This is a genomic window from Bradyrhizobium sp. HKCCYLRH3097 (genome assembly GCF_051167875.1).
In the GTDB taxonomy this organism is placed as follows: Bacteria; Pseudomonadota; Alphaproteobacteria; order Rhizobiales; family Xanthobacteraceae; genus Bradyrhizobium.
Genome location: NZ_JBNPTX010000001.1, coordinates 567340 through 681133, shown reverse-complemented (window position 1 = coordinate 681133; position 113794 = coordinate 567340). Strand labels below are relative to the sequence as shown.

Here is a 113794-nt window from a genome sequence, read left to right as displayed (position 1 = left end):
TTTTCATCATTGAAGAGCTTTGCGGATGACTGAGTTCTGGCCTCGCCTCGCCGCCACCGCGACAGCGGCCGTATTGCTGCTGATGTCGCCGACCGCCTACGCCGCGGACGCGCAGATCGAATTGTGGGACGGTCAGCGCGCAATGGCTGTCATCGCCGATCTGCTGCGCTTCACGCCGCGATCGATGGGCGAGCCGGGACATCAGAAAACGATCGACTACATCAAGGCGGCGATGGCCAAGAGCGCGGCGGACGCCGTGCTCACGCAGAGCTTCACCGCCAAGGGCGATGACGGCAAGGCGATCCCGCTGACCAACATCATCGCCCGCTTCCAGGTGCAGAACCCGCGGCGCGTCATCGTCGCCACCCATTACGACAGCATCATCAAGGCCTATCGCGATCCCAAATCGCCGGACGCACCGATGCCGGGCGCCAACAACTCCGCCTCGGCGGTGGCGCTGCTGCTCGAGACCGCACGCGTGCTGTCGCTGTCGCCGAAGCCCGACGTCGGCATCGACATGATCTTCTTCGACGGCGAGGAGGGGCCGAAATCGCTCGGCGCCGGCGATCCGACCTGGCGCCCGCTGGGCTCGCCGCATTTCGCGGCCAACCTGAAGACCTATTATCCGACGCACAAGCCGGAGAAGGCAGTCGATTTCGACATGGTCTGCGACAAGGATCTCAAGCTGCAGCCGGAGCCGTCGTCGCTGGCCTCGGCGTTGCCCGAGGTCAAGAGGTTCTGGAGCATCGGCAGCCGTATCGCGCCATCGGCGTTCTCGCCGGAGCCCACGGCGTATCCGATCAGCGACGACCACACGGCGCTGCAGCAGGCCGGCATTCCGAGCTTCCTCGTCATCGACTTCGACTACGAGCCCTATTTCAACACCACGCAGGATACGATCGAGCAGTGCTCGGCGCAGAGCCTGGAGACCGTCGGCCGCACCCTGCTGCGCTACCTCTATACGCCTTGATACGCCCGAGCTGCGGCAGGCGCCGCGCTCAGGCCGCCCGCGGCCGCGCCGTCACCGCGTCCGACGCGACTGCCGATGCGCGCGCCAGCAGACCCGGCACCAGCGCCTCGGCCGCCTCCGCGCCCGAGATCACCACGGCCTCGACGCCCGCTCCGGCATTGCCGCCGCCGGCGATGACGAGATTGCGCACCGGCGCCTTGGCGCCCTTCAGCCGTCCCGACTGCGCCACGCCATAGATCGCGCCGGCGCTGGCGAGATCATAGCGTGCATAGGTCACCGGGCTGGCGTCGGTCCGATAGACGATATGCCTGGACAAGTCGGGAATGACGGTCGCGGCAGCGGCAACCATGGCATCGCCGAGCTGCTGCTTGCGGGCCTCGTAGTCCGGCGAGCGCCGCCACGCCTTCCAGTCGTCGCCGCCCTCGCCCGGAAACCAGCGCGTGGCCTGATCGTGCGGCACGAGGGTGATGATCGTCATCGTGGCATGGCCTTCGGGCGCCGCCGACGGGTCGAGCTTGGACATCACGGCAAGGCCGATTCCCATCGGCGTATCGAGATGCGTGGCGGGCGCGATGTCGGGCACGATGTCGAGGCCGAGATGCACCGAGAAGCACGACGTCGCCGGCGCGAGGGTGCGGGCACGCTCGCGAAAACCGGCGGGCAGATCGTCGGGACTCAGAAGCTCGGTGAAGGTACGGCCGAGATCGGCATTCGAGACCACCGCCTGCGCGCGAACCGTGCGGCCGTTGCCGAGCACGACGCCAACGGCGCGGCCCTCCTCGACCAGGATGCGCGTGACCCTGGATTTCAGATGCACCTCGCCCCCCCTGGCGGTGACCGCCTCGGCGAGCACGTCCGCGAGGCGGCCGGAGCCGCCGACCGGATAGAAGCCGCCCTTGAAATAGTAGCCGAAGATCGGGACCATCTGGGCGCAGCTCAGCGTCTCGCTGCCGTCGCCGAGATAGCCCGACAGCGCATTGAGATAGGCGATGAGTTCGGGATCGGAGACATGGGCGGCGACGAGCTCGTCGAACGGCCGGTTCATCCACCTGAACGCCTGCGGATGCTTGCGCGGGAAGGCCAGCATCTCCTCCAATGTGGCGGGCATGCCGGGAATGCCGCTGCGACCCTGCCCCGTCGCGTACATGCTTTCGAAAATGGCATGGATGGTGTCGAACAGCCGGGTGAGCCCGTCCGCGCTGGCGGGAAACATCTCGCAGAGCAGTCGGACATAAGCACGCCAGTCCGCTGGCACGTCGACGCGGCGGCCGGCGAGACGGTAGGAGTGGGTGACCCGCCGCCACTGGATGCGGTCGGCGACGCCGAGCCGGCGCAGCACGCTGTCGACAGGCCCGCCCGGCCAGACGCCGGAGAAATCGTGCGGCCCTGCATCGAAGCGATACAGCACCGGCTTGTTGTCGTGGTGAGCCTTGCGAAGATAAGTGTGGCAGAAGCCGCCCGGCACCACGTGGTGATCGAACACCTTCACCTTCAACCCGGACTCCGCGAGCAGGGCGGCGGCCGTCAGCCCGCCGATTCCGGCGCCGATCACCGCGACGTCGCAGTCGACGCCGGCCGCGGGGGTGAAGCCCGGTGCCGGCCAATGGCACTCCTCGCGCGCGGCCCGCATGCGCAGCAAGGCCTGGCGAATTGCGAAGCGCGGGCCGAAGATCGAGATCAGCGCGCCGCCGACGACGATCATCGTCGCGATCCAGGAGGCGACGCCGGCCCAGCGGCACAGGCCGAGGACCAGGAACAGGACGCCCCAGAGCCCGGTCATCATCATGTTGATCAGGTGGAATTGGGGCGTCGAGGCGCTGTCGGCATAGGCCGAGCGGGAATAGTCCGCGGTCCAGGGACGGCCGACGGCGAGCGAAGCGAAGCTGATGAGGCCGAGCCCTGCGAAGGACAGCCACAGCGCGTTGCCGGCCGTCCAATTCGGCGCGACGTCGTTGGCGATCGCCAGCACGACGAAAAGGGCGAGGCTTCCGAGCTCCAGCAGCGCGAGCTCGCTCCGGGAGGCTCGCCAGACGTTGGCGGCGAGCGCCAGGGCCAGCGCGGACCACACCGCCCATGCCGGCTGATGCCAGGCCAGCAGGGTCCAGAACGCGACGAACGGCAACAGCGCCAGCTTGACCGTGAGGAACACTTTCATCGCAGCCTCTCCTCCGCACCGGGCGGCGCAGCTCATCTTTCCATTGTCAAGATATTCATAGGAGCGCTTGCCCGGTCTCGTCAACACCAATCTTTCCAACGTCAAGATTAGTTTCGTCAACTACGGCGGGATGAAAATGGTGGAAAAATGCTGCGTATCGTTCCGGCGCCACAGCAAGGCGCGATTCACGAACGGCGCTGCCGTCATTGCCGGCCCGACTGTGGCAACGAGATCACGGAACCACGGCAGATAAAGAAGAAAGTCTCAATTTACGCAGCATTGGAGTCACACCCCGCCGCAAAATGGCGACAATCTCCCGTCATCTGAGGCGGGGAGCCGCTGAGGATTACCGTTCGTGTACCCACCCCGCCTGCCAGTACTGGTCTTTGCAGCGATCACCTGCCTGCCCGCCGTGCAACCTCAACGCGCGCATGCGGAATGGTGGAGCCGCTCCCCGACGGATTTCGAGGAGTGTGCCGATGCCGCCGAGAAGTCCGCCTCCAAGGAGGAGAAGACGGCGGCGCTGGCGCAGTGCAACGCGAAATTTGCCGGGAGACGGAAGCCGGGCGGCGGCTACGTCTATTACGACTTCATGCAGGATCGCAGCTTCGACATCGCCGGTCCCAATCCCACGGCCGAAGAGCAGAAGTTCATCGACCAGCAGTATACGCAATACCTCGAGCGCCAGCGCCACGCCAACATGAGCTCGGCGATGATGTCGCGGCCGCAAACACAGGACCTCCAGCCCTCGCTCCGGGACATGACGGCGCGGGCCGCGATCGAGCCGCCGAAGCCGGCCATGCCGGCCCCGCCGCCGCAACGGCCGAACAAGCCGCCGGTCGCGACCGCGCAGGGCGGATTGCCGCCGCCGGCGTCGAACGTGGAGGCACGCGCCCGCATCAAGGCAGCGCAATGCGCCAAGGACGGCTGGCGCCGCGATTCGTTCTCGTGCAACTTTCCGGTCCTGTCGGAGAAGCTCGACGAGCTGAAGCGGATGTTCACCGGCCCGAGCCAGGCCGCAGCCGCACCGCCCGGAGCCAAGGCGCCGAAACGGGCCGAAGCCCGGAACTGAGCCGCGCGCGACACGTTCCCCTGTGCGACGAAACTGACCGCGGCTTGTAACGCCGCGTGCAAGCCCATAGGTTTGTCGGCGCGGGGCGCAGGAGCAGGTCATGGGTCTACTCGATATCCTCAACGGCATGCAGAACGGCCCGAGCGGGCCGAGTCATCCGACCACGCAGAAGAACGGCGGCATGTCGCCGATGACGATGGCGATCCTCGCTTTGCTGGCGTGGAAAGCGGTGAAGCATTTCTCGCAGAATGGACAGCAGCCGAACGCGGCGCCTGCGCCAGTCCCGCCGCCCCAGCCGACCGGGAATCAAGGCGGACCGCTCGGCGGTGCGCTTGGTGGCGGCCTCGGCAACATCATCGCCGGCGGCCTGGGCGGCCTGCTTGCGGGCGGCGCGGCCGGCAGCGTGTTGTCGGGCGGGCTCGGCGATCTCCTGCGCCAGTTCCAGGACAAAGGCCATGGCGACACCGCGAACTCCTGGGTCTCCCCCGGCGAGAACAAGCCGATCTCGCCCGGCGATCTCGCCAATGCGCTCGGCGCCGATCAGATCGATCAGCTCACCGCGCAGAGCGGGCTGTCGCGCGACGAGCTGTTGAACGGGCTGAGCCAGTACCTGCCGAAAGTGATCGATCAGCTCACGCCGGACGGTCGGCTGCCGACCGAGCATGAGTTGGCGGGCCGGATCTGACGCTCCGCGATCGTTGACGGGAAGGACGAGACTCATGCTGCACATTCTGATCGTCGGGCTGGTCGCCGGCTTCCTGGCGCGGCTTCTATCGCCGGGTCCCAACAATCCCTCCGGCTTCATCCTGACCATCGTGCTCGGAATCGTCGGCGCGTTCATCGCCACCGCCATCGGGCAGGCCATCGGCCATTACAGCCCCGACCAGGGCGCGGGCTACGTGACCGCAACCCTCGGCGCGATCGTGGTGCTGTTCATCTGGAACAGGCTGGTCGCGAGCGGCACGATCCGCGATTTCAATCGGTAACGGCCTCGCGCCACGTCATCGCGAGCGACCACAGCGGCCACTCGCCATGACGATTTCACCCCAACAGATGCATCCCCGCATCCATGCGCACGACCTCGCCGGTCATGTGGCCTGACGCCGGGCTCGCCAGGAACGCCACGAGCTGCGCGATGTCCTCAGCGGATGAAGCCGCGCGCAGCGGCACCCGCGCGACCACCGCATCGCGCACCTGCTTGGCACCGGCCTCGCCGCGGCCCTTGGTGAACCAGGGCGTATCGATGTAGCCGGGGCAGACGGTGTTGACGCGGATCGCAGGCGCCAGGGCGCGCGCCAGCGATAGCGTCATCGTGTTCAGCGCGCCCTTGCTGGCGGCGTAGGCGACCGACGAGCCGATGCCGCTGATGCCGGCTACCGACGAGACGTTGACGACCGCGGACGCACGCGCCGTCGCCTTGGCTGCCGCTTCCAGCAGCGGCCGCGCGGCGCGCACCATCTGGAAGGGGCCGATGGTGTTGACTGCGAAGATGCGCTGGAAATCCTCCGCCGAAAGGCCATCGAGCTGATCGTGCGGCACGTGCTTGGTGGTGCCGGCATTGTTGACGAGGGCATCCAGCCGGCCCCAGGCCGCAGCGGCGGCGACGATCTTGCGGCAATCCTCATCGCGCGACACGTCGCCTTGAATGACGACGACCTCGACTCCTTCCTTGCGGCAGAGATCAGCGGTCTGCTCGGCTTCACTCTTGCTGTTCGAATAGTTCACGACGATGCGCATGCCGGCCTTCGCCAGCAGCAACGCGGTCGCGGCTCCGAGGCCGGACGCCGACCCCGTCACGACCGCGCACAGACCTTCAGCCATTCCGCACCTCCCTGTTTGCCTTGCTTCTTCTTAGCCAACATCGCTGCATCTGCAAAATCGGCACAATCTCCGCAGCGCGGAAATCGCTCGCCTCCATGCGGCGAGCGGACGGGGCCCTGCAGCGGGCTACGCTTGTCAGGGCCGTCGCTTGCGCTCATCATGCCGGCAAAACATCGCCGGCGCGCGCAGGACATGGCGCGCCGAGACCGACGACAACGAGGGCGAGGAGCGCTGTGGCGGAAGCTGAGAACATCGTCGTTGCGACCGCGGAAAGGATCTTCGCCGATCTCGCCGACCCGCAGACGATCAACCACGACAAGGACGGCCGCTGGACGGCGCCGCTGTGGCGGGCGTTGAGCGAGGCCGGCCTGACGCTCGCCTGGGTGGGCGAGGAGTTCGGCGGCGCCGGCACTGACCTCGCCGATGGCTTTGAGATCATCAATGCCGCCGGCCGTTTTGCGATTGCGGTGCCGCTGGCCGAGACGCTGCTCGCGGGCTGGCTGCTGCAACAAGGCGGCATTGCCTCCCCCGACGGCGCCATGACGATCGCGCCGGCTCATCCGAGAGACCGGATCACGCTCGACACTGACGGCACCTTGTCCGGCCGTGCCCGCGGCGTGCCGTTCGCAAGGACGGCGCAGCACGTTGCCGTGCTCGCCGAGGGCGGAGACGGCGTGTCGATCGCGCTGGTCGAGACCGCGCGGCTGCGCATCGACGCGGGCCTCAACCTCGCCAACGATCCCAGCGACACGGTGACGTTCGACAAGATCATGCCGCTGGCATGCCGGCCGGCACCGGCCGGCTTCGACGCCACCACCTTGATGCTGATGGGCGGCGTCGCCCGCGGACTGCAGATCGCCGGCGCGCTGGATCGGCTGCTCGCGATCAGCGTCAAGTATGCGGGTGAGCGCGTCGCCTTCGAGAAGCCGATCGGCAAATTCCAGGCCGTGCAGCACAACCTGGCACGGCTGGCCGGTGAGAGCGCCGCCGCGAGCGCCGCCGCGACATCGGCCGCGGATGCGATCGCGCGGGCCGCCGCATTCGACGAGGCGGTGTTTCTCGAAGCCGCCGCGGCCAAGATCCGCTGCGCCGAGGCCGCCGAGAAGGGCGCGGCGATCGCGCATCAGGTCCTCGGAGCCATCGGCTTCACCACCGAGCACATCCTGCACCGCTTCTCGCTGCGCGCGCTGGCCTGGCGCGACGATTTCGGCTCCGAGAGTCATTGGGCCGTCGAGCTCGGCAGGCGCGTCGCTGCGCGCGGCGCCGACGAGCTGTGGCCGCTGGTCGCCTCGCGCTGACCCCGAAGAGGATTGTTGCATGAGCGCACTTCGTTTCGATCCGATCCGGCTGCCGAGGGAATGCGAGGAGCTGCGGAAGGAGGTGCGCGCCTTCCTCGCTGATGAGATCGCGGCCGGCACCTTCAACCCATACCAGCCCAAGCGCGAGGATGCCGACGCTCGCGAGTTCGCCGCGCGCGTCGGCGCGCGCGGCTGGATCGGCATGACCTGGCCCAAGCAATATGGCGGCCACGAGCGCTCGTTCCTGGAGCGCTACGTCGTGACCGAGGAAATGCGCGTCGCCAACGCGCCGGTCAGGCGCTTCTTCGTCGCCGACCGGCAGAGCGGGCCAATCCTGCTGCGCTACGCGCCCGAGCATATCAAGATGGACATCCTGCCGCGCATCTGCCGCGGCGAGCTGTGCTTCGCGATCGGCATGAGCGAGCCGAACTCGGGCTCCGACCTGTTCGCCGCCAAGACGCGCGCGACGAAGACCGAGGGCGGCTGGCTGATCAACGGCTCGAAGATCTGGACGACGTCGGCGCACATGGCCGACTACATGATCGCGATCTTCCGCACCTCGCCGTCGACCAAGGAGAACAGGCGTCATGGCTTGACGCAGTTCCTGGTGAACATGAAAACGCCCGGCATCAAAGTGAACCCGATTGGGCAGATCACCGGGCAGAAGGAGTTCAACGAGGTCGTCTTCACCGACGCCTTCGTGCCCGACGATCATCAGCTCGGCGAGATCGACGGCGCCTGGAAGCAAGCGACCTCCGAGCTCGCCTATGAGCGCTCGGGACCGGAGCGCTTCCTCGAAACCTATTACGTGCTGACCGAGCTGGTGCGCGCGGTCGGTCCCAACCCCGACACGCGCAGCGCGGAGGGCATCGGCCGGCTGGTGGCTCAGCTGCACACGATGCGGCGGATGTCGGTGTCGGTCGCCGGCATGCTGCAGGCCGGCAAGGAGCCGGTGGTGGAGGCCTCGATCGTCAAGGACGTCGGCACGATCTGGGAGCAGCAGCTGCCGCACCGCGTCCGCGACCTCGCCGCGTTCGTCGAGGAGAACGCAGGAAATCGCGAAACCTTGGAGAACCAGCTGACCTTTGCGATGCAGACCGCGCCGAAGCTGACGATCCAGGGCGGCACCACCGAGGTGCTGCGCGGCATCATCGCGCGCGGGCTGGGATTAAGGTGAGGGTCGACGACACGCCGCGATCGTCGCAGCCGCGCCCACGGGCGAGTAGCTCCGTCATCGCGAGCGCAGAGAGCGATCCAGGACCGCACCAACAGTCTGGATTGCTTCGCTGCGCTCGCAATGACGCTGGAGAAGCAGAATCGGAGACCCACCATGACCCACTTCCCTGACATCGGCGTCGAGATCCACGGCCATGTCGGCCTGATCGAGATTCGCCGGCCGCCGCTCAATTTCTTCGACATTGCGCTGATCAACCAGATCGCCGACGCGCTCGAAGGCTTCGACCGCGATATCGAGATCCGCGCCTCGGTGCTGGCGGCGCAGGGCAAGGCGTTCTGCGCCGGCGCCAATTTCACCGATCCGGCACGCCAGGCGCAGGAAGCGGCCGGCGCCAAAGGCGATCCGGCCGACAGCCTCGGGGCGATCAACCATCTCTACATGCAGGCGGTGCGGATCTTCCGCTGCAAGAAGCCGGTGGTCGCCGCCGTGCACGGCGCCGCAATCGGCGGCGGGCTCGGCCTCGCCGTCTCGGCCGACTTCCGCGTCACCTGTCCGGAAGCGCGCTTCTCCGCCAATTTCACCAAGCTCGGCTTCCATCCCGGCTTCGGGCTGACGGTGACGCTGCCGGAACTGGTCGGCAAGAACAACGCCGAGCTGATGTTCTACACCAGCCGCCGCGTCACCGGCGAGGAAGCGCTGAGGATGGGCCTCGCCAATGAATGCGTGCCGCAGGACCAGGTGCGGACGGCTGCGATGAAGCTCGCCGCGGAAATCGCCGAATGCTCGCCGCTCGGCCTGCTGTCGACCCGCGCCACGATGCGCGCCAATCTCGCCGACCGTGTGATGGCAGCAACCGAGCACGAGCTCGCCGAACAGACCCGGCTGCGCGCGACCGAGGATTTCAAGGAAGGCGTCAAGGCAACGGAGGAGCGGCGCTTCGCGAACTTCAGGGGGCGGTGACGAACCGCGAGCTTCGATCGACGTCATGGCCGGGCTCGTCCCGGCCATGACGTCTTGATACGAGGAAAGACGAACGTGGATGCCCGGTCAAGCTCGGGCATGCCGATCGACTAATTGGCGACCGCCCCCTGCAACGCGAAGGCAACGCCGCCAGTTGTGAAGCAACCGCCTGAAACCGCATAGCCACGGGCGCGCGCAGCGTCGGCCACACGTGCAGCATCGGCGACGCGGAACGTCAGCCCGCTCATGAGTTCGCGCTCGCCGGGTTCGACACGGATACGGGCGTTCGGCAAGTACAACCGCTCAACACCATCGCTGCCGGCCGCCGGCACCACATCGAGAATGCGCCCCCAATGCGCGGCAAGTAAAGCCGGCGCGGGGCTCTGCAGCACCACCTCGGTCAGCGCCGACGTCACGTCGCTGCGGATCGCGCGCGTCCAATCCGGCCCGGCGGGCGGATACGGGCCGAGCACATCGTCGCTGCCCTCGGTGTGATTGAGCTCGATGAAGGCGGCGCGGCAGTCGCGGGGATGCAGTTGCACCCCGTGATAGGGCGGATGATCGATGACGTTGGCGATCCGCACACCCATCTCGTTGGCACGGGCGGCACGGCCATCGGGATCATCGCAGGCGAAGATCGCCATGTAGCCACCGCGGCCGCCGGTCTTGTCCAGGAAGCGTCCCGCCGCGGTGTCCTCGCGGGTCGGCGCGATCACCTCGAGCAGGATCGGCCCGACCGGCAGCAGCGCATTCTCCAGCCCGTATTTGCCGACATGCGGATCGCGGTAGCAGACCTCCAGCCCCATGATCGCGGCGATGTCCGAGACCACCGGCTCGAGCCGGGGCGCGACCAGGCAGATCTGACGGAGGTGGAGGTAAGCCATCGCAGCCCTCTTTGCGGAATCCCCTGTTCACACAAGCCCGCGGCGTCATTGCGAGCGACGCGAAGCAATCCAGAGCTCAGGCCATAACCCTGGATCGCTGCGCTCGCAATGACGGAGAACGCGGAGCTATCGGCCCTGAAACACCGGCGCGCGCTTCTCGACGAAGGCTTTCGCCGCCTCCTTGTGATCCTCGGTGTCGCTGCAGCGCGAGTGATGCATCGCCTCGGCGTCGAAACAGGCCTCCAGAGTCATCGTCTCGGCATTGTTGATGTTGCGCTTGATGTAGCCGAGCGTCACGCTCGGCCCCTGCGCCAGCGACATCGCCAGCGCGCGCGTGGCCGCTTCGACCTCGGCGTCGGGCACGACCTTGGTGACCATGCCCAGGGTGAGCGCCTCCTGCGCCGTCAGGACCGGCGAGATCAGATACAGCTCCCGTGCCTTGGCGCTGCCGAGCAGTTGGGTGAGGAAATAGGTGCCACCGAAATCGCCCGACAGCCCGACCTTGGCGAAGGCCGTCGTGATCTTGGCCGACTCGCCGGCCACCCGCAGATCGCAGGCCAGCGCGATCGACAGGCCGGCGCCGGCGGCCGCGCCGTCGATCTGCGCCACCACCGGCTTCTGCATCAGGTGCAGCAGCCGCGACACCTCCATACGCTCGCGCAAGGTCGTCACCTTGGTCTCGAACGAGGGCGCGGTCTTGGCTTCGGCCATCGCCTTGACGTCGCCGCCGACGCAGAACGTGCCGCCGGCGCCCTTGAGCAGCACCGCGCGCACCTCCGGATCATTGGCCGCACGATGCGCCGCCTCGACCAGGCCCTTGGTCAGGTCGCTGTTGAGCGCGTTGCGCCGCTCCGGCCGGTTCATCGTGATCGTGAGCAGGCCGGACTCGAGGTGCTGCAGAACTGTGGTGTTGGTGGTCATGGCCGGCGCTCCTTGTTGTTTCCGGTGTTATGTCTCCGTCATTCCAGGGCGACGCGTCAGCGTCGAACCCGGAATCCCGAGCTGATGGACTCACATCGAGGTTCCGGGTTCAACGCTGCGCGTTGCCCCGGAACGACGGATGTCGCGGCAGAGTTTGCGCCTTGCTCAGGCGCGCCCCGGAATGCCATCGCCCCGGCCGTCACTTCTTCACCAGCGGGCAGCGCGACGCTTCCAGCGGCTGGAACGCCTCGTTGCCAGACACGGTCGCGAGCAGCTTGTAGTCGTCGGACCTGCTCTTCGATTCCGATGGCTTCTTGACCTCGAACAGATACATGTCGTGCACCATGCGGCCGTCCTCGCGGATGCGGCCGCCCTTGGCGAACATGTCGTTGATCGGGGTTGCCCGCATCAGCTTCATGACAGCGTCCGCATCCGTGGTGCCCGCGGCCTTCACGGCTTTCAGATAGTGCGTGACGGAGGAATAGACGCCGGCCTGGGCCGAGGTCGGCACGCGCTTGGTGCGCTCCATGAAGCGCTTGGTGAAGGCGCGGGTGTCGTCGTTGAGATCCCAGTAGAACGCTTCCGCAACCAGCAGCCCCTGCGCCGTCTCGAGCCCGACGCTGTCGATGTCGGAGACGAAGGCGAGCAGCGGCGACAGCTTCTGGCCGCCCTTGGTGAGGCCGAATTCGGCGGCCTGCTTGATCGCGTTGATGGTGTCGCCGCCGGCATTGGCGAGCCCGATCACCTTGGCCTTGGAGGCCTGCGCCTGCAGCAGAAAGGAGGAGAAGTCCGAGGTGTTGAGCGGATGACGCACGCTGCCGAGCACCTTGCCGCCCGACTTCACCACCACGGCGGTGGTGTCCTTTTCCAGATCCTGGCCGAACGCGTAGTCCGCGGTCAGGAAGAACCAGCTGTCGAGGCCAGACTTCACCGCCGCCAGGCCCGTGACGTTGGCCTGCGCAAAAGTGTCGAACACGTAGTGCACGGTGAACGGGCCGCAGGCCTCGTTGGAGAGCCTGACAGAGCCGGGACCATTGAAGATGATGATCTTGTTGCGCGCCTTGGCGATCTCGCCGGCGGCCAGCGCGGTGGCGGAGGCTGCGACATCCCAGATCATCTCGACGCCCTGGTTGTCGAGCATGTCGCGCGCGATGTTGGCGGCGAGATCAGCCTTGTTGAGATGGTCGGCCGCGATCACCTCGATCTTGCGGCCCAGCACCTCGCCGCCGAAATCCTCCACCGCCATCTTCGCCGCGGTCTCGCTGCCGGGACCGGTGATGTCGGCGTAGAGGCTCGACATGTCGAGAATGCCGCCTATCTTCAGCGGCGGCTTGCTCTGCGCATGCGCCACGCCTGAGGACAACGTCAGCGCCGACGCCAGCATGAACAACGACGCCGCCGCGCCGCGGATGGTTCTGCTCATCGATATCCTCCCTGCCGGGCGCGTCGCTACATGGCGACGGCCTCTTTGATAGTTCGCATCATGGCGCACGCTTTCGCATGCGGCAAGCGCTCAGCACGCTCAGCAAAAGCGTCGCCGGTCGCCGCTTTCCGCTCAGTGGAATGGAAATTTCGTGCGATGATGCAGCATGACGAGAGAGCGCAGGATGCGGAGCAGACGGAGGCTGATTGCGCTCGGCGCGAGCGTCGCGACCATCGCGATGATGTCGGCGAGTCACGCCACACCGTGCATGTTCGCGGAGCTCGGCGAAGGCCACGTCAGCGAGATCATCGATGCACGCAGCTTCCGTCTCGACGACGGTCGCGAGGTCAGGCTCGCCGGCATCGAGGTGCCGCCGGAGGAGCAGCGCGCGACGTCGATGGATGCGTTGGGCGTGCTGCTGCGCGGCCGCGACGTCGTGCTGCGCGGAGAGGACGACACCCCTGACCGCTATGGCCGGCAGCGGGCCTTCGCGTTCGTGGCCGGCGCAGACCAGCCAGTGCAGAGCGAGCTGCTCCGGCAGGGCGCCGTGCTGCGCGGGGTCGACCTGCCCGACCGGGATTGCGCCCTCAGCCTGGGCGCGGCGGAAGCCGAGGCACGCAGCGCCGGGCGCGGCCTTTGGAAGATTGGGGCCGTCATAAAAAACACGGAAAGTCCAGACGATATTTTGTCTCGCGTAGGGCTATTTACGGTTGTCGAAGGGAAGGTGTTGTCCGTACGACAGACGGGGACAACAACTTATCTGAACTTCGCTCGTAGCTGGACACGGGGCTTCGCGGTGATTATTCCAAAGCGTATGATGGCGGTATTGGAAGGTGCCGGTATCGACGTCAAATCACTTGCGAATCGGCAGGTTCGCGTGCGCGGTTGGGTTGAGGCGCATGCGGGTCCGAGACTGGAACTGACACAGACTGCCCAGATCGAGATTTTGAGCGGGAATTGACCGCTGAGGTACGTGAGTAGCGACGTGAACCTGTCTGTTCGAAAGCGCATGACGGTGATGAACTGCGGTTCGCGGATCGCACCGGCGCTGCTGTGCCTGGGACTGGCGTTGGCCGGTTGCAGCGACATGGGCAAGTTGCAGCAGGCGACGGCGCCGATGCCGACGCCGCGGCCGAAGCCGGCGATGGTGCAGACGACGCCGGCGAGTGATCGCGAGCACGAGCGCATTCTCGCAACCTATGGCGGCGCCTATGAGGATCCCCAGCTCGAGGGCCTGATCGGCAAGATCGTCGACCGGCTCGTGGCCGTGTCCGATCGCCCCGACCAGGGCTACAAGGTCACGATCCTGAATTCCGGTGCGGTCAACGCCTTCGCGCTGCCGACCGGCCAGCTCTACGTGACACGCGGCTTGATTGCGCTCGCCAACGACACCTCCGAATTGTCGTCGGTGCTGAGCCACGAGATGGCGCACGTGCTGGCGCGCCATGCCGCGATCCGCGAGGACCAGGCGCGGCAGGCCGCCGTGGTGACCCGCGTCGTCTCAGATATGGGCAACGATCCGGACCTGACGGCGCTGGCGCTCGCCAAGACCAAGCTGACGATGGCGAGCTTCTCGCGCACCCAGGAGTTCGAGGCCGACGGCATCGGCGTCGGCATCTCCGCCAAGGCGAAGTTCGATCCCTACGGCGCGGCGCGCTTCCTGAGCTCGATGGAGCGCAACGCCGAGTTGAAGGCCGGTAAAGTCGCAATCGACCCGCGCGCGCAGGACTTCCTGTCGTCGCATCCGGCGACGCCGGAGCGGGTGCAGAACGCCGCCGCCATCGCCAAGCAATACGTCTCCCCCGAGGCCAGGGAGCATGACCGCGAGACCTACTTGGCTGCAGTCGACAACATCGTCTACGGCGAGGACCCGAGCGAGGGCTTCGTGCGCGGCCGGCGCTTCCTGCATCCGAAGCTCGGCTTCACCTTCCAGGCGCCGGAGAACTTCACGCTCGACAACACCGCGCAGGCGGTGATCGGCGTGCGCGAAGGCGGCGCGCAGGCGATGCGCTTCGACGTGGTGCGCGTGCCGGCCCAGCAGACGCTCGGCGACTATCTGAATTCCGGCTGGATGGAGAACGTCGACAAGTCGGCGACCGAGGAGCTGACGATCAACGGCTTCCCGGCGGCCTCGACCACGGCGAGCGGCGATCCCTGGCAGTTCAAGGTCTACGCGTTGCGCGTCGGCAGCGACGTCTACCGCTTCATCTTCGCCTCGCGGCAGAAATCCACCGAGAGCGAGCGCAATGCGCGGGAGACGGTGAACTCGTTCCGCCGGCTCAGCCTGGAGGAGATCCAGTCGGCGCGGCCGCTGCGCATCAAGGTGATCACCGTGCAGCCGGGCGACACCGTCGAATCGCTTGCGCACCGCATGACCGGCGTCGACCGCCCGGTCGAGCGTTTCCGCGTTCTCAACGGCCTCGACGCCCGCGCCCAGGTCAAGGTCCGCGACCGCGTCAAGATCGTGGTGGAGTGACGGGGCTGCGGCGGCTCAGCTCGGCCAGCTTTCCGGAGGACGTCGTTCCAGCTGGGAAGTAGGAAAAACCGGCTCACGGCGCCGAATGTAGCCTATCATCTTTACGAGACGAGCAAGCGCGCCGACATCGCAGCCGGAGCCGTGGCCGACCACGAATTCGTCGAGGCGATGTAGAACATCCTGCTCTTCCGCACTGCCTATGGCCACCGGCTGGAGATCGTCCGGGTCCTGCTGTCCGTCGTGGACGAACAGCTCCCGGTGGTGCAGCCCCTCAGCATCGGGCATCCTCGATCGCTGCAGCCAGAGCGCGATCGGCTGACCGTCCACGGTCTCGAAACGGGCATCGTATGAACCGCCGTCGCGATACACGTCGACGAATACGAGCTCAGCAAGAGGGCTGGATGCCAGTCCAAACACCGGATTTGACATGGCGTCCCCCTATGTCGAGGCAAAGCATGGGACGCCCGCTGCGCAGACACCCCCGCAGCTGACGATCCAAGAACAGTAGCGGGACGTCGTCAAGGCGACACGCCCAAACAAAAAAGCCCGACCTTGCGGCCGGGCTTTCGTAAGCAACTAATTCGAAAACGCAAACGGTCGATCAGGCGGCCTCGTCGGCCACGGCGGTGTCGTCGCCATCGATGTCGTCACCCTCGCCTTCCGCATCACCTTCGGCGACCGCATCGGCTTCGGTCTTGGCACCGCGGCGCGGGCTCTTGGCGAGCTGCGTCTCGATCTCCTTGACGGCCTCGGTCTCGGTCGAGTGCTGCACGACGGCGATCTCGCGCGACAGACGGTCGAGCGCCGCTTCGTAGAGCTGGCGTTCGCTGTAGGACTGCTCGGGCTGCGACTCCGAACGGTAGAGATCGCGCACGACCTCCGCGATCGCGACGATGTCGCCCGAATTGATCTTCGCTTCGTATTCCTGGGCGCGACGCGACCACATGGTGCGCTTGACGCGGGCACGGCCCTTCAGGGTCTCCAGCGCCTTCTTCACCAGCGTCGGGTCGGACAGCTTGCGCATGCCGACATTGGCGACCTTGGCGGTCGGCACCCGCAGCGTCATCTTGTCCTTGATGAAGTTGATGACGAACAGCTCGAGCTTGGCGCCCGCGATCTCCTGCTCCTCGATGGCCAGGATCTGGCCGACGCCGTGAGCCGGATAGACGACGAATTCGTTGGTCTTGAAGCCCTGGCGCTGGGTCGGCAGCTTCTTTTCCTCGACGCGCGGGGCGGCCGCGGCGGGAACAGCCGGCTTGGCGGCGACGGCGGGCTTGGCAACAGGGGCAGCGGCCGCGGGAACGGCGGTCTTGGTGGCAGCCTTGGGCGCAGCGGCGGCCTTGGCAGGCGCAGCCTTGGCAACAGAGTCCTTTGCAAGAGTGGTCTTCGCGGCGGATGCTTTCGCGGCAGTCTTGGCAGTCTTTTCAGGCATTGCGCTTCTTTTGTTCTTGGTGGACTTGGCAGCCGAGGCCTTCGCGGCAGCCCGAATCTCCTTTACAGGAGCCCGGGCACGGCCCTTGGAAACGCTGCGGCTGGCCGCGGCGGCTTTTTTTGTACTCTTGGAAGCACTCTTTTTACGCGTTTTCTGTGACACAGCCTGCGCGCGGAACTGCCACGCCCCTGTTTGATGTTGCGGGAACCTAAAAGGGCGGCCAAAAAAGGTTACGCATGGCCGGGTTCGGCTCTGAGAATGTGCTATATATAGCACATTTGCCGCAAAAATCAATGATTTAGAGGCCGCAGGGGCGGTATTGTGACGGATCCACGAAGTTAGGGTTAAGTGCAACGTGCCGGAATAGAACAACTCATGCAGCGGTTCCCGCTCACCGCATGAGGTGTTCTAGGCCATTGTTTCCGCGCAACGATTTCGATCGGCGCGATGGCGCCCCGCAGGACGGGGCGCGCTGGTGCCTCGCAGGTAGCGAGACGACCGTCAGTCTCCGGCGCCGGGCTTCGACGAAAAATATTTCTGGAACTTTCCATCCTCGCCGTCGTGCTCCTTGGCGTCGGCCGGCGGGTCCTTCTTCTGAGTGATGTTGGGCCAGGACTTGGCATATTCGGCGTTCACGCCCAGCCACTTCTCCAGCCCCGGCTCGGTATCCGGCTTGATCGCGTCGGCCGGGCATTCCGGCTCGCACACGCCGCAATCGATGCATTCGTCCGGATGAATGACCAGCATGTTGTCGCCCTCGTAGAAGCAGTCTACCGGGCAGACCTCAACGCAATCGGTGTATTTGCACTTGATACAGTTTTCGGTGACGACGTAAGTCATCCAAGGCTCCGGAACGGATCGACAATTCGGCTGGCTTGGACTAGCGCAGGACGTGGTGTGCCGCAAGTGAAGCGGGGCGAAGAACTGAACCGGACATTGCTCTGGCGCAATCGATCAGGATCGTCCGCCATCCAGATCATCGTACAGTCCGCGCACCGAGGCAGCATCGCCGCGACGCTCGGCAAAGCCGGTCACCTTGAGCACGCGCACGCTGCGATCGAGCGCGATGGTCAGCACATCACCGGTCTTCACCCCATGGCCCGGCGAGGTCTCGCGCACACCATTGACCCGGACATGCCCCGACGACACCAGCGCCGCGGCGCTGGTGCGCGCCTTCACCAGCCGCGCATGCCACAGCCATTTGTCGAGGCGCTGGCGCTCTGACGGGGTGTCGGACGTCGGCGTTGTCCTTCCAACCAATCTTGCCAACCGATCTTGCCGCTCAGTCCTTGCGGTTGTTCCCCGCGAGTTGCTCCTTGAGCGCGGCGAGCTTGGCGAACGGCGAATTGGGATCGACCGGACGGTCGCGATCCCGGCCGCCGCCGCTGCTCGATGCGTAGGGCCGCAGCGCCGGGCCGCTGTCGCGCTTGTCGCGGCCGCCCTTGCCGAAGTCGCGGCCGCCGCGCCCCTCGCGGTCACCGCCGAACTTGCCACCCTTGTTGCGATCCCGGTTCTGGTCGCGCCCCTTGGCATCATGATCGCGGCGCGGCCCGCGATCCTCGCGCGCCGGCGCCGATGCGCCCTCGGCTGGTGGAGCCGCACCAGCCTCCGGCGGGCCCTTGCGGAAGTCCTTGCCGAACTCCTTCATCCGGTCGCGCCGGCCATGGCCGCGGTGATGGCGCTCACGCGCCTCGCCGCCCTCGGCCGGAGCGGTCCCGGCCGGTGCCTGACCGCCGCCGGCAGCCTGCCCGCGCTCATGCTGCGGACGGTTGGGCCGGCCGCGATGATGATGGTCGTGGCGCGGCCGGCGCTCCTCCGAGCGCCCGCCCGGCCGCCAGACCTCGACCAGGACGGGCTCGGCAGCAGGCGCGGCCTCGGCGGGAGAAGCCTCGGTAGCGGTCGATCCAGCAGCAGTTTCCGCCGCGGCAGCTTCAGCCGAAGCGTCGCCGATGCTCGTTGCCTCGTTCGCGACGGCCTCGGCGGCTTCGGGCTGCGGCGCATCCGCAGCGACGGCGGTTTCCGCCTCGGCGACGCCGCTTTCGGCGGCCGTCTCGGCCCCGGACGCCTCGTCCGCCACATCCGGCGTGACGAAATCGACGGTTGGCAGCGATGCCAGGGCCGACACCGACGCGGTTTCCGCCTGCTCCTCACCAACCACCGCGGGCACGGCGACGGCCTGCTCGGTCACCGGAGCGACGGCGGCCTCCGCGACGGTGGGAACCTGCTCGTCGGCCGGCTCGCCGGCGACAACTGCGAGGTCCCCGCCCGGCACGGCCTGCGCATCTGCCGGCTCAGCCGGAGCGGCTTCCGCAGCGGCAGCCTCCGCGACGGCAGCAGCCTCGACGGGCTTCTCAATCGGCTTGGGCGGCAGCGGCGGGCGCTTCTCCATGCGATAGCCGAGCGCGCGCAGGATCGAGGCGAAGTCCTCGCCGGCCGAGCCGGTGAGCGAGGTCATCGCCTGCGTCACCACGAAGCCACGGCCGTCGAAGGCGCCGGCCGGCTTTTCGCCCGGTGCATTGTCGCGCCAGGCCAGGGCGGGACGAATCAGGTCGGCCAGCCGCTCCAGGATGTCGACGCGCACGGCGCGCTCGCCCGCCTGCTTGTAGCCGAGCACGCGATAGGCATCGCGCGGCAGCGCCTTGTCGACCGGGAACGAGGTCCGGCCCGAGCTCGCCAGATGCTGCGCGCCGGTCAGGGCGGACATGTCGACATTGCCCTGCTTCTCGGCCCACAGCAGCGCAGCGAGCGCGCGCGCGGCGGGCTTGAGCAGCGCCGGGACGTAGATGTGGTAGGCACCGAAGCGGACGCCGTACTTGCGCAAGGTGGCGCGCGACGGCTGGTCCAGATCCTTCATCTCGGCGGCGATCTTGGCGCGCTCGATGACGCCGAGCGCCTCCACCAGCTGGAACGCGATGCCGCGGCCGATGCCGGTGATGTCCTCGGCCTTGGACAACTCGAACAGCGGGCCGAGCAGCTTCTCGATATGCGTCTTCAGCCACAGATCGAGCCGCGCCTGGACCTTGTCGCGCGCAGCACCGGTCAGCCGCTCGTCGGCGATGATGCGCAGGCGCGGATGCAGCGCGTCGTCGGCCGCGACCAGCTTGGCGACCGCGTCGCCGGTCCAGCGCACCGTGCCGTCGGCGGTGAGCACGATGTGCTCGTCGGGCGCGCTGGACAGCTTCTCGGCGCGCGCCTCGATCTCGCCGGCCAGCGCCTTCTGGGCAGCAGCCTGCAAGGCCTTGGCCTCCGAGCCGGCTTCGGCGGCGTCGGGCGCGAAGGTGAATCCATCCAGGCGGCCGATCGCGTGCCCTTCAACGATCACTTCGCCGGTCTTGCCGATTTCCGTATTCAAAACACTGTTCTCCCGCAGGCGCCGCATCAATACACTGGTACGACGATCAACGAAACGCTCCGTGAGCCGTTCATGAAGGGCGTCTGACAATTTATTTTCGAGTTCGCGGGTAATCCCCTGCCAATAATCAGGGTCGCGCAGCCAGTCGGGCCGGTTGGCCACGAAGGTCCAGGTACGGATCTGTGCAATCCGCCCCGACAGCGTATCGATGTCGCCATCGACGCGGTCGGCCTGATCGACCTGGGCCGCGTACCAGGCGTCCGGAATACGCCCCTTCTGCATCAGGAAGCCGAACACGGTGGTCACCAGCTCCGCATGGGCGGCCGGCGACAGCCTGCGATAGTCGGGAATCTGGCAGGTTTCCCACAGACGCTCGACCGCGGCCGCGCCGTGAGCGATGTCGCGCACCTCGGCATCGCGCGCGGCGTGATCGAGCACGCGCAGGTCCTCCGCAATCGGCGCGCGCGTCAGCGCCTCATGCGCCGGCGCGACCGCCAGCGAGACCTGAAGCGCGCTCAAGGACGCGAAATCAAGCCGGGAGTTGCGCCATTGCAGCACCTTCACGGTATCGAAGGCATGGTTCTGGAGCGCATTGACCAGCTCGGGCTCGAATGGCGCACAACGTCCGGTGGTGCCGAACGTGCCATTGCGCGTCGCGCGTCCGGCACGGCCGGCGATCTGGGCAAATTCCGACGGCGTGAGCCGGCGGAACTGATAGCCGTCATATTTGCGGTCGGACGCGAAGGCGACGTGATCGACGTCGAGGTTGAGCCCCATGCCGACCGCATCGGTGGCGACGAGATAGTCGACGTCACCGTTCTGGAACATCGCCACCTGCGCGTTGCGGGTTCGCGGCGACAGCGATCCCAGCACGACAGCGGCGCCGCCATGCTGGCGGCGGATCAGCTCGGCGATGGCGTAGACCTCGTCGGCCGAGAACGCCACGATGGCGGTCCGGCGCGGCTGTCGCGTGATCTTGCGATCACCGGCGAATTCGAGTTGCGACAATCGTGGCCGCGTCACCATCGACGCGCCCGGCAGCAGACGCTCGATGATGGGACGCATCGTCGCAGCACCCAGCAGCAGCGTCTCGTCGCGACCGCGGCGATTGAGGATGCGGTCGGTGAAGACGTGGCCGCGCTCGAGATCGGACGCGATCTGGATCTCGTCGACGGCCAGGAACGACACGTCGAGATCCCTGGGCATCGCTTCGACGGTCGACACCCAGTAGCGCGGATTTTTCGGCTTGATCTTCTCCTCGCCGGTGATCAGCGCGACGGCCTCGCTGCCGACGCGATCGGCGATCTTGTTGTAGACCTCACGCGCGAGCAGCCGCAGCGGCAGTCCGATGATGCCGGAGGAATGCGCGAGCATGCGCTCGATCGCCAGATGCGTCTTGCCGGTGTTGGTGGGGCCGAGCACGGCGGTGACGCCGCTTCCGGGAGCGCGGTCGGACGTGCGCTCGAAAGGCGAGGCAGCCGAAGAGGACGAAAAAGCCATTCGTTAAATGTGGGTCTCGAAGCCGGCGTTGGAAGCGCGCCGTTCACGCGCGACGGATGCGGAATAATCGTGTGTCTGGAGAGGCTGCGATGCTGACCCCTGTCTCACATTGTGACGCATATAGTGACGCAGCTTAAGCTTCGGAACGCCTTGAGAACGAATCGCGAAGGAATCGCTGACTCCGTCGGCTTTCCGGCTTCGTTCACCGCAACATCTCGCGCTCTGCCATCAAGCCAGCACTAGATCAAGTTTTCGCGGGCTCCACAAGCAACGCTTTCGCGATGGAACTGGCGCGCGTTCAGCGCGTCCCGAGTCGAATCAGAATCAGGGAAGAGTCAAACGGATTCACGCGCAGCAGACAGCATCCATAGGGGGTACCGACAAATCGGAGCTCATGAGCCCGTCAGTCCGGAGATCATGCAGCGCGAACCCGGAATCTCCATCGGATTCAAGCGATAGCGGACGGCATGCCTTCAGACCATCACGCCACGGCCGCTGTCGCGGCCCAGCCGCTGACGGGGCTGTGCCGCAACGACGAGATTCCGATGTGGAGGAGCAGAGAAACGACGCACTACTGGGTCTTGGCGACGTGCGGCGCCGCCTGGGTGATGAACGACGTCGCTTCCAGCATCGCGGTCCCCAACGGGGTCGGGATCACCATCTTGAACGGCACCAGCACACGGGTGCCGGCGATCGGCACGAAGAAGATCTCCATGTTGCGGGCCTGAGCCAGATATTTGATCACCGGCCGGTCCGGGATGTAGCCCGCGACTGGCGTGAAGTAGATCGCGCAGACCAGCGCCGGGCCACGATAACCCTTGTCTGCCTTGACGTTCTCCATGCGCTTGTAGTCGAGCTTGAGCTCGTAGCGCATGCGGCCGTCGAACACGGGCGCAGCGCCGCGGCACGAGTCCGGCGACAGCAGCTCGCCGTTGCCCGGCACGCGCACCAGAGAGGCCGTCATCGGATCGAGCACGCCACGCTTGTGGGCATCCGTCACCGGAATGCGGTCGGGATCGACCGGAGGCGCCGGCTCGATGGCGAAGTCCTTCACAGTACCGTTCTGCAGATTGATGCGGATCTGCTCGGATTTCTTTCCCGTCGTGGTCGATGCCTGGTAGCTCTGGCCGACCAGGGCGCCGTTGACGACGCGCCCCTGCACCGAGCCGGTGCCTGATCCTTGCGAGAAGCTCTTGAGCAGGCCGGCGGTGCCGCCCTGAGCCGCGGCACCATACTGATCATCCCCGATCTCGACCGCCCAGGTGCCCTTGCCGACGGGGATGCCAGCCAGGGAAGCCTCGTATTGAGCGTCCAACCGAGCCTGCGCCTGGGCGTCTTGCGCCAGCAACAACAGGCAGAGCGCTGCCCCGGCCGCGGCCAGGCGACAGGAGAGAAATGAGGGAACCGAGATGATGGTCACGTGACGAATGATCCTACCGATCCGCCTGCCTGAGCGCCGGACCGATCCGACGCGCCGTCCTTGCTACTTAAGCCAAAAACGCCTTCAAACAACGCGAACCGTCCGACAATGGCGGTTTGTCCAGCGCTTTGCAGCTGAACAGCACTCAGACCGTCATCCGCAGCTCTGCCGGAACCGAGCCGCGAACCTCCGACCGCGCCAGCATGCCGCCATTCCGGCATTTCGGACTGTTCGCGGGATATCCATCCATCACGTCCGAATGCGCCCTTTATATGGTCTAAACTATCGGCTATACTATTGATTATACGCCTGCTTTTCTGCTGGTTGGCGATTTCGGCCCGACCAGGAGGATGCACGGGTCGCGCCCTTCGGGTTCGCCGGCCCGGCTCCCTCTATTCGCTGCGGCCTTCAAAACCTTGACGAAAAGCCGCATCCCCCCTATACGACCGCATCTCCCAGAGACGAGCTGGACGAGTTTTGGACCCCCGCGGCCCGCCGACACAGGCGGACGAAGGGTGCGGGGATGAGAGAGGATTTATTGCCATGTCGCGGCGCTGTGAACTGACGGCCAAGGGTCCCCAGGTTGGCCACAAGGTCAGCCACTCCAACATCAAGACCAAGCGGCGCTTCCTGCCGAACCTGTGCAACGTGACCTTCATCTCGGATGCACTCGGCCGCAACGTGCGCCTGCGCGTCTCCACCAACGCGCTCAAGAGCGTCGACCACAATGGCGGCCTCGATGCCTATCTGCTCAAGGCCAACGCCGCGACCCTGTCGCCGCGCGCGCTGGAGCTGAAGCGCGCCATCGAGAAGAAGGCGGCGGACGCTGCCCCGGTCGCCAAGGCGAGCTGAGAGAGCAAGCCGAAATTCAGGATTGATGCAGAAGCCGGACGCGTCACGGGCGGGGCTTCAAGCTGAACGAGATGTCGAAACGGCCGGGTCGAGAGATCCGGCCGTTTTGCTTGCGGATGCCGTGACCAACTGACAACTCTGGACACGGGCAGCAGGCGCGGGGCGGCAGGACACGGGTGACCATCCGTTCGTACAACGGCGCCCTGCAGTCACTTCGCGATGTCCGCCGCGCCGCGCCCAACAGCGACCCAGACGAAGTGCCATAGGGAACCGACCTCCCCAACACCAGCCGGATGCTCTACACTCGTTGCGGTAGCATTATTGCGGACATTCCTTTGCCATGAAGAATATTGTCATCTGCTGCGACGGCACCGGCAACGAGATCAGCGAGAACATCTCGAACGTGCTCAAGCTTTATCGGTGCCTGCGCAAGACCGACAAGACGACACCGCATCAGGTCGTGTTCTACGATCCCGGCGTCGGCACGTTGACGCAGCCCGACAGCTGGCATCGCTTCAAGGCCAATTTCAACATGGTGCTGGGGCTCGCGACGGGCTACGGCCTCGACGACAACGTCATCAACGCCTACTCTTTCCTGGCCACGCAGTACCAGGACGGCGATCGCATCTTCCTGTTCGGCTTCTCGCGGGGCGCCTACACCGTGCGCGTGCTGGCCGGGCTGATCCACAAGATCGGGCTGATCTCGCCGGGTCAGATCAATCTCGTCGGCCCGGGCGTGATTGCCTACAAGAAGTACTCCTCCGACAATCCGAAGGCCGGGCGTGGCATCACCAAGGAGCTCGAGAGCACCGAGGAGGACGGGCCGATCCCGGAGAGCCGCGCCGACCAGGCCGCGCAGTTCGCGCGGATCACCTCGACGCGCTGGCCGACGATCCATTTCGTCGGCGTGTGGGACACGGTGGCGAGCGTGATCGTGCCGCGCACCGACCGGCTGTTTGCGCTGCCGAGCCTTGAGGAGCTCGCCTTCACGATCGAGAACCCGAGCGTGAAGATCTTCCGTCAGGCTGCGGCGATCGACGAGCGCCGCTGCATGTTCCGGCTGAAGCCGTGGGGGATGCCGCAGACCTTCACGCCGAACCGCTTCAACAAGGCGCAGGCGCGACCGCAGGACGCCAAACAGGTGTGGTTCGCCGGCGTGCATTCCGACGTCGGCGGCGGCTATCCCGAGGTGCGGTCGGCGGCTTCGAAATATCCGCTGCTGTGGATGATCGACGAGGCGGTCGAGGCCGGGCTGACGGTCAATCCGCGCACGGTGAATCAGCTCGCCTGGGGCGTGCAGCGCAAGAACAGTCCGTTCTCCTATGTGGCGCCGAGCGTCCAGGGCCCCCTGCACGATTCGATGACGCCGGCCTGGCGGCTGCTGGAATGGCTGCCGAAGAGCGCGACGTACAAGGAGTGGCCGGAGCGCAAGGCGCATTTCGGATTGTACATTCCGAATTGCGAGCCGCGCTTCATTCCCGAGGGCGCGTTCATCCACGAGAGCGTGCTGATGCGGATCGCGGAATCGCAGGACTACCGGCCCGTCAATCTGCCCGCGTCCTATGAGCGCGTCCCGCTTCCGGTCAAACAGAAGGCGGAGTAGCAGCAACGGCGCGTTGCGCGTCGGGCAGCGTCTTCAGAGGCCCGCGTGTGGCGGATCGCCTCAGATCATGCGCAGATGGATGACGCCGTCGGTCACCTCGCCACGGGCGAACTGCTCGCGCGCCATCTGCTCGAACGCCGTGCGGTTTCGCTGCAGATAGGCGAACGCCTGGTTGCGGGTGCAAAAGCAGGTCTCGAGATGACAGACCTGCCGCGTGGCGCCGATTGCGAGCGCGAATGCGATCGTCTGGCCTCCACGCTGCGTCTCGTCCTTGGCGATGCGAACGTCTGTAGCTGTCGACTTGGCCACGTCAGCCTCCTCGGTACGAAGGTCGGGTCTGTACGCGGGACGCGGTTGAGACGTAATGATCAGGCATGGATCGCCCGTCTGTTCGAGCACCGGCAACGGATCTGAAGTTCCGATAGTTCCACCGGGCAGCCGACGTCGGAAGGCGAGACGAAACCGCCCTAGCGAGCGACCTTCTTCCGCCGCTTCGGCGCAGGCGCCGCGTCAGAACCCGCTTGCGCAGCTTCCGCTTCCTTGGCGAGCCGCAACACGCGCAGCCGCTCCATGTTCTTGCGGACCGCCGTCGCGCGCTGATCCCATTCGGCGCGCGCCTTCGCCCCGTCCTCGGCGGCGACGCGCTGGCGCTCCGACCGCGCAATGCTTTCGGGGGAGCGTTCTGACATCTTCTTGGTGGCCATCGACTGATCCTTCCGGAAACGCGGGTTACCGTCGAGACGCAGAAAGCCCGCTCAATACAGGATCGAGCGGGCAAACCGGCCATTTCAGTACATCCGTGAAATGGCCCAAGACGTCAGAGACGTCAGATCAGTGCGATCAGACCAGCGCGAGATTTTCTGCGCTGGTTTTACCGCGCATCTTGTCCGTCTTGACCTCAAAACTGACTTTCTGGCCTTCAGCCAGACCGGCGAGACCAGCGCGTTCAACAGCGCTGATGTGAACGAACACGTCGTTCCCGCCATCCTGCGGCTGAATGAAACCAAAGCCCTTCTGGCCATTGAACCACTTGACCGTACCCTGCATGTCTATCTCCAAATCATTCACCGCGCGACCATCACGCGATCTCATTCAACTGAGCGATGACTTTTGGAAATAGCCCACAGGCACATTCAGAAAGGCACAGCGGCTAATCGAACTACCTCAAGGTAGAGATTTTCTGGGGGATTACAAGGCCGCGCGGCAAATATAGTTTGCCGAGGGCCGGAACCGTTGAGTCGGCTCGCGCTGGCAATATCAGCAGATTGCCCCTATCTTCACAGCACCATCGGTAACGGCATGGCCATCGATGGCTGAGAGACACTCGTGCTCCCGCCTTCCGACGAAGGGGATCACCGTGTCTCGCACGTATCGTGACTCATAACATTGTGAGCAACACGTTTCATTGACGCCGCTCTGCTGAGCGCGCCGTTCGCCCCGCCGCAGCGCCGCTCGGCTTTGCCAACCGAATTTCATCGATAGAGATGAAGACAAGGAGGACACTTTTGCAGGTTCTTGTTCGTGACAACGACGTCGAGAAGGCGTTGCGCATCCTGAAGCGGAAGATGCAGCGCGAAGGCGTATTCCGCGAGATGAAGCGCCGCAGATCCTATGAGAAGCCATCGGAGCGCAAGACGCGCGAGAAATCCGATGCGATCAGGCGCCATCGCAAAGTCGCGCGCAAGCAGGCCATCCGCGAAGGGTTGCTGCCGGCGCCGGTCAAGAAGGTACCCGCAGCGCGGCCGGGCGCGCTCCCCTCAACGACCTCGACGCACACCGATCGTGAACGGCCGCGGGACCAGCTTAGCGCTACGCCCCCGCGCAGCTGAGCAAGCGACGGCATGCCCGCCGAAATCGACGGGAAGAGGCTGGCGGTTCACGCCAGCTTCTTCGGCTGTTTGCCGGCGCCGTCAGCCGCTTCACGCGCCAATCGCTCGGCCTTCAGTCGCTCGCGGTTCTGATCGAAGGCGCTCTGCGCCTTTTCATAATCGCTTCTCGTCGGCTCGGCCGGCTTGAAGGCTTTTTGAGCCTCGCGCACGGCGGCCGTTGGCTTGCGCTCCGACATGATGAGAGTCCTCGTTGGGATGGTGAACGCCGCTGCGACATCCTGTCGAGACTGGCGCAGCACGGCACGGTTCAATGAAGGCCGCGGGTAGAGGGAGCACGAGCCCGCTGTCTTGGCGCGTACCAGCTCGGGCGACCACCCTGCGGCCCCATCGGGGTCCAGTCTTATTATAATCCAAATACGCCGAAGATGTTGCAAGCATTTGAACCCGACCCGGCACGATGCTCCATGGTTCCGACCGGCGGCCGGCTTACGCAAATCACGCCGTACCGTGCTTGCGGCCGGGAACGGCAGCGAGCAGCTCGCGCGTATAGGCGTGTTCGGGATTGGCGAACAGCGCCGCGGTCGGCTTCAGCTCGACGATCTCGCCCTTTTGCATGACGGCGATCCGATCGCAGATCTGCGCGGCCACCCGCAGGTCATGCGTGATGAACAGCATCGACAGACCAAGGCGCGCCTTCAAATCTTCCAGGAGCCGCAACACCTGCGCCTGGACTGACACATCGAGCGCCGACACTGCTTCGTCCGCGACGATGATCTCCGGATCCAGCGCGAGCGCGCGCGCAATGCCGATGCGCTGACGCTGGCCGCCGGAGAACTCGTGCGGATAGCGGCCGATGGCGCCGGCGTCGAGCCCGACCATGCCGAGCAGCTCCTGGGCGCGCTTCAGCGCCGCGTCGAGCGGCGTGCCGCGCGCGACCATGCCGTCGGCAATGATGCGGCCGACCTTGCGGCGCGGGTTGAGCGAGGCGAACGGATCCTGGAAAATCATCTGGATGCGATGACGCTGCGCGCGCAAGGCGCGCCCCTCCAGCGCCGTGAGATCGACATCGCCGATCCGCACCGTGCCGCGATCGGCCTCGATCAGCCGCATCACCAGACGCGCAACGGATGACTTCCCCGAGCCGGACTCGCCGACGAGTCCGAGCGTCTCGCCCTGGTGGATCGCGAAATTGACCGCATGCGCGGCGCGCGTCTCGCGCTTCGGGCGGAACCAGCCGGTCGGCGTCACATAGGTCTTGTCGAGGCCGATCACCTCCACCGCCCGAGGAGCAGCCTCGCGTGACTGCCGCGGTGGCGGGTCGAACGACGGCACGGCCGCGAGCAGCGCCTTGGTGTAGTCGTGCTGCGGCTGGCCGAGCACGGCGGCGGCCGTGCCCTCCTCCACCACCTTGCCATGGCGCAGAACAACGACCTGGTCGGCGATGTCGGCGACGACGCCGAAATCATGGGTGATGAACATCACCGCCATGTTGTGGCTGGCCTGCAGGTTGCGGATCAGCTTGAGGATCTGCGCCTGCGTCGTGACGTCGAGCGCGGTGGTCGGCTCGTCCGCGACGAGCACCGCAGGCTCGAGCGCGAGCGCCATCGCGATCATCGCACGCTGGCGCTGGCCGCCGGAGAGCTGATGAGGATAGGCGCGGATGATCCGTTCGGGATCGGGCAGGCCAACCTCGCGCGCCAGCGCCAGCGCCTTGGCGCGGCGCTCGCGGGGGCTCAGCAGATCATGCGCCTCGAACACCTCCATCAGTTGCTCGCCGATCCGCATCAAGGGATTGAGCGCGGTCATCGGCTCCTGGAACACCATCGTGATGCGGCGGCCGCGCAGATCGCGCCAGCCGTCCTCATCGACGGCAAGCAGGTCGCGCCCCTCGAAGCGCATCTCGCCGCTCTCCACTTTCACCGTATCGGGCAGCAGCCCGAGCAGCGCATGCGCGCACATCGACTTGCCCGAGCCGGATTCGCCGACCACGCAGACGATCCTGCCCGCGGTAAGATCGAAGGAGACGCCGTCGACGGCGTGGGCGCGCTCGGCGCCCGGCGGCAAAGCGATACGGAGGTTGCGGATGGCAACGACGGGATCAGCCACGGCTCACCTGCCCTCGCGCGACAGGCGCGGGTTGAGCGCATCGTTCAGGCCCTCGCCGATCAAATTGAGGCCAAGCACCGACAACAGGATCGCGACGCCGGGAAACACGGTGATCCACCACGCCTGACGAATGACGGTGCGGCCGGCGCCGACCATATAGCCCCAGGAGATCAGGTTGGGATCGCCGAGGCCGAGGAACGACAGCGAGGACTCCAGGAGGATCGCGGTCGCGACCATCAGCGAGGCCAGCACGATGACAGGCGACAGCGCGTTGGGCAGGATCTCGCGCCAGATGATCCAGGCATTGCTCTGGCCGGTGACGACCGCAGCCTGGACATATTCGCGGGTCCGCAGGCTCAGCACCTCGCCGCGGACCAGGCGCGCCACCGGCGGCCAGCTGACGAGGCCGATCGCGGCGATGATCGAATAGATCGACGGCTGCAGGATCGCGACCAGCACGATCGCGAGCGCAAAGCTCGGGATGGTCTGGAAGAACTCGGTGAAGCGCATCAGCGCGTCATCGACCCGGCCGCCGAAATAGCCGGCGATGGCGCCGAGCGGCACGCCGACGATCAACGCCACCAATGTCGAGACGAGGCCGACCAGCAGCGAGACGCGCGCGCCGAAGATCAGGCCGGCGAGCACGTCGCGGCCGAGCGCATCGGTGCCGAGCGGGACCTTCGACAGCGTGAACGGCGGAACGAACGGCCGCTGCGCCATGCGCCACGGCGAGTTGGGAAAGTAGAACGGGCCGGCCACCGCGACGACGATCGCCAGTGCGAGAATGATCAGCCCGATGATGCCGCTCGGGCTGCGCAGCATGGTTCGCCAGAACTGCCTCATGACGCGTACTCGATGCGCGGATCGACCAGGCGATAGACGAGGTCGGTGACGAGGTTGAAGATCAGCACCATCGCCGAGGAGACCACGAACACACCGAGCAGGAGATTGTAGTCGCGCTGGATCAGCGCGTCATACATCAGCCGGCCGATGCCGGGCCACGCGAACACGGTCTCGGTCAATACCGCGCCGCCGACCAGCGTTCCGGCGTGGACGCCGGCGAGGGTCACCACCGGCAGCAGCGCGTTGCGCAGCACGTGGCGGCGCAGGATGACGCCGTCACGCAGGCCCTTGGCGCGCGCGGTCTTCACGAAGTCGAGCCGCTTGACCTCGAGCATCGAAGCGCGGGTCATGCGGGTGTAGGTCGCCATGAAGAACAGGCCGAGCGTCGCGGCCGGCATCGCGAGATGTGCGACGACGTCGAGCGCGTGGCGGACTCCCGTATAGCCGGCACCGACCGTTTCATAGCCGAAGCTCGGCAACCAATCGACCCAGACCGAGAACAGCAGGATCGCGATCAGCGCGATCCAGAACAGCGGCGTCGCGTAGAAGATCAACGCGAGCACGGTAATTGCAGTATCGAGGATCGTGCCGGCGAAGCGCGCGGCGAGCGCGCCGAACAGGATGCCGAGACCGAGCGAGATCGCGAACGCCGTGAGCGTCAGCAGCAGGGTCGCCGGCAATCGTTCGGCGATCAGCCTGGCGACCGGCGCCTGCTGACGGAACGAGAAGCCGAGATCCAGGCTGGCGATACCCTTGACGTAGATGAGGAGCTGCTCCGGCAGCGGACGGTCGAGGCCGAATTTTTCGCGCAACTGCGCCACGAAGATCTGGTCCGAGGCACCGGCCTCGCCGGCCATGACCACGGCCGGATCGCCCGGCGCCAGCCGGATCAGGAAGAAATCCAGCACGATGATGGCGAGAAGGACGATGACGCCTTTCACGACGCGCTGGGCGATGAAGGAGAGCATGAAAGGTCCGTGAAGGTCAGCTCGGCGGGACAGCGAAACACCGGAGCGGGGGTCATGGCCGCGCCCCGGAGTGCACCACTATTTGTCGAGCCAAGCGTCTCGGAAGCCGTCGTTGACGCCGATGCCGGTGGTGATCAGGTTCTTCACCTTGCACTTGGTGATGGTCGGGAACTGGAGCTCGAGCAGCCAGGCCACCGGCACGTCCTCAGCCAGGATCTTCTGCACCTTGTCATAGGCCTCCTTGCGTTTGGCGTCGGTCGGCGCCGTGGCGCCCTCCGCGAACAGCTTGTCGACCTCCGGGTTCGAATAGCCCTCGACATTGTTGAAGAGCTGGCCCTTGGCGATCGCCGAGGTGATGTAGTTGCGGGACACGCCGAGCGCGGGATCGCCGTACTGATACAGATAGGTGAAGGCGATGTCGTAGTCCCACTCCATGATCTTCTGGTTGCCGCCGGGCACGTCGGTCGCGATCGTCTCGATGTTCATGCCGACGTCCTGAAGGTTCTGCTTCACCGCCTCGCCCCAGCGCTGCCAGGTCTCGCCATAGGCGAGCGGCAGCATGCGAATCTTCTCGCCCTTGTAGCCGGCCTCCTTGAGCAGCGCCTTGGCCTTGGCCGGGTCGTACGGATATCTCGGCACGTCGTCGGAATAGAACTTGATGGTCGATGCCGAAGGTCCGGTTGCGACCTTGCCGAGGCCGTTCCAGATCACGTCCTTGGCGAAGTCGCGATCGATGGCATACATGATGGCCTGGCGCACCTTCTTGTTGGCCAGGATCGGGTGGCGGTTGTTGAGCCACATCCACGACAGCGGCGAGAAGAACTCCCAGCCGGCCCCGGTGACGCAGGCGCCCGACAGCTTGGAGACGCGCGGCACGTCGAAATTCTCGATCGAGCCGCCCGGCAGCACGTCGACCTTGCCGGTCTCGAAGGCAACCGCGCGCGCGGCGGCGTCGGGAATGATCTGCCAGTAGACCTCGTCGAGATAGGGCTTGCCCTTCTCATGGTAGTTCGGATTTTTCACCATCCGGATGAAGGATCCCTTCTGCCATTCCTTGAACATGAAGGGGCCGGTGCCAACAGGCGCGCTGTTGTTCGGATTGGTCTTGTAGTCGGTGCCTTCATACAGGTGCTTCGGCACCATCGGCATCGAGCCGACCTCGAAGATGCCGATGAAGGGACCGAACGGCTCCTTCAGCGTGAACACCACCGTGAGATCATCCGGCGCCTCGACCTTCTCGACAATTGCGAGGTTGTTGCGAGCGCGCGCATGCGTCTGCTTCAGCATGTCGATCGAGAACAGCACGTCGGCCGACGTGAACGGCTTGCCGTCGTGCCAGGTCACGCCCTTCTTGAGCTTGAAGGTGTAGACCTTGGCATCCGGGCTGATGGTCCAGCTCTCGGCGAGGCCGGGCAGCGGCTCCAGCTTGGGACTGTAGCGCAGCAGGCCTTCGAAGATGTTGCCGGACACCATCTGCGTCGGGCCGTTCTGGACCATCGCCAGCATCAGGCCGGGCGGCTCGGGCTGGATCACCGCGTTGACCACGCCGCCGATCTTCGGCTCCTCCGCTTGCGCCGCGGACAGTCCGCAGCCAATGACCACACCCAGCAGCACCCGTTTCAACATGATGAACTTCCCAAATGTCATTGCCGGCCGCGATGCATCAAGCGCGCCAAGGTGCGCGATATCGCCATGCAGCTTCTGATGTGATGCCTGCTCTGGGCGCATGGACTGTTGGATCGTCCGCGCGCAGCGCTGTAGAACGGCTCCAATACGACTGCGGGCAACGCTTTGGAAACGTCGCCAGGACCTGTGTCAGTCGCGCAATGCGTCCACGAACGACGCGGCATCACAGGTCGAGCCCCTGATGCAAAGGCTCACACGATCATAATCGCCGCCGCAAGATGAAACTCGCGACAGCGTTAGCCCAAAAATTGAACAGGGAAAATCAGCGCCGCAGACGGGCGATCGCGCCGGAAACGATCTGCATGATCACGCCGATGATCCAGCCGACCATGATCAGCGACGTCCAGACGATGTGCGGATCTTCGCGCAGGATGATGATGGCAACGGCGAAGAACGCCGTGAGGGTTGCGAGGAAGGTCCCGAAGGCGCTCAGAAATTCGGCCGTATCGATCTTCGCCTCCGGCGAGTTCTCCTCATGAGGATGAAAAGGCAGTTGCGGCGTGTCGATGCCGAGATAGAAGCCCAGTGCCCCAGAGAGCATCATCACGATCAGGAAGCCCTGTGTGGTCAGCAACGGAACGCTGGAGCCGACATGGGCCCCGACGAAGACGCCGCAGGCGGCGCCCGCCAGAGCCAGACCCGAGCGTTCGAGGATATGGGCAAACTTCCTGACGCGAAACCGCATGACCTGCCCCCAATGTCAGACCGCCACACGCATGCGGCGGATTCGGCGCCTGGATCCGTCCTAACGGCAAGACCGTCACCCAAACGTCAAATCTGAAGCTGCACTCGCGCGAAAATTTTAGCTACATTTCTTTTGACGCCAGCATTGCCCGAAAGGGAGGGTGAATGCTGGCGCCAAGAGAGACTAGGCGGCCTTGGTGAGGCCGGCATTGAGGTGGCTCAATCTCGGCATCACCTCCTGCTTCAACAGGCGCAGCGAGTTGTGCCAGGCTTCCGGCTTGTGCTTGTAGTCGAAGCCGAACACGCACAGGGTGCCGAAGCCGCCGACCTCATGCCAGATCTTCTCGATCTTCTCGGTCACCGTCGCCGGCGAGCCGACGATCCAGTTGCGCCTGGCGCAATAGTCCACCGTCACGTCGGAATCGGGCACGTCGGGTGAGTGCTTCAGATAGTCCTTGAAGCCGAAATGACCGAGCAGGGGCAGGAAGTACTCGCCCATCATCCGTCCCATCATGTCGCCGGAGGACAAACGCCAGGCTTCCTCGTCCGTATCGGCGACGAACACCTCGCGCACCAGCCGCCAATCGCTGCGGCTGGGCTTGCGACCGGACTTGGCGGCGCCGGCCTCGACCGAGTCCCAGTGCGACGACACATAGGCGGGGTTGAGGTTGAGGCTCATCGGGATGAAGCCACGTTCACCGGCGAGCTTCAGCGTATCGGAGTTCTTCGACAGGCCGGCGACGCCGATCGGCGGATGCGGCGCCTGCACCGGCTTGATGTGCGGCTTGAGGAAGTCGAACATCACGTCGGGCTTGGTCACCGTCCAGTACTTGCCCTTGTACGTCCATGGCGCGTCCTCGGACCACATCTTCAGGATGATCTCCAGCGCCTCGCGCGTCATCTCGCGGTTCTGGCCGCTCATGCCGTCGACGTTGAACATCGCCCAGTCGCTCGGCAGGCCGGATGCGGCAATGCCGAAATTGAGCCGGCCGTCGGAGAGGTGATCGAGCATCGCGACGCGATTGGCGAGCTCGGCCGGGTGATGATAGGGCAGCAGGAAACCGCCGGGCCCGAGCCGGATGTTCTTGGTTTCACGGAAGGCCTGCGCCAGAATGAGATCGGGTGCCGGGTGGGGCTCCCAGGGCGCGGTGTGATGCTCGCCGATCCAGGCTTCCTGATAGCCGAGCTCGTCGAGCCACCGCAGGACCTGCAGATCCCATTCCTGCCCTTCCTTCAATCCGCACTCCGGCGGATGCGAGGGCATCGTGAAATATCCGATTTCCATGGCGCTTTCCTCTCGCGTTTGTATTGCGGCGCATCTTCGTGATGCGCTCATCGTCACGCGAGACGAAACACGACCAGACGAGTCGGCATCGCCGCACGTGGTCTGCGAAGACTAGCACGTCATGAGACGCCGACAATCACCGACTGTTTGAGGGGCGAGCACACGTCAGCGCAGCTCGCGGCTATTTGAGGCCCGTCATGGGTGATGGAAAGCGACCGGGAGGTTTCTCCGACTGGAGTCGCTGCACGAGGTCCGGCGGCAGGTAAACCGTGGGCCGCGGCGGGGCAGGTGCGGCCGACTGCTCGCTGTTCGGGGCGGCGCCATCCACCGCGATGGTTCGAACCTTCGTTGCCGACGCAGCCGCGGCAGTTGCGGTCGCAGGCACGAGGCGGGTCGCGACATGCTCCCTGAGCAGTTCGGCATGGTCAGGAAACCACATCGAGCTCGGCTCCGCCATATTGGCGCGTTCGGCAAAGGCGCGGGACAGCCCCAGGTTCTGCAGCCGCTCCTCCTCGATCGCTATGGTCCGGCTGCGCTCGGCAGCGGTGATTCCGCGATAGGAGGGCTGATGGAAACCGAGCCGTGCATCTGACACGACGATGCGGTCCTTGCCGCCCAAGAAGACAATGGTGCAGGCCGACAGGCATTGCTTCTCGACCAGGGTCGACAATCCGCGCGCCTTGATCAGGTCGGACATCCGTTGCGCCTCGCGGATGCGGCCGCCGGCCGAATCGAGCCGCACCGTCTTGACCTCCGACATCGCGTTCAGGAAACCTTCGAGCTCCTTGGCCGTGCCGTACTTGATGCCACCGGTGAATTCCAGCATTTCGCCAGAGGCGAGGACCTTGAATTGGTGCGGTCCCAGAGAGCTGTCGCCGGCGACGATTTCGGCAATGCCTGCGATCCGCGGCAGGCCTTGCGTGAAGAAATGCCAAACCGAGATTCCGACGCCGAGCGCGACCATGATCTTCGCCAGGCCGCCCCACGCGCCGTTATCGCCACCGCTATAGCGCGTCGACGAGCGCCAGATGCCAACGGTCTGCCAAAGCGTGAACAACAAGATGCAGAGCCATATCACGCACATCAGGACGAGCGCCGGCAGCGGCTGCGCATCGAATCCCTGCTGCGCGACCAGCGCGGTCACGACTTCGATCGCGAGCGTCGCAATCACCCCGAGCAGTGCTCCGTTGACCCAGTACGACACGGGCAAGGACAGCTCACCGCGCCAGTGCCGGGCAAGGTAGCTCCGCTGCGGGCTCAACGGCGCGGGCGAGAGCGGAGTTGACGGCTCGGCACTTGCCCACCCGCGACCAACGCAATAGACGGCAGTGGTTGCGAACTGGTCGTACCAGCTGTCCCTTCGCATGTAGACTTGCCGCCATGCAGCGAGGCCGACGATCAGCAGCGGACAATACGATGCGAGCGTCACGCCAATGAGCAAGGATGCCGGCAACGCGGCGATGTCCAGGAATGATACCACGACCGACCAGATCAGCGCTGGACTCACGACCAAGAGCAGCAGGCCGTAACGCCGCCCGGCCGCGGCATTCGTCACTGCACTGCAATCGGCGCTCGCCAGACGAATACGACAAATCCTTCGGCCGGGCGTGCCGGCGGCCGTGTCGAATATGGCGCGCAGAACCAGCAACAGCGGCAGCAGGAAAATCCCGAGCGAGAGTCCCTTGACCGGAGTGCCCTCCGCATCGAGCATGCTGTCGACGTGGACTTCCTTGGTGAACGGACCGTCCCGCGTGACCTGCGCGACCCGCACCATGCGGGCAGAGGGCAGGCCGAACACGCTGTTTGTGCAATCGACGATCCGGTTGGGCTTGAGATCGGCGGGCACGGCGACCCCGGGCGGGATCGCGTCAAGCTTCCTGCAGCTGATGGCATAGATGCCGTCGGCAAACTGAACCCGGCCGTGGCTCAGCGGAAAAAGGACCAACGCGCAGACCTGCAGAGTGGCCGCGATGGCCACCATGTCGATCAGCAACGCGCCAAGCCGGCGCCAGACTCCGGCGCGCTTGGAGGTGCTACTGAGATCCTGGTCTGTCGCTAACCGCTCGGCGAACATCGCTTGCCATGACCCGCCACACGCGGCACCACCTTCGCACGCTACCTGGAATTGACTGCCGGGGCAAGCGATCACACCCGGAAGCGAGCGGTCAGCGTGCGCCGAACGTCGTCTTGCCGAACAGCTCCTTCTGCGTCGACGGCTGCGAGCGCCAATATTGCGGAGGTGCGGCGACTTGTCCGCCGAGCTCCGCTGCCGCGTGCCAACCCCAGCGCGGGTCATAGAGCATGCCGCGGGCCAGCGCGACCATGTCGGCCTTGCCCGAGGCCACGATCTCCTCGGCCTGCTGCGCCTGCGTGATGAGACCGACCGCAATCGTGGGAAGCCCCGTCGCCTGTTTCACGGCCGCGGCGAACGGTACCTGATAGCCGGGTCCGAGCGTGATCTTCTGCAACGGCGACACGCCGCCCGAGGAGACGTCGATCCAATCGGCGCCGCGGCGCTTCAGCGCTTGCGCAAATATGATGGTCTGATCGAGATCCCAGCCGCCGTCGACCCAGTCGGTGGCCGAGACGCGCATGCCGACCGGCTTGTCCGCAGGGAAGACGGCGCGCACCGCATCGTAGACTTCGAGCGGAAAGCGCATGCGATTCTCCAGAGACCCGCCATAGCTGTCGGTGCGCTGGTTGGCGATCGGCGACAGAAACTGATGCAACAGATAGCCATGCGCGCCGTGGAGCTCGATCGCGTCGATGCCGAGGCGCGCCGCCCGTTGCGATGCGGAAACGAACGCATCGCGGATGCGGGCCAGGCCCGCGAGATCAAGCGCCTCCGGCGCGAGCTCGCCCTCCTTGTGCGGCAAGGCCGACGGCGCGACCGTCTGCCATCCGCCGTCCGCGAGCGGAATCTGCTGTCCGCCATCCCACGGCTTGTGGCTGGAGCCCTTGCGGCCGGCATGGGCGAGCTGCATCGCAACCGCAGCCTTCGAATGTTTGCGAACCGAGGCCAGGATCGGCTTCAGCGCAGCTTCCGTCACATCGTCCCACAACCCGAGACAGCCGGGAGTGATGCGCCCGATGGGCTCGACATGCGTCGCCTCGATGCAGAACATCGCCGCGCCCGACAGCGCCAGCGTGTTGACGTGGGTGAAGTGCCAGTCATTGGCCGCGCCATTCTCGGCCGAGTACTGGCACATCGGCGACACCATGATGCGGTTGGCGAGTTCGAGACTGCGCAGCTTAATCGGAGTGAACAGGGCGCTCATGCTGAGTTCCAGGTTGTGACCGTTGACGCGATGATCTGATGGCCGCGAGTGTCGATCATGGACGAGCCGCGGTCAACGCGAGCCGCCGCAGCGGTGTCGCAGCTCACTCCATCAGCGTGAACTGCAGCAGGAGCGTGCGCTGGATCATCGAGAAGTTGTCGTCGGACACCAGCGTCAGCACGGTCTCGCCCTCCGGCGTCACATGCGCATCGATGCCCTCGAGATTGTCGATCTCCTGGCCGAGATCGGCGGAGAAGATCGCCGGACCATCGACCAGCGCGCCCGGCGCAATCTGCGCCAGCGTCAGCCGGCGGATTCGAATGCCGACCCCGTTGAACAGCGAGAACTTACGTTCGAGTACCAGAAGATCGCCCGACGGCAGCAGCACGGCATCGCTGACGTCGAAGTCGTTGCTGCGAACGATGCTGAACTGTCCCGCGGCCGGTCCGCCGATCAGGAAGGCCAGCAGATTGCCGTTCGGGTCCAGACCGCGCTCGGAGAGCGCGATCAGGGTGCCGGCGAGCGGCAGGCCCTTCGGCACGACCACCAACGCCTCCAGTCCCTTGTTGTGGGGCAGCCGCTTGGCGGCTGGCGGCAGCGGCACGATCTCGCCGCGCGCGCCGGTTCCACCCTTGGCGAAGTCGTAGCGCAAGAGCTGGTTGACGCGTTCGAGGCCGACATAGACGATGTCTCCATCGCGCGCGAGCGACTCGGAATCATACCAACCGCGATCGGTGATGGGACGTCCGTCCAGACCAAGCAGCGGCGCCGCTTCGACATCGGCGAGCCCCGCGATCTCGCGGCCGGAATAGGCAATGCGGCCAGTGAACCAGCCGCCCTTGTCGCTGACCGCGAGGAAGCGTTCACCCTTGGCATCGAGCCGGATGCCGGACAGGCCGCCAAAGCCGGGAAAGGACGAGGTCAGCGCCACGCCGCTGCGATATTGCAGCATCCCGAAGCGCAGATGCGTCCGATCGCGGAGGTCGAACGAGGGCAGCGGTCGCGCGTTGACCTCGATCTTGACCGCCGATGTGACGGAGTGCTCGTCAATGGTGACCCGTCTGCGAACCGGCGCCGGCGCAAGCTGCGCAACAGCCGTCCTGGACCATGCGAATGCCGACACTCCGCCGATGGTCAGCGCAAGAAAGCGCCTGCGGTCGGCAATCGCCTGCAGCGACATCGTTAGCGGAGCCCCCTCCCCCACCTCCTCCGAGCCGGAGGAGGGACGCAGCCGGCCGACGGCCGCTTACGAATGCAGCCTGCGCTTTTGCCCCGGCGCAGGCTGCGGTGCGGCGTGGGTCTCCGTGAACAATTCGGCGAGCTTCTCGGTGATGGCGCCACCGAGCTCCTCGGCATCGACGATGGTCACCGCGCGACGGTAGTAACGCGTGACGTCGTGGCCGATGCCGATCGCGATCAGCTCGACCGGCGAGCGGGTCTCGATCTCCTCGATGATGTGGCGCAGATGCCGCTCGAGATAGTTACCGGGATTGACCGACAGCGTGGAGTCATCGACCGGCGCACCGTCCGAGATCATCATCAGGATCTTGCGCTGCTCGGCACGCCCGAGCAGGCGCTTGTGCGCCCAGTCGAGCGCCTCGCCGTCGATGTTCTCTTTCAACAAGCCCTCGCGCATCATCAGACCGAGATTCTTGCGCGCCCGCCGCCACGGCGCATCGGCCGATTTGTAGATGATGTGGCGGAGGTCGTTGAGGCGGCCGGGATTGGCCGGCTTGCCGGCGGCAAGCCACGCCTCGCGCGACTGTCCGCCCTTCCACGCCCGCGTCGTGAAGCCGAGGATCTCGACCTTGACGCCGCAGCGCTCCAGCGTGCGCGCGAGAATGTCGGCGCAGGTCGCGGCCACCGTGATCGGCCGCCCACGCATCGAGCCGGAATTGTCGAGCAGCAGCGTCACCACGGTGTCGCGGAAGGTCGCTTCCTTCTCACGCATGAACGACAACGGCTGATAGGGGTCGATGACGACGCGCGACAGCCGCGCCGGATCGAGGATGCCCTCCTCGAGATCAAACTCCCAGGCGCGGTTCTGCTGCGCCATCAGCCGGCGCTGCAGCCGGTTGGCGAGCCGCGCCACGATGCCCTGCAGATGCGCAAGCTGCTTGTCGAGATAGGAGCGCAACCGCTCCAGCTCGTCATGGTCGCACAGGTCTTCCGCGGCAATGACCTCGTCGAATTTCGGCGCGAAGGCGTGATATTCGGGGCCGCGCGGCTCGTTGGCGCCGCCGCGGTTCGGACGCGTCGCCTCGCCCGGCGTCTCGTCGTCGCCGAGTTCGCCGTCGTCGAGCGTGTCAGACGCCGAGGCCTGGGCCGCCTCCATCGCGCTCTCCGACATCTCGTCCGACGTCGTCTGCGCCTGGTCGGCGCTCATCTCCTGGGCAGCGTCGGAATCCGGCGAGCCCTCGGCGCCGGACTGCTCATTGTCGCCATCGCGATTGTCGTCGTTGTCCTCGTCCTCTTCCGAATCCGCGTTGCGCTCGTCGCCGAGATCCAGCGCCGAGAGCAGATCGTGAACCAGGTCGCCGAACTTGGCCTGGTCCTCGGTGAAACGGCCGAGCTCATCGAGACGCTGGCCGATCCTGTCCTCCAGGAACGGACGCCAGAGATCGACCACCTTGCGCGCCGCGTTCGGCGGCGCCATGCCGGTCAGCCGCTCGCGCACCAGCATCGCCAGCGCATCCGACAGCGGTGCGTCGGCGCGGTCGGTGATCTCGTCATACTTGCCGCGATGGAAGTGGTCATCGAGCATCGCCGTGAGATTCTTGGCGACGCCGGCCATGCGTTTTGCACCGATCGCCTCGACACGCGCCTGCTCGACCGCCTCGAACACGCCACGCGCCTGCGGATTGCCCGGGATCAGCTTGCGATGAATCTTCGGATCATGGCAGGCGAGCTTCAGTGCGATCGAGTCGGCATGGCCGCGCACGACGGCGGCGTCGCGCTTGGTCATCTTGCGCGCCGGCTCCGGCAGCCGGGCCTTGCCCGGCGCGAGGCCGGGACGCTCGGCCGCGAAGGAGACTTCGAGCTCAGGCGCCCTGGCGATCGCGCGCAGGCACCCCGTGACCGACCTCTTGAAAGGTTCGGTCGGTGCTTCCTTGACGCCAGGACGGGGCTTGTTGCTCGGTGTGGTCATCTGATTCCTGCGGCTATCGTCCCGGCGAACGCCAGGCCCGATAACCACCGGCGTTCGTTTGTTCGCACTCGCTCTCCCGCATCACCCGACGAGAGAGGCCGCGGCGTATGGGTCCCGGCCCGAGGCCAGAACGACGCCGGTGTGTCAGCTCAGCGCCACGTTGATGGAGGATTCCGGCAGCTCCGCATTGAAGCAGCGCTGATAGAATTCCGCGACCAGCGGACGCTCGAGCTCGTCGCACTTGTTGAGGAACGTCACACGGAAGGCGAAGCCGATGTCACTGAAGATCTCGGCGTTCTCGGCCCAGGTGATCACCGTGCGCGGGCTCATCACCGTCGACAGATCGCCATTGGCGAAGGCGTTGCGCGTGAGGTCGGCGAGCCGCACCATCTTGTTGACGGTGTCGCGGCCCTGCGGGTTCTGGTAGTGCTTGGCCTTGGCCAGCACGATCTCGACCTCCTCGTCATGGGCGAGGTAGTTGAGCGTTGTGACGATCGACCAGCGGTCCATCTGGCCCTGGTTGATCTGCTGGGTGCCGTGATAGAGGCCCGAAGTGTCGCCGAGCCCGATGGTGTTGGCGGTCGCGAACAGACGGAACGCCGGGTGCGGCTTGATGACCTTGTTCTGGTCGAGCAGGGTCAGGCGGCCCGACACTTCGAGCACGCGCTGGATCACGAACATCACGTCGGGGCGGCCGGCATCATATTCGTCGAACACCAGCGCGACGTTGTGCTGCAACGCCCAGGGCAGGATGCCGTCGCGAAATTCGGTGACCTGCTTGCCGTCCTTCACCACGATCGCGTCCTTGCCGACGAGGTCGATGCGGCTGATATGGCTGTCGAGGTTGACGCGCACGCAGGGCCAGTTGAGTCGCGCCGCGACCTGCTCGATATGAGTCGACTTGCCCGTCCCGTGGTAACCAGTCACCATCACGCGGCGGTTCTTGGCGAAGCCAGCCAGGATCGCAAGGGTGGTGGCGCGGTCGAAGCGGTAGTCGGCGTCGACTTCGGGAACATGCGGGTCGCTTGCGGAAAAGGCCGGCACCTCAAGGTCGCTGTCGATCCCGAACACCTGCCGCACCGACACCTTCATGTCGGGCACACCGGTCATCTCCTGCGCATTGGTCGTAGCGGCGGTCGTCATTCATCCTCCGAGGTCCCGGGCATTCCCGAAACCAGATTTCATGTTTGGCTGCGGTTGAAGGGCTTCGACGCCAGCCTAGCAGAGAGCACGCGCGGGCAGAAGCCTAAGCCTTGATCAAAGTTCCGTCGTTATATCATCGAGATAGGCATGAGTGGTCGTTTTCGAAAGGCTGCCCTGCGAATCGTGCCACCTTTCCGCCCACCGGCTCTTCCCAGGATCTCGACGTGGCACCCGGAGCCGGGGTTCCTACTTATGGAGGAGCTCCCTGCCCACCCTCTGCACCTACAGGAACCGCGTGGCCCATCTGCTCGATCCCCTCATTGCCTTCGTCTCAGCGCATGCGGGACTGGCTTATCTCACCCTGTTTCTGGCCGCCCTGCTGGAGGCGATCCCGATCGTGGGCTCGGTGGTTCCAGGCACGACCATCATCCTGGCGCTGAGCGCATTGATTCCGGGCGGCGAGCTGACCCTGCAATGGGTGCTGGCGGCGGCGATCCTGGGCGCGGTGCTGGGGGACGGCGGGGCGTTCTGGGTCGGCCATCGCAGGCAGCGCGAGATCTTGACGAGCTGGCCGTTCTCGAACTATCCGCGCCTGGTGGCGCAGAGCGAGGCCCTGTTCCACCGTTTCGGCACCCTGGCGATCTTCTTCGCCCGCTTTATCGCGCCGATCCGCGCCGTCGTACCGATCACGGCCGGCGCGCTCGACATCCCTCCGCCCCGCTTCTACGCCGTGAACATCCCTGCCATCGTGCTGTGGGCCGGCGCCCATGTCCTGCCCGGAGTGTTCGCCGTGCAGCTGTTGCACCGTTATGGCGGCATTCCGCATCATAGCCATATCGCCAAGTCCACCTGGATCATCGCGACTGTCGCGGGCACGATCGTGGTCTGGCTCGTGCTGTGGCTCGTGCGGAAGCGACGCGAAACTCAGCTGGCGGCCGGCACGGCGGAATAGGCGGACGGCGGTCGCTAGAGCGTCTCCAGGGTAGCGCCGCGCCCCGGGATGGGTCCGGTGTAGCGGGCGCGCGGCCGGATCAGGCGGCCGAACTGCAGCTGCTCGCAGGCATGGGCGATCCAGCCGACGCAGCGCGCCATCGCGAACAGCGCCAGCTCGCTTCCCGCGGGCAGCCGCAGGCTGTGAACCAGCACGGCCAGCGCGTAATCGATGTTCACGAATTCACCGGTCGCTTCCGCGATCCGCTCGGGCACCTCGCGGGTGAATTTGCGCGGCGCACCGGCGCGCGTCAGCGCCTCCAGGAGCGAGATGGCGCGAGGGTCGCCGTGCTTGTAAACGCCGTGGCCGAAGCCGGCGAAGCGCTCGCCGAGCGCCACCCGCTCGCGGATCAGCGGCGCGACATCGCGATCGATGAGTGCCTTCACCAGCTGCGACGCCAGGACGCCGGCGCCGCCGTGCTGCGGTCCCTTGAGCGCCGCAAGACCCGCGATGACGGCATCGTAGAGGCTGAGGCCCGTCGACGCCGCACAGCGGACGGTGAAGGTCGACGCGTTCAGCTCATGATCGGCCAGCAGCACCAGGGTGCGACGGATCAGGTCCGGCGCATGTTCATGTCCGGGCGCCCAGCTCCGCGCGACCTGAACATGGAGCGGATCGGCTGACGCTGGCTGGTTCAACATGGTTGCGACCACAAGCCGAACGATGCGCGCGCCGACCAGCGCCCGACCGTCGGGAGCGCGGTTGAAAGCCGCGGGATCAGCATGTGTCGCCAGCGCCAGTACCGCGATGGCGCGGTCGATCGGCGCCGCGCGCCGCGCAGCATCGGCGATGAAACCCATCTCCTCCGACACGGCCGGAAGGTTGCCTGGCGCAAACGGATCGAGCGCGGTCACGTCCCACAGCAGCGTCGCAGCATGCTCCAGCGTGCCGCGCACGGCCAGGTCGACGCAATTGACGCCGCGATAGATCGGACCGGCTTCGGTGATCGTCGACACGGCGGAATCGAACACGGGGAGGTCCGCATCGAAGCTACGGAAGGCGCGCGGCTCGGGGGCCGGTGCGCGCCTTTCCTTCAGGGCTCGGATGTCCTCGGCGCGATAGCGGTTGCTGCGCGAATTCGGAGACGGCTCGGAGCGGACCAGTCCGCGGCTGACATAGGCGTAGAGGGTGGCCGGCGAGATCGCGAGTTCCGCCGAAGCTTCACGAGCAGATAGGTAAAGGCCGCTGTCTTTTTTCATATTGATCAGCTTAATCAAGATTGATCAAGTTGTCGACTGGGCGGATCTTGTCAGCGTGATCATTCTCGAAGGAGACCCGCCATGACCATCCAGCTCGGCAAGACCCCCATCGGCCTCGACGGCATCGCCGCCGCCGAGACCGTGCTCAGCCACGTCGACGGCCAGCGGGGGGAGCTCATCATCGCCGGAGCGCGTGTGGCCGATCTCGCCGCCGCCAGCGGCTTCGAGGGCGTGACCGCCCGGCTATGGAGCGCGGCGACGAAGCGCACCGTCGGCGAGGCCGAGGTCCGCGCCGGCCTTGGCCGTGCCCGCGAGCGTGCCTTTGCCCGGCTGCCCGAGCTGCTCGCCGCGACCTCCGGCCTGTCGATCATCGACGGCTTCCGCGCCGCCGTCGCGGCGCTGCGGTCCGAACCCGGGCTCGACGACGAAGCCACGATCGTCGGCGCCTGCCCGGTGATCGCCGGCGCCCTGGTCCAGCGCGCCCAGGGAACACAGCCGATCGCGCCCGACCCTGACGCCGGTCACGCCGCAGACACGTTGCGGATGGTCCGCGGCGACACGCCCGAGAGCGGCGAGGTGGCGGCGCTGGACACGTATCTCGTCACCGTCAGCGATCACGGCATGAACGCCTCGACCTTCGCCGCGCGCGTCGTCGCCTCGACCCAGGCCGACCTGTTCGCGTCAGTCACCGCCGGCTATTGCGCGCTCACCGGCCCGCTGCATGGCGGCGCGCCGGAGCCGGTGCTGGAAATGCTCAACGCGATCGGCACGCGCGACAACATCAGGCCGTGGGTCGACGCGGCGCTCGGCCGTGGCGAGCGGCTGATGGGGTTCGGGCATCGGATCTATCGCGTGCGCGATCCGCGGGCCGACGTGCTCAAGGGCGCGATCGAGCGGCTGGCGGGCAGCGGGGCTGATCTGCCTTTTGCGAGCGAGGTAGAGGCTTACATTCGCCAAGCGCTGCGGCGGAAGAATCCGGAGCGCGTGCTCGACACCAATGTCGAGTTCTTCACCGCCATCCTGCTCGATGCGCTGAAGATTCCGCGCCAGGCGTTCACGCCGATCTTCGCGGTGGCGCGTGCCGCCGGCTGGACGGCGCATGCCCGCGAGCAACAGCGCACCGGGCGGTTGATCCGGCCGAGCTCGGCCTATATCGGGCCGAAGCCCTGATACCTTCAACGCGACGTGCGGCAGCCTCGCGCGCTGCCGCGCGTCAGCCCTTCACCACCGTCTTCAGGTAGTTGTAGGCCTTGATGATCTCGATCAGGCGATCCTCGGTGGAGCGGTCGCCGCCATTGGCATCGGGATGGTGCTGCTTCACCAGCGCCTTGTACTTGACCTTGACATCCTCGAGCGTCGCGTCGGGACCGAGGCCCATCACCTGCAGCGCCTTGCGCTCGGCGTTGAAGACCTTGCGCGTCTCGGCCTTGGGAGCCGAGCGGGGATCCGGACGCCAACTGCCGCGGCCGTTGATCTCGGCGAATACGCTGAACGGATCGGCGGCATCGCCGAGATCGCCCTCGGCGCTGCCGGTGCCGCGCTTGGCCGACGTGTTGGCACCCATCTTCCAGGTCGGGCGGTGTCCGGTCAGCGCATCCTTCTGATAGCGCGCGACCGCTTCGGCGTTCATCCCCGAGAAGAAATTGTAGGACTGGTTGTACTCGCGCACGTGATCGAGACAGAAGTGCCAATACTCGCGCGCGTTCTCGCGTCCCTTGGGCGCGCGATGCGAGCCCTTGTTCTTGCAGTCCGGCCACTGACAGGGCTGGGCCTCCTCGCGCACCACCGGCTGCCGCGCAGCCTGTTTCTTGGGCTTGATGCGGATGGAGTCGAAGAATTTGTTTGAATCGATCGGCATGGCGGACTTTGACTACGCAACGCGAAAAGCTTCAAGTCTTGACATTGCGAATACCTCAGGCGGGGACCGCCGATTGACGAAAAATAATTTGATGCGTATTTCCAGAGACCATGCGGACCCGAGATGCTATCATCGATAAGTTGCGCGAAGCTTTCTCGCCCGAAAGCCTCGATGTTCAAGACGAATCACATCTGCATGAAGGCCATGTGGGCCATCAGCCGAGCGGTGAGACCCATTTCCGCGTGTATATTGTGTCGCAGGCCTTCGCCGGCAAGAGCCGTGTCGATCGCCACCGCCTGATCAACGCCGCATTGGCAGCGGAACTTGCCGGCTCGGTGCACGCGCTCGCGCTGCATGCGAAGGCGCCGGGCGAGGCTTGATCCCCAATTAGAACGCCGTGCCCGCACGGCGCGGCCGCGTCTCCTCGGTTTCGCCGCGCGGCACCGGTACGATACGCAGCGCGGTGATGCGATTGCGCTCCCGGCGCAGCACGCGAAAGCGGAAGCCGTGGAACGTGAAGCTCTGACCGCGCTCGGGGATCGAACGCGCCTCGTGAATGACGAGACCGGCAACTGTCGTTGCTTCCTCATCGGGCAGCGTCCAGTCCATCGCGCGATTGAGATCGCGGATCGGCACTGAGCCATCGACGACGACGGACCCGTCCGGCTGCACGCGCACACCCGCGACCTGCACATCTTGCTCGTCGGAGATGTCGCCGACGATCTCCTCCAGAATATCCTCCAGCGTGACGATGCCTTCGACCTCGCCATACTCGTCGACCACGAGCGCGAAATGCGTCTTGCGCCGGCGGAACGCCTTCAGCTGTTCCGACACGGAGCGCATCTCCGGTACGAACCACGGCGGCAGCGCCAGTGAAGCAACGTCGATGTGCGACACATCGCCCTCGGCGGCGCGGATCGCACGCAGCAGGTCCTTCGCATGCAGCACGCCGATGATGTTCTCCGGCGTGCCGCGCCACAGCGGGATGCGTGTGTACTCGGTGGCGAGCACCTCGCGCACCAGTTCCTCCTGCGGCAGGTCCGCATTCACCATCACCATTTCGGTGCGGTGGACCATCACGTCCGACACCTGCAATTCGCGCAGATCGAGTAGGCCGCCGAGCATGTCGCGGTCCTGCTTCTCGACCTTGCCTTCATGATGCAACAGATCGACGGCACCGCGCAGGCGTTCGGTCGGCGACAGGATCGGCTGATTGGCCCCGACCTTGAAGCCGATCAGCCGCATCAGCCCGCGCACGATCGCCTCGATCACGGCAAGCACCGGACCGAGCACGAACACAGTCGCGCGCATCGGCCTGGCGACCGCGAGCGAGACGCGATCCGGCGCATTGATCGCGATCGTCTTCGGCAGCACCTCGGCAAAGATCACGACCAGCGCGGTCATCACGCCGGTCGCGTAGAGCACGCCGACCTCACCGAACCAGGCGGTAAAAATACCGGTCGCCAGCGCGGAGGCGCCGATATTGGCGATGTTGTTGCCGAGCAGCAGGGCGCCGATCAGCCGTTCGCGCATGTCGAACAGGCTCGACACCACATCGGCATCGCGATTGCCCTGCTTCGACAGCCGCAGCATCGAGGCGCGGGAGGCACCGGTCAGCGCGGTCTCGCTCAGCGCAAAGAAGGCCGAGGCGGCGAGGAGGAGGATGACGACGGAGAGTGTGAACCAGTCCATGACGCCGATGTCGCTCTGTAGGGAGGCCGCCGATGATCCGTTGGTACTGCTCAATACGGCGTAAAGCCCGGGATCAGCCTCTGCTGCGCAATTTGGCCTGGAGAAAGTCGCGGACGCGCGCCGGATCGACGTCCTTCGCGATGACGGCGCGGCCGATGGCTTCCATCAGGATGAAGGTGAGCTTGCCGCGCTTGACCTTCTTGTCCTGCGCCATCAAGGCCAAGAGCCGATCGGCGTCGCCGATCCCCTCCTGGGCGAAGCCGGCGATGTCCTGCAGATGGGTCGGCAGACCGACCGCGGCAAGGTGACGCTCGATCCTGACGACGTCGTCGGGCGGCAGCATGCCGAGCTCGGCCGAGAACTGCGCCGCCAGCACCATGCCGACCGCGACGCCCTCGCCGTGGAACAGCCGGTCGGAGAAGCCGGTCACGGCCTCCAGCGCATGGCCGAAGGTGTGGCCGAGATTGAGCAGCGCCCGGTCGCCGGTCTCGCGCTCGTCGCCGGCGACGATCGCCGCCTTGGCGCGACAGGAGGTCGCGACCGCGTGCTCACGCGCCGCACCGCCCTTGACGATGTCGGCATGGTTGGCCTCGAGCCAGGCGAAGAAGCTGGCATCGCCGAGCAGGCCGTATTTGGCGACCTCGGCATAGCCGGCGCGGAACTGGCGCGGCGACAGGGTGTCGAGCACGGCCGTGTCGGCGATCACCAGCACCGGCTGGTGGAAGGCGCCGAGCAGGTTCTTGCCCTGGGGCGAATTGATGCCGGTCTTGCCGCCGACGGAGGAATCGACCTGCGCCAGCAGCGAGGTCGGCACCTGCACGAAATCGACGCCGCGGCGCAGGATGGCGGCCGCGAAGCCGGCGAGATCCCCGACCACCCCGCCGCCGAGCGCGATGACGAGATCGTTGCGCTCGATCCTGGCAGCGATCAGCGCCTCGCTGACCTTCTCCAGGCCGGCATAGGTCTTGGAGCCCTCGCCCTCATCGACCACGATCGTGGACGCCGGGATGCCCGCCTCCGCCAGGATCGCCTCGGCCGGCTTCAGCCAATGCGCGGCCACGGTACGGTCGGTGACGATGGCGGTGCGCACGCCGGGCCGCAGCGCCGCGATCCGCTGGCCGAGTGAAGCCAGCACGCCGCGGCCGATGACGATGTCATAGGCGCGCTCGCCGAGCGCGACGTCGACGATGATCGGATCGGAATGCTTCAGTGGTGCTGTCATCGGAGCGCGCCCATCGCCTGCGGAGGATCGGGTTGAACTGGATCGGGTTGTGGTCCGGCCGGCCCCGCCTCGGTCTCCGGTGGCGAGAAGAACGCCTGCAGCGCCTCCATGCAGTCCTCGACAACGCGATCATGCGGCACATCGCGCGAGCAGATCGTGAGATCGGCAAGCTGGTAGACCGGCTCGCGCTCGACGAGCAGGCGAGCGACCGTGCCTTCCGGATCGGCGGTCTGCAGCAGCGGCCGGTCGGCCCGCCGCCGGACGCGGCGCATGATCACGTCGGCATCGGCCTTGAGCCACACCGAGACCGCCTTCTCCTGGATGCGCCGCCGCGTCTCCTCGCGCATGAAGGCGCCGCCACCGGTTGCCAGCACCGCCGGACCATTTTCGAGCAGGCGGGCGATCACCCTGGCCTCGCCGTTGCGGAAATAGTCCTCGCCGCGCGACTCGAAGATTTCCGGTATGGTCATGCCGGCCGCGGTCTCGATCTCGGTGTCCGCATCGACGAAGGGCAGCCGCAACCGCGCCGCGAGCCGCCGGCCCACGGTCGACTTGCCGACACCCATCATGCCGACCAGCACGATCAGCCGCTTGCCGAGGCCTGCGAGAATCGCGGCCTCCGGAGCGGCTGGGCTGGGTGCGGGTTGCGTCGTGTCGGTCATCTCCAGGCTTCTAACCCAGCCCCTGCTGCTTTCAAAGGCATCCTGTTCCGTCCCCCCGAGCCAAGGCGAGCTGCCCGGTCTGCCCGACGGGCTTGCAAGGCCGATGCGAACATGTTGGATGAAACCGTTCCCTTTCTGGTGGCCTGCGCGACCGACATGCCCAGCCTGTTCCGCTTCCTGACCGTCATCGCCGTCATCGTCGGCGTGGTCTATGGCGCGATCTACGCGCTGGCGAATTTCGTCAATCCGAAGCCGCGCGAGATGACGGTGACGATCCCGCCCGACAGGTTCCAGAAGAGATGAGCGGCGCCGCTGCGACGAACCGAAAAGCCACAGGGCATTGATTAAGAATTTTGCGGTTGTCTGAGGCGGCCGGGCGCCGCGATATCGGCCAGATTTGCAGTCACCGCTCGCCGTGCCGGCACGAATACCTCGTAGTGATTCGATCGCCTCGGACGCAGCGGATTTCACGACATGAAGGTCAAGGCCTCCGACGCCGGGCTGATGAGCCTGTTCCTCGACATGATGGCCGCCGAGCAGGGCGCCGGTCAGAACACGCTGGACGCCTATCGCCGCGACCTCACCGATCTCTCCGAATTTCTCGGCGGCAAGGCCAACGGCTTCGCCACGGCCGACACCCAGGCCTTGCGCGACTATCTCGCCGATCTCGACACCAGGGGTTTCAAATCCTCCAGCGTGGCGCGGCGGCTGTCGGCGATGCGGCACCTGTTTCGCTTCCTGCTGAGCGAGCGCATCCGCAGCGACGATCCCGCCGCCATCCTGTCGGGCCCGAAACGCGGCCGGCCGCTGCCCAAGGTGCTGTCGATCGGCGATGTCGACCGCATGCTGACCCGCGCCAAGGAGCTCTCCGAGGTCGCCGACGCTTCGCCGTCGCAGCGGCTGCGGGCGCTGCGACTGTATTGCCTGCTCGAGGTGCTCTACGCCACCGGCCTGCGCGTCTCCGAGCTGGTGGCGCTGCCGCGCACCGCGGCGCGCAACGACGCCCGCATGATCGTGGTGCGCGGCAAGGGCAACAAGGAGCGGCTGGTGCCGCTGAACCAGGCCTCGCGCCAGGCGATGGCCGACTATCTCGCCGCCCTGGATGCGCTGAAGCCCGAGAAGAAGGCCAGCGCCACCTTCGGCAAATGGCTGTTTCCCTCGTTCGGCGAGAGCGGCCACCTCACCCGCCAGCACTTCGCCCGCGACCTCAAGGAGCTCGCGGTGGCGAGCGGCCTGCCGGCCCGGCTGGTGTCGCCGCACGTGCTGCGCCACGCCTTCGCCAGCCATCTGCTGCACAACGGCGCCGACCTGCGCATCGTCCAGACCCTGCTCGGCCACACCGACATCTCGACCACCCAGATCTACACCCACGTGGTCGAGGAGCGGCTCAAGAGCCTGGTGCGGGACCTGCACCCGCTGGCCGAGACCTGACCTCGCTTCACACCTTCCCGAAACCAAATCCGCCGGCGTGACGCCCGGCCGGCTTGACTTCGCGCCCGTCTGCCCCGAAAGAGCGCCATCCTGCCCGTTCTCCCGGCACGACGCCTGGGGGCGGCGCACCGATCGCACCCTAAGCTCCTGAAGTCCTTCATCTTCAGGTCCGAAGGCCGAACCGATTTCGTCTCCCAGCGCTCTTCCTTCAGCTCTTCCATGCCGGATCCCATGCGCAGCTACCTCGATTTCGAAAAGCCCGTTGCCGAGCTCGATTCCAAGGTCGACGAACTCCGGGCGATGGCCGCCTCCGGCACCGACATCGGCGAGGAGGTCAGCCGGATCGAGGAGAAGGCCGGCCAGGCGCTGGCCGAGCTCTACGCCAACCTGACCCCGTGGCAGAAGACGATGGTCGCACGTCATCCGCAGCGGCCGCACTTCACCGACTTCGTGGGTGGCCTGATCACCGAGTTCACCCCGCTCGCAGGCGACCGCAAGTTCGGCGAGGACGCCGCGTTGCTGGGCGGCTTCGGCCGCTTCCGCGGCGAGCCGATCTGCGTGATGGGCCAGGAAAAGGGCGCCACCACCGAATCCCGCCTCAAGCACAATTTCGGCATGGCCCGCCCGGAGGGCTATCGAAAGGCTGTCAGGCTGATGGAGATGGCCGAACGGTTCGGCATCCCCGTGCTGTCGCTGGTCGATTCCGCCGGCGCCTATCCCGGCATCGGCGCCGAGGAGCGCGGCCAGGCCGAGGCGATCGCCCGCTCCACCGATGCCTGCCTGGCGCTCGGCGTGCCGAACGTGGCGATCATCACCGGCGAGGGCATGTCGGGCGGCGCCATCGCGCTGACCACCGCCAACCGGGTGCTGATGCTGGAGCACGCGATCTACAGCGTGATCTCGCCGGAGGCCGCCTCCTCGATCCTGTGGCGCGACGGCACCAAGGCGCAGGAAGCCGCCAACAGCATGAAGATCACCGCCCAGGACATGCTGCGTTTCGGCGTGGTCGACACCATCCTCAAGGAGCCGGTCGGCGGCGCCCACCGCGATCCCGCGGCGATGATCGCCGCCACCGGCGAGGCCATCGCCCAGGCGCTCGACGAGCTGAAGGGGCTCGACGCCGACGCCATCCGCAAACAGCGCCGGCAGAAGTTCATCGAGATCGGCCGCAAGCTCGGCTGATCGGGCCGGAGCCGAGCTCCCGGCGCTCGCGGTTTTGTGAGTCTTTCCAGCCGTTTGGCCGCATTTCGGCCCCGCCGGCGGGGTCTGTTGTTTAGGAGTTGTTGACCAAAGCGGCCGGGGCCTTTCGGCATCGCCGGAGCGCGGGTTGCGAGGCTTGGGGTCAAAGGCTACAATTTTAATCAATGGTTTGACGGCATGACGCAGGGTCGACCCGTGATTTATCCAGCTTTCGGGCCGATCGCGTGAGATGAGACTGGGGTGTTGCGGCATGCCGGGTTTGCGGGGAGCTTTGCTTTGATCAACCGCGCTTTCGTCCGGGTTCTGATGACCTCGGCGGTGTTGGCCGCCGGCGCGCTGCTGACGGGTTGCAACAGCGATCAGGTCGCGCTCGCCACCAACGCCAAGGCCAACCAGCCGGTGCCGCCGAAGCTCGTCGCGACGATGGGCGAGAAGGACATGGATCTGCAGTCGCCGATCCTGGTCCGCGTGTTCAAGCAGGAAGCCGAGCTCGAGGTCTGGAAGCAGGACCGCTCGGGCAAGTTCGCGCTGCTCAAGACCTATCCGATCTGCCGCTGGTCCGGCGATCTCGGACCGAAGGTGCGCGAGGGCGACCGCCAGGCGCCGGAGGGCTTCTACTCGATCAATCCGAGCCAGATGAACCCGCAATCGGCCTACTATCTGTCCTTCAACACCGGCTATCCGAACGCGTTCGACAAGGCGCTCGGCCGCACCGGCTCGCAGCTGATGGTGCATGGCGACTGCTCCTCGCGCGGCTGCTTCGCGATGACCGACGAGCAGATCGCCGAGATCTATGCGCTCGGGCGCGAGTCCTTCTTCGGCGGCCAGCGCGCCTTCCAGTTCCAGGCCTATCCGTTCCGGATGACGCCGGTGAACATGGCCAGGCACCGCAACAATCCGAACATGCCGTTCTGGCGCATGATCAAGGAAGGCTACGACCATTTCGAAGTCACCCGGCAGGAGCCGAAGGTCGACTTCTGCGAGAAGAAGTACGTCTTCGACGCCCAGAAGCCGCCGGGCGCGACGCACGATCCGGTGTTCGACGCCTCCGCCAAGTGCCCGGCCTACGTCGTGCCCGACGAGATCACCGCCGCCGTGCGCGACAAGCAGCAGGCGGACGAGGCGGAATATGCCAAGCTCGTCTCCAAGGGCACGCCGGTCGCCAAGCTCAACACCGGCATCGATGGCGGCATGAACCCCATCTTCGCCAGCCGCGTGCCGGGCGCCTCCACCGGCCTGTCCGACGCCGGCGAAGCGCCGGGCCTGTCGCTCGCCAATTTCACGCCGGCGCCAGGCACGATCCCCGGTCATGTCAACCCGCCCCGCGCGCCCGGCGCCGACGAGGTCGCCGCGATGCCGGCCAGTGCGGCTCCGGCTCCCGCAGCGGCGCCCTCCACCCGGGTGGCGGCCGTCAGTGCGCCGGAGAAGCCGAGCTTCATGTCGAGCCTCGCCCGCAAGGTCGGGATCGGCGGCAATGCCGCGGCCGACACCAAGGCTGCGACCGCGAAGCCCGAGAGCAAGACCGCGGACGCCAGGCCCTCAGAGATCAAGCCCGCCGAGATCAAGCCTGCGCCCAAGCCGGTCGCGGCGAAGCCCGCCGAGACCCGGCAGGCCGCCGCGCGGCCGCCGTTCAAGCCCGCCGCCGGCGACGCGCCCGCCACCACGGCCTCGGCCCCCGCGCAGACCCAGACCGCGCTGGTCTCCGGCGCCGTACCAGTGCTGCAGTCGAACTCGTTCGACAGCCGGTTCGCAGGATTCAAATAGTAAGCCGTCCATCGAGCGCCGCTTTTTTTGGCGAGATACCGAGGGCCGCCGGACGCTAGCCGCGCGCTCGGGTGCCACCCTCCCCTGGAGGGGGAGGGTCGATCGCACGCGAAGCGGGCGAGCGGGGTGGGATGATCTCTCCACGCATGCTTTTGCGCGCGGAGACATCACCCCACCCCGCCTCACGTTTCGCTTCGCTCCTCGTGAGGCGACCCTCCCCCTCCAGGGGAGCGTGAGCATCGCGTTTGTGGTGCCGTCGTGGTCAGCAATCTCAAACTGCATTTGGGGACGCGCGTCATTGTCCTCGCGACGCTCTTGGCGTCCGAGTGATGCATCGATCTCACCCTCTTCCGAAGCGAGGGTGCAGGGAAGGCCGGACCTCGACTGAGGCCCGTGGCCCGCCTGCGAAAAAAATGCAGGCGGCAGGTACCACAGGTCCAGCCGGACGACCCGGCCCTCCCTGCGCGATAGTTTTAACGGCTGCTTCGCGATCTCCCTGGGGACCGGGCTGTGTTGCCCCCATCACCGGCGAGATGCGCGGGGCATCAACAGCCGGCTTGACCTCAGCATCGGGAGGTCAGGACCACGCGACTTGACCGTGCGAGCCGATGTTGTTCGTCCGCGCGAATGATCACGCTGCAAACCGGCCCGCCCATCACATCCCGCACTCCACGCTTCGTGACGACCGCGCAGCGCCCCTCGTCGATGAGGCGGGACGGACGGAATAATTCACGAAATTCCGAAATTGAGAAGCGGCATATTTTTACTGATGGGACTGGACAGCCCAAATCAGCTTGAACGCGCGGGCAAATTCAGTTTTTCCGCGCAGCGCGTTTCTCATCGTTGGGAGGCATGGACCCGCCCGCCGCACGCGGGATGCAGGACCGAATCGCCCGACGGGCAGAGGCGCCAGCGTCGGCGCCCAAGCCTTCATGGCCGGGCCGGCCGGTTGACGGCTGGAATATCATGTCATATTAAAAGTTACATGAGACCCAACAGCCAGTTGTCCGGCATCCTGCACGTCCTGCTCCACATGGCGGAGCACGACGGTCCGGTCACGTCCGAGGCCCTCGCAGCGATGATGCAGACCAATCCGGTCGTGATCCGCAGAATCATGGCGGGCCTCCGGGACAGCGGCTATGTGCGCTCCGAGAAAGGCCATGGCGGCGGCTGGACGCTCGCCTGCGATCTGGCGACCGTCACCCTGCGCGACGTCTACGATTCACTCGGGCGTCCATCGCTGTTCGCCATCGGCCATCGGAGCGAGACTCCCGACTGCCTCGTCGAGCAGGCGGTCAATGCGGCGCTCGACACCTCCATCCGGGCCGCCGAGACCTTGCTGCTGTCCCGTCTCGGCGCCATCACGCTGGCGGCGCTGAGCGCTGATTTCCACGACCGCCTCGAACGACGCAAGCGACCTCGCAAAGGAGACATTTGTCATGCCGGCTGACATTGCCGACGGCGCTCAGCAGTTCATCCGCGCGTTTTCCGATCCCGAATTCGTCGCGCGCTACACGGATGGTCCACGGCGCTTCGTGCCCGGTCTCGACGGGCTGCACCGGATGACGGCGGTCCTGCTGGCCGAGCGGGCGCCCGAACATGCGAGGGTGCTCGTGCTGGGCGCGGGCGGCGGGCTCGAGCTCACCGCGTTGGCGGAAGCGCAACCATCGTGGACCTTCGTCGGCGTCGATCCGGCGCCGCAGATGCTGCGACTCGCCGAACGCACGCTCGGCGCGCGGACGAGCCGGGTCGAACTGATCGAGGGCACCATCGACGATGCGCCGGCCGGCCCGTTTGACGCGGCGACATGCCTGCTGACGCTGCATTTTCTGGCAGCATCGGAACGGTTGCGGACAGTCCGCGCCGTGCACGACCGGCTCCACCCTGGAGCGCCTTTCGTGGTGGCCCATAGCTGCCTGCCCAACGAGCCCGTCGAGAGATCGCTGTGGCTGGATCGGTACGCGGCCTATGCCGTTGCGTCCGGCACAGACCCCGAGCAGGCCAGGACGATGCGCGCGACCGTCGATGCCAGCGTCAACATGCTGAGCCCAGGGGAGGATGAAGCCATCCTGCGTGACGGCGGCTTTCGCGATGCCCGTCCATTCTTCACAGCGCTGACCTGGCATGGCTGGATCGGCCACGCCTGAACCGCCGCCGAGCATCACACCGATGCGCCCTGAACGATCGCGATCAGAGCCTGCTAATTAGTTGCCCGGCCTGCGCCGGCATCCACGCATGTCCCTCCCCGCGGCCCCCGAAGAGGTGGATGACGCGGCTCGCGGACAGGCTTCGCGCCGGAGCCGTGCCACGTCTCAGCCTGCGTGATGTCGCGCACGGAGCGCCGGGACGCGATCTGCGACAAACGGCGCGTCACCCGAGGCGAGGTGACGCAACCGAGAGGAGCAGGTCATGAGCTTTTGGGATGATATCGGAGATGCCGTCAGTTCCGCCGTGGACGACGTGAAGGACGTCGCGAAGGATGTGGCGGGTGCGGTCGGCGGTGCGGCGGGCGCCGTGGTCGATACGGTCGAGCACGTCGCCGGCGATGCGGCCCATGCCGTGGGCAGCGTGGTGCATGGCATCGGCGCGCTCGGCGGCGAGGCCATCCATACCGTGGGCGGCGTACTCGGCGCGATCGGGCACGGTGCCGAGGCTATCGGCGGCGGCCTGCTTCACACCGTAGGCGACGTCGCGTCGACCGTGGTCCATGTCGGCGGCGACGTCCTCCATACCGGGATCAACGTCGCCGGCGACGTGGCGTCCGGGGTCGGCCACCTGGTACATGGCGACATCGACGGCGTCATCAACGACGTCAAGCATATCGGCGGCGACATCGTCGACGGCGGGCTCAAGGTCGGTGGCGACGTGGCGCATGGCGCCCTCGACGTCGCCGGCGACCTCGCACACACCGCGGTCGGCCTCGGCGAGGCCGGGCTGGAGGCGGCCGGCGCAGTCGGCCACGGCGCGCTCGGCATGGCCGGCACCATCGTCGGAACGGCCGGCGAGGTCGGCATGGACGCGCTCGACGCTGCAGGCGCCGTGGTGAAGGGCGGCTTCGACGCCGGCGTAGCGGTGGCCGACGGCGCCATCGGCGTGGTCACCGACACGGCGTCGGCGGCGGGCCACCTGATCGGCGGACCGATCGGCGAGGCGATCTCCGGCATCGCCCACGGCGCCGATGCGGTCGGCACCGGCATCGTCGATGGCGTCGGCCATTTCGTCGGCGAGGGTCTCAACGGGCTGGCACAGACCGCCGGCGAGTTGAGCCACTCTCTGGGGCAGCAGCTCGACGCGATCGGCCACGACCTGGGCTCGCTGGTCAACGACCTCAGCCATGGCGATCTCGGCGCGGCGATCGGCGACGTCTTCAAGCTGGCCCAGGACGGCCTGCGCAGCGACGGCAGCATCCAGATCGCTCATGCGGGACAGGACGGCGGCAGCCATGGCGGGTTCTGGGACTCGATCGCGCAGGCGATCCATCAGTCCGCCGACAACGTCCAGGGCAGTCAGGGCCCCGGCTTCCCCGGCCCGTTGCACGGCGAGGGCTCGTCGCACAACCCGATCATCGTCGACAATTTCGGCGACCATGGCCATGCGGGCAACACCGGCATCGTACCGCCGAATTTCGACCACGCGCCGGTGGCCGTGCACGACGCGCCGCACGCCGACTACAGCCACATCGTCCAGATGGACGACGCGCATCACTTCGCGATGCATGGCTGAGGCAACGCCGCTCGGCCGGCAGGCATCCCGCCGTGATCGTCACGGCGGGATGTCGCGTCAGGATCGATCGGCGTCGTGCTGGACGATGGCCGGCGGTGCACCGGTGGCCTGCGCGCGATCTCGCGGCAGGGGATCGTTCATCGCCGAGAGCGCGCATAGCGCCAGCGAGCCCCAGACGGCGGCGCTGAAATACAGCGACATCCAGGCGATCTCTTCCTTCCAGTGCTCGAACTCGTGGGTGACGGTCCAACGCGTGGCGGAGTCGCGCAGACCGGCGAGCGGATGCAGGAGTGGCGTGCCGGCGGCGCGCTCGATGCGCCAGCGCTTCACATACATCGGGACGTCGATCACGACCAGGAAGGCGAGATAGCAGGCGATGCCGACGAGGCCCGCGATCAGAAGGCCGCGCACCAGGCCGTCGAACTCCGGCAGCAGCCGGCCGAGGCCGATGCCGACGAACAGGAAGGCCACCGCCCACAGCGAGTTCTCGATCGCGTTGTAGAGGAAATTCCGGGTGACGACGGCGTACCAGGAACAGATCTCCGCGACGACGATCAGCGGCACGATGATGCGGGCCATGTTAACCGCGGTCTCGGCATCGGCGATCGCGCCGAGCTGCGCGAGGATGATGGCCCACTGCGCCGCGAAGGCGATCTCGGCGATGGTCGCGACGGTGCGGCCGATGAACACGCTCGACAGCCAGCTGTCGACCAGGCAGATGCGCTGCACGTCGGCGCGCGGCAGCACCGAGCGGAAGGCGCAGCCGAACACATAGGCCGCCGACAGCGCCAGCATCGAACTGGTCTGGGACGCCTGACCCGACGAACTGCTGCCGCCGTTGAGCTGCCGGTACAGGATGAACCAGAACACGATGTTGGCGAGGCTGACGAGCGTCAGCATCGCCCACCACAGGGCGACCGGGTTCGACAGGGCTCGCGACTGCGCACGCATCCGGGCACTCCAAATTTCATGTGAACGACATCGGATCGTATTAATTCCGTCATGCAGCGGCAACCCATTCCGGCCACGGAGGATCGCAAAAGGCCGTGTGCCGGCGAGCCCTGCGGCCTGCACTGGGAGTTTCGTCACGATGTCCCGAGTTCCCTGCAGCGCGGCGGCCCTTGCGCCTCGATGGTCGGATTCCAAACCCCTTGCATGGATCGGCACGGGCGGAGGTGCTGCCCGCGTTGACGCTTCGCTAACCGCGAATCGCGCGTGCCAAAACCGGTCCCGCCGCGGACCGTAGCTCGGCTGAGCGAGGGTACATTGCCGATGTTGACGATCCTGTCCTGCCTGCCCGCCGATCATGATCTGCGCTACGTCGCCGCCGCACTGCTCGTCTGCGTGCTCGGCTCGATTCTGTCCATGCGGCTGCTCGCGCGGGTCCGTCGCAACGCCGGCCTCCGCCGCTTCCATCTGCTGTTTCTGGCCGGACTCGTGGCCGGTGGCACGGTCTGGACCACGCACTTCGCCGCGGTCCTCGGCTACGACACGCCAGGATACCGCTCGTTCGAGCCGGCGATGACCTTCGCCTCGCTCGGACTGGCGGTGGCCTTTGCGTGGCTCGGCTTCTTCATCACGACACGCACCCAGCGCGGCCCGCTGATCGAGGCCGGCGGCGCGGTGTTCGGCTTCGGCATCGCCGCCATGCATTACAGCGGCATGAGCGCGCTCAAGCTCGACGGCGTGCTGACCTGGAACGTGCCGATGGTGTGGCTCTCGATCGCGCTTGCAACGGTGTTCGGTGCCGTTGCCGCCAACCGCATCGCGCGGCCGGTCACCCGCTTCTGCAAATATGGCAGCTCGCTCGCGATGGTGCTTGCGATCCTGAGCCTGCACTTCACCGGCATGCTCGCGTTGACCCTGGCACCCATGGCGGCCAGCAGCGCGCCGGTGCAGTCGCTGTCGGACAGCCTGATGCTGGTCACGGTCGTCACCGGCATCGGCCTGATCATGGCGATGGCCGCCTCGGCCTACATGATCGACATGCAGGCGACGCAGGAAGCGGTCGAAGGCTATCGGCAATTGGCGCTGCAGGACCCGCTGACCGGCCTGCCGAACCGCAGCGGCCTCGGCCAGCGGCTCGCGCCGCTGCTCACCGAGGGCGACGAGACCGCGCATCTGGCGGTGCTCGCGATCGACCTCGATCGCTTCAAGGACGTCAACGACGCGCACGGCCATGCCGCGGGCGATGCGGTGCTGACGGTGATCGCACAGCGTATTGCATCGACGCTGCAGCCGGGCGAGTTCCTGGCGCGAATCGGCGGCGACGAGTTCGTCGCCGTCAAGAGCGAGATCTTCGCGTGCACCGAGGCGGCGAAGTTCGCCGAGCGGATGCGCGCGCTGGTACTGGCGCCCGTCGAGTGGGAGGAGCGCAGCCTCTCGGTCGGCTGCAGTATCGGCATCGCGCTGCATCCCGACCACGGCCTGACCTCGGACGAGCTTCTCACCCGCGCCGATCTCGCGATGTACCGCGCCAAGAGTCTCGGCCAGGGCAAGATCTGCACCTATGAGCCGTCGATGGACGAGGCCAGCCGGCGCCGCGCCGAGCTCGCGATCGACCTCAAGCGCGCGCTGGTGCGCAACGAGTTCGAGCTGCACTACCAAGTTCAGAACGACACGCAGAGCGGCGGCATCGTCGGCTTCGAGGCGCTGCTGCGGTGGAACCATCCGGTGAAGGGCCGCGTGCCGCCGAACGATTTCATTCCGATGGCCGAACAAACGGGGCTGATCGTCGACATCGGCGACTGGGTGCTGCGCACCGCCTGCGCCACCGCCGCGACCTGGAGCCGGCCGTTCAAGGTCGCCGTCAACGTCGCGCCGATGCAGCTCAACCACGACCTGCCGAAGCGCGTCGCCGAGGTGCTGCGCGAGACTGGATTGGCGCCGGAGCGGCTGGAGATCGAGCTGACCGAGACCGGTATCATCGCCGACCGCCAGCATGCGCTGCAGGTGATGCAGGCCTTGAAGGCGATCGGCGTCACCGTGGCGATGGACGATTTCGGCACCGGCTATTCGTCGCTGTCGACCCTGCAGGTGTTTCCATTCGACAAGATCAAGGTCGACAAGAGCTTCATCCAGTCGGTCGAGACCAGCGTGCACGCCGCGGCGATCGTCAAGGCGACCCTGCTGCTCGGGCGCAGCCTCAACATCCCGGTGCTCGCCGAAGGCGTCGAGACCGAACAGCATCTCGCCTTCCTGCGCGAGGAAGGCTGCAGCAGCGTACAGGGCTTCCTGTTCGGCAAGCCGATGCCGCAGGAGGCGATCAGCCGGATGATTCGTGAGGTCGGAGGTACGCCGGCGGCTGCCGTCGACGTACAGGCCAAGAAGGCTGCGGCCGCGTGAGGGCAGATCTTGTCATCGTGATTGCCTTGCGGCTGAACTGAACAGGCGGCCGCGAATGTGATGGCTCACCCTCCCCTGGAGGGGGAGGGTGACCGCGGCACGCAGCCCGGCCGAGCTCGGCGCAGCGTTACTCAGAACGTGCGGATGATCTTGAAGTCCAGCCCGTCGGCCGCGGCGAGATGCATCGCCATGCCGGCGCGGCCCTGCCGGATCGTCACCTCGCCGCGCGCGCCGGAATAGACGATGTTGCGGCCGGCGGCAGCGAGCGGTCGCAGGGACAGCGAGCCAGCGCGCTCGGCGGCCGCCTTGAGAAAGCGCAGGCCCTCGTAGTTCGACTGGCCGACCGATCCGACCGGCGGCGCATCGGCGCCGAACATCGCGGTGTAGCGGCTCATGAACGCGTCATTGGCCTTGGAGCCGATGCAACTGAAATAGCCGGAGGCCGAATACAGGTTCTCGGTGTTGTCGGCGCCGATGCCGAGCAGCACCGTTTCGTCCACCGCGCCGGCGAGACGCAGGGTGGTCGCGGCGAGGCCCGACTCGCCGAAGGCTCGATTGAAGGTAATGCTGTCGGTGCCGATCAGCGAGATCAGCACGACGTCGGGCCTGGCGGCGCGGATCCGCGCCAGATGCGCCTCGTGATCATCCTCGCCCACCGGCACGAACTCCTCGCCGACCACCTGGCCGCCGGCCTCGGTGATGAAGGTCTTGGTCTGGAGGTGCGACTGCCACGGCCAGACATAGTCGCTGCCGATCAGATACCAGCGCCGGGCGCGCTTGTTCTCCGCCAGCCAGTGGATGGCGGGGCGCGTCTGGCTGTGCGGCGTCTCGCCGATCGCCATCACGCCGGGCGTGCGCTCGCCGCCTTCATAGACCGGCGTATACACATAGGGGATGCGTCCGCGGGTGAGCCGGCGCAGCGCCAGCCTCACCGCGCTGATATGCGAGCCCATGACCACGTCGATGTCGTCGAATTCGAGCGCGTCCCTGGCGCGCTCGGCCACCTCGTCCGCCGGCCCGCCGGAATCGTAGAACGACAACTCGATCTCGCGCCCGAGAATGCCACCGTGGCGGTTGATGTCGGACACCGCGAGCAGCGCGCTGTTGGTCGCGGCCGGCCCCCAGATGCCGGGTGACCCGGAGAAGGTGAGGAAGTTGCCGATGCGCAGCCTGTTGTGGGAGCCGCGCCGCTGGATACGGTCAGGATCGAAGGGGGCGAGTGCAGGAAGGCCGGCCCGCCGGGGCGGGCTCCTGAACAGCAGGGATGGCGGCAGACGGAGACGCCCGGCCGTGACAGATCCTGTCGAGAGCACACCCACTCCTTGGCCGCAACCGTGCCTGGCCCATTGTGGGCCGGCGGTCATACGCCGTCAAAATCAGCACGCGTTCGGCAAATATCCTATTCGAAAATGTTGAATGTTCAAGAATTGGGATGCATATAGATCGGGCAGCTACTGCCGGACATTCATTCAAGTCGGGACCGCAAGCGAAGTTCACCGTGGCCAAACCGCCCCATCCCAACAGCCCCCTCACCGAACATCTCGCCTACCTGCTCGCGCAGGCCAACCGGGAGATCAACCGGCAGCTGGAGTCACGCCTGAGCACCGAGGGCGTGCCCGTCGAGCAGTGGCGCATCCTCAAGGTGCTCTCCGACGGCGAGGGGCACTCGATGGGCGATCTCGCCGACGCGGTCCTGCTGAACCACCCGACCCTGACCAAGATGATCGACCGCATGGTCTCCGACTCGCTGGTCTACCGCCGCCAGGACGCCCACGACCGGCGCAAGGTGCTGATGTTCATCAGCGATCATGGCAAGGCGCTATGCAAACGGCTGAACTCGCTGGCCGCCAGCCAGGAGGCGCACATCCTGGAGAACTACGGCGACAAGGCCACCGGCGAGCTGAAGCGGCTCTTGGAAAATCTGATCGACGCGGCGAGCTGAGGCACGCTGCGCTGCCGACATTCAGGGCTAAGCTCTATCCTCCCGTCATTGCGAGCGCAGCGAAGCAATCCAGGGCCCCGCCCACCACCCTGGATTGCTTCGCTGCGCTCGCAATGACGCGGAAATCGGAGCGGTCTTCGCGTCGCATCAAGACGACTTGACCACGCCTCGTCTCCTCGCCTGCGGCAAATCGGTCGGCTCGCCCGGCAACGCCGGGATAGACGCAAGACGAATCCTCCCTCATCCTGTCCTGTGACGATCGCGACGAACGGGCCGCATAGAGCCCGCGCGCGATCACCGGCGGGACCAAAACCGCCGGACGAGGACACGTCACAGGGAGGACAGGCCATGGGCATTCACCTGCTCGATCGCGCCATCGGCAGCGATTATCCGACATTCGCAAGCACCGCTGACATCCGCGCCTTCGAGCAGACGCCGTATGGCGAACGGATCGCCGCGCAGAGCACCTATGAGGCGTTGAAGTGCGGCGCCTCGGTCAACCCGAACGCGCCGGCGATCCAGTTTCTGCCCAACGCCGATCCGGCCGACACGCCGGTGGAGATCTCCTATCGCGATTTCATCGCCCGGGTGACGCAGGCGGCGAACATGTTTCATGCGCTCGGCGTCGGCCCCGACGACGTCGTCAGCTTCATGCTGCCTTTGGTGCCCGACGCCTTCGTCACGCTGTTCGGCGCCGAGGCCGCCGGCATCGCCAACCCGGTCAATCCGCTGCTCGAACCGCACCAGATCGCCGAGATTCTCGATGCCGCCAGGACCAAGGTGCTGGTGGCGCTCGGCCCCCTGCCCGGCACCGACATCTGGCAGAAGGTCGAGAAGGTGCGCGGCGGCCTCAAGCACCTCAAGGCGATCGTGCAGGTGCATGGCGGCGGCGGGGACCCCGCCAACGGCATTCACGCGTTCAATGACCTGATCGGAGCGCAGCCGGGCGACCATCTCGTCAGCGGCCGGCAGATCAAGGCCAGCGACACCGCCGCCTATTTCCACACCGGCGGCACGACCGGCACGCCGAAGCTGGTGCGCCACAGCCATGGCAACCAAGTCTATCAGGCCTGGGGGATCAACCTGGTCCTGAAGGCCAAGCCCGGCGGCACCTTGCTGTTCGGCATGCCGCTGTTTCATGTCGGGGGATCGCTGACCCAGGCGCTGCAGACGCTGTCGGCGGGCGGGTCCCTCGTCGTGCTGTCGGGCGCCGGCTGGCGCAATCCGAATGCGGTGCGCAACATCTGGGGTCTGGTGCAGCGCTTCAAGCCGGAGACGCTGTCGAGCGTGCCGACCGTGCTCGCCGCGACTCTGGCTGTGCCACAAGGTGCGGCCGACATCTCCAGTCTGCGCTATGCCGCGGGCGGCGGCTCGGCGATTCCGGTCGCCGTGGGGCAGGCGATCATGGACAAGCTCAAGCTGCCGGTGATCGAGGTCTACGGCATGACCGAGACCGCGAGCGTGCACACCATGGCCTATCCGGACCAGCCGATCCGGCTCGGCTCGGTCGGCCTGCCGCTGCCTTACGCGAAGGTGCGGATCGTCAAGCTCGATGCCGACGGGCGCTATGAGCGCGACTGCGCAACGGATGAGATCGGCGTCGTCATCATGGCCGGGCCCGGCGTGTTCTCCGGCTATCTCGACGACGCCCACAACAAGGGCGCCTTCGTCCAGGGACATTGGGTCAATTCCGGCGATCTCGGCCGGCTCGATGCCGACGGCTTCCTGTGGATCACTGGCCGCGCCAAGGACCTCGTGATCCGCGGCGGCCACAACATCGATCCGGCGCCGATCGAGGAGATCCTGTTCCAGCATCCGGCCGTGGGCTTCGCCGCGGTGGTCGGTCAGCCCGACGCCTATGCGGGCGAGCTGCCGATCGGCTATGTGCAGCTCAAGCCCGGCGCGAGCGTGCAACCGGGCGAGCTGGAGGACTGGGTGCGCGCCCGCACTCCGGAGCGCGCCGCGGTGCCGGTGCAGATCATCCCGATCGATCCGATGCCGGTGACCGGCGTCGGCAAGGTGTTCAAGCCGCAACTGCGCTGGGACGCCGCGACGCGGGTGTTCGCCAAGGTGTTGTCGCAACTGACCGACCGCGGCATCGATTGCAGCGTCAAGGTCGGCCCGCACGGCAGCCACGGCAGCATCGCCACGGTGACGTTGCGCAACGTGCCGGCGGAAAGCCGCGAGGCGATCGCAAACGAGGTGCATACGCTGCTCGCGCCGTTCGTGATCCGGCACGAGGTGGTGATGGAGTGAGCTGCCCCGAGTCGCCAGCAAAGTTCCCGTATTTTTGCGGCATGTTGCTGGCGGACAACATACAGAACTACCATCAGGTGCTACCACCTCAGCGCGAATGTGCTGAGGTGTCTTGGAATGCTCAAGGTTCTGCTGACTTCAACGGCGATCGCTTTGTCCGGTGCAGCGGCGGCTGCTGCCGATCTGCCGATCACGGCCAAAGCTCCAATTCCGGTCAGGTTCAGCTGGACCGGTTGCTACATCGGCGGTCACGTCGGAGGAGTCGTCAGCACCGACACCACGATCAACGATTTGGGAGCCGTCAGAGACTACAGCGGGGCCGGCGTTGTTGGCGGCGGCCAAATCGGTTGCGATTATCAGTTCGCACCGGCCTGGGTGATCGGCGCCGAGGCCCGCGCTGCCTGGAGCAGCCTGCGAACCAGCCATGGCGGCACGGTCCGAAATCGCATCACCGGTGTGATTCGCCCGTCGCAGTTCATCACGACGAACGATTTCCTGGGCTCTGCAACGGCCCGGCTCGGCTATGTCTACGCCGAACGCTGGCTGGTCTATGCCCGCGGCGGCGCGGCCTGGACGCGCGAGCGCAACGAGGATCCGTTCATCCTTCCGTCTGGAGTCGCCGTCGATCCGAGCACGACCTCAATGCGAACCGGATGGACGGCGGGCGCAGGTGTGGAGTGGGCCTTTGCCCCGCACTGGTCCGTGAATGCCGAGTACAACTATTACGATTTCGGCAAAAGCGGCATCGTAATGACCAACACGGTGCCGGTCGTCAACATCACGGGCTTCGAGGTCAAGGACCGCATTCACGCCGCGACCCTCGGCGTCAACTATCGGTTCTGAGACGCGCTCTACCTCTCCGGGCGTTCAAGGCAACGGACAGGCCTCCGCCGTTCATTGCTAGTTTGGTCCGGTTGCTGATGCGACGGGCAAGGCGATGCCCTTCTCCGCCAAGGCCTTGCGCAACAGATCCGGCCGATCGGAAATGATGCCATCGACGCCGGTGTCGATCAGCCGCGCCATGTCCTCCAGCTTGTTCACGGTCCAGACCACGACCTGCAGCCCGAGCGCATGCGCTTCGGCGACCAACTCCGGCGTGACGTCGGCGAAATAGGGCGACCACACCTTGCCCCCGGCCGCTTTGATCGTGCGCGGCAGCGAGCCGCCGTGATCGGCAGGATTGAAGCCGGCGGTCCAGCGGGTGGCCGCGGTCAACGACACCGTCGGCGCCTTGCCCCGCTGCAGTGACAAATAGACGGTTGGAATCCGAGGTGCGCGTTGCTGTACCAACTGCAGGGTGCGCCAGTCGAACGACTGGATCATGACGCGATCCGCGAACTGCTCAGCATCGATCAGGCCGAGCAGCAGGCTGACGAACCGCGCCGGGTCAGGCGCTTCGTTGGGAAACGCCGGATCGAGCTTGGTCTCGATGTTGAGACGCACATGGTCGTCTCCGGAGCGCCTGACGAGATCGAACACCTGCTTCAGGGGCGGAATGCGCGGCGACACGTCGCCCGCGAGCGGCTGCTGCTCCGGAAACTGCCTGGCATAGTCGCTGCCGGGGCGAATCCGGCCGACATCGTAGGACTGCACCTCGGCCAGCGGCAGGTCGATCAGCAGCGGTCCGGGCGGCGCGACGTAGTTGCCGGAAGCGTCGCGGGCGAGATCGGGATTGAGCCGCCGCTCGTGCGAGACGACCAGCACGCCGTCGGCCGTGGCGCCGACATCGATCTCCAGCGTATCGACGCCCAACGCGAGCGCTGCGGCGAAGGCCTGCAGCGTGTTCTCCGGATGCAGTGCCCGCCCGCCGCGATGAGCCTCGACGTCGAAGGCTGTCGCGGGACTCGCCAGACCGGCCAGCAACAGGGCCGCACAGAGGGAGAGAGTTGGACGGTGCATGGCACCAGCCTACCATGACGGCGCGGATTGCCCATTCCCCTTGTTTCGGCTGGCCTTCTGAATTAGGCCTTTGCCACAGACCGGCGGATAACGCTGGCCACGGATGGATCGAGGGAGGCGATCCGCGCGCTGCACGCGTCGTGCCAGCATCCCTATCGACCCTCCTTTCGAGCTTTGTTTCCCGAGTTCAGGCGCGACGGACCCATGCCCATGACCGACCTTCCTGTCATCATCGCCGGCGGCGGCATCGGCGGCCTCGCGACCGCACTCACCCTGCAGCAGATCGGCGTGCCCTGCGTGGTCTACGAGAGCGTGCGCGAGATGCGGCCGCTCGGGGTCGGCATCAACCTGCAGCCCAATGCCGTGCGCGAGCTGTATGATCTGGGCATTGGCGCCGACGATCTCGATCAGGTCGGCGTGCCCGCGAAGGAATGGGCGCTGGTCGGGCTGAACGGCAACGACATCTATTCCGAGCCGCGCGGGCTGCTTGCCGGCTACAATTGGCCGCAATATGCGGTTCACCGCGGCAAGCTGCACATGCTGCTGTACAGCCGGCTGGTGCAGCGGGCTGGCGCTGATTGCGTACGGCTCGGCAGCCGCGTCAGCGGCTATGAGAAGAACGCGGACGGCACGGTGACGGCGCGCATCGAGCACGCCGATGGCTCGCGATCCGAGCAGCGCGGACGGCTGCTGATCGGCGCCGACGGCATTCATTCGGCGGTGCGCGCGCAGATGCACCCCACGCAACCACCGATCCATTGGGGCGGCGCAGTGATGTGGCGCGGCGTCACCTGGGCGAAGCCGATGCGCACCGGCTCGTCCTTCGTCGGGCTGGGTACTCACCGCCATCGCGTCGTGGTCTATCCGATCTCGCATCCCGACCCGAAGACGGGGCTGGCGCTGATCAACTGGATCGCGGAAGTGACGATGGACAACACCGAGGGCTGGAAGCAGACCGGCTGGTTCCGCCAGGTCCCGGTGCAGGAGTTTGCGCATCACTTCGCCGGCTGGACCTATGACTGGCTCGACGTGCCCGCGCTGATCGCCGGCGCCGATGGCGCCTATGAGAACCCTATGATCGACCGCGATCCGGTCTCGACCTGGGTCGATGGCCCGGTCGCGCTGATGGGCGACGCCGCGCATGCGATGTACCCGACCGGCTCCAATGGCGCGAGCCAGGCGATCGTCGACGCCCGCGTGCTCGGCACCTGCCTGCTGGCGCACGGCGTGACGCCGGCGGCGCTCGCCGCCTATGACGAGAAACTGTGCGGCCCGATTTCGGCTGTCATCCTGCGCAACCGCGGCGCCGGCCCGTTCGGCCTGCTCAATCTGGTCGACGAGCGCTGCGGCGGGACCTTCACCAATATTGACGAGGTCATCCCACCGGCCGAGCGCGACGCGTTCATGGCCGGCTACAAGAAGGCGGCAGGGTTTGCCATCGAGCAGCTCAATGCCGCGCCGCGGACCATTGCCGAGGGGGCGACGGTCGCGAGCCTGTCAACAACCTGAGATTTGCCTTCGCGGCGATCTGACCCCGTGCATATGAGCGAGTCACCTCCACAGCCGCGAGGCGTGATCGCAATGCTGCGACGACTGGGCCGACTGTCCCTCGCCCTCGCACTCCTGATGCACTCGGGGCACGCCGGCCTTGCCGCCGGCTGCCGCAACACAGCGGCAACGTCGCGGCTCGTGGGCCCGATGATCATGGCCGGCTTCTTCGGGACCAAGGCATCGGATGCCGGATTTCAGCAGATTCTGTCCGATCTCGAGGAGGGGCTGATCGGCGGTGTCGTGATCCTCGGCCGCAATGTCGGAACGTCAGATGATCTCGCCGCGATGATCGATCGACTCCGGTCCTGCAAATGCGCGGCTCCTCCGTTCATCGCCATCGACGATGAAGGCGGAACGGTCGAGCGGCTCGGATCGAATGTCGGCCTTGCGGAAACGCCGTCGGCCGCGGAGATCGCCCGCGGCTCCGTCCCGGCGGCGCGCCGCGCTTACGCGGCACTCGCCGAGAAGCTCGCGACGCTGCACATCAACATGAATCTCGCGCCGGTGGTCGATCTCAACACCAACCCGTCGAACCCGATCATCGGTCAGCGGCAACGCAGCTATGGCCGCGACGCCGACACGGTGGTGCGCTACGCGGCAGCCTTCATCCGGGCGCACCGAAGGCAGGGCATCCTGACGGTGCTCAAGCATTTCCCGGGGCATGGATCGTCCACCGCCGACAGCCACGCCGGCATCGCCGACGTCACGACCACCTGGTCATCGGCGGAGCTGAAGCCGTACAGGCGCCTGATTCGGCGGGGGATGGCCGAGGCGATCATGGTCGGCCATCTCGCCAATACCCGCCGCTGGGGCGGTGTCGCAACGCAGAATGGCGCGCACGCGATCGACCGTCTTCTGCGCCGCGAGCTCGGCTATGACGGCGTGGTCATGACGGATGACCTCGCCATGAAGGCCATTCTCGACGCCAAGCCGCCGGCCACCGCCGCCATCGCCGCCGTCAAGGCGGGCGCCGATATCATCATGTTCACCAAGCTGAGCGACGAGGACCAGACGTCCGACGTCGGCCGCGAGATCAACAGCGCGTTGACAGCAGCCGCTTGCTCACGTGAGCTCCCGTTGGATCTGGTCAAACGGTCGTATGCCCGTGTTCGTGGACTAAAGGCGATGAGCATCCAGCGAGATCGAAGCGGGGGGAGTCATTAACTTGTGTCTAAGCGCCAGATTTTTGTTGATCTGCTTAGCGGTATGTGCGTGGTCGGCCGCTGTATGCTCAGTACATGCGCGGCCTATCGAGAGCGATGCTTGGAAACGCTGCCAATCGTCGGATGCCGACCAGCGGATATCCGGCTGCAGCGAAGTAGTCTCTCAAGGTAGAAGTCCTAAGTCTCGGCTTGCCGACGCTTTGGACGGGCGCTGCTGGGCATACCACGTCAAGGGACTGTATGAACTGGCCGTTGCAGACTGCAGGGCAAGCATATCGCTTCGACCGAACTATTCGTACTCCTACAACAATCTGTCCTCGGCTTTCCTGGGATTGAAGAATTTTGGGGAAGCTGCCAACGCCGCGAGGAAGGCTATCGAGCTAAAGCCTCGGTTCTTTTGGTCCCATCTAAATCTGGCCCGATCACTCGCTGGGCTCGGTGAGCTCGATCGAGCCAGAGCGGAATACCAAATAGCTCTCGCTATTGAACCGAGCAGCTCAGAAGCCACCGAAGAGCTGAGAATTCTTTCAGCTCAGACAGCAGAAAAGTTAAATCAACCTTCTTCTTCTGAAACCTCTACGAGGCCTTCCGGTGGCGCCTCTCTACCTATTTGGTCTAAACCCAGCCGTCGGGTTGCCCTCGTGATCGGCAACTCGAAATACAGTTCCGTTCCGGAGCTTCCAAATCCTGTGAGAGACACGGACCTCATTTCACAAACGCTGAAGTCTATCGGGTTTGACGAGGTAATCGCAGGAAAGAACCTGTCGCGCGATGCTTTACACAAGTTGTTGTTGGAGTTCTCGAAGAAGTCTTCGGAGGCCGACTGGTCGGTCATCTACTACTCGGGACATGGCATCGAAGTGGGTGGCGCCGACTACATGATCCCCGTCGACGCTCACCTCGAATCTGACAGAGATGTAGATTTTGAGACCGTTCCACTCTCCTTGGCAATCTCTGCTGCGGACGGTGCAAGGAAGCTGCGCATGGTGATCATGGATGCCTGTCGCAGCAATCCGTTTCTGAGTCAGATGAAACGGACCATCGCCACCCGCTCGTTAGGGCGCGGCTTGGCTGCCGTCGAGCCGGAGCCGGGATCGCTAGTTATATTTTCGGCAAAGCACGGAGAGACTGCCCTCGACGGAGATGGCTCCAACAGCCCGTTTGCGATAGCGCTCGCAAGCCGGCTGAAAGTCGCCGGTCTTGAGGTCCGTCGCTTGTTTGATCTCGTGCGAGACGATGTGCTCCTAGCGACCAATCGCCGGCAACAGCCGTTCTCTTATGGCTCGCTCTCAGGTAACGAAGACTATTTCTTTGTTGCCAAATGAACTGACTGAATCAAGGGCAGTTTCGGAACTCGACGGCTCTTAAATCTAGCTCGATCGGCGGAGCGACATTCGGGTCTTTCCACCCATCCGTCGCTTCGCTCCTTTCACGCGAGCACGTCGAATGTTACTGCCCGGCCCGCGCTTACGCGTAGCGGCCGTGGCAGTGCTTGTACTTCTTGCCGGAGCCGCAGGGGCAGTCCTCGTTGCGGCCCATCTTGCCCCAGGTCGAGGGATCGTTCGGGTTGCGCGCTTCGGCCGGGACCGGGGCGGCGCCCGAAGAGGGCACGAGTGACACGTTGGCGAAGGCCATCTCGTCCTCGCCGGTGCTGGGATCGGCGTGGTGCGCCTGCATCGGCGGCAGCACCGGCTGCTGCTCCTCCGGTGGCACGATCTCGACCCGCATCAGCTGCGCGGTGACGGCCTCGCGCAGATGCGCGATCATCGCCTCGAACAGCGTGAAGGCTTCCGACTTGTACTCCTGCAGCGGATCGCGCTGGCCGTAGCCGCGCAGGCCGATGACCTGGCGCAAATGGTCGAGCATCACCAGGTGCTCGCGCCAGAGGTGGTCGAGCGTCTGCAGCAGGATGGTCTTCTCGACGTAGCGCATCACGTCGGGGCCCCATTGCGCGACCTTGGCGGCCATGCGCTCGTCGGCGTGGGTCTCGATGCGCTTGAGCAACTCCTCGTCGGCGATGCCCTCTTCCTTCGCCCATTCGTCGACCGGCAGGTCGATGTCGAGCACGCGCTTCAGCTCTTCTTTCAGGCCGGCGACGTCCCACTGCTCGGCATAGGCGTGCTCGGGAACGTGCTTGGCGACGAGATCGTCGATGAAGGCGTGACGCATGTCGGTGATCGTCTCGACCACGCTCTCGTCCTGCATCAGCTCGACGCGCTGGTCGAAGATCACCTTGCGCTGGTCGTTCTGGACGTTGTCGAACTTCAGGAGGTTCTTGCGGATGTCGAAGTTGCGCGCCTCGACCTTCTGCTGCGCCTTCTCCAGCGCCTTGTTGATCCAGGGATGGATGATGGCCTCGCCTTCCTTCAGGCCGAGCCGGGTCAGCATGCTGTCAAGCCGGTCGGAGCCGAAGATGCGCATCAGGTCGTCTTCCAGCGACAGGAAGAATTTCGACCGGCCGGGGTCGCCCTGACGGCCGGAGCGGCCGCGCAGCTGGTTGTCGATGCGGCGGGATTCGTGGCGCTCGGAGCCGATGATGTAGAGGCCGCCGGGCTTGGTCACGGTCTTGGCCGGCTTGGAGCCCTTGGCGGGCTCGATCTCGACCGTCTCCTCGGCCTTCAGCACGATCTCGCGGAAGCGGGCGATGTCGGCCTTGATCTGTTCGATCTTGGCGGCCTTCTCGGCCTCGTCGGTGATCCCGGCGGTCTCCTGCTGCAGGCGCATCTCGAGCGAGCCGCCGAGCTTGATGTCGGTGCCGCGGCCGGCCATGTTGGTCGCGATCGTGATCGCGCCGGGCACGCCGGCTTCGGCCACGATATAGGCTTCCTGCTCGTGGAAGCGCGCATTGAGCACCGCGAACAGTTTCGCGGGCTTGCCGGCGCGGGCCGCCGCATAGAGCTTGTCGAGCGCGCGCTCGCTGCCGAAATCGATCTGCTTGTAGCCATGCTGCTTGAGATAGGCGGCCAGCACCTCGGACTTCTCGATCGAGGCGGTGCCGACCAGCACCGGCTGCAGGCGCGAATTCGCCCGCTCGATCTCGGCGAGGATCGCGGCGTATTTCTCCTGCTGGGTGCGATAGACCTCGTCGTCCTCGTCGAGACGCGCGACCGGCAGGTTGGTCGGGATCTCCAGCACCTCGAGCTTGTAGATGTCGAACAGCTCGTCGGCCTCGGTGGCCGCCGTGCCGGTCATGCCGGCGAGCTTCTCGTACATCCGGAAGTAGTTCTGGAAGGTGATCGAGGCCAGCGTCTGGTTCTCGGGCTGCACCGGCTGGTGCTCCTTGGCCTCGAGCGCCTGGTGCAGGCCTTCCGAATAGCGCCGGCCCGGCATCATGCGGCCGGTGAATTCGTCGATGATCACGACCTCGCCGTCGCGGACGATGTAGTCCTTGTCGCGGGTGAACAGCGTGTGCGCGCGCAGCGCCTGGTTGATGTGGTGCACGACGGAGACGTTCTCGACGTCGTAGAGCGACTCGCCCTTGAGTTGGCCGGCATCGCGCAGCAGGGTCTCGATCTTCTCCATGCCGGCTTCGGTGAGCGTCACCGTGCGCTGCTTCTCGTCGACCTCGTAGTCGGTCTTGTCGAGCTTCGGCACGAAGGTGTCGATGGTGTTGTAGAACTCCGAGCGATCGTCGAGCGGGCCGGAGATGATCAGCGGCGTGCGCGCTTCATCGATGAGAATGGAGTCCACCTCGTCGACGATGGCGAAGAAGTGCCCGCGCTGGACCATGTCCTCCAGCCGGTACTTCATGTTGTCGCGCAGATAGTCGAAGCCGTATTCGTTGTTGGTGCCGTAGGTGATGTCGCAGGAATAGGCCGCCTTGCGCTCGGCATCGTCGAGGCCGTGCACGATCACACCTGTGGTCAGGCCGAGGAAGCCGTAGATCTGGCTCATCCAGCCGGCGTCGCGGCGGGCGAGGTAGTCGTTCACCGTCACGACGTGGACGCCCTTGCCGGCGAGCGCGTTGAGGTAGACCGCGAGGGTCGCCACCAGCGTCTTGCCTTCGCCGGTCTTCATCTCGGCGATGTCGCCCTCGTGCAGCACCATGCCGCCGATCAGCTGGACGTCGAAATGGCGCTGGCCGAGGGTGCGCTTGGAGGCCTCGCGGACGGTGGCGAAGGCCGGGACCAGGATGTCGTCGAGCGTCTTGCCGTCGGCGAGCTGCTTCTTGAACTCCTCAGTGCGCGCCTTGAGCTGCTCGTCGGTCAGCTTGGCGAGCTCCGGCTCCAGCGCATTGATGGCATTGACACGGGACTGGTAACCCTTGACGCGACGGTCGTTGGCGGAGCCGAATAGCTTACGGGCGAGCGCGCCGATCATTGCTGAAATCCTGCCTCTATGGGTCTGCGTTGCAGCCGTAACTCATGGTTTGGGTTTGCTGTTCCCGACGTGATGCACCGCAGCACCCGCGCCAGCCTCGACCTTCGGCGCCGGGCGGCGTCCGCCACCAGATGAGTGGGAGACAGGCAAACCAGGGTTCAACGGCCAAAAACGCAGCAAAATAAGCGCCATCGCCCTTGAAGCGACCGGGCAGAGATATGGCTGGGGGGGAACGTTGTCAACGGCGCCCGACAGCGGGGCCGTCGTTGCCAACCTGTCGCCGATTTCACGAAATTGACAGACTTTTCGCGTTGCCAAGGCACGGCGATTGGGCGAGTGTCCCGGCCGCCCTGAGGCCTCCCCCTCGAGCCCCCTCTTCTCAACAAGGATTTTCCATGACCACGTCGTTCCCGGTTACGAAAACCGGCCTGCGCCTCGGCCTTGCCACCGCTCTTGCCGGAAGTCTCGCGTTGTCCCTGCTTGCCGCGCCCGCACGCGCCGCCGACGATGCCAACCCGGTGCTGGCCAAGGTGAACGGCGCCGAGATCCGCAAGAGCGACGTGACGCTCGCCGAGGAGGAGCTCGGACAGAGCCTCGCGCAGATGGATCCGGCGACCAAGGACGAGAACGTGCTGTCGTTCCTGATCGACATGAAGCTGGTCGCCAAGGCGGCCGAGGACAAGAAGGTCGCCGACAGCGAGGAGTTCAAGAAGCGCCTCGCCTTCACCCGCAACCGGCTGCTGATGGACAGCCTGCTGGCCAGCGAGGGCAAGGCCGCGACCACGCCGGACGCGATGAAGAAGGTCTATGAGGAGGCCGCCAAGCAGATCGGTGGCGAGCAGGAGGTCCACGCCCGCCATATTCTGGTGGAGACCGAGGACGACGCCAAGGCCGTCAAGGCCGAGCTCGCCAAGGGCGCCGATTTCGCCGAACTCGCCAAGAAGAAGTCCAAGGATCCCGGCGCCTCGGACGGCGGCGACCTCGGCTTCTTTACCAAGGAGCAGATGGTGCCGGAATTCGCCAACGTCGCCTTCTCGCTGGAGCCGGGCAAGATCTCCGATCCGGTGAAGACTCAGTTCGGCTGGCACGTCATCAAGGTCGAGGAAAAGCGCAGCCGCAAGCCGCCGGAGTTCGACCAGGTCAAGGGCCAGATCGAGACCTACGTCACCCGCAAGGCCCAGGCCGACTACGTCGGCAAGCTGCGCGAGGCCGCCAAGATCGAGCGCCTGGACAAGCCGGCCGCCGACGCCGCCAAGCCGGCGGACGCGAAGCCGACCGAGCCGGCGAAGAAGTAAGCGGCTCGGCTACTTGGCTTGAGACAGGACATGGTCGCGTCATAAATGGTGTCGTCCCGGCGAAAGCCGGGACCCATACCGCGTGATGTTTGAAACAGGCACGCGGCCGATACCGGGGCTCCCAACTGGACCCTGTGGTTATGGATCCCGGCGTTCGCCGGGATGACAGCAGTGGGTGCAGTGACATCCACTCCCACAACGACGACCGAGATGATACAGAGCGCTTCCCGCTCATTCCTGCCGGAAGCCTCTCCGATGTCCTCAGCCGTCTCCCCGCTCGCCCCCACCGATGTCCCCGACATGCCCGCCGTTGCGGGCGTCAAGCTCGCGACTGCGGCGGCCGGCATCCGCTACAAGAACCGCACCGACGTGCTGCTGGCGCTGCTCGATCCCGGCACCACCGTGGCCGGCGTGTTCACCCTGTCGAAATGCCCGTCGGCGCCGGTCGAATGGTGCCGGGCCAAGCTGAAGGGCGGCAAGGCACGCGCGCTGGTGGTCAACTCCGGCAACGCCAACGCCTTCACCGGCAAGACCGGCAAGCAGTCGACGGCCCTGACGGCGGCGATCGCCGCCAAGGCGGTCGGCTGCAAGCAGGACGAGATCTTCCTCGCCTCGACCGGCGTGATCGGCGAGCCGCTGGATGCGACCAAGTTCGACGGCGTGCTCGAAGGGTTGGCGGGCACCGCGGCCCCTGAGGACTGGATGGGCGCAGCGCGCGCCATCATGACCACCGACACCTTCCCGAAGGTCGCCACCGCCACCGTCAAGCTCGGAAAGGCCAAGGTGACGATCAACGGCATGGCCAAGGGCGCCGGCATGATCGCGCCCGACATGGCGACGATGTTGTCGTTCATCTTCACCGATGCGCCGATTTCGGCCCCCGCGCTGCAGGCCCTGCTCAAGGCTGGCGTCGAGGACACCTTCAACGCGGTGACGATCGACGGCGACACCTCGACATCCGACACGCTGCTCGCCTTCGCCACCGGGGCCGCCGCGGCGAAGGGCGCACCGAAGATCAGCCGCGCCAGCGATCCGCGCGTGAAGGCGTTCGTGAAGGCGTTCAATGCCGTGCTGGCCGACCTCGCCGAGCAGGTCGCGCGCGACGGCGAGGGCGCCCGCAAGCTGGTCGAGATCATCGTCGAGGGCGCCAAGAGCAAGCCGTCGGCGCGCAGAATCGCGATGTCGATCGCCAACTCGCCACTGGTCAAGACCGCGATCGCCGGCGAGGACGCCAATTGGGGCCGCGTCGTGATGGCCGTCGGCAAGGCCGGCGAGCCGGCCGACCGCGACAAGCTCTCGATCTCCTTCAACGGCATCCGCGTCGCATCGAAGGGCGCGCGCGATCCGTCCTATGACGAGACGGAAGTCTCCGAGGCGATGAAGGCGCAGAAGGTGCAGATCAAGGTGGCGCTCGGCCTCGGCAAGGGCCGCGACCGCGTGCTGACCTGCGACCTGACCAAGGAGTATGTCGCGATCAACGGCGACTACCGATCCTGATTCCGCAACCAACCGCGGCCAGGAAGCGCGCAGCTGCCGGCGCGCTTCCTGGGGCCGAGTCGATCAGCTCGCGATCCGTGCGTCGGCGACCGCCTTCTGGAACAGCGCCTTCATCGCCTCCGCGATGCCCTGCGTCGGCGACACCTCGAAATAGAATCCGTCCGAGGCGCAGGCCTGCATCTTCTGCGCGATCTCGCTGTTCGGCGACGGGCCGAACGGCCCCTTGTTGAAGGGATCGATCCAGCTCATGTACCAGCTGTTGGTCGGCAGTTGCAGATAGGTCGTATAGAGGACCGCGATCTTGATGCCGCGGTTCTTGAGCGTGGTGCAGAGCGCCGGATTGATCGGCGACTGGCAGCGATTGCCGCTGGCCTTTGGCTTCAGGCAGGAGGCGTTGCTCTCGTCCGCGACGCCATCGGAGACGAAGAACAGGTATTTCAGCGGCGAGCCGGTCGTGCCGTCACCAGGCGTCGAGATCTCGTTGTTGATGGCGGGGAACACCGTGGTGAACGGCGTATCCTTGTCGGCCGTGTAGGAATCATTGTTGCCGTAGACGCCCATCAGGTCGATGTTGCCCGCGGCACTCTTGGCGCTGGACAGGCTCGACGACAGCGAAAACAGCGCCCGCAATCCGATCGTCTTCGACGCTGCGCCGAAATCGTAGATCGCCATGCGGAACTGGTTCGTATAGGTCTGCGTCTGCTGCGCCGTGTCCATGAGCTGCTGGGTGGCGCTGCGCAGCACGTCGATCCGGGTGGTCACGTTGAGCGTCTTGGCGAGATTGTAGTAGTTGTTGGAGTCGTTGTAGTCGTGGCAGGCGAAGGCGCATTTGTCGGAGGTCGCATTGACCATCTTGGTCACGTCCGCCGGCGTCGCCGCCACGCCCATCGACGGCGAATTGTCGAGCAGCAGATAGAAATCGATGTATCGCGGCATCGAAGCCTTGGCCGTCGACGAGCCCTGCAGGGTCATGGTCTTGAACCCGACGATGTTCATGAACATCATCGGCACGGTGGCCGAGAACGACACGGTGGCGGTCAGCACCGAGCCGGCCTTCTTCACCTCCGGCGTCAGGCTGGTCAGCGTATAGCCTGAGGTGCCCGACATGTTGCCGTTGAAGATCTTCGCCGCATCGTCATTGCCGGCGGCGATCACGCCGTCCGAGGTCATCGTGCCCGCGGCGATGAAGGCCGGCGAGGTCCGGGACACCGCGCCGACCGAGGCGGCGTCGACCGCCGCCTGCAGCTTGGCGCGCATCTGGTTGGCGCGGCTGTAGTCGACGCCGCAGCCGACCGCGGTGATCAGCGGGACGCAGACGATCGCGAACGTCACCGCGACGTTGCCGCTGACGTCACGCCGCAGGCGGCCGAGCAGGCTGGATAAAATTCGCATGAATGATGCCTAACAAACCATGAGGAGGCCATGGCGTTCACCCGTGAAAATACGCGGCCGGCCATTAAGGTTGGCTTATTTCGACCGTGGAAACCGGGCTCGAAACGGCCTAGGTTAAGATTCCCTCAACAGGCGCACCTGGTTCTCGGACCGGCGCATCCCTCTCAAACCGATCGGACCATGCCCGACCTGAAACTCACGCTCGTGGTCGCCTGCGCGCTCGTCGACGCCGACAATCGTGTGCTGCTGGCGCAGCGGCCGCCCGGCAAGACGCTCGCGGGACTCTGGGAGTTTCCCGGCGGCAAGCTCGAGCCCGGCGAGCGCCCCGAAGCCAGCCTGATCCGCGAGCTCGACGAGGAGCTCGGCATCACCGTGCGCGAGGCCTGTCTCGCGCCGCTGACGTTTGCCAGCCACGCCTATGAGACGTTCCATCTGTTGATGCCGCTCTACATCTGCCGGCGCTGGGAAGGCGTGGTCACCGCGCGCGAGGGACAGCAACTGGCCTGGGTGCGGCCGAACAAGCTGCGCGACTACCCGATGCCCCCGGCGGACATTCCGCTGCTGCCGCATCTGATCGATCTGCTGATGTGAGGATCGCGCAGCGACGTTTCTCCGGGCGAGTTCATGGCCCGTCCGGAACCCCTTGTTTCATTCGTGCAAGGGCGTTTTCGTCGATCCAGTTCTGGCTATTATCGGAAATATAAAATTCATTGCCGTCTGGATCGTAGAACGACACGAATTCAAGCCCGCCATTGAGGTGACAGTGGAAGCGAACTCCCTTTGCAAGCAGAGCGTGGTAGGTCTGCTCCAAATCCGTACAGCTCAGCATGATCGGGGTGCTGCGCGAGGTGTCGCCGGGCGGGCGTAAGGTGAGTTGCAGCATCATGCGCTGCCCGGGCAGGCCTACGGTCAGATCATATCCCCAATTGATGATGCCGCCAGGCGAGCAATGCCGCAGTTCAAATCCGAGTGTATCGACATAGAAGTCGAGTGCAGCTCTTTGATCGGCGACATAGACCGCGACGTAGTCGATCCGGGTAAGCATGGCAGGCGATACCGTGCGACTTGATAGGCGACGACTATAAGGCCCGGCCTTCGGGAGAAAGTCTAGTCGCGGCCTGCTTTCTTCACCGCCGCCTCGAGGCTCGCTGTCGCCGAGCCCGGCTTCAGCGGCTTCTGCTGGCTTTCGTGCGGTGCCCAGCCGGATAACCAGATGATGTCGAAGGTGGCGCGGATGCGGCCGTCGGGGTCGGCGAAGCGTTCGGCATAGATGTGGGCCATGCGCAGCAGGGTGGCGCGGCGCAGCGGCGTGCGGCGCCGCTCGACCAGGCTGTTGGTCGCGCCCATGCGGCGGAGATCCTGCATCAGGCCAAGCGCGCTGGCATAGCGGACCACGACGCGGTCGACGTCGGTGACGGGCAGCGCGAAGCCGGCACGCTGCAACAGCCCGCCGACATCTCGCAGATCGGCGAGCGGCGCGACGCGCGGCGAGACGCCGCCCTCGCATTCGGCTTCGGCCGCCGCGAAGCTCTGCCGGAGCTCGGTCAGCGTATCGCCGCCGATCATCGCCGCCAGCAGCAGACCATCGGGGCGCAAGGCGCGGCGAATCTGCACCAGCAGTCCGGGCAGATCGTTGACGAATTGAAAGGCCAGCGCCGACAGCGCGAGATCGAGCGATTGCGCGGCCAGCAGCAGCCGCTCATCCGCCGTTTCGGGCGCAGCGATATGTGCGAGCTGCGAGAGGCGTCCCGAAAGATACGGCTTCAAGCCCGCGGCCGGCGTCCAGACGTCGGCAGCCGCGGTGAAGGACCGGTTCACCGCGGCAAGGCGATCCGCGACATCCTCGGCGACGCGCTCCAGCAGGAAGGTCTCCGGCGCTGCTGCAGCCCGCCGCTGCCTGAGCGCGAGCAGGCTGCGATCGAACAGAACGGGAGCGGTGACGGGCGGGGTCATGGGGGCTGGTTACGCCGATTCTGGTGGCCGGGCAATGCACCGCTTGAGCCGCGTCCGAGGCCACGCTAACCTACGATGGCCCGAGCCAAAAAATAGCGGCGTTCTCCGATCGAGTTCATTGCGATCATGCTCACGGTCCACCTTCGCGACATCAGCATCGAGGTGGTCGAGGCCTGGCGGTCCGCGTTCGCGGGCGTCGGCGAGGTTCAGGTCTCTCACGGAAGCATTCTGGAACAGCAGGCCGATGCCATCGTCAGCCCGGCGAACAGCTTCGGCTTCATGGATGGCGGCATCGACTTGCACTATGCGCGCTTCTTCGGTTGGCAGATCGAGACAGAGCTGCGCGAGCTGCTGGCCGCGCAACATTATGGCGAGCTTCCGGTCGGACAGGCCGTGATCCTCCCGACCGGACATCCGGAGCTTCGCTATCTCGTTTGCGCTCCGACCATGCGCGTGCCATCGCGCATCGACGGAACACCGAACGTCTATCTCGCCTTCCGGGCCGCTCTGATTGCGGTCCAGGCGCACAACACGAGCGAAGCCGGGCCAATCACCTCCCTGCTGGCACCGGGCATGGGCACCGGCATCGGGGCCGTGCCGCCTCGTCAAGCCGCACGCCAGATGCGAGCTGCATATGATGCGATCGTCGGCGGGCACGGACGCAGGAGCAGGACGGCGCGCGCCATCCTGGGCGAGCATCATGATCTCCTTGCCTGATCCCGTTCGCTCCGTTGTTGGTTCGGTTTGCAGCGTGATGGCCCACGCAGCCAAGCTCGCGCTCGACATTGCACTGCCGACCTTGTGCATCGCCTGCCGCGAGCCGGTCGACGGCGAGGGCGTCTGTCCCGCCTGCTGGGGCAAATTGTCGTTCATCGAGCGGCCGTATTGCCCGAAGCTCGGCATCCCCTTCGTCTACGATCCGGGCCCCGAGCTGCTGTCGATGGAAGCGATCGCGGCGCCGCCGGCGTACGCCCGCGCCCGCGCCGCCGTGCGCTATGACGAGGTCGCCCGCACCCTGGTGCATCAGCTGAAATATCAGGACCGCACCGATCTGGCGCCGATCATGGGCCGCTGGATGGCGCGCGCCGGCCGCGAGCTGCTGGCCGAGGCCGACCTCGTGGTGCCCGTGCCGTTGCACTGGCGGCGCGGCTTCAGCCGCCGCTACAACCAGTCCGGCGCGCTGGCGCGGGCGGTCGCCCGGTCCAGCGGCGTCCGCATGCAGGGTGATGCGCTGCGCCGCGTGCGGGCGACCGAGCAGCAGGTCGGGTTGTCGCGCGCCCAGCGCACCAGCAATGTGCAGGGAGCATTCCAGGTATCTTCAGACCGCCTGCATGACGTGCAGGGGCGCCGCATCGTCATCGTCGACGACGTGCTGACCACCGGCGCGACGGTGGATGCCTGCGCCCGCGCTCTGCTGCGCGCCAAGGCGGCCGAGGTCAGCGTGCTGGTTTTCGCCCGGGTTGTCGATGCGCCCCGCGCTCCCATATAATCTATCGTTCTGAAACAGCTGAGCGCGACATGACCGCTGCGATCGAAATCTATACCCGTCCGGGGTGCGGCTACTGCACGGCCGCCAAATCGCTTCTGACCCGCAAGAACGTTGCCTTCACCGAGCATGACGCGGGCAAGGATCCGACGATTCGGCAGAAGATGTATGATCGTGTCGGCCCGGGCTCGACCTTTCCGCAGATCTTCATCGGCCACACCCATGTCGGCGGCTGCGACGACCTCTATGCGCTCGATCGCGAGGGCAGGCTCGACGCCATGCTGGCGGGAGACAAGGCGACATCATGAGCAACGACCGCAGCTTTACCGCCGCCATGGTGCAGATGCGCACCTCGCTCCTGCCCGAGCCGAGCCTCGAGCAGGGCATCAGGCTGATCCGGGAAGCGGTCGCGCAGGGCGCGGAGTACGTCCAGACGCCGGAAGTGAGCAACATGATGCAGCTCAACCGGACGGCGCTGTTCGAGCAGCTCAAGAGCGAGGCGGACGATCCCTCTCTCAAAGCCTATCAGGTGCTCGCCAAGGAGCTGGGCATCCATCTGCACATCGGGTCGCTGGCGCTGCGCTTCTCGGCAGACAAGGCCGTGAACCGCTCCTTCCTGATCGGCCCCGAGGGCAACGTCCTGGCGAGCTACGACAAGATCCACATGTTCGACATCGATCTGCCGGGCGGTGAGAGCTATCGCGAGTCCGCCAACTATCAGCCGGGCGAGACGGCCGTGATCTCGGATCTGCCCTGGGGTCGTCTGGGGCTGACGATCTGCTACGACGTGCGCTTCCCGGCGCTGTATCGCGCGCTGGCCGAGAGCGGCGCCTCCTTCATCAGCGTGCCCTCCGCCTTCACCCGCAAGACCGGCGAGGCGCACTGGCACACGCTGCTGCGCGCCCGCGCCATCGAGACGGGATGCTTCGTGTTCGCCGCCGCCCAGTGCGGCCTGCACGAGAACAAGCGCGAGACCTTCGGCCACTCGCTGATCATCGATCCATGGGGCGAGATTCTCGCCGAGGGCGGCGTCGAGCCCGGCGTGATCATGGCGCGCATCGATCCGTCGCGGGTCGAGAGCGTGCGCCAGACCATTCCTTCGCTGCAGCACGGCCGCCGGTTCGGCATCGCCGACCCCAACGCGGGTCCGGACTATCTGCACCTGGTGCGGGGCTCGGCATGATCCGCTATGCGCTGCGCTGCGAGCGTGACCATACGTTCGAAAGCTGGTTCCAGAGCTCCTCGGCCTACGATTCGCAGGTGAAGCGCAAGCTGGTGGAATGCCCGACCTGCGGCTCGACCAAGGTCGAGAAGGCGATCATGGCGCCGCGCATCGTCAACAAGAAGGGCCGCGAGGCCGTGCCGGTACCGGCCTCACCGACGCCAGCGCAGGAAGTGATTCCGCCGGGATCGACCGCGCTGATGATGGCGCAGGAGCGCGAGCTGCGCGCCAAGCTCAAGGAGCTGCGCGACCACATCGTCAAGAACGCCGACGATGTCGGCGAACGATTCCCGACCGAAGCCCGCAAGATGCATTACGGCGAGACCGAGCACCGGCCGATCTATGGCGAGGCCTCGCTCGACGAGGCCCGCGAACTGATCGAGGAAGGCATCGAGGTCGCGCCGATCCCGGTGCTGCCGGACGACCGGAATTGAGCAATAGAGACGCCCTCTCCGTCATTGCGAGCGAAGCGAAGCAATCCAGCGCCGGGCAAAGATTCTGGATTGCTTCGCTTCGCTCGCAACGACGGGAGAGAGATCTCGGCCTGCACTCTCTCTTTCGCCGGTGTGACGACATGTCCCCCCTCTCCTCGTCCTGGCAGCTCTGGGCCCTCCTCTCCGCGCTGTTCGCGGCCCTCACCGCCATCTTCGCCAAGGTTGGCGTCGAAGGTCTCAACTCCGATCTTGCCACGCTGATCCGCACCGCGATCGTGCTGGTGACGCTGGCGCTGATCCTGTTTGCGACGGGCCAGCTCACCAGCCCGGGACCGATCTCGACCAAGAGCTGGGTGTTCCTGACGCTGTCGGCGCTCGGCACCGGCGCCTCGTGGCTGTGCTACTTCCGCGCCTTGAAGCTCGGACCAGCGACGCTGGTCGCGCCGATCGACAAGCTCAGCGTCGTGCTGGTCGCCTTGTTCGGCGTCGTGTTTCTCGGCGAACGACCGAGCCTGCAGGGCTGGATCGGCATCGCGCTGATCGCGGCCGGCGCCGTGCTGATCGCGATCAAGGGCTGACTACACGGCGACCAGCAGCGCCACGCCGGCGACGATCAGCGTGATGCCGCCGATCTCGCGCAGCGAAACCGGCTGCTTGAACGAATAGTACGACACGCCCTGCGCGAACAGTACCTCGATCAGCGCGAGCGTGCGGACGTTGGCGGCCGCGGTCAGCGCGAACGCCAGGAACCAGAATTGCGACGCGAAGGCGCCGACGAAGCCGGCCATCATCGACGGCCGCCACAGCGACAGGATTCCGCGCAGGATGTCGGGCGCGCGCGCCAGCAGATAGACGGTGAGGAGCGCCGTCTGCAAGAATAGGCCCCAGACCAGCGTGTACGACGCGGCGGTGACGAAGGACACGCCGTCGACGGTGATGATGGCGCCGCGGAAGCCGACGGCCGACAAGGCGAACGACGCCGCGGCAACCAGGCCGGTCACCGTCGGCCTCAACTCGGCAAAGCTCTTCTCACCGCCGGGCCTGAGCGCGGTGATGACGACGCCGATGGTGGCGATCAGGATCGCGATCACCTTTGGCAGCGAGAGCGGATCGCCGAGAAAGATGAAGCCGAAGATCGCGGTCTGGATCGCCTCGGTCTTCAGATAGGCCGTGGTGACGACGAAGGAGCGGTCGGTCATCGCCAATAGCATCAGCCCGGTGGCGATGATCTGGCTGAGCGCACCGAGCAGCAGCCACGGCCAGAACACCGCCGGCGGCCACGGCAGGTGGTCGCCGGTGGCCAGCAGCACCGCGGTCAGGAACACCAGCGAGAACGGAAAGCCGAACAGGAAGCGGATATTGGTCGCCCCCCAGGTGCCGAGCTTCGCCGTCAGCGACCGCTGCATCGCATTGCGCGCGACCTGGCCGGCGGCGGCGACCAGCGTGAAGGGAATCCAGAGCGAGGTGATGGAGAGCATGCGGCACAATGCAGTAGTGAGATTGGCACCGTGACGACCACGGGGCGCTGGGTCAACAGCGGTGAGGCGGTTCAGCCGCATGTCAGGATTGCAGCTCTCGCCGGAAGGGCCAGGACGGATTGCGTCTTGTGGTAAGCTCGCGCCACACATCCGGTGTCGTCCCTGCGAACGCAGGGACCCATAACCACCGGCTTCAATTGGGTTAGGCGATCCATCCACGCGATGGTGCGGCGATGTACTATGTCTATATTCTCGCCAGCGGCCGTCACGGTACGCTGTACATCGGTGTGACCAACTCGTTACGGACTCGGCTCGAGCAGCATCGCAAGGGCGAAGGCTCGGAGTTCGTGAAGAAGTACGGGGTGTTTCGGCTGGTCTACGTCGAAATCTACACTGTTGCTGCGGAAGCGATCACCCGCGAGAAGCAGCTCAAGCGCTGGAAGCGTGATTGGAAAATCGAACTGATCGAGCGCGACAATCTTGAATGGCGCGATCTCAGCGACCTGATCTCCTAGCGTGCCTCAAACCCCTCCCTGTGGTTATGGGTCCCTGCGTTCGCAGGGACGACACCGGTTATGGAGCGGCAGACGGGTCAAGCCGATGAATGGCCGCGCGCTAAACCATCTGCTCGGCGACCATCATGTAGTTCACGTCCATGTCGGTCGACAGGCTCCAGCGGTCGGCGAACGGGCTGTAGACCACGCCGCTCTGCTCGGTGATGACCAGGCGGTTGTCGAGCAGGTATTTGGTCAGCTCGTCCGGCGTGACGAACTTGCTCCACTCATGCGTGCCGCGCGGCAGCCAGCGCAGCACGTATTCGGCGCCGACGATGGCGAGCGCAAAGCTCTTCCAGTTGCGGTTGAGGGTCGAGACCACCATCATGCCGCCCGGCTTCAGCACCGCGGCACAGCGGCCGAGGAAGGCGCTGACGTCGGTGACGTGCTCGACGACCTCCATCGCCAGCACGATGTCGAAGCGCTCGCGCGGATCCATCTCCTCGATCGTGGTGCAGCGATAGTCGATCGACAGATGACCCTTCTCGGCATGCAGCCTGGCGGCGGCAATGTTGCTGGCCGAGGGGTCGACGCCGACGACCTGCGCGCCCAGCCGCGTGAACGGCTCGCACAGCAGTCCCGCGCCGCAGCCGATGTCGAGCATGCGCAGCCCCGACAGGCAGTTGAGGCTCTTGGCGTTGCGCTCGAATTTCCGGCAGGCGGCATCGCGGATATAGGTCAGGCGCAGCGGGTTGATCTTGTGCAGGGGCGCCATCTTGCCCTTGGGGTCCCACCACGTCTCGGACAGTTTCGAGAACTTCGCGATCTCGGCCGGATCGACGGTCGAGCCGGAGGGAACAGAAGTGCTGCGGGAATCCTGAGGCATTGTCATCGCTGAATACTCAATGATCGAAGCTGCGGCGCCGTACCGGGCTAACGCGCCGTGATGGCGTTCCGGAACGCCAGCGGCTCCGCGATGGTCGAAATGGTTTCCTTGCCCTCGCCCACACCCAAGATGGTGACATCGCCGTAATTGAGAACCCGTCCCATGATGGTCTGGTTGACGTCGACGCTCTCGACCTTGTCGAGAGCCATCTCGAAGGTACGGCGCTTGATGAAACCGGTTTTGTGCACGACACGGCGATTGGTGACGTCCGTCTCGGTGGTCAGGCGATGGAACCAGGCCCGGACCGTCCAATACAGGGCAACAATGGCGATGACGGCGGCGGTGGCCAGGCACAGCAGAACCAGATTGTCGTTCACGGTCATGCGGGAGAGGACGAGCAATCCAAACACGACGATCCAGGCCCCGATCGCCGGCAGGTAGAACATCCAATGTGCATTGGTCGAATACAGCACCTTCTCGCCGGGTTGCAGGATTTCGTCGATGTAACGCGCCATTCCAAAGCCTCTACCTGACCCTGTCACCACAAGGAACCGTCTTGCCCCCAGCCGCGGCGCTATGTATACGCGCGTTTCGGCTGGCGCGCCTCCGGTTTCGCGCCCAGCCGGTCAACTTATCCTCCTGATGGGAATGAGCGCGTCGTCATGGGTCGCCTCGTGCTGAAATTCGGCGGCACATCCGTCGCCAACATCGACCGCATCCGCAACGTCGCGCGCCACGTCAAGCGCGAGGTCGACGCCGGTCATGAGGTCGCCGTCGTGGTCTCGGCCATGTCCGGCAAGACCAACGAACTGGTCGCCTGGTGCACCGAGGCGTCGCCGATGCACGATGCGCGTGAATACGATGCCGTCGTGGCCTCGGGCGAGCAGGTCACGTCCGGCCTGCTGGCGATCGTGCTGCAGAGCATGGGCATCCAGGCCCGCTCGTGGCAGGGCTGGCAGATCCCGATCAAGACCAGCGATGCCCATGCCTCGGCGCGAATCGTCGATATCGACGGCTCCGAGCTGATCCAGCGCTTTCGCGACCGCAAGGAGGTCGCGGTCATCGCCGGCTTCCAGGGCATCAACGCCGAAACCGGGCGAATCACCACGCTCGGCCGCGGCGGCTCGGACACCTCGGCGGTGGCGATCGCGGCCGCCATCAAGGCCGACCGCTGCGACATCTATACCGACGTCGACGGCGTCTATACCACCGACCCCCGGGTGGTGCCGAAGGCCAAGCGGCTCGACAAGATCGCCTTCGAGGACATGCTGGAGCTGGCGTCGCAGGGCGCCAAGGTGCTGCAGGTCCGTTCGGTGGAACTGGGCATGGTGCACAACATGCCGATCTTCGTCCGCTCCTCATTCGACAAGCCCGAGGATATCGACCCGCACGCCAACCAGCCGCCGGGGACGCTGATCTGCAGCGAGGAACAAATCATGGAAAATCACGTCGTGACCGGCATCGCCTTCTCCAAGGACGAGGCCCAGATCTCGGTGCGCCAGATCGAGGACAAGCCGGGCGTCGCCGCCTCGATCTTCGGACCACTGGCGGATGCCAATATCAACGTCGACATGATCGTCCAGAACGTCTCCGAAGACGGCAAGACCACCGATCTCACCTTCACGGTGCCGGCCACCGATTACAATCGCGCGCGCGAGACCATCACCGCGGCCAAGGACAGGATCGGCTATCAGCGCCTGGATACCGCGACCGACGTCGCCAAGGTTTCGGTGATCGGATCGGGCATGCGCAGCCATGCCGGCGTCGCCGCCAAGGGATTCGCCGCGCTCGCCGCCCGCAACATCAACATTCGCGCGATCACGACCTCCGAGATCAAGTTCTCGGTGCTGATCGACGCCGCCTACACCGAGCTCGCCGTCCGCACGCTGCATACGCTCTACGGACTGGACCAGGCCTAGAAAATCCTCCTCCGCGACCACACCTGTCCCGTTCTGTGACAGCGGGACGGGCCGGAGATCGTTCGAAAGCCGTTGACGCCGCCCGCGGTGGCAGGCGTTTTGCTTGGCAAAACAAGCCCTAATTCGCTATACGCCATCGCAGGATGGCAGCCGCAAACTGTGCTCCAGTGATGGTTGTTCTGGTTCGGGCCGGCACTCTGAGCGTGCGATAGTGCCGAATCGAGAAAGCTGTTCGATGCCGCGAGTTTAGCGCCAGATCCGGCCGCGTGCCGGGCTGGCCCCAGGAAGGGGGATTGTGCCACATGCGAAGCGCGTCGGGAGGCCCCCGCGTCCTGCTCAGACGGCTTCGCGAGACCATGGCGGAGCAGGTCTCGGCACAGGAGCGGCTCGACAAGATCGTGGTGCTGATCGCGGCCAACATGGTCGCGGAGGTCTGCTCGGTCTATGTGCTGCGTGTCGACAACACGCTCGAGCTCTACGCGACCGAAGGTCTGAACCGCGACGCCGTGCACATGACCGTGCTGAGCGCGCATGAAGGCCTCGTCGGCCTCGTCGCCAGCGAAGCGACGCCGCTCAACCTGAACGACGCCCAGAGCCATCCCGCCTTTTCGTATCGGCCGGAGACCGGCGAAGAGATCTACCACTCCTTCCTTGGCGTGCCGATCCTGCGCGCCGGCAACACGCTCGGCGTGCTGGTGGTGCAGAACCGCGCCAAGCGCACCTATGTCGAGGAAGAGGTCGAGGCGCTGCAGACCACCGCGATGGTGCTCGCCGAGATGATCGCCTCCGGCGAGCTCGCGGCACTGGCGCAGCCCGGCGCCGAGCCGGCGGCGCGGCACTCGATCCACAAGACCGGCACGGTGCTGTCCGATGGCATCGCGCTCGGCCATGTCGTGCTGCACGAGCCGCGCGTCGTCATCAACAATTACATCGCCGAGGACCTGCCCAAGGAGATCAAGCGGCTCGACGCCGCGCTGCTCAAGCTGCGCGCCGACCTCGACCGCATGCTGGAGCGCGGCGACGTCGCCGATGGCGGCGAGCACCGCGAGGTGCTCGAAGCCTATCGCATGTTCGCCAACGACCAGGGCTGGTCGCACAAGCTGCACGAGGCGGTGGCGACCGGCCTCACGGCGGAAGCCGCCGTCGAGCGCGTGCAGTCGGACACCCGCGCCCGCATGCTGCGCTCGACCGATCCGTATCTGCGCGAGCGGCTGCACGACCTCGAGGATCTCGGCTACCGGCTGCTACGTCAGCTCGTCGGCCAGGACCACGCGCCGCGGCGCGAGCACCTGCCGGACAACGCCATCCTGATCGCACGCGCGATGGGTCCGGCGGCGCTGCTCGACTACGACCGCAAGCGGCTGCGCGGCCTCGTGCTCGAGGAAGGCACCGCCAATTCGCATGTCGCGATCGTGGCGCGCGCACTGGGCATTCCCGCCGTCGGCGAGGTGCCGAACGCGCCGGGCATCGCCGATCCCGGCGACGCCATCATCGTCGATGGCACCTCAGGCTCGATCTATGTGCGCCCGTCGTCGGAGATCGAATCCGCCTATGCCGAGCGGGTGCGCTTCCGCGCCCGCCGTCAGGCGCAATATGGCGAGCTGCGCAACAAGCCCTGCGTGACCAAGGACGGCCAGCCGGTCGAGCTGATGATCAATGCCGGCCTGGTCATCGACCTGCCGCATATCGAGGACACCGGCAGCGCCGGCATCGGCCTGTTCCGCACCGAGCTGCAATTCATGGTGTCCGCCAGCCTGCCGCGCTCGAGCGACCAGCTGGCGCTGTATCGCACGGTTCTCGACGCCGCCGGCCACAAGCCGGTCACGTTCCGCACCTTGGACATCGGCGGCGACAAGGCGCTGCCGTACATGGAGACCGTGATCGAGGAGAATCCGGCGCTCGGCTGGCGCGCGATCCGCCTCGGCCTCGACCGTCCGGGCCTGCTGCGCGGCCAGATCCGGGCGCTGCTGCGCGCCGGCGGCGGCCGCTCGCTGCGCATCATGTTCCCGATGATCTCGGAAGTCGCCGAGTTCGACACGGCCAAGGCGATCGTCGAGCGCGAGCTGACCTATCTGCGCCAGCACGGCCATACGCTGCCGGAACGCGTCGACGTCGGCACCATGCTCGAGGTCCCGGCGCTGCTGTATCAGCTCGACGAGCTGCTTTCGAAGGTCGACTTCATCTCGGTCGGCTCGAACGACCTGTTCCAGTTCCTGTTCGCGGTCGATCGCGGCAATGCCAAGGTCTCCGAGCGCTTCGACACGCTGTCGACGCCGATCCTGCGGGCGTTGCAGCAGATCGTGCACAAGGCCAAGGCCGCCAAGCGGTCGGTGTCACTGTGCGGCGAGATGGCCTCCAAGCCGATCGGCGCATTGGCACTGATCGCGCTCGGCTACCGCTCGCTGTCGTTGTCGGCCACTGCGCACGGCCCTGTGAAGGCGATGATCCTCGAACTCGACGCCGGCAAGGCGGCGACGAAGATGGCCGAATGGCTGGCCGCGCCGGCCGGCAGCTTCTCGATGCGGCAGAAGCTGACCGAGTTCGCCGAGAGCGAAGGCCTCGCGCTGTAGCGGGTCTGTCGCGGCCTGCGCGTCTTCCGTTCGTATCGTTTGCTCCTAGAACAGATTGCATCATGTCGTCGCTTCCCCAAGCCAAACTGGATATCCTGCTCGCGCATCACGCCTCGCTCGAGGCGGAGCTGCTCGGCCAGGTCAATTCCGACCGCTACGTGCAGATCACCCGTGAGCTGGCCGAGCTCAATCCGCTGATCGACGCGGTGAAGGCCTATCGCGCCGGCGTCAAGGAGCTCGCCGACACCGAGGCGCTGATCGCCGATCCCACCACCGATGCCGAAATGCGCGCGATGGCCGAGGCCGAGCGCGACGAACTGATCGCGCGCCGCGGCGAGCTGGAGCAGAAGATCCGCGTCGCGCTGCTGCCGAAGGATGCGATGGACGACCGCAACGTCGTGCTCGAAATCCGCGCCGGCACCGGCGGCGACGAGGCCTCGTTGTTCGCCGGAGACCTGTTCCGGATGTATGAGCGCTTCGCCGCCCTGCAGGGCTGGAAGGTCGAGGTGGTCTCGGCCTCCGAAGGCACCGTCGGCGGCTACAAGGAGATCGTCGCCGAAGTGCAGGGCCGCGGCGCCTTCGCCAAGCTGAAGTTCGAATCCGGCGTGCACCGCGTGCAGCGCGTGCCCGATACCGAGACGCAGGGCCGCATCCACACCTCCGCGGCGACAGTCGCCGTGCTGCCCGAGGTCGAGGATGTCGACGTCGACATCAAGCCGGACGACCTGCGCATCGAGACCATGCGCGCGCAAGGCGCCGGCGGCCAGCACGTCAACAAGACGGAATCGGCGATCCGCATCACCCATATCCCGACCGGGATCGTCGTGATGATGCAGGACAGCCGCTCGCAGCACAAGAACCGCGCCTCCGCGATGAACATCCTGCGCTCGCGCATCTACGACGCCGAGCGGCAGAAGGTCGACGCGGCCCGCTCGGCCGAGCGCAAGGAGAAAGTCGGCTCGGGCGACCGCTCGGAGCGCATCCGCACCTATAATTTTCCGCAAGGGCGCGTCACCGACCACCGCATCAACCTGACGCTCTACAAGCTGCCGCAGGTGATCGCCGGCGAAGCGCTGGGCGAACTCATCGACGCGCTGACGACCGAGCACCAGGCCGCGCAGCTCGCCGCGCAAGGTGCTGCGGCGTGATGCGCACCGGCGCATTGCAGGAGGCGATGCGACGCTGCCCCGACACAAACGGTGTCGTCCCGGCGAACGCAGGGACCCCTAACCACCGGCCTTCGTGGCTGTCACAGAAGGCAACTCCGACCGCCCGTCCCGCCACGGCACGGCGTATGGCTCCCCGCGTTCGCGGGGATGACGCGTGGAGGGAGTTTGCGCGATGACCGGCCTCATCGCCGGCGTGACGATCGATGCCGCCCGCCGTGCCCTGGCCGCGCGCTTTGCAGATGCGGGCCTCGACTCGCCCGAGCTCGATGCGCGGCTGCTGGTCGGCCATGCGCTGCAGCTCGAGCTCACCGGGCTCGTGATGCACGGGAGACGACAGCTCTCCCATGACGACGCGCAGCGCCTGGAAACGCTGGTGCAGCGCCGGCTGGCCGGCGAACCGGTCGCCCGCATCCTCGGCACCAAAGAGTTCTGGGGCCTGGACCTGCGATTGTCGGCCGACACGCTGGTGCCGCGGCCGGACACAGAGACTGTCGTCGAGCTGGCACTGGAACATCTCGCGGCCGGCGGCGACCTGAAGCGTCGCTTGCGCATCGCCGATCTCGGCACGGGCTCCGGCGCGATCCTGCTGGCGCTGCTGTCCGAGCTGCCGCGGGCCTTTGGACTCGGTACCGACATCAGCTTGGCCGCGCTGACCACCGCGCGGGATAATGCGCGCGCGCTCGGATTAGCCGACCGCGCCGGCTTCGTCGCCTGCTCCTACGCCGCAGCGCTGTCTGCGGGTTTCGACCTGATCGTGTCGAACCCGCCCTACATCCCATCGTCCGAGATCAGCGAGCTCGACGTCGAGGTGCGCACTCATGATCCGCTGCGCGCCCTGGACGGGGGCAAGGACGGGCTCGACGCCTACCGCGCGCTGATCCCGCAGGCGGCGGCCCTGCTGCGGCCGGACGGCGCTGTCATCGTGGAGGTCGGGCTTGGCCAGAGTGACGAGGTCGCTGCATTGATGGTGAGGGCTGGCCTGACGGCCGATTCCTCGACGATCCGGGCCGATCTGGCCGGTATTCCCCGAACCGTCATGGGCCTAAAAAAGCTCCGGTAAAGGTCGGGGAATGCAGAAAAAGCTCTTGGAATATCCCCCGGGAGCGACTACGTTCCATCCATAGCACCGGTGCAGGCCACGACGAGCGGTATTCACGGAACACCGCCGCGGTCAGATGCCAGAGAGCCGCGCCGGGCGATAGGTTCCAGAACGCAGATCTGCTGAGCGCGAGAGCCCGGATGGCTGCGCAGCCCGCGACTGCAAAGCGAACGAAAGCCTGACTTTGCACTTGAGGTCTTACGCTAAGCAAACTGGGTCGGTCGTGGCGCATGTCGCCTTGGCTGGCTGAATGACGTGGTTCGCCGGTCCCAGGGGCTGGCGGGTGGGGAACGCGTTTTGAACGCGCTTTTGTCGAGAGAATCGGCTGTCGATCACATCGGCATGGGTCAAACCGGCATGTCGGAACCGACATGGGTCGGATGGGACCATTTGGACCGCGCGCGAGGCGTCCGAGCCCGGCGAAGGTATTTCAATACACTCTCGGTATTCCGATAACAATCAGTGCTCAGACAATCGGTGCTCCTAACGCAGGGTTGGAATAAAGGCAGGACATGAGAAACGGTCAGAACAACAAGCGGATGCGCAACCGGAACAGCGGCGGTAACAACAACAATAACCGGCGCGGCCAGAATCCGCTGACCCGGGTGTTCGAGTCCAATGGACCGGACATCAAGATCCGCGGCACTGCCTCTCATGTCGCCGAGAAATATGTCCAGCTTGCCCGCGACGCCCGCTCTTCGGGTGACCCCGTAGCCGCCGAGAACTACTACCAGCACGCCGAGCACTATTTCCGCCTGATTGCCGCCGCGCAGGAGCAGTTCCGCCAGAACCAGCCGCAGCAGCCGCGCAACACCGAGGACCTGACCGTCGACGACCTCGACGATGACGCTGAGAGCTTCTCGCATTTCGGCCAGGAGCCCGGCTTCGTTCCGGCCCAGCCGCAGCCTCAGCCCCAACCCTTCATGCGCGACCGCGAAGGCGGCCAGCGCGAGCGCGGCGACAACCAGCCCTATCAGCGCGAGCAGCAGCCGCGCGAGCACCGCGAAGCGCGTGAGCATCGCGAGCCGCGCGAACACCGCGAGCCGCGGGAACACCGTGAACCCCGCGAACATCGCGAGCGGGAGCCGCGCGAGCACCGGGAGCGGCCGCAGCCCGTCCAGTACCAGCCGCAGCCGCAACCCCAGCCCGTCATCGCCGACAGCGGCGTCGATCGGCTGCCGTCCTTCATCACCGGTCCGCAGCCGCAGATCGCCAATCCCCCGGCCGCCTTCGAGGGCGCTGCCGAGCGCTATCCGCGGCGCCGCCGGCGTCCGCATGGTCCGCGCGCTGAAGCAGCCGCTGCTGCACCGGCGCCGAGCGAGGACCTCAATCCGGGCGAATAGCGATTACCCTCCATCATGACGAAACGGGTGGGCTCTGAGCCCACCCGTTTTTTTTGCGCGGGAGGCGCGCAGGAAAACGGCCCGGGATCATCCTTCGCGCGACGGCGGACCGACCTCGCGGCGACCGGCGCCACCGGATCCGGGGGCCGACGGTGACGGCGCCAGCACCGGTTCGAGCCGCGGGATCAGCCGAATGCGCTCGCGGCGCGCCGGGATCACCCGGTAGACCTGCTTGGTCGCCTCCACGATGTGGACACCGGCGAACGGAAGCGACAGCGCCGCGCCGACGCGCTCCCAGGCCATCGCCGATTTCAGGAACCAGCCGCCGACCGGAGGCATGAACAGCGCCTCGCCCCAGCCGGTCGGCGTGAACCAGGTCTGCCGCAGCAGTTGCGTGATCTGCGAGCGCGAATAGGGCCGGCCATGGCCGAACGGCGTGTTGTCGGTCCGCGTCCAGACGCCGCGCCGGTTCGGGATCACGATGATCATGCGTCCCGCCGGCGCCAGCACCCGCCACATCTCGCGCAGCAGCCCGGCCGGGTCGTCCGACATCTCCAGCGCATGCACGATCAGGATGCGGTCGATCGCCGCATCGGGCAGCGGCAGCGAGAACTCGTCCACCAGCGAGGCCAGCGTCGGCCGCGCCGTCGGCCATTTCAGCACCCCCTGCGCCGCCGGCATGAAGGCGATGCAGCGTTCGGAATCCTCGCGGAACAGGCCGAGATAGGGCGTGGGATAGCCGACGCCGAGCACCCGCTGCCCGGCCGCGCTCGGCCAGCGCGCCCGGATACCGCGGTTGATCAAGAGCCGCGCGACGATCCCGAGGCGACCCGAATAGAAATTTCGCAGATCGATCACGTCCATGACGTCAATGTATCATGCGAGCGCGCGCTGCCGCGCGCCGAATATTGCGTTGCGCCTCCAGCGTTAACGCCATATCTCTGCGCGGGACATCGGAGGCCGCCCCGCAGCGCTGCGCCCGGGCTCCGCTTCCACGACCTTCTGGCATCGCGAGCGCGACTGTCGTGCCTCGCCCGGTCCCGCCGACGGAGACATCATGGCCGCCGACATCCGCGCCTTCACCTGCCTGTCCGACAATTTCGGCTATCTGATCCATGACCCGGCAACCGGTGCGACTGCCTCGATCGACGCCCCCGAGGCCGGACCGATCGTCCGGCAACTGGACGCCGAAGGCTGGACGCTCACCGACATCCTGATCACGCATCATCATCACGACCATGTCGGCGGCGTCGCCGAGCTCAAGCAGAAATATGGCTGCCGGGTGGTCGCGCCCCACGACAAGACGACGGCGATCGCCAACGTCGATCTGCGAGTCGCCCATGGCGATGTCGTGAAGATCGGCGAGTTGCTCGCGCGGGTGCTGGAAACGCCGGGCCATACGCTCGACCACGTCTCCTACGTGTTCGATGCCGACAAGGCGCTGTTTGCGGCCGACACGCTGTTCTCGGTCGGCTGCGGCCGGGTGTTCGAGGGCACCTATCCGATGATGTGGGACTCGCTTCTCAAGCTGCGCGCGCTGCCGGACGACTTCCGGCTCTATTGCGGCCACGAATACACAGCCTCGAACGTCAAATTCGCCCTCACCGTCGACGGCGACAACGCGGCGCTGAAGGCTCGCGCCGAGGAGGTCACGCGGCTGCGTGCCGCCAACCGGCCGACCATTCCGTCGCTGCTGGGCGACGAGAAGACCGCCAACGTGTTCCTGCGCGCCGACGATCCGGCCGTCGCACTGCGGCTGCGCATGAAGGGCGCCAGCGCCGAGCAAGTGTTCGGCGAGCTGCGCGAGCGCAAGAACAAGTCGTAACGGCGAGGACGACGATGGCCACGCTCTCGGCTGCCGACATCATCGCGCGTCTCGGCCTGCAGCCTCATCCGGAGGGCGGACATTTTCGCGAGACCTTCCGCGATCCGGCCGTCGACGCCTCCGGCCGCGCCGCATCGACCTTGATCTATTTCCTGCTCGCGCGCGGCGAGCGTTCGCATTGGCACAGGGTCGACGCGGTCGAGACCTGGCACTTCTATGCCGGTGCGCCGCTGACCTTGCGGATCGCCGCCGAAGGCCAGGCGCCGCAAACGACGACGCTGGGCATCGACCTCGCAGCCGGCCAGCAGCCGCAGGCGGTGGTGCCCGCCCATGCCTGGCAGGCCGCCGAGAGCGCCGGCGATTGGACGCTCGTCGGCTGCACGGTGGCGCCGGGCTTCATGTTCGAAGGATTCGAGCTTGCGCCGCCCGGCTGGGAGCCGGAGGTCTGAGTCAGGCGCTCGCGCCGGCGACCTTCGCGGCCGGCTCGGCGAAGCGCTGGCGCTCCTGGGCGAGGAAGCCGGAAATCGCGTCGGCCGGCATCGGCTTCGCAAAGTAGTAGCCCTGAATGTAGTCCGCGCCCAGACGCCGCAGGCTGTCGAGCTGCTCCTTGGTCTCGACACCCTCGACGACGCACGAAATTTCCATGTCGGCGCAGAGGCCGGTCAGCGACTTGATGATCTTGTGGCTGATCGGGTTGGCGTTGACGTCGCTCACGAAACTGCGGTCGACCTTGAGCTTGTCGAGCGGCAGCCGGTGGACGTGACTGAGCGACGAGTAGCCGGTGCCGAAATCGTCCAGCGAGATGCCGCAACCGATCGCCTTCAATGCCGCGATCGACTGCTCGGCGCGGGCGAAGTCGAAGGTGACGGCGGTCTCGGTGATCTCGAACTCGATGCGGCGCGGCGGCACGCCGCTGGCATGGATGACCGCCAGCAGCGGCAGGACGCCATCCGGCGAACAGATGTCGTGCGCGGAGAGATTGAACGACACGCGAATGTCGTCCGGCCAGGTCCGCGCGGCGGCGAGCGCCTTGACCAGCAGACAACGCGTCAGGCTGCGGATGACGCCGATCCGCTCGGCGGCCGGGATGAAGCTTGCGGGCGACACCGTACCCAGCTTGGGGCTGTGCCAGCGCGCCAGGACCTCGAATCCGGTGGTGCGCGAATTCATCGCGTCCATGATCGGCTGAAACGCCAGGTCCATCTCGGCGTCGAAATCGGCCGTGCGCAACAGGTGCTCGATCACGCTGCGGCTACGGATCTCCGCCTCGAGCTCGGTCGAGAAGATGATGGCCTGGCCGCGGGCGCGGCGCTTGGCGTGGTAGAGCGCATAGTCGGCGCATTCGTACAGCGCATCCGCAACCATGGCCGAGCGCGGATACAACGCAAAGCCGGTCGAGCACGACAGGCCGGTATGGGTCGTGTCGAACTGATAGGGCAGCTTGATGAGGTCGGTGATCTGCCGTCCGAGGTTGAGCAGATCGTCGTCCGTGGGATTGCCGGCGACCACCAGTCCGAACTCGTCGCCGCCGAGCCGGGCGAGATGGACCTGGCCGCCATGGCCGGCACAGGCGTCGCGGATGCGGCGCGCGGCCTCGATCAGCACGCGGTCGCCGACCGTGTGCCCATAGGTGTCGTTGATCGGCTTGAAGCCGTCGAGATCGATGATGCCGACGGCGAGCCGCGTGCCGTCCCGGTCGGCCTCGGCGAAAGCTTGCGTGAGCTCCGAGAAGAAGCGACGGCGATTGGGCAGATCGGTCAGCGAATCCAGATTGGCGAGGCGGAAGTTTTCATCCGACAGCGCTTGCGTCGCCGCCTGCTCCGCGAGCAGCGATTTGCGGCTGGCGACGAGCGCGGCGAAATCCCGATAATAGATGAACAGCACCGTGACCATCGCGCCGGACACGAGCAGCTGATTGACCGCGATCGCCCGCAGCGCGTGAACGCCCGTGGACATGAAGAAGATGACATAGGGCACGATGACCACGAGGGTCACGATCAGGGCTGCGGAGCGCAGGTGCATCAGGCAGAAGATGATGCCGATGACCGTGACCGCCATGTAGAACGCGACCTGCCCCTTGGCGAATGGGTCGCCGTAGGGAAACAACGCGAAGGACCAGACGACGAACAGCGCCCCGATCGGGCCGGCAATCCGGTTGGTGACACGCAGGTTGCGCAGCACCTCGGCGTCGCTGCTGGCGGCCTCGCCCTGCCGCAGCCACCACAGCATGCGCGCGCCGGTAATCGTCGATAGCAACGCCGGCACGGAAATCGTGAGCCACGTCGGCGCCAGCGGCAGGAACGTGTAGGCGAGCGCCAGGCTGTTGGTGATGAGAATGAAATAGAGCAGCGGCACCTGCTTGGAGAACGCCTGGAACTGCGCGCGCGTCAGCTCGGGACTGTCGGCGGGAACGCGAAACAACTCCCCTGCGCGGGCCATGTAACGTCTCACGTCCGGCATTGCCGCCCCGTTGTCAGCACCATTTCGCAGGGACTATCGCTCAGCACGGGTAAAGGGCGGGTTAGGTGCAGACCGCGCCAAACTGTAATCGGCGGTTGTGAGCTACCGGCCGGCGCGCCGGTTTTGCGCACGATTAAGTGCGCATCAAGGATAACCGGCGGATTCGGACCGCCGTGCCGAGTCCGCATGCGAGCCGGCCCCGCCTGACGTCGCTCGACCTGATGCGGTCAGCGCTTGCGCAGGAGGAACATGTCCTTGGCCGCGACCAGACCGCCGCCGGCAATCAGCAGTGCGGCCACCGCCAGGGTGGCGCTCGGCCGGGCATAGCCGGCAACGATCAGGAAAGCCGTCGACAGCAGCGGCGTCGCATAGGATGCGGCACCGAGCACGCGAATGTCTCCGCGCTTCATCCCGATGTCCCAGGCATAGAACGCGGCGCCAACCGGGCCGATGCCGAGACCGGCAACAGCGAGCCACTGCGTCGGGCTGTCGGGCCAGACCGTTCGCTCGACCGCAACATGGACCAGGGCCGCGAGCGCGGACGTCGCCATGCAGAAGCCGGCGACGGCATCGGTCGGCACCGCCTTCAGACGGCGCGAGAGCACCGAATAGATCGCCCACACGAACGCCGCGACGAAGGCGGCCGCGAGCCCCGGCAACTGGCTCGCAGCGAAGCTCGCACCGTTGCCGAGCAACAGCAGCGCGGTGCCGACAAGCCCGATCACGGCGCCGGTCACGTGATGAACCGCGAGCCGCTCCCCCGGCAGAAAGGCCGAAAATAGCACGATCAGCAGCGGCCAAAGATAGTTCAGCAGCCCGGCTTCTGCCGGCGGCGCGAAGCGCAGCGCCAGGAAGTACAGCGCGTGATAACCGAACAGCCCACCGACGCCCACGGCCCACGCCGTCAGCGGCTGCCGCAGCACCCGTAGCCCGTCCGGTCGGCGGACCAGACTGAGCAAGCCGACCGCGCCGCCGATCGCGAAGGTCATCGCCGCAAGCTGGAAGGCGGGGATCGTGCCAGTTGCCACCGTCAACAAGGCGAGCAGCGACCACATCAGGATCGCGGTCAGACCGATCAGGGTCGCATTGCGCTGGGACATCAGGCGGCAGGCTCCGTCACGGCCGGCTCATGCCGGCCACCCACGCCTGCGTCCGTGCGGGAAGCGTCCAAGACGTGAATGCCCGCGGCGAGCGCGGGCATCAGGTTTTCCTTAACCGCAGATGGTGGCCGGAGGCAACGCCGCCGGCGAGGCTCACACCATGTACTGGCCGCCATTGACCGACAGCGTCGAACCGGTGATGGCTCCGGCCTCATCAGCGGCGAGGAACACCACGGCGCGCGCGATCTCCTCGGGCTCGCCGAGGCGCCCCACCGGAATCAGCGGCAGGATGGCTTTCTCGAGCACGTCCTTCGGCACCGCCTGCACCATCTCGGTGTTGATGTAGCCCGGGCAGATCACGTTGACGGTGATGCCGGCCTTGGCCGTCTCCAGCGCGAGCGCCTTGGTGAAGCCGATGTCGCCGGCCTTCGCCGCGGAGTAGTTGACCTGGCCGAACTGGCCCTTCTGGCCGTTGATCGAGGAGATGTTGATGATGCGGCCGAACTTGCGCGCGCGCATGCCCTCGATGACCGGGCGGGTCATGTTGAACAGCGAGCCGAGATTGGTGTTGATCACCGCGCTCCACTGCTCGAGCGTCATCTTGTGGAAGGCCGTATCACGGGTGATGCCGGCATTGTTGATCAGCACATCGATCGGACCGAGATCGGCTTCGACCTTCTTGATGCCTTCGCCGCAGGCCTCGAACGAGCTGACGTCCCATTTGTAGACGGGGATCTCGGTCTCGCTCTTGAACTTCTCCGCCGCGGCATCGTTGCCGCCGTAATTCGCCGCGACCTTGTATCCAGCCGCCTTCAGCGCCTTGCTGATCGCCGCTCCGATACCGCGCGTTCCCCCCGTCACCAACGCCACACGTGCCATGTCGAATCCTTCCCTCGATGACTGATCGCACAGGGACAACCTCTGGCTGCCACCGCGCTTGCCGTTGTTATTGGATCATGAACCTCCGCGCGACGATCAACTTGCCGCACAACCGTCCATGCTCGCTCAACTCCATTTTTTTAGTGGTCGATTATGCGACGTGTTTGACGGACATCAAGAACAAAACGCCCGGCGAGATCGCCGGGCGTTGATCTTTAGTTGAGCTGGACGCGATTGCGAAGGCTGAACGGTTCGCAGTCACTGCCGGCTTTTTAGTCGCGTGCAACGCACAGCGCGATGCCCATGCCGCCGCCGATGCACAGCGTGGCAAGACCCTTCTTCGCGTCGCGCTTCTGCATCTCGTGCAGCAGAGTCACGAGCACGCGCGCGCCGGACGCACCGATCGGATGGCCGATCGCGATCGCGCCGCCGTTGACGTTGACCTTGGCCGGATCCCAGCCGAGATCCTTGTTCACCGCGCAAGCCTGCGCGGCGAACGCCTCGTTGGCTTCGATCAGGTCGAGGTCGGCGATGTTCCAGCCGGCCTTCTTCAGCGCCGAACGCGACGCCGGGATCGGGCCGGTGCCCATGATCTTCGGGTCGACGCCGGCCTGGCCCCAGGACACGATCCGCGCAAGCGGCGTCTTGCCCTCCTTGGCCGCCTGCTTGGCGGTCATCAGCACCACGGCAGCCGCGCCGTCATTGATGCCCGACGCGTTGCCGGCCGTGACCGTGCCGTCCTTCTCGAACGCCGCACGCAGCTTGGCCATGGCCTCGATCGTCGCGCCATGACGCGGATATTCGTCGGTGTCGACCACGGTGTCACCCTTGCGGCTCTTGACCGTCACGGGTGCGATCTCGTCCTTGAACCTGCCGGCCTTCTGAGCCGCCTCGGCCTTGTTCTGCGATGCAACCGCGAACTCGTCCTGCTGCGCGCGCGTGATCTGATATTGCTTCGCAACGTTCTCGGCGGTGTTGCCCATGTGATAGCCGTTGAAGGCGTCCCACAGGCCGTCCTTGATCATCGTGTCGACCAGATCGAGCGAGCCCATCTTCACGCCGGCGCGCAGATATTGCGCATGCGCCGCCATGCTCATCGACTCCTGGCCGCCGGCGACCACGATGTCGGAGTCACCATTGACGAGCGCCTGGTAGCCGAGCGCAACGGACCGCAGGCCGGAGCCGCACAGTTGGTTGATGCCCCAGGCCGGACTCTCGACTGGAATGCCGGCGGCGATCGAAGCCTGGCGCGCCGGGTTCTGGCCCTGCGCCGCAGTCAGGATCTGGCCCATAATGACCTCCGAGACGCGGCCCGGCTCGACGCCGGCGCGCTCCAGCGCGGCCTTGATGGCCACCGCCCCCAATTCATGAGCCGGGACACTGGCGAAGGCACCGTTGAAACTTCCAACCGCGGTGCGGGCGGCGCTGACGATGACGACATCGTCTGACATGAGCATCTCCTGGGGTTCTTGATCTTGGACGTGAAAGCGAGGGCTTGAGACTCGAGGGTATTTGAAATGAAAATGATTTTTTCAGTTCACGGTCGTGCCGGCCCTCCGCAAGCCCCGGATTGGCGAGTGCGCAACCTTCGTCCTTCATCCTGTTAACGTCGTTGCGACATGTCAATTGGCGGCATCAGCAATTCCTGTTGCAGCGCATTCAAATTGGGATGCTTGGCCGTTTCGTGGGCAAGATTTCTGCTGCGGGATTAACCGTTCCGCACAAAACCGTAGCCGAACTCGCTCGAAAGTGATTACGTTATTGCATTGCGTAGCTCTTCGCCCTGCGGCGACGCCGCCGGGTTCCCTGTTCTCGGTTTGCATGTGTGAGCTCATGGCGAAATCTGACCAACCCACCACAATCAAGAAATACGCGAACCGGCGGCTCTACAATACCGGGACGAGTACCTACGTGACCCTCGAAGATCTTGCCTCGATGGTTAAGAACGGGGAGGATTTCCTGGTCTACGACGCCAAGACCGGCGACGACATCACGCGGTCGGTCCTCGCGCAGATCATCTTCGAGCAGGAGAACAAGGCCGGTCAGAACCTGCTGCCGACCACGTTCCTGCGCCAGCTGATCCGCTTCTACGGCGACAGCATGCAGATGGTGGTGCCAAAGTACCTTGAGCAGTCGATCGATACCCTGACCCGGGAGCAGGAGAAATTCCGCAAGCAGATCGCCGACACCTTCAGCGGGACGCCGTTCGCGCCGCTCGAGGAGCAGGTGCGCCGCAACATGGAACTGTTCCAGCAGACGTTCTCGATGTTCAAGCCGTTCACGCCGCCGGTGCGCGCCGACGAGAAGGCCGCCGAGCCGGCCCCGGCCGCCGACGACAACATCGACGAGCTGCGCCGTCAGATGAAGGAAATGCAGGACCGGCTCGATCGCATGTCGGAGCCGAAGAAGGACGAGCAGCAAGGCTGACGCCGAAGGCCGGCGGCTGATCAACCCGCCGCCGGCAGCTCCACCCTGCCGTTACCGATCCACGGCCGATCGACCGAGGCGAGGCCAATCACCCGGCCCTGAATGTAATCGCAGCCCCAGTCGCGCAGCAGCGCGACCGACGCCTCGTCCTGCACCCATTCCGCGACCGTCTTGATCTGCAGCCGTCGCGCCAGCTCGACCAGCGTCTGCACAAAGGCGCGGTCGTCAGCCGAGCGCACGAGGTTCTGCACGAAGGCGCCGTCGATCTTGACGATGTCGACGCCGAGCTTGCGCAGATTGCGGAATGAGGTGTGCCCGGCGCCGAAATCATCGATGGCGATTCGGCTGCCGAGATCTTTCAGCCGCGTCACGAAGCCGCGGAGATCGTCGACGTCCTGGATCTCGACCGTCTCGGTGATCTCGACGATCAGCCGTTCGGCGACCCCAGGATGGGCGCGCATCATGGACTCGATCGAGGCCCACCAGTCCGGATCCATGGTGGTCTCAGGCGAGATGTTGAGGCTCAGGGTGACGTCGGGCGTGCTCGCGAGCTCCGCCACCACCAGCTCCAGAATGCGGTGATCGACCAGACGGATCAAACCGAGCCGTTCGGCGACTGGGACGACGTCCGGCGCCAGCAAGGCCCGGCCGTCATCCTGGCGCATCCGCACCAGGCATTCATAGAAGGCGGGCGCAAGCGTGTTGGCATTCACCACGGGCTCGAACGCTGTGACGATGCGCCGCTCATTGAGCGCGGTCACGATCTCGTCGGTGACGCGGATGTTGACCTTGCGCTGTGCGTCGCGCTCCACGTTCGGCCGCCAGGTCGAGAACGATCCGATGCGGCGGCGCTTGGCGGCGTCGAGCGTCTCATGGGCGCGGTTGACCGCTTCCTCGACCGAGCGCGCGTGACGGGGAACGCTCACGGCGCCGATCGTCGCGGTGACGGCGACCGGACCTGACTTGGTCGGCACCACCTCGTCGCGCACGGTCGCGAGAAAGCGCTCGGCCGCGGTGGTCATGTCGTCCATCGTGCAGTTCTTCAGGATCAGCCCGAACTTGTTGCCCGAGAACCGCCCGAGCGTGTCGCCACCGCGGAGCCGGCCCCGGATGCGCTGGGCGATCTCCAGCACGACGCCGTCGGCGACGTCGAAGCCGAAGGCGTCGTTGATGCGCGCGAGATGATCGATGCCGACCAGCATGAAGGCGCAGGAGAAGCGGAACCGCTGCGACTCCTCGATCACCTCGGCAAGCGTCGCCAGCAGATGCGTTCGGTTCAGCTCGCCGGTCAGCGGATCGTGCCGTGACAGCTTGAGCAGCTGCTCCTCGCGGGCGTGGCGCTCGTTGTTGATCCGCACAATGCCCTGGGCACGCAAGGGCCGCCCATCGGGGCCGGCGAACCAGCAGCCGGTCTCCTCGACCCAGATCAATGGCGCACCGGCGTGGGTGCGCACGCCATATTCGATCCGGTACGGCGTGCCGGCGGCGCCATGCAGCGGCGCCGCCTGGTGCAGGATCTCGGAGCGGATGCTGCGGTCCGGCTCGATGAGCTTGCTGAATTCGGCGCCGTTGCAGAGTTGCGGCAGCGGAACGTCGGCAAACACCGCCCCGACGTGATCGCTCCAGACGATCACGTCGCTCGCCAGATCCCAGACAAAGGCAGCTTGGCCCAGGGACGCCAGGATCATCGCGGTCTGTGGCAATTCGGATGTCAAGGTCGCCTCGTTTCGGCACAGGCCGGCAGGACCGGCGCTGATTTGGGAACGGCCAGCGCGCATCCGCGCGAGCGGCGGCGGCCGAGTTCGCGAATCAGACTACGCATCTCTGGTTAACGGAGAGCATGCCGAGGCGACGAGCGCGTGTCGGAGACGCGTCAACCATGTTTGGAACATGCAGCGCTCCAGAGCGCTTGGAACGGCATTGCTCTTGCGAGATCGAGGAGCGAAAGGCTCCGGCGTCCCAGAACGTGACAATCGCGCCGGCGGTGGTTGGACAATGTTAACGATTGATCAGGACGGCGATCGCCTGGATGGGTCGGAGGAGACCTCCCGCTCCGTGACGCTGCTGCCGAGCGATGCGAGCCATGACCTTCGCGCGCGGATCGTTCGCGCAGCACGCCCCGACGCCGGCTTCGTGACCCATCTGATCGCGACCGCCGAGCAGCTGCCGCAAACCCGCACGCTCAGGCGCGCGGCGGTTGCCGACGTCCACAGTGCCTATGCGGCGAGGCTTCAGCCGGTCACGCGTGCCGGCGGCCGGACCCGAGAAATGATCTGAGCGGCGCGCTCCTGCGCCTCAGGGCTTCGGCGCGTCGGGTTTGGGCGGCTCTGGAGCGCCCGGAGAGGCGGTCTCGGTCTCCTTTGCCTCCGCGACCCAGCCGGTCGTCGGAGCGGGAGCCGGCCGGGGGACCGAGCGGTCGAGCAGCACGGACTCGGCGACCGAAGCAGCAGCCGGCACGGCATCGATCGGCTCTTCAACGACGGGCGCGGCAGCATCCGCCTTCTGAACCTCCGCCTGCTCAACCTCCGCCTTGGCCGGTTCTTTGACCGATTCTCTGGCCGGCTCCTCGATCGGCTGAGGTTCCGGATCAGGCACGGTCGCTTCGGCCGGCGCGGGCATGGAAGCGGGAGCTGCGACGACTGAGCGGGCGGCGCGCTTGGTGCGCAGCGAGACTCCGCCGAAGAAATCGACCATCGCCAGCAGGGTCAGCAGCAGGAAAGTCGAATTCCCGAACTTCTGCCACATCGCGAATTCCGCCGCGGCGCCGCCGAAGACCAGCAGGGACAGCAGATGATCGGTCAGATATTTCCCGTTTGGCTTCGCCGCCTTGATGATTTCGAGCAGCAGCAGCAGCACGCCCAGGGCCAGCAGCATGTCGCCGAGCGAGATCGTCCAGACCTCGCCGGACGGAAGCTGAAGGCGCAGCAGCGTCTCGCTGAACGCGACCCCCGGCATCAGGAAGACGATCATGTTGTAGATCGCCAGCGGGATCAGCAGCAGCGGGAAACCGACCATGGACATCGGTTGAAGCCTTGGATGGCGCGGGCGGCGGCCCGGCGCAAAATCAATCGGTGCGAAGATGATGACAGCGAGACGGGATCACGCGGCACAGATACGCAACGGTCCCGGCGAATCACGTCGCACGGGACCGCTTTCAACCCCATCGATGGCCGAATTCGGGCAGCTTGGAAAGCGGCCCGCGCGGACAATCAGGCGTCTTTCTTCTTCAGGACCTGGCGGCCCTTGTACATGCCGGTCTTCAGGTCCAGGTGGTGCGGACGACGCAGCTCGCCGGAATCCTTGTCCTCGACATAGGTCGGCTTCTTGATGGCGTCAGCCGAGCGGCGCATGCCGCGGCGCGACGGCGAAGTTTTTCTTCTGGGGACGGCCATATCGGTATCCTCTAGGGTATTTTTGCAAGGCATCGTCCGCAAAGGACGGCTGCAGCCATGAAGCTGGCGAGCCCGGATGCCGATCAAGGCCGCGCTTATAGAGGAAGGGGTGCGGCATGGCTAGGGCTCTCCGAGGCATTTTTGGCCAAAATTGCGCCCGCTCGGACCTCACCGCCGCTCCCCCCAGCAGGCCTGCAGGCTGGAGGCCTGGGCCCGCACCATGTAGGTCGCCGACAGCCGCCGCACACCCGGCCCCGGGGCCCGGGCGCTGCGCCGGACGGGGTTCGGCAGGATCGAGGCCATCAGCGCCGCCTCGCGCGGCCCTAAGCCAGCTGCCGAGCGGTTGAACGCGTAATTGGCGCCCGCCTCCACCCCGAATTGGCCGCTGGGACCGAGCTCGGCGATGTTGAGGTAGATTTCGAGGATGCGCCGCTTGCCGAGGACGAGGTCGATCCACAGCGCCAGCGGCAGTTCCAGCGCCTTGCGAACATAGCTGCGGCCCTGCCACAGGAACAGGTTCTTGGCGACCTGCTGGGTGATGGTCGAGCCGCCCCGCGAGACCTCGCCGTCCTCGGCATCGTCCATGACCTCGCGCAGCGCGCCCCAGTCGATGCCGTGATGGCTGCAGAATTTGGCATCCTCCGCGGCCACCACCGAGCGGGGCAAATACGGCGACATCGCCGAAAGGTCGATCCAGTGCCGCGTCACCGGCTGCCCCGTCACCGACCGCCACAGCATCAGGGTCGAGACGGGGTGACCCACGGCATAGAACGGCGTCAGCGCATAGGGCACGAGCAGCACCAGCACGGCGATCACGAGGATGGTTCTGACGGTACGCAAGGGCAGGCGCCGCTCGGTTGGGACCACCGCGGGGGCGGACAATTGGCCGGGATTATCCGACATCTCGATGTGGTTTCCTGCTTTTTTCCGCCGTCGCGGCCGAAAGCCGCCACCGCTCCGGCAATTGACGAAGTCGCCGCCATCAACGATTGTCCGGCGAATTTTGCCCCTGGAGCTCTTGTTAAATGACTGCGACGGCCCTCACCGACTTCACCCAACGCCTGGACAAGACCGCGGAAGAGACCGAAGCCCTGCTCGGCGAGCTCCTCGGCGATGCGCCGCTGGCGGACGAGATCATCAGGCCGAAGCGGCTGATCGAGTCGATGCGCTATTCGAGCCTGAACGGCGGCAAGCGGCTGCGCCCGTTCCTGGTGGTCGAGAGCGCCGCCGTGTTCGGCGTCCCGCGCAAGGGCGCGCTGCTGACCGGCGCGGCGCTCGAATGCATCCACTGCTACTCGCTCATCCACGACGATCTGCCGGCGATGGACAATTCCGACCTGCGGCGCGGGCGTCCGACCCTGCACAAGGTCTATGACGACGCCACCGCGATCCTGGCCGGCGACGCGCTGCTGACCATCGCCTTCGACATCATCACCCGCGACGAGATCCATCCCGATGCCGGCGTCCGCCTCGCTTTGACCCGGGCGCTGGCCCGCTGCGCCGGTGTCGGCGGCATGGCCGGCGGCCAGATCCTCGACCTCGCCGGCGAGGGCCGGTTCGGCGACAGTGGCCCGGTTGACGTCGCCCGCGTCCAGCAGATGAAGACCGGCGCCCTGCTCCGCTTCGGCTGCATCGCCGGCGCCCTGCTCGGCCAGGCCTCGGCGGCCGAGTACCAGGCGCTCGACGACTACGGTCGCGCGCTCGGCGAAGCCTTCCAGATCGCCGACGACCTGCTCGACGTCGAGGGCGATGCCGCCACCCTCGGCAAGCCGGCCGGTGCCGACGCCGAGCTCGGCAAGACCACCTTCGTCACCCAGCTCGGCGTCGAGGGCGCCAGGCAGCGCGTCCGCGATCTGCTCGCCCGCGGCGATGCCGCGCTATCGGTCTTCGGCGCCAAGGGCGACGTGCTGCGGGCCGCCGCGCACTTCGTCGCCGAACGCAAGAGCTGAGGCGAGGCATTGGGCGGAGTCCATCCCGACGATCCGGACCTCGCTCGCTTCACGCGGCTGCCGGCTGCGCTGCGCGTCATCTATGCGCGGCCGCGCACCTTCATATCGCTGGGCCTCGCGATCGTTGCGTTCTTCCTGCTGCCGCCGGCGCTCCGCCTGATCACGCGACTCCTGATCAGCTGGGACATCTTCACCGCGCTCTACCTCGTACTGGTCGCGGCGATGATGCTGCGCAGCGAGCATCATCACATCCGCCGCAAGGCGATCATGCAGGACGACGGCCGTTTCGTGATCCTGCTGGTCACGGCGCTCGGCGCCTTCGCCAGCATCGCCGCGATCGTGCTCGAGCTCGGCGCTTCCAAGCGCGACGCTCCGGCGCTGACGCTGGCGCTGCTCACCGTCTCGCTGTCCTGGGCCGCGGTGCATGCGACCTTCGCCCTGCACTACGCCCATGACTACTACCGCGGCGCCAAGCCTGGGGGCCTGCAATTCCCGAGCGGCGACACGGACGAGCACGCCGACTACTGGGACTTCGTCTATTTCTCCTTCATCATCGGCATGACCGCCCAGGTCTCCGACGTCGGCATCACCGACAAGATCATCCGCCGCACCGCGACCGTGCACGGCATCATCTCGTTCGTCTACAACACCGCGCTGGTCGCCCTGATGGTCAACATCGCCGCCAGCGTAATCTCGTCCTGATCAGTTGCACACCTCGACGCTGGCATTATTGGCGGGGCCGCCGCCGCCGCGATATTCCAGCCGGCAGCCGGGCCTGACGGCGCGGCACAGATAGGCGTCGCAATAGATCTGCCCGCCCGACTTCGGCGGCCGGGCGGCTTGCGTCTGCGGCCTGGTGTAGCCCGGGGCCGTCCCGACGCCGAGACCGCCACCACCTCCGATCCCAACCCCGACGCCCGCACCGGGAGCCGGCATCGGCAGGCCGGCCTCCGGCGCCGCACGGGCGCGGCGGCGCGACGGCACATCTTCGTCGCTGCCATCGCGCTTGGCGACCGGCTTCCTGTCGCGCCGCTTCTCGCATTCATTGTCGTCGTTGACGAACGAACCCTCGGCGCAAACGATGCGAGTGCAGCGGTCGCCGTCCGGCTTGGTGCCATGCTGGCAGACCAGCGGGCAGACGCGCGCCTGCTTGAGCTTGATCGCCTGGAGCGCATCGGCCGAGGCGGCCTGGGTATCGAGCTTGGTGCCGGCATAGCGGTTGAACTGCGACAGCGAGCGGCGCGAGGCCGAGCCCCAATCGCCATCGGCATCCTCGGTGAGGCAGCCGACGCGGCGCAGCTCGAGCTGCACCGACTTGGCGAGATCGGCGGGCTGCGCGGCCGGGGTGAGCGAGGCCACCTGGCCCTGCTGCGGTGCTGCGGGCGTGGGCGCGCCGGGCGAGGTCGCCGCGCGCGGATTGTCGACCGCAGCGAGCTGCTGCTCACCGCGCTTCTTCTCGGCTTCGGCCGCCTGCTGCTGCGCCACCTGATTAGCCTTCTCAGCGACAATCCGAGCCTGCTCCGCCGCCCTGGCCTCGGCCTCCGCCTTGGCGAGCGTCTCCTTGCGCGCGCCCTCGGCGGCGAGCCGCGCCCGCTCGGCCTCGGTGGCGCGGGCCTTTTCGGAAGCGGCGGCGCGATTCTCCTCGGCGGCGAGCTTGTCGAGCTGCAACTTGGCAAGGCTGGCGTAGAATCCGTCGGGATATTGCGCCAGGAAGGCGTTCAGCGCGCCCTTGTTGCCGACCTGCATCGCGAGCTCGTAATCGCGCCGGATGTCGGCCTGCGGGCTCGGCGGCGGCGTCACCGGCATCTGTGTCACGACGCGCGGCACGCCGGGAACCAACGGCACGTCCTCGCCGCCGAGCGAGCCGTACACGAACGGCTCCTGGCGGTTGGCGGTCGCTTTCAGCACCTCGTCGCGGACGAAGCCGAACGCCTTGCGGACGTCGAGGCCGGGGGTCGCGATGTGCCGCGACAGCGCCAGGGTGAACGGCGAGTTCTTGCCGTCGCCGTCCTGCGCGGTCGAGCCGGCCTTGGCGGAATAGGCGATCAGCGTATTCGGGCTGGTCGGCTCGACCTTGGCGAGGCCGCGGCCGAGGCTGCGGGTCGCCACCGTCCGCTGCATGTTGCGCGTGAACGGGTTGTCGCGGCAGGCGTCGAGAATGACCAGGCGCAGCTTCTTCGCCGGCTCGACGGCGACCAGAATACGGTCGAGCGACAGCGTCTCGTCATAGACGTCGGTGTCACGCTCGAGCCGGGCGTCGATCGGGATCAGATAGTTCGCCCCTTCGACCTCCATGCCGTGGCCGGCGTAGTAGACCACCGCAATATCGGCATCGCGGGCGGCGTCGGCGAAATCGCGCAAGGCCCGCCTGGTCTCCCGCGCGGTCAGATCGCGCCGGTAATCGACGACATCGAAGCCCGCGCTCTTGAAGGTCGCCGTCATCACCGCGCCGTCATTGGCGGGGTTCGTCAGTTGCGGCACGTTCTGATAGGCGGAATTGCCGATGACGAGCGCCACCCGCTTGTCGGCGAGCGCGGGGTGGCCGACCAGCAGCAGCGCTGCCGCCAGGATGTAACCGCCCAATCGAAGTGACCAAGACATCGTACCTACCCCCTACCGCTGGGAGACCTGCTGGGACCTGCCTATCAGAGTGCAGCCCATTGGGCTTGTGACCGGGATCACGCAGATTTATTCCCGATCGACCTGGCCTCGGCCATTATAGTCTGTCGCTGGCGCAATGACGCCAGTTCATGCCTTGCCAAGCGCCGTTTTGCATCGAAAATGCGATCCTTGTTTGTCCAGGTTCCCAGGGAGTTGGCCGTGAGCACAGACCGTTCCACCGTCGAGGCCGTCGTTCAGGGCTATTTCGATGCGCTCTACGAGGGCGACGCCGACAAGCTCGGTGCCGTGTTCCACCCCACCGCTGACCTGCGCTGGGTCGAGAATGGCGAGCTCAAGATCCTGACCGTGCCGGACTGGCTGGCCTGGGTGCGCAAGCGCCCATCGGCCAAGGCTGAGGGCAAGCCGCGCGAGGACTTCATCGTCACCATCGATCGTTCGGACGACAAGACGGCCTTCATCAAGGTGCGCTGCCAGCTGCCGCCGCGCTTTTTCACCGATTATCTCGTGGCGATGAAACTGAAGGACGGCTGGCAGATCGTGTCGAAGTCCTACCGCTACGACCTCCGGGATTGACGCCGGCGCGACGACGCCAAGCCCCCAGCCATGGAAGCTCACTTTCAGATATTCCTGATCCTGCTGGCCGTGTTGGCGGGAACCGCACTTCTTGCACGGCGGGCCAACCTGGCGCCGGCGATCCTCCTGATGCTCGCCGGCATCGCGCTCGCCTTCGTGCCGACGATGCCGGCGTTCGCGCTGCCGCCCGAGCTCGTGCTGCTGGTGGTGCTGCCACCGCTGATCTACTCGTCGAGCGTCGCGATGAGCTGGCGCGAGTTCAAGCGCAATCTGCGGCCGATCGTGCTGCTCGCGGTCGGCTGCGTGATCTTCACCGCCTCCATGGTGGCCACCGCGACCCACTATCTTCTCGGCCTGCCCTGGAGCCTCGGCTTCCTGCTCGGCGCCATCGTTGCGCCGCCAGACGTGGTGGCGCCGCTCGCCATCGCCCGCCGGCTGCACCTGCCGCGCCGGGTCATGGTCATTCTCGAAGGCGAGGGCCTCGCCAATGACGCGACCGCGCTGATCCTCTATCGCTTCGCGGTGGCCGCCATCACCACCGGCGCCTTCTCCTTTCCGGTCGCGGCCGGCGAGTTCGGCCTGATCGTGGTCGGCGAGATCGCGTTCGGCATCGGCGTCGGCTGGCTGATGCTGCGCGCCCGTCACTATGCCCGCGACCCGCAGGTCGAGATCACCCTGTCGGTGCTGACGCCGTATCTGGCGTTCTGGATCCCCGAGCATGTCGGCGGCTCCGGCGTGATCGCGACGGTGGCCTGCGGCCTCTACATGAGCTGGAACGGACCGCTGTGGATCTCCTCGGCGACCCGCCTGCAGGGCATCTTCTTCTGGGACCTGATGATCTACCTCATCGAGGGCATGCTGTTCCTGCTGACCGGCTTCCAGATGCGGCTGATCTACGAGAAGTCGAAGGTCTTTCCGCTCGACGACATCATGATCGCGACCGCGCTGGTGCTCGCCATCGTCGTGATCGCGCGCTTCGCCTGGACCTTCCCGGCGACCATCCTGCCGCGCCTCCTGAGCAGTTCGCTGCGCGCGCGCGATCCGCTGCCACCGTGGCGGCAGACCTTCATCATCGGCTTCACCGGCGTGCGCGGCACGGTCTCGCTCGCCACCGCGCTGGCGCTTCCGCTGACGCTGTCGACCGGCGATGCGTTTCCCTATCGCGACCAGATCCTGTTCATCGCCTTCGGCGTGATCTTCTTCACCCTCATCGGCCTCGGCCTGACCCTGCCGGCCGTCGTGCAGTGGCTCGGGGTCGGCAACCAGGGTCGCGCCGAGCATCAGCGCGAGCATGAGCAGGAGATCGCGGCCCGGCGCGAGGCGCTCGACGGCGCCTTGCGGTCGCTGGAGACGATGACCAGCGATCGCAAGCTGTCGGACGAGGTGGTGCGGCTGCTGCGGGCGCGCCACGAGGTCCGGACCAACCAGCTCCCGGAAGGTCTGAAGCCCGAGAACAACGACGCATCCGCGCTCGGCATCGAGCTGACCCGCGAGCTGATCACGGCAGAACGCAAATTCATCCACGTGATGCTGCGCGACGGCAAGATCACCGACGAGACCCGCCGCCGCATCGAGCGCGATCTCGATCTGGAGGAAGCGAGCCTCGCCAACCGGTCGTATGGCGAGCTGCCGTTGTAGGAGCTGAGCGTTGGTCACGCAGTTGTCGGACGCGATGGTGCGGCACATGCCGTTATTTCCCGAGCGGTTTCCCAAACCACCACTGTCATCCCGGCGAACGCCGGGATCCATAATCACCGCGCTTCGTGGGTGGCACATCTCGCAGGGCCAGCGTGCCGCAAACCAGCTTCCGGGAGTGTGGATCCCAG

At 66.0% G+C, this 113794-nt stretch carries 103 protein-coding genes; 52 read left to right on the top strand and 51 right to left on the bottom strand.

Annotation, left to right across the window (positions count from 1 at the left end):
• The first annotated feature begins 25 nt into the window (after nucleotides 1–25).
• Complete coding sequence (locus ACQR0U_RS03085) at nucleotides 26–970, top strand: M28 family peptidase (RefSeq protein WP_315825506.1); 945 nt, start codon at nucleotides 26–28, stop codon at nucleotides 968–970.
• 28 nt (nucleotides 971–998) lie between these two features.
• Here the strand turns inward: ACQR0U_RS03085 and ACQR0U_RS03080 are convergent, their stop codons facing one another.
• On the bottom strand, nucleotides 999–3125 hold the full coding sequence (locus tag ACQR0U_RS03080) for a phytoene desaturase family protein (RefSeq protein ID WP_315752286.1): 2127 nt from the start codon (nucleotides 3123–3125) through the stop codon (nucleotides 999–1001).
• A gap of 355 nt (nucleotides 3126–3480) precedes the next feature.
• Between ACQR0U_RS03080 and ACQR0U_RS03075 the strand changes: the two genes are divergently transcribed.
• From ACQR0U_RS03075 to ACQR0U_RS03065, 3 genes are all read left to right on the top strand, one after another.
• Complete coding sequence (locus tag ACQR0U_RS03075) at nucleotides 3481–4197, top strand: hypothetical protein (RefSeq protein WP_434842583.1); 717 nt, start codon at nucleotides 3481–3483, stop codon at nucleotides 4195–4197.
• Between the two features lie 100 nt (nucleotides 4198–4297).
• Complete coding sequence (locus tag ACQR0U_RS03070; protein WP_315752288.1) at nucleotides 4298–4882, top strand: YidB family protein; 585 nt, start codon at nucleotides 4298–4300, stop codon at nucleotides 4880–4882.
• A gap of 34 nt (nucleotides 4883–4916) precedes the next feature.
• A complete protein-coding gene (locus tag ACQR0U_RS03065; RefSeq protein ID WP_315715257.1) occupies nucleotides 4917–5183 on the top strand; it encodes a GlsB/YeaQ/YmgE family stress response membrane protein in 267 nt (88 codons plus the stop codon).
• A 55-nt stretch (nucleotides 5184–5238) separates the two neighbouring features.
• Here ACQR0U_RS03065 and ACQR0U_RS03060 read toward each other — a convergent pair whose 3' ends face one another.
• Nucleotides 5239–6018 carry an SDR family NAD(P)-dependent oxidoreductase gene (locus ACQR0U_RS03060; RefSeq protein WP_315715256.1) on the bottom strand — a complete coding sequence of 260 codons (780 nt, stop codon included), beginning with the start codon at nucleotides 6016–6018 and terminating at the stop codon, nucleotides 5239–5241.
• A gap of 233 nt (nucleotides 6019–6251) precedes the next feature.
• Between ACQR0U_RS03060 and ACQR0U_RS03055 the strand changes: the two genes are divergently transcribed.
• The 3 genes from ACQR0U_RS03055 to ACQR0U_RS03045 all read left to right on the top strand — a co-directional run bounded on the left by ACQR0U_RS03055 (nucleotide 6252) and on the right by ACQR0U_RS03045 (nucleotide 9453).
• Nucleotides 6252–7316 (top strand): acyl-CoA dehydrogenase family protein, encoded by a 1065-nt coding sequence (locus tag ACQR0U_RS03055; RefSeq protein ID WP_434842582.1) that lies wholly within the window; start codon nucleotides 6252–6254, stop codon nucleotides 7314–7316.
• Nucleotides 7317–7335: 19 nt separating this feature from the next.
• Complete coding sequence (locus ACQR0U_RS03050; RefSeq protein ID WP_315752289.1) at nucleotides 7336–8493, top strand: acyl-CoA dehydrogenase family protein; 1158 nt, start codon at nucleotides 7336–7338, stop codon at nucleotides 8491–8493.
• 153 nt (nucleotides 8494–8646) lie between these two features.
• Nucleotides 8647–9453, top strand: coding sequence for an enoyl-CoA hydratase/isomerase family protein (locus ACQR0U_RS03045; RefSeq protein ID WP_315752290.1), 807 nt, complete (start codon nucleotides 8647–8649; stop codon nucleotides 9451–9453).
• A 110-nt stretch (nucleotides 9454–9563) separates the two neighbouring features.
• Here the strand turns inward: ACQR0U_RS03045 and ACQR0U_RS03040 are convergent, their stop codons facing one another.
• The 3 genes from ACQR0U_RS03040 to ACQR0U_RS03030 form a co-directional block, all read right to left on the bottom strand.
• A complete protein-coding gene (locus tag ACQR0U_RS03040) occupies nucleotides 9564–10337 on the bottom strand; it encodes a hypothetical protein (protein ID WP_316170973.1) in 774 nt (257 codons plus the stop codon).
• Nucleotides 10338–10463: 126 nt separating this feature from the next.
• Complete coding sequence (locus tag ACQR0U_RS03035; protein ID WP_434872081.1) at nucleotides 10464–11258, bottom strand: enoyl-CoA hydratase; 795 nt, start codon at nucleotides 11256–11258, stop codon at nucleotides 10464–10466.
• A 199-nt stretch (nucleotides 11259–11457) separates the two neighbouring features.
• Complete coding sequence (locus ACQR0U_RS03030; RefSeq protein WP_434872098.1) at nucleotides 11458–12642, bottom strand: ABC transporter substrate-binding protein; 1185 nt, start codon at nucleotides 12640–12642, stop codon at nucleotides 11458–11460.
• 223 nt (nucleotides 12643–12865) lie between these two features.
• On the opposite strand from ACQR0U_RS03030, the gene ACQR0U_RS03025 reads away from it, so the two are divergent.
• Nucleotides 12866–13642: a thermonuclease family protein gene (locus tag ACQR0U_RS03025; protein WP_316170975.1), complete on the top strand. Its 777-nt coding sequence runs from the start codon at nucleotides 12866–12868 to the stop codon at nucleotides 13640–13642.
• Between the two features lie 48 nt (nucleotides 13643–13690).
• On the top strand, nucleotides 13691–15157 hold the full coding sequence (locus ACQR0U_RS03020; protein ID WP_315715427.1) for a M48 family metalloprotease: 1467 nt from the start codon (nucleotides 13691–13693) through the stop codon (nucleotides 15155–15157).
• Nucleotides 15158–15172: 15 nt separating this feature from the next.
• Here ACQR0U_RS03020 and ACQR0U_RS03015 read toward each other — a convergent pair whose 3' ends face one another.
• The 6 genes from ACQR0U_RS03015 to ACQR0U_RS02990 all read right to left on the bottom strand — a co-directional run bounded on the left by ACQR0U_RS03015 (nucleotide 15173) and on the right by ACQR0U_RS02990 (nucleotide 22789).
• Nucleotides 15173–15586, bottom strand: coding sequence for a hypothetical protein (locus ACQR0U_RS03015; protein WP_316193288.1), 414 nt, complete (start codon nucleotides 15584–15586; stop codon nucleotides 15173–15175).
• Between the two features lie 172 nt (nucleotides 15587–15758).
• Nucleotides 15759–16589 (bottom strand): CarD family transcriptional regulator, encoded by an 831-nt coding sequence (locus tag ACQR0U_RS03010; RefSeq protein ID WP_316203498.1) that lies wholly within the window; start codon nucleotides 16587–16589, stop codon nucleotides 15759–15761.
• A gap of 501 nt (nucleotides 16590–17090) precedes the next feature.
• Nucleotides 17091–17429 (bottom strand): ferredoxin FdxA, encoded by a 339-nt coding sequence (gene fdxA, locus ACQR0U_RS03005; RefSeq protein WP_315715248.1) that lies wholly within the window; start codon nucleotides 17427–17429, stop codon nucleotides 17091–17093.
• 114 nt (nucleotides 17430–17543) lie between these two features.
• A complete protein-coding gene (locus ACQR0U_RS03000) occupies nucleotides 17544–17849 on the bottom strand; it encodes an RNA-binding S4 domain-containing protein (RefSeq protein ID WP_315752296.1) in 306 nt (101 codons plus the stop codon).
• A 22-nt stretch (nucleotides 17850–17871) separates the two neighbouring features.
• A complete protein-coding gene (locus ACQR0U_RS02995; RefSeq protein WP_316203497.1) occupies nucleotides 17872–21441 on the bottom strand; it encodes a helicase-related protein in 3570 nt (1189 codons plus the stop codon).
• Nucleotides 21442–22012: 571 nt separating this feature from the next.
• Nucleotides 22013–22789, bottom strand: coding sequence for a DUF3108 domain-containing protein (locus ACQR0U_RS02990; protein ID WP_316203531.1), 777 nt, complete (start codon nucleotides 22787–22789; stop codon nucleotides 22013–22015).
• Nucleotides 22790–23404: 615 nt separating this feature from the next.
• Between ACQR0U_RS02990 and rpmB the strand changes: the two genes are divergently transcribed.
• Together rpmB and ACQR0U_RS02980 are read left to right on the top strand one after the other, a co-directional pair.
• Nucleotides 23405–23713, top strand: a complete 309-nt coding sequence (rpmB, locus tag ACQR0U_RS02985) for a 50S ribosomal protein L28 (RefSeq protein WP_172114511.1) — start codon at nucleotides 23405–23407, stop codon at nucleotides 23711–23713.
• A 340-nt stretch (nucleotides 23714–24053) separates the two neighbouring features.
• Nucleotides 24054–25316 (top strand): T6SS phospholipase effector Tle1-like catalytic domain-containing protein, encoded by a 1263-nt coding sequence (locus ACQR0U_RS02980; protein WP_316203496.1) that lies wholly within the window; start codon nucleotides 24054–24056, stop codon nucleotides 25314–25316.
• 60 nt (nucleotides 25317–25376) lie between these two features.
• Here ACQR0U_RS02980 and ACQR0U_RS02975 read toward each other — a convergent pair whose 3' ends face one another.
• From ACQR0U_RS02975 to ACQR0U_RS02965, 3 genes are all read right to left on the bottom strand, one after another.
• Nucleotides 25377–25625, bottom strand: coding sequence for a hypothetical protein (locus ACQR0U_RS02975; protein ID WP_315715244.1), 249 nt, complete (start codon nucleotides 25623–25625; stop codon nucleotides 25377–25379).
• 158 nt (nucleotides 25626–25783) lie between these two features.
• The gene (locus ACQR0U_RS02970; protein ID WP_315715243.1) at nucleotides 25784–26020 is read right to left on the bottom strand and encodes a transcriptional regulator; all 237 of its coding nucleotides are present in this window, start codon (nucleotides 26018–26020) and stop codon (nucleotides 25784–25786) included.
• A gap of 136 nt (nucleotides 26021–26156) precedes the next feature.
• A complete protein-coding gene (locus ACQR0U_RS02965) occupies nucleotides 26157–26363 on the bottom strand; it encodes a cold-shock protein (protein ID WP_315715242.1) in 207 nt (68 codons plus the stop codon).
• Nucleotides 26364–26821: 458 nt separating this feature from the next.
• Between ACQR0U_RS02965 and rpsU the strand changes: the two genes are divergently transcribed.
• Nucleotides 26822–27145 (top strand): 30S ribosomal protein S21, encoded by a 324-nt coding sequence (gene rpsU / locus ACQR0U_RS02960; RefSeq protein ID WP_434842579.1) that lies wholly within the window; start codon nucleotides 26822–26824, stop codon nucleotides 27143–27145.
• A gap of 47 nt (nucleotides 27146–27192) precedes the next feature.
• Here the strand turns inward: rpsU and ACQR0U_RS02955 are convergent, their stop codons facing one another.
• From ACQR0U_RS02955 to cobS, 12 genes are all read right to left on the bottom strand, one after another.
• Nucleotides 27193–27381 (bottom strand): hypothetical protein, encoded by a 189-nt coding sequence (locus ACQR0U_RS02955; RefSeq protein WP_315715240.1) that lies wholly within the window; start codon nucleotides 27379–27381, stop codon nucleotides 27193–27195.
• Nucleotides 27382–27640: 259 nt separating this feature from the next.
• A complete protein-coding gene (locus ACQR0U_RS02950; protein WP_434842578.1) occupies nucleotides 27641–29251 on the bottom strand; it encodes an ABC transporter ATP-binding protein in 1611 nt (536 codons plus the stop codon).
• Between the two features lie 3 nt (nucleotides 29252–29254).
• Nucleotides 29255–30094 carry an ABC transporter permease gene (locus ACQR0U_RS02945; RefSeq protein WP_316226096.1) on the bottom strand — a complete coding sequence of 280 codons (840 nt, stop codon included), beginning with the start codon at nucleotides 30092–30094 and terminating at the stop codon, nucleotides 29255–29257.
• Complete coding sequence (locus tag ACQR0U_RS02940) at nucleotides 30091–31062, bottom strand: ABC transporter permease (RefSeq protein WP_434842577.1); 972 nt, start codon at nucleotides 31060–31062, stop codon at nucleotides 30091–30093. The genes ACQR0U_RS02945 and ACQR0U_RS02940 overlap by 4 nt, the downstream gene beginning before the upstream one ends.
• A gap of 78 nt (nucleotides 31063–31140) precedes the next feature.
• Nucleotides 31141–32688 (bottom strand): ABC transporter substrate-binding protein, encoded by a 1548-nt coding sequence (locus ACQR0U_RS02935; protein ID WP_434842576.1) that lies wholly within the window; start codon nucleotides 32686–32688, stop codon nucleotides 31141–31143.
• Between the two features lie 322 nt (nucleotides 32689–33010).
• Nucleotides 33011–33433 (bottom strand): hypothetical protein, encoded by a 423-nt coding sequence (locus tag ACQR0U_RS02930; RefSeq protein ID WP_315715425.1) that lies wholly within the window; start codon nucleotides 33431–33433, stop codon nucleotides 33011–33013.
• Between the two features lie 183 nt (nucleotides 33434–33616).
• Nucleotides 33617–34717, bottom strand: a complete 1101-nt coding sequence (locus tag ACQR0U_RS02925) for an LLM class flavin-dependent oxidoreductase (protein WP_315825518.1) — start codon at nucleotides 34715–34717, stop codon at nucleotides 33617–33619.
• Nucleotides 34718–34898: 181 nt separating this feature from the next.
• Entirely contained in the window at nucleotides 34899–36791 is a 1893-nt protein-coding gene (locus ACQR0U_RS02920; RefSeq protein WP_315825519.1) for an RDD family protein, read from the bottom strand.
• A gap of 91 nt (nucleotides 36792–36882) precedes the next feature.
• A complete protein-coding gene (locus tag ACQR0U_RS02915; protein ID WP_434842575.1) occupies nucleotides 36883–37995 on the bottom strand; it encodes an NADH:flavin oxidoreductase/NADH oxidase in 1113 nt (370 codons plus the stop codon).
• 103 nt (nucleotides 37996–38098) lie between these two features.
• Nucleotides 38099–39175 carry an esterase-like activity of phytase family protein gene (locus ACQR0U_RS02910; protein WP_315715233.1) on the bottom strand — a complete coding sequence of 359 codons (1077 nt, stop codon included), beginning with the start codon at nucleotides 39173–39175 and terminating at the stop codon, nucleotides 38099–38101.
• A gap of 66 nt (nucleotides 39176–39241) precedes the next feature.
• Entirely contained in the window at nucleotides 39242–41143 is a 1902-nt protein-coding gene (cobT, locus tag ACQR0U_RS02905; RefSeq protein ID WP_315715232.1) for a cobaltochelatase subunit CobT, read from the bottom strand.
• 144 nt (nucleotides 41144–41287) lie between these two features.
• Nucleotides 41288–42286, bottom strand: a complete 999-nt coding sequence (gene cobS / locus ACQR0U_RS02900; RefSeq protein ID WP_315715231.1) for a cobaltochelatase subunit CobS — start codon at nucleotides 42284–42286, stop codon at nucleotides 41288–41290.
• A 295-nt stretch (nucleotides 42287–42581) separates the two neighbouring features.
• Here cobS and ACQR0U_RS02895 point away from each other — a divergent pair, with 295 nt between their 5' ends.
• Entirely contained in the window at nucleotides 42582–43238 is a 657-nt protein-coding gene (locus ACQR0U_RS02895; RefSeq protein ID WP_315715230.1) for a DedA family protein, read from the top strand.
• A gap of 14 nt (nucleotides 43239–43252) precedes the next feature.
• Here ACQR0U_RS02895 and ACQR0U_RS02890 read toward each other — a convergent pair whose 3' ends face one another.
• A complete protein-coding gene (locus tag ACQR0U_RS02890; protein WP_315715229.1) occupies nucleotides 43253–44476 on the bottom strand; it encodes a citrate synthase family protein in 1224 nt (407 codons plus the stop codon).
• A gap of 81 nt (nucleotides 44477–44557) precedes the next feature.
• On the opposite strand from ACQR0U_RS02890, the gene ACQR0U_RS02885 reads away from it, so the two are divergent.
• Nucleotides 44558–45646: a citrate synthase/methylcitrate synthase gene (locus ACQR0U_RS02885; RefSeq protein ID WP_316166241.1), complete on the top strand. Its 1089-nt coding sequence runs from the start codon at nucleotides 44558–44560 to the stop codon at nucleotides 45644–45646.
• Nucleotides 45647–45689: 43 nt separating this feature from the next.
• Here ACQR0U_RS02885 and ACQR0U_RS02880 read toward each other — a convergent pair whose 3' ends face one another.
• Nucleotides 45690–46334, bottom strand: a complete 645-nt coding sequence (locus tag ACQR0U_RS02880) for a J domain-containing protein (protein ID WP_315715227.1) — start codon at nucleotides 46332–46334, stop codon at nucleotides 45690–45692.
• 110 nt (nucleotides 46335–46444) lie between these two features.
• On the opposite strand from ACQR0U_RS02880, the gene ACQR0U_RS02875 reads away from it, so the two are divergent.
• Entirely contained in the window at nucleotides 46445–46714 is a 270-nt protein-coding gene (locus ACQR0U_RS02875; protein ID WP_316166243.1) for a BolA family protein, read from the top strand.
• A 7-nt stretch (nucleotides 46715–46721) separates the two neighbouring features.
• Here the strand turns inward: ACQR0U_RS02875 and ACQR0U_RS02870 are convergent, their stop codons facing one another.
• The 3 genes from ACQR0U_RS02870 to ACQR0U_RS02860 form a co-directional block, all read right to left on the bottom strand.
• The gene (locus ACQR0U_RS02870) at nucleotides 46722–48026 is read right to left on the bottom strand and encodes an HlyC/CorC family transporter (protein WP_431337814.1); all 1305 of its coding nucleotides are present in this window, start codon (nucleotides 48024–48026) and stop codon (nucleotides 46722–46724) included.
• 73 nt (nucleotides 48027–48099) lie between these two features.
• A complete protein-coding gene (gene aroB, locus ACQR0U_RS02865; RefSeq protein ID WP_434842574.1) occupies nucleotides 48100–49248 on the bottom strand; it encodes a 3-dehydroquinate synthase in 1149 nt (382 codons plus the stop codon).
• Nucleotides 49245–49910 (bottom strand): shikimate kinase, encoded by a 666-nt coding sequence (locus tag ACQR0U_RS02860; RefSeq protein WP_315715223.1) that lies wholly within the window; start codon nucleotides 49908–49910, stop codon nucleotides 49245–49247. Before ACQR0U_RS02860 ends, aroB begins: the two co-directional genes overlap by 4 nt.
• Before the next feature lie 156 nt (nucleotides 49911–50066).
• Here ACQR0U_RS02860 and ACQR0U_RS02855 point away from each other — a divergent pair, with 156 nt between their 5' ends.
• The 7 genes from ACQR0U_RS02855 (at nucleotide 50067) to ACQR0U_RS02825 (ending at nucleotide 58028) form a co-directional block, all read left to right on the top strand.
• Entirely contained in the window at nucleotides 50067–50213 is a 147-nt protein-coding gene (locus tag ACQR0U_RS02855; protein ID WP_315715424.1) for a histidine kinase, read from the top strand.
• Nucleotides 50214–50384: 171 nt separating this feature from the next.
• On the top strand, nucleotides 50385–51341 hold the full coding sequence (gene xerD / locus ACQR0U_RS02850; RefSeq protein WP_316166245.1) for a site-specific tyrosine recombinase XerD: 957 nt from the start codon (nucleotides 50385–50387) through the stop codon (nucleotides 51339–51341).
• 219 nt (nucleotides 51342–51560) lie between these two features.
• Nucleotides 51561–52523, top strand: coding sequence for an acetyl-CoA carboxylase carboxyltransferase subunit alpha (locus ACQR0U_RS02845; protein WP_315825525.1), 963 nt, complete (start codon nucleotides 51561–51563; stop codon nucleotides 52521–52523).
• A gap of 294 nt (nucleotides 52524–52817) precedes the next feature.
• Nucleotides 52818–54305, top strand: a complete 1488-nt coding sequence (locus tag ACQR0U_RS02840; protein ID WP_315752309.1) for a L,D-transpeptidase family protein — start codon at nucleotides 52818–52820, stop codon at nucleotides 54303–54305.
• A gap of 985 nt (nucleotides 54306–55290) precedes the next feature.
• Nucleotides 55291–55755: an Rrf2 family transcriptional regulator gene (locus tag ACQR0U_RS02835; RefSeq protein WP_315735202.1), complete on the top strand. Its 465-nt coding sequence runs from the start codon at nucleotides 55291–55293 to the stop codon at nucleotides 55753–55755.
• Entirely contained in the window at nucleotides 55745–56452 is a 708-nt protein-coding gene (locus ACQR0U_RS02830; RefSeq protein ID WP_316226085.1) for a class I SAM-dependent methyltransferase, read from the top strand. The genes ACQR0U_RS02835 and ACQR0U_RS02830 overlap by 11 nt, the downstream gene beginning before the upstream one ends.
• Before the next feature lie 262 nt (nucleotides 56453–56714).
• Entirely contained in the window at nucleotides 56715–58028 is a 1314-nt protein-coding gene (locus tag ACQR0U_RS02825; RefSeq protein ID WP_316170986.1) for a hypothetical protein, read from the top strand.
• 57 nt (nucleotides 58029–58085) lie between these two features.
• Here the strand turns inward: ACQR0U_RS02825 and ACQR0U_RS02820 are convergent, their stop codons facing one another.
• Nucleotides 58086–58979 carry a hypothetical protein gene (locus tag ACQR0U_RS02820; RefSeq protein ID WP_315715215.1) on the bottom strand — a complete coding sequence of 298 codons (894 nt, stop codon included), beginning with the start codon at nucleotides 58977–58979 and terminating at the stop codon, nucleotides 58086–58088.
• A 321-nt stretch (nucleotides 58980–59300) separates the two neighbouring features.
• Here ACQR0U_RS02820 and ACQR0U_RS02815 point away from each other — a divergent pair, with 321 nt between their 5' ends.
• Complete coding sequence (locus ACQR0U_RS02815) at nucleotides 59301–61373, top strand: putative bifunctional diguanylate cyclase/phosphodiesterase (protein ID WP_316170987.1); 2073 nt, start codon at nucleotides 59301–59303, stop codon at nucleotides 61371–61373.
• A gap of 131 nt (nucleotides 61374–61504) precedes the next feature.
• Here the strand turns inward: ACQR0U_RS02815 and ACQR0U_RS02810 are convergent, their stop codons facing one another.
• Nucleotides 61505–62686 (bottom strand): substrate-binding domain-containing protein, encoded by a 1182-nt coding sequence (locus ACQR0U_RS02810; RefSeq protein ID WP_315715213.1) that lies wholly within the window; start codon nucleotides 62684–62686, stop codon nucleotides 61505–61507.
• 185 nt (nucleotides 62687–62871) lie between these two features.
• Between ACQR0U_RS02810 and ACQR0U_RS02805 the strand changes: the two genes are divergently transcribed.
• The 3 genes from ACQR0U_RS02805 to ACQR0U_RS02795 all read left to right on the top strand — a co-directional run bounded on the left by ACQR0U_RS02805 (nucleotide 62872) and on the right by ACQR0U_RS02795 (nucleotide 66414).
• Nucleotides 62872–63315 (top strand): MarR family winged helix-turn-helix transcriptional regulator, encoded by a 444-nt coding sequence (locus tag ACQR0U_RS02805; protein ID WP_315715212.1) that lies wholly within the window; start codon nucleotides 62872–62874, stop codon nucleotides 63313–63315.
• 348 nt (nucleotides 63316–63663) lie between these two features.
• Nucleotides 63664–65571 (top strand): acyl-CoA synthetase, encoded by a 1908-nt coding sequence (locus ACQR0U_RS02800; RefSeq protein WP_434842573.1) that lies wholly within the window; start codon nucleotides 63664–63666, stop codon nucleotides 65569–65571.
• Nucleotides 65572–65688: 117 nt separating this feature from the next.
• A complete protein-coding gene (locus tag ACQR0U_RS02795) occupies nucleotides 65689–66414 on the top strand; it encodes an outer membrane protein (protein WP_316170990.1) in 726 nt (241 codons plus the stop codon).
• A 57-nt stretch (nucleotides 66415–66471) separates the two neighbouring features.
• Here the strand turns inward: ACQR0U_RS02795 and ACQR0U_RS02790 are convergent, their stop codons facing one another.
• On the bottom strand, nucleotides 66472–67470 hold the full coding sequence (locus tag ACQR0U_RS02790; RefSeq protein ID WP_434842572.1) for a glycerophosphodiester phosphodiesterase: 999 nt from the start codon (nucleotides 67468–67470) through the stop codon (nucleotides 66472–66474).
• A 210-nt stretch (nucleotides 67471–67680) separates the two neighbouring features.
• Between ACQR0U_RS02790 and ACQR0U_RS02785 the strand changes: the two genes are divergently transcribed.
• The 3 genes from ACQR0U_RS02785 to ACQR0U_RS02775 all read left to right on the top strand — a co-directional run bounded on the left by ACQR0U_RS02785 (nucleotide 67681) and on the right by ACQR0U_RS02775 (nucleotide 71509).
• Nucleotides 67681–68979 (top strand): flavin-dependent oxidoreductase, encoded by a 1299-nt coding sequence (locus ACQR0U_RS02785; RefSeq protein ID WP_316170992.1) that lies wholly within the window; start codon nucleotides 67681–67683, stop codon nucleotides 68977–68979.
• Between the two features lie 72 nt (nucleotides 68980–69051).
• The gene (locus tag ACQR0U_RS02780) at nucleotides 69052–70185 is read left to right on the top strand and encodes a glycoside hydrolase family 3 N-terminal domain-containing protein (protein ID WP_434842571.1); all 1134 of its coding nucleotides are present in this window, start codon (nucleotides 69052–69054) and stop codon (nucleotides 70183–70185) included.
• 1 nt (nucleotide 70186) lies between these two features.
• Nucleotides 70187–71509 (top strand): caspase family protein, encoded by a 1323-nt coding sequence (locus tag ACQR0U_RS02775; RefSeq protein WP_315751946.1) that lies wholly within the window; start codon nucleotides 70187–70189, stop codon nucleotides 71507–71509.
• A gap of 142 nt (nucleotides 71510–71651) precedes the next feature.
• On the opposite strand, the gene secA is transcribed toward ACQR0U_RS02775, so the two are convergent.
• Nucleotides 71652–74504: a preprotein translocase subunit SecA gene (gene secA, locus ACQR0U_RS02770; RefSeq protein WP_434842570.1), complete on the bottom strand. Its 2853-nt coding sequence runs from the start codon at nucleotides 74502–74504 to the stop codon at nucleotides 71652–71654.
• Nucleotides 74505–74899: 395 nt separating this feature from the next.
• Here secA and ACQR0U_RS02765 point away from each other — a divergent pair, with 395 nt between their 5' ends.
• Together ACQR0U_RS02765 and argJ are read left to right on the top strand one after the other, a co-directional pair.
• Nucleotides 74900–75799 carry a peptidylprolyl isomerase gene (locus ACQR0U_RS02765; RefSeq protein ID WP_315751944.1) on the top strand — a complete coding sequence of 300 codons (900 nt, stop codon included), beginning with the start codon at nucleotides 74900–74902 and terminating at the stop codon, nucleotides 75797–75799.
• Nucleotides 75800–76054: 255 nt separating this feature from the next.
• Complete coding sequence (gene argJ, locus ACQR0U_RS02760) at nucleotides 76055–77296, top strand: bifunctional glutamate N-acetyltransferase/amino-acid acetyltransferase ArgJ (RefSeq protein WP_316195425.1); 1242 nt, start codon at nucleotides 76055–76057, stop codon at nucleotides 77294–77296.
• A 63-nt stretch (nucleotides 77297–77359) separates the two neighbouring features.
• Here the strand turns inward: argJ and ACQR0U_RS02755 are convergent, their stop codons facing one another.
• The gene (locus tag ACQR0U_RS02755; protein WP_316174461.1) at nucleotides 77360–78688 is read right to left on the bottom strand and encodes a TadE/TadG family type IV pilus assembly protein; all 1329 of its coding nucleotides are present in this window, start codon (nucleotides 78686–78688) and stop codon (nucleotides 77360–77362) included.
• 180 nt (nucleotides 78689–78868) lie between these two features.
• Between ACQR0U_RS02755 and ACQR0U_RS02750 the strand changes: the two genes are divergently transcribed.
• On the top strand, nucleotides 78869–79279 hold the full coding sequence (locus ACQR0U_RS02750) for a (deoxy)nucleoside triphosphate pyrophosphohydrolase (protein WP_172184528.1): 411 nt from the start codon (nucleotides 78869–78871) through the stop codon (nucleotides 79277–79279).
• A gap of 31 nt (nucleotides 79280–79310) precedes the next feature.
• On the opposite strand, the gene ACQR0U_RS02745 is transcribed toward ACQR0U_RS02750, so the two are convergent.
• Both ACQR0U_RS02745 and ACQR0U_RS02740 read right to left on the bottom strand, forming a co-directional pair.
• Nucleotides 79311–79733 (bottom strand): VOC family protein, encoded by a 423-nt coding sequence (locus ACQR0U_RS02745; RefSeq protein WP_316195422.1) that lies wholly within the window; start codon nucleotides 79731–79733, stop codon nucleotides 79311–79313.
• Between the two features lie 62 nt (nucleotides 79734–79795).
• A complete protein-coding gene (locus ACQR0U_RS02740; RefSeq protein WP_434842569.1) occupies nucleotides 79796–80641 on the bottom strand; it encodes a methyltransferase domain-containing protein in 846 nt (281 codons plus the stop codon).
• Between the two features lie 126 nt (nucleotides 80642–80767).
• Here ACQR0U_RS02740 and ACQR0U_RS02735 point away from each other — a divergent pair, with 126 nt between their 5' ends.
• From ACQR0U_RS02735 to ACQR0U_RS02710, 6 genes are all read left to right on the top strand, one after another.
• Complete coding sequence (locus tag ACQR0U_RS02735; protein ID WP_434842568.1) at nucleotides 80768–81358, top strand: macro domain-containing protein; 591 nt, start codon at nucleotides 80768–80770, stop codon at nucleotides 81356–81358.
• Between the two features lie 37 nt (nucleotides 81359–81395).
• Nucleotides 81396–82130 (top strand): ComF family protein, encoded by a 735-nt coding sequence (locus tag ACQR0U_RS02730; protein WP_434842567.1) that lies wholly within the window; start codon nucleotides 81396–81398, stop codon nucleotides 82128–82130.
• A gap of 29 nt (nucleotides 82131–82159) precedes the next feature.
• A complete protein-coding gene (grxC, locus tag ACQR0U_RS02725; RefSeq protein ID WP_315715197.1) occupies nucleotides 82160–82435 on the top strand; it encodes a glutaredoxin 3 in 276 nt (91 codons plus the stop codon).
• Entirely contained in the window at nucleotides 82432–83310 is an 879-nt protein-coding gene (locus ACQR0U_RS02720) for a carbon-nitrogen hydrolase family protein (protein WP_316170996.1), read from the top strand. The genes grxC and ACQR0U_RS02720 overlap by 4 nt, the downstream gene beginning before the upstream one ends.
• Complete coding sequence (locus ACQR0U_RS02715; protein WP_315715194.1) at nucleotides 83307–83783, top strand: DUF1178 family protein; 477 nt, start codon at nucleotides 83307–83309, stop codon at nucleotides 83781–83783. Before ACQR0U_RS02720 ends, ACQR0U_RS02715 begins: the two co-directional genes overlap by 4 nt.
• Before the next feature lie 140 nt (nucleotides 83784–83923).
• The gene (locus tag ACQR0U_RS02710) at nucleotides 83924–84361 is read left to right on the top strand and encodes an EamA family transporter (protein ID WP_315751935.1); all 438 of its coding nucleotides are present in this window, start codon (nucleotides 83924–83926) and stop codon (nucleotides 84359–84361) included.
• On the opposite strand, the gene ACQR0U_RS02705 is transcribed toward ACQR0U_RS02710, so the two are convergent.
• Complete coding sequence (locus ACQR0U_RS02705; protein ID WP_315751934.1) at nucleotides 84362–85261, bottom strand: DMT family transporter; 900 nt, start codon at nucleotides 85259–85261, stop codon at nucleotides 84362–84364.
• 233 nt (nucleotides 85262–85494) lie between these two features.
• Here ACQR0U_RS02705 and ACQR0U_RS02700 point away from each other — a divergent pair, with 233 nt between their 5' ends.
• Nucleotides 85495–85776, top strand: coding sequence for a GIY-YIG nuclease family protein (locus tag ACQR0U_RS02700; protein WP_315715191.1), 282 nt, complete (start codon nucleotides 85495–85497; stop codon nucleotides 85774–85776).
• A 100-nt stretch (nucleotides 85777–85876) separates the two neighbouring features.
• Here the strand turns inward: ACQR0U_RS02700 and ubiG are convergent, their stop codons facing one another.
• A complete protein-coding gene (ubiG, locus tag ACQR0U_RS02695) occupies nucleotides 85877–86641 on the bottom strand; it encodes a bifunctional 2-polyprenyl-6-hydroxyphenol methylase/3-demethylubiquinol 3-O-methyltransferase UbiG (protein WP_409977941.1) in 765 nt (254 codons plus the stop codon).
• A 47-nt stretch (nucleotides 86642–86688) separates the two neighbouring features.
• Nucleotides 86689–87156: a PH domain-containing protein gene (locus ACQR0U_RS02690; RefSeq protein ID WP_315715189.1), complete on the bottom strand. Its 468-nt coding sequence runs from the start codon at nucleotides 87154–87156 to the stop codon at nucleotides 86689–86691.
• A gap of 147 nt (nucleotides 87157–87303) precedes the next feature.
• On the opposite strand from ACQR0U_RS02690, the gene ACQR0U_RS02685 reads away from it, so the two are divergent.
• The 5 genes from ACQR0U_RS02685 (at nucleotide 87304) to ACQR0U_RS02665 (ending at nucleotide 94741) form a co-directional block, all read left to right on the top strand.
• Nucleotides 87304–88560 (top strand): aspartate kinase, encoded by a 1257-nt coding sequence (locus ACQR0U_RS02685; RefSeq protein WP_315715188.1) that lies wholly within the window; start codon nucleotides 87304–87306, stop codon nucleotides 88558–88560.
• 302 nt (nucleotides 88561–88862) lie between these two features.
• Nucleotides 88863–91130, top strand: a complete 2268-nt coding sequence (ptsP, locus tag ACQR0U_RS02680; protein WP_315715187.1) for a phosphoenolpyruvate--protein phosphotransferase — start codon at nucleotides 88863–88865, stop codon at nucleotides 91128–91130.
• Between the two features lie 62 nt (nucleotides 91131–91192).
• On the top strand, nucleotides 91193–92278 hold the full coding sequence (prfA, locus tag ACQR0U_RS02675; protein ID WP_316166267.1) for a peptide chain release factor 1: 1086 nt from the start codon (nucleotides 91193–91195) through the stop codon (nucleotides 92276–92278).
• Nucleotides 92279–92471: 193 nt separating this feature from the next.
• A complete protein-coding gene (gene prmC / locus ACQR0U_RS02670) occupies nucleotides 92472–93359 on the top strand; it encodes a peptide chain release factor N(5)-glutamine methyltransferase (RefSeq protein ID WP_315825542.1) in 888 nt (295 codons plus the stop codon).
• Between the two features lie 551 nt (nucleotides 93360–93910).
• Nucleotides 93911–94741, top strand: a complete 831-nt coding sequence (locus ACQR0U_RS02665) for a DUF4167 domain-containing protein (RefSeq protein ID WP_315715184.1) — start codon at nucleotides 93911–93913, stop codon at nucleotides 94739–94741.
• 87 nt (nucleotides 94742–94828) lie between these two features.
• Here the strand turns inward: ACQR0U_RS02665 and ACQR0U_RS02660 are convergent, their stop codons facing one another.
• Complete coding sequence (locus ACQR0U_RS02660) at nucleotides 94829–95605, bottom strand: class I SAM-dependent methyltransferase (protein ID WP_315825543.1); 777 nt, start codon at nucleotides 95603–95605, stop codon at nucleotides 94829–94831.
• A 193-nt stretch (nucleotides 95606–95798) separates the two neighbouring features.
• On the opposite strand from ACQR0U_RS02660, the gene gloB reads away from it, so the two are divergent.
• Both gloB and ACQR0U_RS02650 read left to right on the top strand, forming a co-directional pair.
• Nucleotides 95799–96566, top strand: a complete 768-nt coding sequence (gene gloB, locus ACQR0U_RS02655; protein WP_315715182.1) for a hydroxyacylglutathione hydrolase — start codon at nucleotides 95799–95801, stop codon at nucleotides 96564–96566.
• A 14-nt stretch (nucleotides 96567–96580) separates the two neighbouring features.
• Nucleotides 96581–97015 (top strand): cupin domain-containing protein, encoded by a 435-nt coding sequence (locus tag ACQR0U_RS02650; protein ID WP_315715181.1) that lies wholly within the window; start codon nucleotides 96581–96583, stop codon nucleotides 97013–97015.
• Between the two features lies 1 nt (nucleotide 97016).
• Here ACQR0U_RS02650 and ACQR0U_RS02645 read toward each other — a convergent pair whose 3' ends face one another.
• From ACQR0U_RS02645 to ACQR0U_RS02630, 4 genes are all read right to left on the bottom strand, one after another.
• Nucleotides 97017–99026, bottom strand: coding sequence for a putative bifunctional diguanylate cyclase/phosphodiesterase (locus ACQR0U_RS02645; RefSeq protein WP_316193272.1), 2010 nt, complete (start codon nucleotides 99024–99026; stop codon nucleotides 97017–97019).
• Between the two features lie 227 nt (nucleotides 99027–99253).
• Nucleotides 99254–100126 carry an aromatic amino acid exporter YddG gene (gene yddG / locus ACQR0U_RS02640; RefSeq protein WP_315751928.1) on the bottom strand — a complete coding sequence of 291 codons (873 nt, stop codon included), beginning with the start codon at nucleotides 100124–100126 and terminating at the stop codon, nucleotides 99254–99256.
• Nucleotides 100127–100279: 153 nt separating this feature from the next.
• The gene (locus ACQR0U_RS02635; RefSeq protein WP_315715178.1) at nucleotides 100280–101005 is read right to left on the bottom strand and encodes a beta-ketoacyl-ACP reductase; all 726 of its coding nucleotides are present in this window, start codon (nucleotides 101003–101005) and stop codon (nucleotides 100280–100282) included.
• Nucleotides 101006–101277: 272 nt separating this feature from the next.
• Nucleotides 101278–102456, bottom strand: a complete 1179-nt coding sequence (locus ACQR0U_RS02630; RefSeq protein WP_315715177.1) for an acetyl-CoA C-acetyltransferase — start codon at nucleotides 102454–102456, stop codon at nucleotides 101278–101280.
• 382 nt (nucleotides 102457–102838) lie between these two features.
• Here ACQR0U_RS02630 and phaR point away from each other — a divergent pair, with 382 nt between their 5' ends.
• A complete protein-coding gene (phaR, locus tag ACQR0U_RS02625) occupies nucleotides 102839–103432 on the top strand; it encodes a polyhydroxyalkanoate synthesis repressor PhaR (protein ID WP_315715176.1) in 594 nt (197 codons plus the stop codon).
• A 20-nt stretch (nucleotides 103433–103452) separates the two neighbouring features.
• Here the strand turns inward: phaR and ACQR0U_RS02620 are convergent, their stop codons facing one another.
• Nucleotides 103453–105120, bottom strand: a complete 1668-nt coding sequence (locus ACQR0U_RS02620; RefSeq protein WP_315715423.1) for an EAL domain-containing protein — start codon at nucleotides 105118–105120, stop codon at nucleotides 103453–103455.
• Nucleotides 105121–105487: 367 nt separating this feature from the next.
• Between ACQR0U_RS02620 and ACQR0U_RS02615 the strand changes: the two genes are divergently transcribed.
• Nucleotides 105488–105709, top strand: coding sequence for a hypothetical protein (locus tag ACQR0U_RS02615; RefSeq protein WP_315715175.1), 222 nt, complete (start codon nucleotides 105488–105490; stop codon nucleotides 105707–105709).
• Nucleotides 105710–105727: 18 nt separating this feature from the next.
• Here ACQR0U_RS02615 and ACQR0U_RS02610 read toward each other — a convergent pair whose 3' ends face one another.
• The 3 genes from ACQR0U_RS02610 to ACQR0U_RS02600 form a co-directional block, all read right to left on the bottom strand.
• Nucleotides 105728–106453, bottom strand: coding sequence for a hypothetical protein (locus ACQR0U_RS02610; RefSeq protein WP_315715174.1), 726 nt, complete (start codon nucleotides 106451–106453; stop codon nucleotides 105728–105730).
• Nucleotides 106454–106641: 188 nt separating this feature from the next.
• Nucleotides 106642–106824, bottom strand: coding sequence for a 50S ribosomal protein L32 (gene rpmF, locus ACQR0U_RS02605; protein WP_006610266.1), 183 nt, complete (start codon nucleotides 106822–106824; stop codon nucleotides 106642–106644).
• Nucleotides 106825–106992: 168 nt separating this feature from the next.
• Nucleotides 106993–107664, bottom strand: coding sequence for a transglycosylase domain-containing protein (locus tag ACQR0U_RS02600; RefSeq protein WP_315751924.1), 672 nt, complete (start codon nucleotides 107662–107664; stop codon nucleotides 106993–106995).
• A 185-nt stretch (nucleotides 107665–107849) separates the two neighbouring features.
• On the opposite strand from ACQR0U_RS02600, the gene ACQR0U_RS02595 reads away from it, so the two are divergent.
• Nucleotides 107850–108773 (top strand): polyprenyl synthetase family protein, encoded by a 924-nt coding sequence (locus tag ACQR0U_RS02595; RefSeq protein ID WP_315751923.1) that lies wholly within the window; start codon nucleotides 107850–107852, stop codon nucleotides 108771–108773.
• A 9-nt stretch (nucleotides 108774–108782) separates the two neighbouring features.
• The gene (locus tag ACQR0U_RS02590; protein ID WP_434842566.1) at nucleotides 108783–109475 is read left to right on the top strand and encodes a DUF1345 domain-containing protein; all 693 of its coding nucleotides are present in this window, start codon (nucleotides 108783–108785) and stop codon (nucleotides 109473–109475) included.
• Here ACQR0U_RS02590 and ACQR0U_RS02585 read toward each other — a convergent pair whose 3' ends face one another.
• Nucleotides 109476–111374 carry a caspase family protein gene (locus ACQR0U_RS02585; RefSeq protein WP_434842565.1) on the bottom strand — a complete coding sequence of 633 codons (1899 nt, stop codon included), beginning with the start codon at nucleotides 111372–111374 and terminating at the stop codon, nucleotides 109476–109478.
• A gap of 219 nt (nucleotides 111375–111593) precedes the next feature.
• On the opposite strand from ACQR0U_RS02585, the gene ACQR0U_RS02580 reads away from it, so the two are divergent.
• Both ACQR0U_RS02580 and ACQR0U_RS02575 read left to right on the top strand, forming a co-directional pair.
• Complete coding sequence (locus ACQR0U_RS02580; protein ID WP_315825547.1) at nucleotides 111594–111968, top strand: nuclear transport factor 2 family protein; 375 nt, start codon at nucleotides 111594–111596, stop codon at nucleotides 111966–111968.
• A gap of 30 nt (nucleotides 111969–111998) precedes the next feature.
• On the top strand, nucleotides 111999–113606 hold the full coding sequence (locus ACQR0U_RS02575; protein ID WP_434842564.1) for a Na+/H+ antiporter: 1608 nt from the start codon (nucleotides 111999–112001) through the stop codon (nucleotides 113604–113606).
• Nucleotides 113607–113794 lie beyond the last annotated feature (188 nt).

Bases quoted from the DNA above. Each gene is read 5' to 3' on its own strand.
- ACQR0U_RS03085 (WP_315825506.1), top strand. From the start codon at position 26: ATGACTGAGTTCTGGCCTCGCCTCGCCGCCACCGCGACAGCGGCCGTA.
- ACQR0U_RS03080 (WP_315752286.1), bottom strand. From the start codon at position 3,125: ATGAAAGTGTTCCTCACGGTCAAGCTGGCGCTGTTGCCGTTCGTCGCG.
- ACQR0U_RS03070 (WP_315752288.1), top strand. From the start codon at position 4,298: ATGGGTCTACTCGATATCCTCAACGGCATGCAGAACGGCCCGAGCGGG.
- ACQR0U_RS03065 (WP_315715257.1), top strand. From the start codon at position 4,917: ATGCTGCACATTCTGATCGTCGGGCTGGTCGCCGGCTTCCTGGCGCGG.
- ACQR0U_RS03060 (WP_315715256.1), bottom strand. From the start codon at position 6,018: ATGGCTGAAGGTCTGTGCGCGGTCGTGACGGGGTCGGCGTCCGGCCTC.
- ACQR0U_RS03050 (WP_315752289.1), top strand. From the start codon at position 7,336: ATGAGCGCACTTCGTTTCGATCCGATCCGGCTGCCGAGGGAATGCGAG.
- ACQR0U_RS03045 (WP_315752290.1), top strand. From the start codon at position 8,647: ATGACCCACTTCCCTGACATCGGCGTCGAGATCCACGGCCATGTCGGC.
- ACQR0U_RS03040 (WP_316170973.1), bottom strand. From the start codon at position 10,337: ATGGCTTACCTCCACCTCCGTCAGATCTGCCTGGTCGCGCCCCGGCTC.
- ACQR0U_RS03035 (WP_434872081.1), bottom strand. From the start codon at position 11,258: ATGACCACCAACACCACAGTTCTGCAGCACCTCGAGTCCGGCCTGCTC.
- ACQR0U_RS03030 (WP_434872098.1), bottom strand. From the start codon at position 12,642: ATGCTGGCGTCGGCGCTGACGTTGTCCTCAGGCGTGGCGCATGCGCAG.
- ACQR0U_RS03025 (WP_316170975.1), top strand. From the start codon at position 12,866: ATGCGGAGCAGACGGAGGCTGATTGCGCTCGGCGCGAGCGTCGCGACC.
- ACQR0U_RS03020 (WP_315715427.1), top strand. From the start codon at position 13,691: ATGACGGTGATGAACTGCGGTTCGCGGATCGCACCGGCGCTGCTGTGC.
- ACQR0U_RS03015 (WP_316193288.1), bottom strand. From the start codon at position 15,586: ATGTCAAATCCGGTGTTTGGACTGGCATCCAGCCCTCTTGCTGAGCTC.
- ACQR0U_RS03010 (WP_316203498.1), bottom strand. From the start codon at position 16,589: ATGCCTGAAAAGACTGCCAAGACTGCCGCGAAAGCATCCGCCGCGAAG.
- fdxA (WP_315715248.1), bottom strand. From the start codon at position 17,429: ATGACTTACGTCGTCACCGAAAACTGTATCAAGTGCAAATACACCGAT.
- ACQR0U_RS02995 (WP_316203497.1), bottom strand. From the start codon at position 21,441: ATGGCTTTTTCGTCCTCTTCGGCTGCCTCGCCTTTCGAGCGCACGTCC.
- rpmB (WP_172114511.1), top strand. From the start codon at position 23,405: ATGTCGCGGCGCTGTGAACTGACGGCCAAGGGTCCCCAGGTTGGCCAC.
- ACQR0U_RS02980 (WP_316203496.1), top strand. From the start codon at position 24,054: ATGAAGAATATTGTCATCTGCTGCGACGGCACCGGCAACGAGATCAGC.
- ACQR0U_RS02970 (WP_315715243.1), bottom strand. From the start codon at position 26,020: ATGGCCACCAAGAAGATGTCAGAACGCTCCCCCGAAAGCATTGCGCGG.
- ACQR0U_RS02965 (WP_315715242.1), bottom strand. From the start codon at position 26,363: ATGCAGGGTACGGTCAAGTGGTTCAATGGCCAGAAGGGCTTTGGTTTC.
- ACQR0U_RS02955 (WP_315715240.1), bottom strand. From the start codon at position 27,381: ATGTCGGAGCGCAAGCCAACGGCCGCCGTGCGCGAGGCTCAAAAAGCC.
- ACQR0U_RS02945 (WP_316226096.1), bottom strand. From the start codon at position 30,094: ATGAGGCAGTTCTGGCGAACCATGCTGCGCAGCCCGAGCGGCATCATC.
- ACQR0U_RS02940 (WP_434842577.1), bottom strand. From the start codon at position 31,062: ATGCTCTCCTTCATCGCCCAGCGCGTCGTGAAAGGCGTCATCGTCCTT.
- ACQR0U_RS02935 (WP_434842576.1), bottom strand. From the start codon at position 32,688: ATGTTGAAACGGGTGCTGCTGGGTGTGGTCATTGGCTGCGGACTGTCC.
- ACQR0U_RS02930 (WP_315715425.1), bottom strand. From the start codon at position 33,433: ATGCGGTTTCGCGTCAGGAAGTTTGCCCATATCCTCGAACGCTCGGGT.
- ACQR0U_RS02925 (WP_315825518.1), bottom strand. From the start codon at position 34,717: ATGGAAATCGGATATTTCACGATGCCCTCGCATCCGCCGGAGTGCGGA.
- ACQR0U_RS02920 (WP_315825519.1), bottom strand. From the start codon at position 36,791: ATGTTCGCCGAGCGGTTAGCGACAGACCAGGATCTCAGTAGCACCTCC.
- ACQR0U_RS02915 (WP_434842575.1), bottom strand. From the start codon at position 37,995: ATGAGCGCCCTGTTCACTCCGATTAAGCTGCGCAGTCTCGAACTCGCC.
- ACQR0U_RS02910 (WP_315715233.1), bottom strand. From the start codon at position 39,175: ATGTCGCTGCAGGCGATTGCCGACCGCAGGCGCTTTCTTGCGCTGACC.
- cobT (WP_315715232.1), bottom strand. From the start codon at position 41,143: ATGACCACACCGAGCAACAAGCCCCGTCCTGGCGTCAAGGAAGCACCG.
- cobS (WP_315715231.1), bottom strand. From the start codon at position 42,286: ATGACGACCGCCGCTACGACCAATGCGCAGGAGATGACCGGTGTGCCC.
- ACQR0U_RS02890 (WP_315715229.1), bottom strand. From the start codon at position 44,476: ATGAAAAAAGACAGCGGCCTTTACCTATCTGCTCGTGAAGCTTCGGCG.
- ACQR0U_RS02885 (WP_316166241.1), top strand. From the start codon at position 44,558: ATGACCATCCAGCTCGGCAAGACCCCCATCGGCCTCGACGGCATCGCC.
- ACQR0U_RS02880 (WP_315715227.1), bottom strand. From the start codon at position 46,334: ATGCCGATCGATTCAAACAAATTCTTCGACTCCATCCGCATCAAGCCC.
- ACQR0U_RS02875 (WP_316166243.1), top strand. From the start codon at position 46,445: ATGCGGACCCGAGATGCTATCATCGATAAGTTGCGCGAAGCTTTCTCG.
- ACQR0U_RS02870 (WP_431337814.1), bottom strand. From the start codon at position 48,026: ATGGACTGGTTCACACTCTCCGTCGTCATCCTCCTCCTCGCCGCCTCG.
- aroB (WP_434842574.1), bottom strand. From the start codon at position 49,248: ATGACAGCACCACTGAAGCATTCCGATCCGATCATCGTCGACGTCGCG.
- ACQR0U_RS02860 (WP_315715223.1), bottom strand. From the start codon at position 49,910: ATGACCGACACGACGCAACCCGCACCCAGCCCAGCCGCTCCGGAGGCC.
- ACQR0U_RS02855 (WP_315715424.1), top strand. From the start codon at position 50,067: ATGCCCAGCCTGTTCCGCTTCCTGACCGTCATCGCCGTCATCGTCGGC.
- xerD (WP_316166245.1), top strand. From the start codon at position 50,385: ATGAAGGTCAAGGCCTCCGACGCCGGGCTGATGAGCCTGTTCCTCGAC.
- ACQR0U_RS02845 (WP_315825525.1), top strand. From the start codon at position 51,561: ATGCCGGATCCCATGCGCAGCTACCTCGATTTCGAAAAGCCCGTTGCC.
- ACQR0U_RS02835 (WP_315735202.1), top strand. From the start codon at position 55,291: ATGAGACCCAACAGCCAGTTGTCCGGCATCCTGCACGTCCTGCTCCAC.
- ACQR0U_RS02830 (WP_316226085.1), top strand. From the start codon at position 55,745: ATGCCGGCTGACATTGCCGACGGCGCTCAGCAGTTCATCCGCGCGTTT.
- ACQR0U_RS02825 (WP_316170986.1), top strand. From the start codon at position 56,715: ATGAGCTTTTGGGATGATATCGGAGATGCCGTCAGTTCCGCCGTGGAC.
- ACQR0U_RS02820 (WP_315715215.1), bottom strand. From the start codon at position 58,979: ATGCGTGCGCAGTCGCGAGCCCTGTCGAACCCGGTCGCCCTGTGGTGG.
- ACQR0U_RS02815 (WP_316170987.1), top strand. From the start codon at position 59,301: ATGTTGACGATCCTGTCCTGCCTGCCCGCCGATCATGATCTGCGCTAC.
- ACQR0U_RS02800 (WP_434842573.1), top strand. From the start codon at position 63,664: ATGGGCATTCACCTGCTCGATCGCGCCATCGGCAGCGATTATCCGACA.
- ACQR0U_RS02795 (WP_316170990.1), top strand. From the start codon at position 65,689: ATGCTCAAGGTTCTGCTGACTTCAACGGCGATCGCTTTGTCCGGTGCA.
- ACQR0U_RS02790 (WP_434842572.1), bottom strand. From the start codon at position 67,470: ATGCACCGTCCAACTCTCTCCCTCTGTGCGGCCCTGTTGCTGGCCGGT.
- ACQR0U_RS02785 (WP_316170992.1), top strand. From the start codon at position 67,681: ATGACCGACCTTCCTGTCATCATCGCCGGCGGCGGCATCGGCGGCCTC.
- ACQR0U_RS02780 (WP_434842571.1), top strand. From the start codon at position 69,052: ATGCTGCGACGACTGGGCCGACTGTCCCTCGCCCTCGCACTCCTGATG.
- secA (WP_434842570.1), bottom strand. From the start codon at position 74,504: ATGATCGGCGCGCTCGCCCGTAAGCTATTCGGCTCCGCCAACGACCGT.
- ACQR0U_RS02765 (WP_315751944.1), top strand. From the start codon at position 74,900: ATGACCACGTCGTTCCCGGTTACGAAAACCGGCCTGCGCCTCGGCCTT.
- argJ (WP_316195425.1), top strand. From the start codon at position 76,055: ATGTCCTCAGCCGTCTCCCCGCTCGCCCCCACCGATGTCCCCGACATG.
- ACQR0U_RS02755 (WP_316174461.1), bottom strand. From the start codon at position 78,688: ATGCGAATTTTATCCAGCCTGCTCGGCCGCCTGCGGCGTGACGTCAGC.
- ACQR0U_RS02750 (WP_172184528.1), top strand. From the start codon at position 78,869: ATGCCCGACCTGAAACTCACGCTCGTGGTCGCCTGCGCGCTCGTCGAC.
- ACQR0U_RS02745 (WP_316195422.1), bottom strand. From the start codon at position 79,733: ATGCTTACCCGGATCGACTACGTCGCGGTCTATGTCGCCGATCAAAGA.
- ACQR0U_RS02740 (WP_434842569.1), bottom strand. From the start codon at position 80,641: ATGACCCCGCCCGTCACCGCTCCCGTTCTGTTCGATCGCAGCCTGCTC.
- ACQR0U_RS02735 (WP_434842568.1), top strand. From the start codon at position 80,768: ATGCTCACGGTCCACCTTCGCGACATCAGCATCGAGGTGGTCGAGGCC.
- ACQR0U_RS02730 (WP_434842567.1), top strand. From the start codon at position 81,396: ATGGCCCACGCAGCCAAGCTCGCGCTCGACATTGCACTGCCGACCTTG.
- grxC (WP_315715197.1), top strand. From the start codon at position 82,160: ATGACCGCTGCGATCGAAATCTATACCCGTCCGGGGTGCGGCTACTGC.
- ACQR0U_RS02720 (WP_316170996.1), top strand. From the start codon at position 82,432: ATGAGCAACGACCGCAGCTTTACCGCCGCCATGGTGCAGATGCGCACC.
- ACQR0U_RS02715 (WP_315715194.1), top strand. From the start codon at position 83,307: ATGATCCGCTATGCGCTGCGCTGCGAGCGTGACCATACGTTCGAAAGC.
- ACQR0U_RS02710 (WP_315751935.1), top strand. From the start codon at position 83,924: ATGTCCCCCCTCTCCTCGTCCTGGCAGCTCTGGGCCCTCCTCTCCGCG.
- ACQR0U_RS02705 (WP_315751934.1), bottom strand. From the start codon at position 85,261: ATGCTCTCCATCACCTCGCTCTGGATTCCCTTCACGCTGGTCGCCGCC.
- ACQR0U_RS02700 (WP_315715191.1), top strand. From the start codon at position 85,495: ATGTACTATGTCTATATTCTCGCCAGCGGCCGTCACGGTACGCTGTAC.
- ubiG (WP_409977941.1), bottom strand. From the start codon at position 86,641: ATGCCTCAGGATTCCCGCAGCACTTCTGTTCCCTCCGGCTCGACCGTC.
- ACQR0U_RS02690 (WP_315715189.1), bottom strand. From the start codon at position 87,156: ATGGCGCGTTACATCGACGAAATCCTGCAACCCGGCGAGAAGGTGCTG.
- ACQR0U_RS02685 (WP_315715188.1), top strand. From the start codon at position 87,304: ATGGGTCGCCTCGTGCTGAAATTCGGCGGCACATCCGTCGCCAACATC.
- ptsP (WP_315715187.1), top strand. From the start codon at position 88,863: ATGCGAAGCGCGTCGGGAGGCCCCCGCGTCCTGCTCAGACGGCTTCGC.
- prfA (WP_316166267.1), top strand. From the start codon at position 91,193: ATGTCGTCGCTTCCCCAAGCCAAACTGGATATCCTGCTCGCGCATCAC.
- prmC (WP_315825542.1), top strand. From the start codon at position 92,472: ATGACCGGCCTCATCGCCGGCGTGACGATCGATGCCGCCCGCCGTGCC.
- ACQR0U_RS02665 (WP_315715184.1), top strand. From the start codon at position 93,911: ATGAGAAACGGTCAGAACAACAAGCGGATGCGCAACCGGAACAGCGGC.
- ACQR0U_RS02660 (WP_315825543.1), bottom strand. From the start codon at position 95,605: ATGGACGTGATCGATCTGCGAAATTTCTATTCGGGTCGCCTCGGGATC.
- gloB (WP_315715182.1), top strand. From the start codon at position 95,799: ATGGCCGCCGACATCCGCGCCTTCACCTGCCTGTCCGACAATTTCGGC.
- ACQR0U_RS02650 (WP_315715181.1), top strand. From the start codon at position 96,581: ATGGCCACGCTCTCGGCTGCCGACATCATCGCGCGTCTCGGCCTGCAG.
- ACQR0U_RS02645 (WP_316193272.1), bottom strand. From the start codon at position 99,026: ATGCCGGACGTGAGACGTTACATGGCCCGCGCAGGGGAGTTGTTTCGC.
- yddG (WP_315751928.1), bottom strand. From the start codon at position 100,126: ATGTCCCAGCGCAATGCGACCCTGATCGGTCTGACCGCGATCCTGATG.
- ACQR0U_RS02635 (WP_315715178.1), bottom strand. From the start codon at position 101,005: ATGGCACGTGTGGCGTTGGTGACGGGGGGAACGCGCGGTATCGGAGCG.
- ACQR0U_RS02630 (WP_315715177.1), bottom strand. From the start codon at position 102,456: ATGTCAGACGATGTCGTCATCGTCAGCGCCGCCCGCACCGCGGTTGGA.
- phaR (WP_315715176.1), top strand. From the start codon at position 102,839: ATGGCGAAATCTGACCAACCCACCACAATCAAGAAATACGCGAACCGG.
- ACQR0U_RS02620 (WP_315715423.1), bottom strand. From the start codon at position 105,120: ATGATCCTGGCGTCCCTGGGCCAAGCTGCCTTTGTCTGGGATCTGGCG.
- ACQR0U_RS02610 (WP_315715174.1), bottom strand. From the start codon at position 106,453: ATGTCCATGGTCGGTTTCCCGCTGCTGCTGATCCCGCTGGCGATCTAC.
- rpmF (WP_006610266.1), bottom strand. From the start codon at position 106,824: ATGGCCGTCCCCAGAAGAAAAACTTCGCCGTCGCGCCGCGGCATGCGC.
- ACQR0U_RS02595 (WP_315751923.1), top strand. From the start codon at position 107,850: ATGACTGCGACGGCCCTCACCGACTTCACCCAACGCCTGGACAAGACC.
- ACQR0U_RS02585 (WP_434842565.1), bottom strand. From the start codon at position 111,374: ATGTCTTGGTCACTTCGATTGGGCGGTTACATCCTGGCGGCAGCGCTG.
- ACQR0U_RS02575 (WP_434842564.1), top strand. From the start codon at position 111,999: ATGGAAGCTCACTTTCAGATATTCCTGATCCTGCTGGCCGTGTTGGCG.